The sequence below is a fragment of the Pseudoselenomonas ruminantium genome, assembly GCF_900142515.1.
Lineage (GTDB): Bacteria > Bacillota > Negativicutes > Selenomonadales > Selenomonadaceae > Selenomonas_A > Selenomonas_A ruminantium_D.
Genome location: NZ_FRBC01000002.1, coordinates 115,344 through 202,577, shown reverse-complemented (window position 1 = coordinate 202,577; position 87,234 = coordinate 115,344). Strand labels below are relative to the sequence as shown.

General features: G+C 50.0%; 89 protein-coding genes and 3 tRNA genes (1 of these 92 cut by a window edge). 86 read left to right on the top strand and 6 right to left on the bottom strand.

Annotated elements, in window-relative coordinates; genetic code table 11:
• Positions 1–93 precede the first annotated feature (93 nt).
• Positions 94–663 carry a biotin transporter BioY gene (locus BUB68_RS01990; RefSeq protein ID WP_073088127.1) on the bottom strand — a complete coding sequence of 190 codons (570 nt, stop codon included), beginning with the start codon at positions 661–663 and terminating at the stop codon, positions 94–96.
• Positions 664–874: 211 nt separating this feature from the next.
• On the opposite strand from BUB68_RS01990, the gene BUB68_RS01985 reads away from it, so the two are divergent.
• From BUB68_RS01985 to BUB68_RS01715, 55 genes are all read left to right on the top strand, one after another.
• On the top strand, positions 875–2,578 hold the full coding sequence (locus BUB68_RS01985) for a bifunctional diguanylate cyclase/phosphodiesterase (protein WP_073088126.1): 1,704 nt from the start codon (positions 875–877) through the stop codon (positions 2,576–2,578).
• A 92-nt stretch (positions 2,579–2,670) separates the two neighbouring features.
• Positions 2,671–3,165, top strand: coding sequence for a preQ(1) synthase (gene queF / locus BUB68_RS01980; RefSeq protein ID WP_073088125.1), 495 nt, complete (start codon positions 2,671–2,673; stop codon positions 3,163–3,165).
• Between the two features lie 24 nt (positions 3,166–3,189).
• Entirely contained in the window at positions 3,190–4,017 is an 828-nt protein-coding gene (locus tag BUB68_RS01975) for a pyridoxamine kinase (RefSeq protein ID WP_073088124.1), read from the top strand.
• Between the two features lies 1 nt (position 4,018).
• Entirely contained in the window at positions 4,019–4,678 is a 660-nt protein-coding gene (locus BUB68_RS01970; protein ID WP_073088123.1) for a TatD family nuclease-associated radical SAM protein, read from the top strand.
• A gap of 741 nt (positions 4,679–5,419) precedes the next feature.
• Entirely contained in the window at positions 5,420–6,262 is an 843-nt protein-coding gene (yqeB, locus tag BUB68_RS01965) for a selenium-dependent molybdenum cofactor biosynthesis protein YqeB (RefSeq protein ID WP_073088122.1), read from the top strand.
• The gene (locus BUB68_RS01960) at positions 6,255–6,923 is read left to right on the top strand and encodes a ComF family protein (RefSeq protein WP_256625490.1); all 669 of its coding nucleotides are present in this window, start codon (positions 6,255–6,257) and stop codon (positions 6,921–6,923) included. The genes yqeB and BUB68_RS01960 overlap by 8 nt, the downstream gene beginning before the upstream one ends.
• 113 nt (positions 6,924–7,036) lie before the next feature.
• Positions 7,037–8,143, top strand: coding sequence for a DNA-processing protein DprA (gene dprA / locus BUB68_RS01955; protein ID WP_073088120.1), 1,107 nt, complete (start codon positions 7,037–7,039; stop codon positions 8,141–8,143).
• Between the two features lie 4 nt (positions 8,144–8,147).
• Positions 8,148–10,397: a type I DNA topoisomerase gene (gene topA, locus BUB68_RS01950; protein WP_073088119.1), complete on the top strand. Its 2,250-nt coding sequence runs from the start codon at positions 8,148–8,150 to the stop codon at positions 10,395–10,397.
• Positions 10,397–11,731 (top strand): methylenetetrahydrofolate--tRNA-(uracil(54)-C(5))-methyltransferase (FADH(2)-oxidizing) TrmFO, encoded by a 1,335-nt coding sequence (gene trmFO, locus BUB68_RS01945; protein ID WP_073088118.1) that lies wholly within the window; start codon positions 10,397–10,399, stop codon positions 11,729–11,731. The genes topA and trmFO overlap by 1 nt, the downstream gene beginning before the upstream one ends.
• A 4-nt stretch (positions 11,732–11,735) precedes the next feature.
• On the top strand, positions 11,736–12,278 hold the full coding sequence (gene hslV, locus BUB68_RS01940; protein ID WP_073088117.1) for an ATP-dependent protease subunit HslV: 543 nt from the start codon (positions 11,736–11,738) through the stop codon (positions 12,276–12,278).
• Complete coding sequence (gene hslU / locus BUB68_RS01935; protein WP_073088116.1) at positions 12,278–13,678, top strand: ATP-dependent protease ATPase subunit HslU; 1,401 nt, start codon at positions 12,278–12,280, stop codon at positions 13,676–13,678. The genes hslV and hslU overlap by 1 nt, the downstream gene beginning before the upstream one ends.
• A 205-nt stretch (positions 13,679–13,883) precedes the next feature.
• Positions 13,884–14,660: a GTP-sensing pleiotropic transcriptional regulator CodY gene (gene codY, locus BUB68_RS01930; protein WP_014423683.1), complete on the top strand. Its 777-nt coding sequence runs from the start codon at positions 13,884–13,886 to the stop codon at positions 14,658–14,660.
• A 190-nt stretch (positions 14,661–14,850) separates the two neighbouring features.
• Positions 14,851–15,273, top strand: coding sequence for a flagellar basal body rod protein FlgB (flgB, locus tag BUB68_RS01925; protein WP_073088115.1), 423 nt, complete (start codon positions 14,851–14,853; stop codon positions 15,271–15,273).
• A 32-nt stretch (positions 15,274–15,305) separates the two neighbouring features.
• The gene (gene flgC, locus BUB68_RS01920; protein WP_073088114.1) at positions 15,306–15,755 is read left to right on the top strand and encodes a flagellar basal body rod protein FlgC; all 450 of its coding nucleotides are present in this window, start codon (positions 15,306–15,308) and stop codon (positions 15,753–15,755) included.
• A gap of 28 nt (positions 15,756–15,783) precedes the next feature.
• Entirely contained in the window at positions 15,784–16,086 is a 303-nt protein-coding gene (gene fliE, locus BUB68_RS01915; protein ID WP_073088113.1) for a flagellar hook-basal body complex protein FliE, read from the top strand.
• Positions 16,087–16,127: 41 nt separating this feature from the next.
• The gene (gene fliF / locus BUB68_RS01910; RefSeq protein WP_073088112.1) at positions 16,128–17,717 is read left to right on the top strand and encodes a flagellar basal-body MS-ring/collar protein FliF; all 1,590 of its coding nucleotides are present in this window, start codon (positions 16,128–16,130) and stop codon (positions 17,715–17,717) included.
• Positions 17,718–17,720: 3 nt separating this feature from the next.
• Positions 17,721–18,752 carry a flagellar motor switch protein FliG gene (fliG, locus tag BUB68_RS01905; RefSeq protein ID WP_143188047.1) on the top strand — a complete coding sequence of 344 codons (1,032 nt, stop codon included), beginning with the start codon at positions 17,721–17,723 and terminating at the stop codon, positions 18,750–18,752.
• The gene (locus BUB68_RS01900; protein WP_073088111.1) at positions 18,745–19,536 is read left to right on the top strand and encodes a FliH/SctL family protein; all 792 of its coding nucleotides are present in this window, start codon (positions 18,745–18,747) and stop codon (positions 19,534–19,536) included. The genes fliG and BUB68_RS01900 overlap by 8 nt, the downstream gene beginning before the upstream one ends.
• Positions 19,537–19,557: 21 nt before the next feature.
• Positions 19,558–20,898, top strand: a complete 1,341-nt coding sequence (gene fliI / locus BUB68_RS01895; protein ID WP_073088110.1) for a flagellar protein export ATPase FliI — start codon at positions 19,558–19,560, stop codon at positions 20,896–20,898.
• Between the two features lie 6 nt (positions 20,899–20,904).
• Positions 20,905–21,372, top strand: a complete 468-nt coding sequence (gene fliJ / locus BUB68_RS01890) for a flagellar export protein FliJ (RefSeq protein ID WP_073088109.1) — start codon at positions 20,905–20,907, stop codon at positions 21,370–21,372.
• Positions 21,369–21,992: a lytic transglycosylase domain-containing protein gene (locus BUB68_RS01885; RefSeq protein ID WP_073088108.1), complete on the top strand. Its 624-nt coding sequence runs from the start codon at positions 21,369–21,371 to the stop codon at positions 21,990–21,992. The genes fliJ and BUB68_RS01885 overlap by 4 nt, the downstream gene beginning before the upstream one ends.
• A 17-nt stretch (positions 21,993–22,009) precedes the next feature.
• Positions 22,010–22,651, top strand: a complete 642-nt coding sequence (locus BUB68_RS01880; RefSeq protein ID WP_073088107.1) for a MotE family protein — start codon at positions 22,010–22,012, stop codon at positions 22,649–22,651.
• 171 nt (positions 22,652–22,822) lie between these two features.
• Positions 22,823–23,998 carry an N-acetylmuramoyl-L-alanine amidase gene (locus BUB68_RS01875; protein ID WP_073088106.1) on the top strand — a complete coding sequence of 392 codons (1,176 nt, stop codon included), beginning with the start codon at positions 22,823–22,825 and terminating at the stop codon, positions 23,996–23,998.
• A 36-nt stretch (positions 23,999–24,034) separates the two neighbouring features.
• Entirely contained in the window at positions 24,035–25,234 is a 1,200-nt protein-coding gene (locus BUB68_RS01870) for a YecA family protein (protein WP_073088105.1), read from the top strand.
• Entirely contained in the window at positions 25,234–26,592 is a 1,359-nt protein-coding gene (locus BUB68_RS01865) for an MATE family efflux transporter (RefSeq protein ID WP_073088104.1), read from the top strand. Before BUB68_RS01870 ends, BUB68_RS01865 begins: the two co-directional genes overlap by 1 nt.
• A gap of 125 nt (positions 26,593–26,717) precedes the next feature.
• Complete coding sequence (locus BUB68_RS01860) at positions 26,718–26,918, top strand: flagellar FlbD family protein (protein WP_073088103.1); 201 nt, start codon at positions 26,718–26,720, stop codon at positions 26,916–26,918.
• Positions 26,919–26,980: 62 nt separating this feature from the next.
• Positions 26,981–27,493: a flagellar basal body-associated FliL family protein gene (locus BUB68_RS01855; protein WP_073088102.1), complete on the top strand. Its 513-nt coding sequence runs from the start codon at positions 26,981–26,983 to the stop codon at positions 27,491–27,493.
• Between the two features lie 35 nt (positions 27,494–27,528).
• Positions 27,529–28,533 (top strand): flagellar motor switch protein FliM, encoded by a 1,005-nt coding sequence (gene fliM, locus BUB68_RS01850; RefSeq protein ID WP_073088101.1) that lies wholly within the window; start codon positions 27,529–27,531, stop codon positions 28,531–28,533.
• Positions 28,526–29,788, top strand: a complete 1,263-nt coding sequence (fliY, locus tag BUB68_RS01845; protein WP_073088137.1) for a flagellar motor switch phosphatase FliY — start codon at positions 28,526–28,528, stop codon at positions 29,786–29,788. Before fliM ends, fliY begins: the two co-directional genes overlap by 8 nt.
• Before the next feature lie 109 nt (positions 29,789–29,897).
• A complete protein-coding gene (locus BUB68_RS01840) occupies positions 29,898–30,260 on the top strand; it encodes a response regulator (RefSeq protein ID WP_014423701.1) in 363 nt (120 codons plus the stop codon).
• Positions 30,260–30,784: a flagellar biosynthetic protein FliO gene (gene fliO, locus BUB68_RS01835; RefSeq protein ID WP_073088100.1), complete on the top strand. Its 525-nt coding sequence runs from the start codon at positions 30,260–30,262 to the stop codon at positions 30,782–30,784. Before BUB68_RS01840 ends, fliO begins: the two co-directional genes overlap by 1 nt.
• 65 nt (positions 30,785–30,849) lie before the next feature.
• Complete coding sequence (gene fliP / locus BUB68_RS01830) at positions 30,850–31,584, top strand: flagellar type III secretion system pore protein FliP (RefSeq protein ID WP_143188050.1); 735 nt, start codon at positions 30,850–30,852, stop codon at positions 31,582–31,584.
• A gap of 33 nt (positions 31,585–31,617) precedes the next feature.
• Positions 31,618–31,887: a flagellar biosynthesis protein FliQ gene (gene fliQ / locus BUB68_RS01825; RefSeq protein WP_073088098.1), complete on the top strand. Its 270-nt coding sequence runs from the start codon at positions 31,618–31,620 to the stop codon at positions 31,885–31,887.
• Between the two features lie 11 nt (positions 31,888–31,898).
• Entirely contained in the window at positions 31,899–32,681 is a 783-nt protein-coding gene (gene fliR, locus BUB68_RS01820; RefSeq protein ID WP_073088097.1) for a flagellar biosynthetic protein FliR, read from the top strand.
• Positions 32,644–33,765 carry a flagellar biosynthesis protein FlhB gene (gene flhB / locus BUB68_RS01815; RefSeq protein WP_073088136.1) on the top strand — a complete coding sequence of 374 codons (1,122 nt, stop codon included), beginning with the start codon at positions 32,644–32,646 and terminating at the stop codon, positions 33,763–33,765. The genes fliR and flhB overlap by 38 nt, the downstream gene beginning before the upstream one ends.
• 23 nt (positions 33,766–33,788) lie before the next feature.
• On the top strand, positions 33,789–35,876 hold the full coding sequence (gene flhA, locus BUB68_RS01810) for a flagellar biosynthesis protein FlhA (RefSeq protein WP_073088096.1): 2,088 nt from the start codon (positions 33,789–33,791) through the stop codon (positions 35,874–35,876).
• A 1-nt stretch (position 35,877) separates the two neighbouring features.
• Positions 35,878–37,293, top strand: a complete 1,416-nt coding sequence (gene flhF, locus BUB68_RS01805; protein ID WP_073088095.1) for a flagellar biosynthesis GTPase FlhF — start codon at positions 35,878–35,880, stop codon at positions 37,291–37,293.
• Position 37,294: 1 nt separating this feature from the next.
• Complete coding sequence (locus tag BUB68_RS01800) at positions 37,295–38,194, top strand: MinD/ParA family protein (protein WP_073088094.1); 900 nt, start codon at positions 37,295–37,297, stop codon at positions 38,192–38,194.
• Positions 38,195–38,212: 18 nt separating this feature from the next.
• The gene (locus BUB68_RS01795; protein ID WP_073088093.1) at positions 38,213–38,896 is read left to right on the top strand and encodes a flagellar brake protein; all 684 of its coding nucleotides are present in this window, start codon (positions 38,213–38,215) and stop codon (positions 38,894–38,896) included.
• Positions 38,897–38,951: 55 nt separating this feature from the next.
• Positions 38,952–40,181, top strand: coding sequence for a protein-glutamate methylesterase/protein-glutamine glutaminase (locus BUB68_RS01790; protein ID WP_073088092.1), 1,230 nt, complete (start codon positions 38,952–38,954; stop codon positions 40,179–40,181).
• 21 nt (positions 40,182–40,202) lie between these two features.
• A complete protein-coding gene (locus BUB68_RS01785; RefSeq protein WP_073088091.1) occupies positions 40,203–42,302 on the top strand; it encodes a chemotaxis protein CheA in 2,100 nt (699 codons plus the stop codon).
• A 13-nt stretch (positions 42,303–42,315) separates the two neighbouring features.
• A complete protein-coding gene (locus BUB68_RS01780) occupies positions 42,316–42,777 on the top strand; it encodes a chemotaxis protein CheW (protein ID WP_014423713.1) in 462 nt (153 codons plus the stop codon).
• Positions 42,778–42,798: 21 nt separating this feature from the next.
• Entirely contained in the window at positions 42,799–43,413 is a 615-nt protein-coding gene (locus tag BUB68_RS01775) for a chemotaxis protein CheC (RefSeq protein WP_014423714.1), read from the top strand.
• A 1-nt stretch (position 43,414) separates the two neighbouring features.
• Positions 43,415–43,900 carry a chemotaxis protein CheD gene (locus BUB68_RS01770; RefSeq protein ID WP_073088090.1) on the top strand — a complete coding sequence of 162 codons (486 nt, stop codon included), beginning with the start codon at positions 43,415–43,417 and terminating at the stop codon, positions 43,898–43,900.
• Between the two features lie 31 nt (positions 43,901–43,931).
• Entirely contained in the window at positions 43,932–44,318 is a 387-nt protein-coding gene (locus tag BUB68_RS01765; protein WP_073088089.1) for a hypothetical protein, read from the top strand.
• A gap of 88 nt (positions 44,319–44,406) precedes the next feature.
• A complete protein-coding gene (locus tag BUB68_RS01760; protein WP_073088135.1) occupies positions 44,407–45,138 on the top strand; it encodes a FliA/WhiG family RNA polymerase sigma factor in 732 nt (243 codons plus the stop codon).
• Positions 45,139–45,162: 24 nt separating this feature from the next.
• Positions 45,163–46,842: a DUF342 domain-containing protein gene (locus BUB68_RS01755; RefSeq protein WP_073088088.1), complete on the top strand. Its 1,680-nt coding sequence runs from the start codon at positions 45,163–45,165 to the stop codon at positions 46,840–46,842.
• Positions 46,843–46,910: 68 nt separating this feature from the next.
• Positions 46,911–47,231, top strand: a complete 321-nt coding sequence (locus BUB68_RS01750) for a hypothetical protein (protein WP_081371813.1) — start codon at positions 46,911–46,913, stop codon at positions 47,229–47,231.
• Between the two features lie 146 nt (positions 47,232–47,377).
• Complete coding sequence (locus tag BUB68_RS01745) at positions 47,378–48,070, top strand: hypothetical protein (protein WP_178139441.1); 693 nt, start codon at positions 47,378–47,380, stop codon at positions 48,068–48,070.
• A 296-nt stretch (positions 48,071–48,366) separates the two neighbouring features.
• Positions 48,367–49,245 (top strand): glycine--tRNA ligase subunit alpha, encoded by an 879-nt coding sequence (glyQ, locus tag BUB68_RS01740; RefSeq protein WP_014423721.1) that lies wholly within the window; start codon positions 48,367–48,369, stop codon positions 49,243–49,245.
• On the top strand, positions 49,245–51,296 hold the full coding sequence (glyS, locus tag BUB68_RS01735) for a glycine--tRNA ligase subunit beta (protein WP_073088085.1): 2,052 nt from the start codon (positions 49,245–49,247) through the stop codon (positions 51,294–51,296). The genes glyQ and glyS overlap by 1 nt, the downstream gene beginning before the upstream one ends.
• Positions 51,297–51,368: 72 nt before the next feature.
• Positions 51,369–51,830: an RpiB/LacA/LacB family sugar-phosphate isomerase gene (locus BUB68_RS01730; protein WP_073088084.1), complete on the top strand. Its 462-nt coding sequence runs from the start codon at positions 51,369–51,371 to the stop codon at positions 51,828–51,830.
• 55 nt (positions 51,831–51,885) lie between these two features.
• Positions 51,886–52,386, top strand: coding sequence for a YceD family protein (locus tag BUB68_RS01725; RefSeq protein WP_073088083.1), 501 nt, complete (start codon positions 51,886–51,888; stop codon positions 52,384–52,386).
• Positions 52,387–52,419: 33 nt separating this feature from the next.
• Complete coding sequence (gene rpmF, locus BUB68_RS01720; RefSeq protein WP_014423332.1) at positions 52,420–52,599, top strand: 50S ribosomal protein L32; 180 nt, start codon at positions 52,420–52,422, stop codon at positions 52,597–52,599.
• Between the two features lie 125 nt (positions 52,600–52,724).
• Positions 52,725–53,249 carry a hypothetical protein gene (locus BUB68_RS01715; RefSeq protein WP_073088082.1) on the top strand — a complete coding sequence of 175 codons (525 nt, stop codon included), beginning with the start codon at positions 52,725–52,727 and terminating at the stop codon, positions 53,247–53,249.
• Between the two features lie 80 nt (positions 53,250–53,329).
• Here the strand turns inward: BUB68_RS01715 and BUB68_RS01710 are convergent, their stop codons facing one another.
• Positions 53,330–55,450, bottom strand: a complete 2,121-nt coding sequence (locus tag BUB68_RS01710; protein WP_073088081.1) for a cyclic nucleotide-binding domain-containing protein — start codon at positions 55,448–55,450, stop codon at positions 53,330–53,332.
• A 171-nt stretch (positions 55,451–55,621) separates the two neighbouring features.
• On the opposite strand from BUB68_RS01710, the gene BUB68_RS01705 reads away from it, so the two are divergent.
• The 15 genes from BUB68_RS01705 (at position 55,622) to BUB68_RS01635 (ending at position 65,263) form a co-directional block, all read left to right on the top strand.
• Positions 55,622–56,365 carry a methylenetetrahydrofolate reductase gene (locus BUB68_RS01705; RefSeq protein ID WP_073088080.1) on the top strand — a complete coding sequence of 248 codons (744 nt, stop codon included), beginning with the start codon at positions 55,622–55,624 and terminating at the stop codon, positions 56,363–56,365.
• Between the two features lie 29 nt (positions 56,366–56,394).
• Positions 56,395–57,237 (top strand): sulfide/dihydroorotate dehydrogenase-like FAD/NAD-binding protein, encoded by an 843-nt coding sequence (locus tag BUB68_RS01700; RefSeq protein WP_073088079.1) that lies wholly within the window; start codon positions 56,395–56,397, stop codon positions 57,235–57,237.
• A gap of 3 nt (positions 57,238–57,240) precedes the next feature.
• Positions 57,241–58,641: an NADPH-dependent glutamate synthase gene (gene gltA / locus BUB68_RS01695; protein ID WP_073088078.1), complete on the top strand. Its 1,401-nt coding sequence runs from the start codon at positions 57,241–57,243 to the stop codon at positions 58,639–58,641.
• Positions 58,642–58,757: 116 nt separating this feature from the next.
• The gene (locus BUB68_RS01690; protein ID WP_081371811.1) at positions 58,758–59,315 is read left to right on the top strand and encodes a 3'-5' exonuclease; all 558 of its coding nucleotides are present in this window, start codon (positions 58,758–58,760) and stop codon (positions 59,313–59,315) included.
• Positions 59,316–59,508: 193 nt separating this feature from the next.
• Positions 59,509–60,678 carry an RNA-guided endonuclease InsQ/TnpB family protein gene (locus BUB68_RS01685; protein WP_073088077.1) on the top strand — a complete coding sequence of 390 codons (1,170 nt, stop codon included), beginning with the start codon at positions 59,509–59,511 and terminating at the stop codon, positions 60,676–60,678.
• 219 nt (positions 60,679–60,897) lie between these two features.
• A complete protein-coding gene (locus BUB68_RS01680) occupies positions 60,898–61,395 on the top strand; it encodes a 2-thiouracil desulfurase family protein (RefSeq protein ID WP_073088076.1) in 498 nt (165 codons plus the stop codon).
• 337 nt (positions 61,396–61,732) lie between these two features.
• Positions 61,733–62,548 carry a hypothetical protein gene (locus BUB68_RS01675; RefSeq protein ID WP_073088075.1) on the top strand — a complete coding sequence of 272 codons (816 nt, stop codon included), beginning with the start codon at positions 61,733–61,735 and terminating at the stop codon, positions 62,546–62,548.
• Between the two features lie 3 nt (positions 62,549–62,551).
• Positions 62,552–63,031, top strand: a complete 480-nt coding sequence (locus BUB68_RS01670; protein ID WP_073088074.1) for a DUF3990 domain-containing protein — start codon at positions 62,552–62,554, stop codon at positions 63,029–63,031.
• The gene (locus BUB68_RS01665) at positions 63,028–63,273 is read left to right on the top strand and encodes a hypothetical protein (RefSeq protein WP_073088073.1); all 246 of its coding nucleotides are present in this window, start codon (positions 63,028–63,030) and stop codon (positions 63,271–63,273) included. The genes BUB68_RS01670 and BUB68_RS01665 overlap by 4 nt, the downstream gene beginning before the upstream one ends.
• A gap of 1 nt (position 63,274) precedes the next feature.
• On the top strand, positions 63,275–63,484 hold the full coding sequence (locus BUB68_RS01660; RefSeq protein WP_073088072.1) for a DUF3791 domain-containing protein: 210 nt from the start codon (positions 63,275–63,277) through the stop codon (positions 63,482–63,484).
• Between the two features lie 65 nt (positions 63,485–63,549).
• Positions 63,550–64,356, top strand: a complete 807-nt coding sequence (locus BUB68_RS01655; protein ID WP_073088071.1) for a Cof-type HAD-IIB family hydrolase — start codon at positions 63,550–63,552, stop codon at positions 64,354–64,356.
• An 89-nt stretch (positions 64,357–64,445) separates the two neighbouring features.
• Positions 64,446–64,521 (top strand) — tRNA-Asn (locus BUB68_RS01650).
• A gap of 1 nt (position 64,522) precedes the next feature.
• Positions 64,523–64,597, top strand: a tRNA-Glu gene (locus tag BUB68_RS01645).
• Positions 64,598–64,601: 4 nt separating this feature from the next.
• A tRNA-Val gene (locus BUB68_RS01640) sits at positions 64,602–64,677 on the top strand.
• A 64-nt stretch (positions 64,678–64,741) separates the two neighbouring features.
• A complete protein-coding gene (locus BUB68_RS01635; protein WP_073088070.1) occupies positions 64,742–65,263 on the top strand; it encodes a transcription repressor NadR in 522 nt (173 codons plus the stop codon).
• Here BUB68_RS01635 and BUB68_RS01630 read toward each other — a convergent pair.
• Positions 65,179–65,541, bottom strand: a complete 363-nt coding sequence (locus tag BUB68_RS01630) for a DUF192 domain-containing protein (RefSeq protein ID WP_073088069.1) — start codon at positions 65,539–65,541, stop codon at positions 65,179–65,181. The genes BUB68_RS01635 and BUB68_RS01630 overlap by 85 nt on opposite strands.
• 121 nt (positions 65,542–65,662) lie before the next feature.
• Here BUB68_RS01630 and BUB68_RS01625 point away from each other — a divergent pair, with 121 nt between their 5' ends.
• From BUB68_RS01625 to truA, 4 genes are read left to right on the top strand one after another with little or no spacing between them, the layout of a single operon-like run.
• Positions 65,663–66,505, top strand: coding sequence for an energy-coupling factor transporter ATPase (locus BUB68_RS01625; protein WP_073088068.1), 843 nt, complete (start codon positions 65,663–65,665; stop codon positions 66,503–66,505).
• On the top strand, positions 66,495–67,361 hold the full coding sequence (locus BUB68_RS01620) for an energy-coupling factor transporter ATPase (RefSeq protein ID WP_073088067.1): 867 nt from the start codon (positions 66,495–66,497) through the stop codon (positions 67,359–67,361). Before BUB68_RS01625 ends, BUB68_RS01620 begins: the two co-directional genes overlap by 11 nt.
• On the top strand, positions 67,355–68,152 hold the full coding sequence (locus BUB68_RS01615; RefSeq protein ID WP_073088066.1) for an energy-coupling factor transporter transmembrane component T family protein: 798 nt from the start codon (positions 67,355–67,357) through the stop codon (positions 68,150–68,152). Before BUB68_RS01620 ends, BUB68_RS01615 begins: the two co-directional genes overlap by 7 nt.
• Positions 68,149–68,925 carry a tRNA pseudouridine(38-40) synthase TruA gene (truA, locus tag BUB68_RS01610; protein ID WP_073088065.1) on the top strand — a complete coding sequence of 259 codons (777 nt, stop codon included), beginning with the start codon at positions 68,149–68,151 and terminating at the stop codon, positions 68,923–68,925. Before BUB68_RS01615 ends, truA begins: the two co-directional genes overlap by 4 nt.
• Positions 68,926–68,937: 12 nt before the next feature.
• Here truA and BUB68_RS01605 read toward each other — a convergent pair whose 3' ends face one another.
• A complete protein-coding gene (locus BUB68_RS01605) occupies positions 68,938–70,413 on the bottom strand; it encodes an AcpB/EbpR/MafR family transcriptional regulator (RefSeq protein ID WP_073088064.1) in 1,476 nt (491 codons plus the stop codon).
• A 181-nt stretch (positions 70,414–70,594) separates the two neighbouring features.
• Here BUB68_RS01605 and larA point away from each other — a divergent pair, with 181 nt between their 5' ends.
• The 8 genes from larA to BUB68_RS01565 all read left to right on the top strand — a co-directional run bounded on the left by larA (position 70,595) and on the right by BUB68_RS01565 (position 82,339).
• Positions 70,595–71,866: a nickel-dependent lactate racemase gene (gene larA / locus BUB68_RS01600; RefSeq protein ID WP_073088063.1), complete on the top strand. Its 1,272-nt coding sequence runs from the start codon at positions 70,595–70,597 to the stop codon at positions 71,864–71,866.
• Positions 71,867–71,898: 32 nt separating this feature from the next.
• Positions 71,899–72,621: a D/L-lactic acid transporter LarD gene (gene larD / locus BUB68_RS01595; protein ID WP_073088062.1), complete on the top strand. Its 723-nt coding sequence runs from the start codon at positions 71,899–71,901 to the stop codon at positions 72,619–72,621.
• A 104-nt stretch (positions 72,622–72,725) separates the two neighbouring features.
• Positions 72,726–73,484, top strand: a complete 759-nt coding sequence (larB, locus tag BUB68_RS01590; protein WP_073088061.1) for a nickel pincer cofactor biosynthesis protein LarB — start codon at positions 72,726–72,728, stop codon at positions 73,482–73,484.
• A gap of 3 nt (positions 73,485–73,487) precedes the next feature.
• Positions 73,488–74,720 carry a nickel pincer cofactor biosynthesis protein LarC gene (gene larC, locus BUB68_RS01585; RefSeq protein WP_073088060.1) on the top strand — a complete coding sequence of 411 codons (1,233 nt, stop codon included), beginning with the start codon at positions 73,488–73,490 and terminating at the stop codon, positions 74,718–74,720.
• A gap of 142 nt (positions 74,721–74,862) precedes the next feature.
• Entirely contained in the window at positions 74,863–75,795 is a 933-nt protein-coding gene (locus BUB68_RS01580) for a sugar ABC transporter substrate-binding protein (RefSeq protein ID WP_073088059.1), read from the top strand.
• A 15-nt stretch (positions 75,796–75,810) separates the two neighbouring features.
• The gene (locus tag BUB68_RS01575) at positions 75,811–77,520 is read left to right on the top strand and encodes a methyl-accepting chemotaxis protein (RefSeq protein ID WP_073088058.1); all 1,710 of its coding nucleotides are present in this window, start codon (positions 75,811–75,813) and stop codon (positions 77,518–77,520) included.
• A 143-nt stretch (positions 77,521–77,663) separates the two neighbouring features.
• On the top strand, positions 77,664–81,917 hold the full coding sequence (locus BUB68_RS01570; protein ID WP_073088057.1) for a 2-hydroxyacyl-CoA dehydratase: 4,254 nt from the start codon (positions 77,664–77,666) through the stop codon (positions 81,915–81,917).
• A 65-nt stretch (positions 81,918–81,982) separates the two neighbouring features.
• Entirely contained in the window at positions 81,983–82,339 is a 357-nt protein-coding gene (locus tag BUB68_RS01565; RefSeq protein WP_218587668.1) for an arsenate reductase family protein, read from the top strand.
• A gap of 49 nt (positions 82,340–82,388) precedes the next feature.
• Here BUB68_RS01565 and BUB68_RS01560 read toward each other — a convergent pair whose 3' ends face one another.
• Entirely contained in the window at positions 82,389–82,625 is a 237-nt protein-coding gene (locus BUB68_RS01560; protein ID WP_073088056.1) for a helix-turn-helix domain-containing protein, read from the bottom strand.
• Between the two features lie 210 nt (positions 82,626–82,835).
• On the opposite strand from BUB68_RS01560, the gene BUB68_RS01555 reads away from it, so the two are divergent.
• The gene (locus BUB68_RS01555) at positions 82,836–83,348 is read left to right on the top strand and encodes a hypothetical protein (RefSeq protein ID WP_073088055.1); all 513 of its coding nucleotides are present in this window, start codon (positions 82,836–82,838) and stop codon (positions 83,346–83,348) included.
• Between the two features lie 85 nt (positions 83,349–83,433).
• Here BUB68_RS01555 and BUB68_RS01550 read toward each other — a convergent pair whose 3' ends face one another.
• Entirely contained in the window at positions 83,434–84,633 is a 1,200-nt protein-coding gene (locus tag BUB68_RS01550) for a Fic family protein (protein WP_073088054.1), read from the bottom strand.
• A gap of 244 nt (positions 84,634–84,877) precedes the next feature.
• Between BUB68_RS01550 and BUB68_RS01545 the strand changes: the two genes are divergently transcribed.
• From BUB68_RS01545 to purF, 3 genes are all read left to right on the top strand, one after another.
• Complete coding sequence (locus BUB68_RS01545; protein ID WP_073088053.1) at positions 84,878–85,747, top strand: phosphoribosylaminoimidazolesuccinocarboxamide synthase; 870 nt, start codon at positions 84,878–84,880, stop codon at positions 85,745–85,747.
• Positions 85,748–85,897: 150 nt separating this feature from the next.
• Entirely contained in the window at positions 85,898–86,383 is a 486-nt protein-coding gene (gene purE / locus BUB68_RS01540) for a 5-(carboxyamino)imidazole ribonucleotide mutase (RefSeq protein WP_073088052.1), read from the top strand.
• A 66-nt stretch (positions 86,384–86,449) separates the two neighbouring features.
• Positions 86,450–87,234, top strand: the 5' portion of a protein-coding gene (gene purF / locus BUB68_RS01535; RefSeq protein ID WP_073088051.1) for an amidophosphoribosyltransferase. It continues 658 nt past the right edge of the window; the window shows 785 of its 1,443 coding nt (coding positions 1–785); the start codon lies at positions 86,450–86,452; the stop codon falls past the right edge of the window.

The window sequence follows — 87,234 nt, the reverse complement described above, 5'->3', positions numbered from 1 at the left end:
GTAAATTTTACCACAAAAGGCGGTTAGCTGACTTGGTTTTAGTCAGCTAACCGCCTTTGTTATAAGGGGGCGTGTTATTTCACAGCTCCTTTTTTATTCGTTTCTTTGCAGCATCTTATTGACTCGTACCGCAATGAAGGCTGCCAGCAGTGCTTTTAATATATCGCCAGGAATAAAAGGGAATACCGCCATGGTAAGTCCCTGCCAGAGACCGACCTGCATGACCAGCATGATGGAGATGAGGCCGCCGATATATGTGAGAGGGACGCCTGCCAGTACGGCAACCAGTGCATAACGGCGGAACTGGATGGTTTGTCCTTTCAGCCAGCTCTCAAGCAGGCAGACGAAAGGCCAGCCCAGATAAAAACCTCCCGTAGGGCCAAGAATGCGGCCAATGCCCCCAACCCCACCGGGAAATATTGGCAGGCCGATGGTTCCCAGGAAAACATAGGAAGCAACAGCAATGAAGGTGAGTTTTGGTGGCAGCACAAATGCCGTTACGGTCAGGGCGATTGTGAGCGCGGTCACCAGACCCGGCGTAAAAGGCAGGGGAAAAGAGATAAAAGCCGATACACAGCAAAAAGCCACGCAAAGAGCCATTTTGGTCAGCTCTTGTATGGTAAAATGCTCCTGCGGAAGTTCTATCGTGGATTCTTTTTGCATGATGATTTCCTCCTAAAAACATATATCAGACAACATCATTATAAGCATCTGGCGTAATATCGTCAACTTTATAATTGAAAAGGTTGACTGATTTATGCAAGTAGGGACTTTTTCTTGTTTTCACTTGCTTATTTCCCCTGTTTAGGTATAAAATATTAATAAGTGGGTATGTTGCCCAAAGGATGATGGTCGGCAATGTAGGATGATAATTATGAGAAAAAATAATCGTATTCCCTTGAGCCCGTGTTTACGCCGGTTCCGGTTCTATTTTGATCTGTTGGGCAGGACCACCAAGGACTATCTTTTCTTTACGGATCTGCAGGAGAATCTGGTTATGGTGTCTCCCAATATGGTCAATGATTTTGACCTGCCCGGTGAGATCATGTATGATTTTGATACGTACTGGCTGCCCTTGGTGCATCCCGAGGAACGGGGACCTTATCAGGCTTCCATCAGCAAGACCTTTGCCTCGCAGGGGCCCTGTGAGCACAATATGGAGTACCGTGTCAAGAATCGCAAAGGCGAGTATGCCTGGATCTCCTGCCGGGGGCGGGTAGGCCTTGACCGGGATGGCAAGCCGTCCATGTTTGTGGGCACCATGTCCCGGATGGCTCAGCGCAATCAGGCAGATGAAGTGACAGGCCTGCTCAATAAGTATCAGTTTGAGCATGCTGTGAAATTGGCATTGGCCCAATACCGCGCCACTGGGGAAGGCGGGGCGATCATGGTACTGGGGCTGGACAATTTCAAGATTATCAATGAGACTTATAATCGTATGACCGGGGATATGGTGTTGCGGCGTGTGGCAGACTTGCTTGCCAATGTGATCCCGCCGCCCTTGACACTATTCAAGCTGGATGGAGATGAGTATGCCTTCATTTATCCCGGTGGTACGACTGAGGATGTGGCGGAGATCTTTGCCAGCGTTCAGAGTGCCTTGTCGCGGCCACAGGATATTGATGGTCATCAATATTTCTGCACGGCTTCCTGTGGTACGGTATTCTACCCAGAATCCGGGAAGGATTATCTGGTGCTGCACAAGCATGCCGAAGCAGCTATGGATATTGCCAAGCGGGAGGGCAAGAACCGCAATGTGCTCTTCAGCAAGGAACAGTACAATCGCTGGGTGCGTTCGATTTCCATGCGGGACAGTATCTGGGAGAGCGTGGAGAATGGCTGTGTAGGTTTCAGCCTGTTCTTCCAGCCGCAGGTCAGTGCTGAGGAACAGAAGCTCATCGGTGCTGAAGCCCTTCTGCGTTGGAAGAATCCCAAAGGACGCATGGTGGCGCCCATGGAGTTCATTCCTATTCTGGAAGAGACAAAGCTCATCATCCCTGTCGGTAAATGGATTGTGGAGGAGGCCGTCAAGGTCTGCAAGAAGTGGCGGCGCTATGTGCCGGACTTCCGGGTCAGCATCAATATGAGCTATGAGCAGATCAAGGATCTTTCGTTCAAGGATTTTGTGGCTGAATGCCTGGAACGTTATGATATGCCGCCTGAATCTATAATATTGGAGCTTACAGAGAGCAAGATCGTGGCGGACTGGAGCTTTATCAATAAGCAGTTCGATGCTTTCCGCAGCCAGGGAATTGCCATTGCCATGGATGACTTTGGCACGGGCTATTCCTCGCTGGCTTCCCTCAAGAATCTCTCCTGCGATATCGTGAAGATCGACCGGGAGTTTGTGAAGAAGATCCTGGAAAATGATTTTGATCGCCGTCTGGTACAGTATGTGGTGGATCTTTGCCATAGCATTGGTATCTACTGCTGTATTGAAGGCGTGGAGGAAGAAGCTGAATACGAGCTCCTGACTAAAGAGTGCAAGGCTGATGCTATACAGGGATACTTATTTGGTCATCCGGAAAGCGTGGCCGATTTTGAAGAGAAATTCTTACTAGGAAATTCCGGCGATTGAAGACGGAGCGGACATGACGCGAAAGAAGATTGGGCGTTATGATAGGCAGGTTTTCTGGTAAGTGATGAAGTTTTTTAGTGGAGAAGTAAATTATGGCAAGAGACAGAGAACAGGAAGATATTACGTTATTAGGGCAGAAAAAAGTCAGGTATCATTATGATTACTGCCCGGAGATTCTGGAGACTTTCCAGAATAAGCATCCGGAAAATGATTACTGGGTGAAGTTCAATTGTCCGGAGTTCACGGCCCTGTGCCCAATCACTGGCCAGCCGGATTATGCGACTATCTACATCAGCTATGTGCCGAATGAGAAGATGGTGGAGAGCAAGTCGCTGAAACTATATCTGGTGAGTTTCCGCAACCATGGGGATTTCCATGAGGATGTTGTCAATGTCATCATGAAGGACCTGGTCAAACTGATGGAGCCGAAGTATATTGAAGTCTGGGGAAAATTCCTGCCCCGAGGCGGTATTTCCATTGATCCCTATGCTAACTACGGCCAGCCGGGGACGAAGTTCGAAGAACTGGCCTGGCGCCGTTTCGCGGAACATGATATGGTAGCTATGGATAAGGTGGATAATCGCTAACACTAGATTCTGGGAGGAGATTCCTTGCTAAGACGTCAAAAACGCATTGCCCTGATCAACGATATAACTGGCTTTGGCCGCTGCTCGGTAGCGGTGGAACTGCCTTTGATTTCGGCCATGAAGATTCAGGCCTGTCCGCTGCCGACAGCGATCCTGTCGGTGCATACAGGCTTTGAGCATCACTATCTGGACGATTATACGGCAAGGATGAAGCCCTATATGGACAGCTGGGAGAAAAACCAGCTGTCTTTTGATGGCATCTGTACGGGCTTTATGGGTTCGGTGCAGCAGATTGCCATTGTGGAGAACTTTATCCGCCGCTTCAAGCAGCCTTATACCCGGGTGATGGTAGACCCGGTGATGGGAGATAATGGCAGGCTTTATCGTTCCTATACCATGGAGATGTGTGCTGAGATGCGCCGCCTGCTGGCCTATGCGGACCTGGTGACGCCGAACCTGACGGAAGCCTGCCTGCTGTTGGATATTCCCTATCCCCGGGAAGGGAAGGTCACCAATGAAGAACTGGAGTACATGGCCAGCGAGCTGGCGGCACAGGGGCCGTCCCAGGTCATCATCACAGGGCTGCACGGTGAGGATTCCCTGCGGAACTTCATCTATGAAGCGGGCCGGGGCAAAGTGCTCACGGTGGAAAAGATCGGTGGTGACCGTTCCGGTACCGGAGACGCCTTTGCGGCGATTGTAGCCGGCAGTCTGATCAATGGAGAATCATTGGAGGCGGCAGCGGTGAAGGCGGCGGATTTCATCAAAAAATGCCTGGGCTATGCCGTGCAGCTGGATCTGCCTTGGAATTATGGCCTGCCGTTTGAAGAATATCTTAGGGAGCTGAAGTGAATTGTTAGTCTATGCAACCCATAAAGGCGGCAGATATCTGCCGTGGGATGAAAGCCTCAGGGAGCAGCCTGAGGGCAAGCGCAATCTCTATGTGAATATCACCAATGAGTGCAATTGTGCCTGCACGTTCTGTTTGCGCAATATGAAGAAGATGGCGGAGAAATCCAGTCTGTGGCTGCACAAGCGTCCTGTTGTTGCGGAACTGAAGGCTGCTTTGGACGGTGTGCCTTGGGATTATGTCCAGGAAGTTGTGTTCTGTGGTTTTGGTGAGCCGACCATGCAGCTGGAGACTTTGGTCGAACTGTTGCATTATGTCAAGGAAACACATCCGGACCTGCCCACGCGTCTCAATACGAATGGCCTGGGTGAGTTGGAATATGGACGGGAGATCGCGGCGGATTTTGAAGGGGTGCTGGATACCGTTTCCATCAGCCTCAATGCTTCCAATGCGGAACGTTATTATGAATTGACGCGGGCTAAATACGGCCTGCAGTCCTATGAAGCCATGCTGGAATTTGCCGAGCATTGCAAGAAATATGTTCCGAATGTGGTGCTGACCATCGTGGACAAGGTGGAAGGCCCCGAGGAAATCGCCAGATGCCAGGCTATCTGTGACGAGCGGGGACTTACGCTCCGAGTGCGTCCCTATGAAGATAGCTGAAAACAATAAAATATCCATAAAGCAAGCCGGCACGCAATGCGTACCGGCTTTATTCATGGATATTCATAGATATTAACGTATCCTTCTCATATTCATTTGTCGGCAGGGATTTCCTCTCGAGCAGAAATCCTGCGCAGTGTTCCATAATATATGGATGTTCAGCTGAAACATTTTTGAATACACAGATTCAGTTGCTTTGCGCGCGCGTCCATCTCAGTCGATAACAATAGGTTCACTACAGTTTCGCTGCTCATGATGTTCGTAAAGACTTACCCGGGATAGCAGTTGATGTTCTTTTGCTCCTAAACGTTGTGCGCCTGACTTCCAATTGCTTTTGAGTACGTCTGGCGGTATATGACCATCATCACGTCTCTTTTTCGTCCATTGGATATTCTTGTACTTCACCACTGCACTTGCTAGCTAGGGTTTGAAAGAACTCCTGCTAAGTGATTTCTTCAATAAACACTCACATCCTTTCCTAAAACAAGTATGTAAGGTCTTGAAGAGAGCCTGTTTCGGCTAGATACCCACCTGCTAAAATTTCAAACGACAGAATTACTTTTCTAGTGGTTTGAGTACCCATCTCCTCTTTACAATTACATAATAACATACTTATCAGATAATTGCAATGCTTTTGAATAATAAATTTTAGAATTTGAGAGAAATTATCGTAATGCAAAGTGCAAATTATATAGTATAATGGGTAACGATGACATTTGTAATGGATAAGGAGCGGAAGCAATGAAACATTTGGTTATTGTGCGGGGCGGTGGCGAATTGGCCAGCGGTACCATTCATGCATTATTCCGGGCAGGATTCAAGGTATTGGTACTGGAGAAGAAGGAACCATCCGCTACCCGGCGGCGGGTAGCCTATTCTGAGGCAATGTACCGTGGGCAGGCCAAAGTGGAGCGCATAACCTGTTATAAAGCAGAAAATCTGCATGATGCAAAGGCGCGGTTGAAAAGAGGAGAGCTGGTTATGCTCGAAGATCCGGAGGCTCGCTGCGTGAAGGAGTTGAAACCGCAGGTGCTGGTGGATGCGATTCTTTCTCATACGACCAATGGCACGACCAAGGATATGGCGGAGCATACCATTGCCCTGGGACCTGGTTTTTGTGCCGGCCGGGATGTGGATGTGGTAGTGGAGACCATGCGCGGGCATAATCTGGGCCGTCTTATCTATGAAGGATATTCTGCCCGCAGCCAGGATATCGAGAGCAGCACGGTAGGTGTCAGTGCCAATATGGAGCATTTGATTTTCGCTCCGGAGGCGGGTACTGTGGATGTTCTGAGTACGATTTCCCTGATGGTGAAAAAAGGGGAGCCATTGGCACAGATCCATACTCCTGATGGCAGAACCATTGAGATGAAGGCGACCATTGATGGTGTATTGCGTGGTGCACTTCATCGGGGCAGCAAGGTGAAGAAAGAACAGAAAATTGCGGACATCCATCCCACAATGGGACAGGAGGAATGCTTCACGATTTCGGATAAGGCTCGCTGCGTGGCTGGTTCTGTGCTGGAAGCCGTGATGGTCTGGGAACATAAGCGGCCCAAGCGGAGGTTCTTTGGTCGTGGTTAAGCTCCTTGCTGATCTGCTGGATTTTTTATTTCCACCTCGTTGTCCGCTGTGCCATGCTTATGTGGATGGTCAGGGCGGCTGGTGCCCCGCGTGTTTGCAACGGGCATTACAGTTTCATCGTTTGCCACTTTCCGTGCCTATGCAGGCGGCATTGACCGATGCATGGGCACTTGGTGTTTATCGGGGAAGTTTGCGGGACTTGATCCGTCATCTGAAATATCAGAAGAAGCGCAGCAATCTCCCTTATATCGAAACATTCCTGCAGGCAACGGTGAACATGCCGCAAATGCAGGAATTGCTGGCTGCGATAGATCTGGCTGTGGCGGTGCCTCTTTTTCCTGCCAAGGAAAAAGAGCGGGGCTTTAATCAAACGGAACTGATCTTCAGCAGTTTTTTGGCCCGGCAGCACATTCCATTGACAAGGTGTTTGTTGCGGATACGTCCGACTCGGCCGATGTATGAGCTGAATGAAAAGGAGCGGATGGCAAATCTGCGAGGTGCTTTTGCTGTGGCAGATACAGCGCAGGTGACAGGGAAAAATATCCTGCTGCTGGATGATATCTTCACCAGCGGTGCTACCGCGGGGGAATGTGCCCGCGTGCTGAAGAAGGCTGGAGCAAAAGCTGTTTATGTGCTGGTTATGGCCAGTGACCATCGCTGATCCTGCCTGCAGAGAAATTGGAATAATGGTGTTATAACCATAAATATTTTGACAATATGGTCATTTTATGTTAAAAATGATAATATTGATATCAGACTGCAGGTGGCGATTCAATGATGAAATTAAATGAAGCAAATTTCTATCTGGCAGCGATGCTCCGTTGTCCGGGGATTGGCTGCCGTTATTTGCAGCGACTGCTGGAGGTCATGGAAAGTCCCCTGGCAATCTGGCAGGCAGATGCGCAGACTCTGGCTGATACAAAAACCATGTCTTTGCGCCTGGCACGGCGATTGGCGGATTTTTGCCGGCAGCATGAGGCGGTACCGGAGGAAATCTGGAAAGCCTGTGAGCAAAAACAGATCCATACGGTATCTATATTGGAAGAAAATTATCCGGAAGTTTTGCGGGAAATCTATGCACCGCCAGTCATTTTATATTATAATGGCATATTAGAGCCTGATGCCCGCCGGGTGGCCATGGTGGGTTCGCGCCGTTATTCTGCCTATGGTCAGGCCATTGCCCTGGAGTTCGGTGAGAAACTGGCTGCGGCAGGACTTACCGTGGTCAGCGGCGCAGCCCGGGGAATCGACAGCTTTTCCCATCTGGGAGCATTGAAGAGTGGCCGGACGGTAGCGGTGCTGGGCTGTGGTGTGGATATTGCCTATCCTGCCGAAAACCGCAAGTTGCTCTATGATATTGCTGACAGCGGCGGGGCCGTTATTTCGGAATATGAACCGGGGACACGGCCCCTGCCGGCGTATTTCCCTGCGCGCAATCGCATCATCAGCGGGCTGGCGGAGGGAACGTTGGTGGTGGAGGCTGCTTCCCGGTCCGGTTCGTTGATCACTGCGGAGATGGCACTGTCTGCCGACAGGGATGTATATGCCATACCTGGCAGCATCTATGCACCTGGGTGTGCGGGCTGTCATAATCTTATCCGGCAGGGGGCGAAACTGGCAGCAGAGCCGGCTGATGTTTTGGTGGAATTCGGCCTGGCAGCAGATCAGCCGGTGAAGAAAGCCGGTCCGAAACTGACGGCAGAGGAAGCGGCCATCTATCAGGTATTGTCCTATGAGCATCCATTATCGGTGGATGAAATCATGCTGAGCCTGCCGGATGGCGAGATCGCAAATTTATCCTATCTGCTTCTGCAAATGGAGCTGAAGGGGATCATCATAGAAAACGAATTGCACTGCTTCAGGCGTGCTGAGAGGGAGTGAAAGTTTGGCTGCAGAGAAAGCAAAGACAAAGGCTAAACCGAAAGCTAAGGTCAAGAAGACGCTGGTAATCGTGGAGTCACCAGCCAAGGCGAAGACCATTGAAAAATATTTGGGGAAGAAATACATGGTGCGGGCCTCCATGGGGCATCTGCGGGATTTGCCCAAGAGCCAGTTTGGCATCGACGTGGAAAATGACTTTGCACCCAAATACATCAATATCCGGGGCAAAGGGGATCTCATCAAGGCACTCAAGAAGGATGCCAAGAACGCCGATAAAGTCTATCTGGCAAGCGACCCTGACCGGGAAGGGGAGGCTATTGCCTGGCATCTGGCCTTTATCCTGGGACTGAACCCGGAAGAGGATTGCCGCATTGTCTTCAATGAAATCACCAAACCTGCTATACAGGAAGCCGTGAAACATCCCCGGGGCATCAATATCGACCAGGTAGATGCCCAGCAGGCTCGCCGCATGCTCGACCGCATCGTGGGCTACAAGCTTTCTCCGTTGCTCTGGCGCAAGGTGCGCAAGGGGCTGTCAGCCGGCCGTGTGCAGTCGGTGACGGTGAAGCTCATCTGTGACCGGGAAAAGGAAATCCAGGCCTTCGAATCCGTGGAATACTGGACAGTGGGCATGAAGCTCCGCAAGGATAAGTCAGCTATGTTCGATGCTGAACTCACCCATGTGGATGGGGAAAAGCTGGATATTCATGATGAGACAGCAGCAATGTCGCTGGTGGAGGATTTCCAACAGCAGGAACTTGTGGTGGATACGGTGCGGAAGAGTGAGCGCAAGCGCAAGCCGGCGGCGCCTTTTACGACGAGCTCCCTGCAGCAGGATGCAGCCCGCAAGCTGGGATTTACTTCCCGCAAGACTATGATGTTGGCGCAGCAGCTTTATGAAGGCATCGAATTGGGACGACATGGGGCGACTGGTTTGATCACTTATATGCGAACGGACTCTACGCGTCTTTCGGATGTGGCCCTGCATGATGTCCGGGAATTCATTGGAGCTGAGTTCGGTGAAGTCTATCTGCCGTCCAAGGCCAATGTCTATGTAACAGGCAAGAAGGCGCAGGATGCCCATGAAGCCATTCGTCCTACAGATGTGAATCTCACACCGGACAGTGTGGCCAAGCATCTGAACAAGGACCAGCTGAAGCTTTATACACTGATTTGGCAGCGGTTCACCGCCAGCCAGATGGTACCGGCAATCTACGATACCATGAGCATCCAGATCAAGGCCGGCGAGCGTTACCAGGCCAAGGCTTCTGGTTCCAAACTGAAATTTGCCGGTTTTACGGCGGTCTATGCCGGGGCGGAAACCACCAAGAAGGAAAAAGATGTCCTGCTGCCGGATCTCTTCGAGGGCGATGAACTGAATATCGCCAAGATGCTGCCCCAGCAGCATTTCACGGAGCCGCCTCCACGTTATAATGACGCCTCTTTGGTCAAGACGCTGGAAGAAAAGGAAATCGGCCGGCCGAGTACCTATGCGCCAATCATCGAAACCATCCAGGCCCGGGGCTATGTGCAGCGCATCGATAAGCATTTCCAGCCAACTGAATTAGGCTTTGTCGTAGTGGATATGCTGGAGGAATACTTCAGGGATATCGTTGATGTGAAATTCACTGCGGGGCTGGAAAACGAATTGGATGAGATTGCCGAGGGCAAAGTGGAGAAGAACCAGCTTTTGCGGGAGTTCTATGATCCCTTTGCTGAGACGCTGGAAAAGGCTGATGAGGCCATTGGCCATGTGGAACTGCCGGAAGAAGTTTCCGATGTTCCCTGTGAGCTTTGCGGCCGCATGATGGTCGTGAAGCAGGGCCGCTATGGCAAGTTCCTGGCCTGCCCTGGCTTCCCCGAATGCCGCAACACCAAGCCGCTGTTGGTGGATACGGGCGTGAAATGTCCGAAGTGTGGCGGTGCCATCGTGGAACGCAAGTCTCATCGGGGCCGCAAGTTCTATGGCTGCAAGAATTATCCGGAATGCGATTACACGACTTGGGATCAGCCGCTGCAGGAAAAATGCCCGCAGTGTGGCGCGTTCATGCTCAAGCATCATTATAAGAATGGCCGCGGGCTGACCTATTGCAGCAACGACGCTTGCGAGACGCGCATCGATCATCCGATCAACAAGGAACTGGAGAAGATGCGCCAGCGGGCTGAGGCCAAGAAGGCAAAAGAAGCTGAAGCAGCGGTAGAAGCTGAAGCTGCTGATAAAGAAAGCAAGATAAAAAAAGGTAAAAAGAAGTAATGAAAGATATCATCATCATTGGCGCCGGCCTTTCCGGTGCTGAAGCAGCCTGGCAGGCTGCCAATATGGGCGCGAAAGTCACGCTCTATGAGATGCGGCCGGTGAAATCCACGCCTGCCCATAAGACCGCGGAGTTTGCTGAACTGGTGTGCAGTAACTCCCTGCGGGGCGCGGGCATGGAAAATGCCGTAGGGGTACTCAAAGAGGAAATGCGCCGCCTGGATTCCATCATCATGGAAGCTGCCGATGCCACGAAGGTGCCGGCCGGCGGGGCACTGGCTGTTGACCGTCATGGTTTCAGCCAGTATATCACGGATAAAGTGAGCAATCATCCGAATATCACGGTCATCCACGAGGAAATTGAAGAAATTCCCATGCGGGACGATGCCATCACCATCGTGGCCAGCGGCCCGCTGACGGAAGGGAAACTGGCTGAGGAAATCGCCAAGCTTACGGGCAATGATTCCCTGTATTTCTATGATGCAGCAGCGCCTATCGTAAGCCTCGAATCCGTGGATATGAGCAAGGCTTATCGGGCTTCCCGTTATGGTAAGGGCGAGGCTGCCTATATCAATTGCCCCATGACCAAGGAAGAATATCAGGCCTTTTGGACGGAATTGGTCAATGCCGAGAAGGCGCCGACCAAGGATTTTGAAAAGGAGAAGTTCTTCGAAGGTTGCATGCCGGTGGAGGTCATGGCCAGCCGCGGGGAAGATACCCTGTTGTTTGGACCGCTGAAACCCGTGGGACTGGAGCACCCGGAAACCGGTGTGCGTCCCTATGCTGTGGTGCAGCTGCGACAGGATAATGCCTCTGCGACGCTCTATAATATCGTGGGCTTTCAGACGCACCTCAAATGGCCGGAACAGCGCCGTGTCTTTGGCATGATTCCGGGGCTGGAGAATGCGGAGTTCCTGCGCTATGGTGTCATGCACCGCAATACTTTCCTGAATTCGCCTATCCATATGCGGCCCACGTTCCAGTTCAAGGGCATCGACAACCTGTTCTTTGCGGGACAGATGACCGGTGTAGAGGGCTATGTGGAATCGGCAGCATCGGGCCTGGTGGCTGGTGTCAATGCGGCACGTATGGCAGCCGGGAAGGAACCGTTGGTATTCCCCGAGGAAACCTGTCATGGTGCGCTGGCTCACTATATCACGACCAGTGAGGCCAAGCATTTCCAGCCCATGAATGTGAACTTTGGTATTTTGCCTACCATTGTGATGCGCAATGAGAACGGCAAGATCATCAAGGATAAAAAAGCGAAGAAAATGAAACTAGCTGAGCGGGCTTTGGCAGCTATCGATGCCTTCAAGCCGGCTATTGGAGGCTGATATCATGGAAACACAATTTCATGCAACAACAATCTGCGCTGTGCGCAAGAATGGCAAGACGGCTATCGCCGGTGACGGTCAGGTGACTTTTGGCGAGCATACCATCATGAAGGCCAATGCCCGTAAGGTGCGCCGCCTGTATCACAATCAGGTATTGGCAGGGTTTGCTGGTTCTGTGGCGGATGCTTTTACCCTGTTTGAGAAGTTCGAGGCAAAGCTGGAGACTTACAACGGCAATCTGCAGCGGGCAGCGGTAGAACTGGCCAAGGAATGGCGTACGGATAAGATTTTGCGCAAGCTGGAAGCCCTGCTGCTGGTGGCTGATAAGGACACCATGCTGATGCTTTCTGGTAACGGCGAAGTCATTGAACCGGATGGGGATGTGGCGGCTATCGGGTCTGGCGGGTTCTATGCCCTGTCTGCCGGCCGGGCCATGGCGAGACATACGGAGATGAGTGCTGGTGAGATCGCTAAGGAAGCCCTGTCCATTGCGGCGGATATCTGCGTATTCACCAATCATAATATCAAGGTTGAGGAGTTAGACTGATGGAAGAACTTTTTGGCACAAACGAACAGACTCCACGCCAGATTGTGGAGGAACTCAATAAATATATCGTAGGGCAGGATGAAGCAAAGAAGTCTGTGGCTATCGCCTTGCGCAACCGCTGGCGCAGCCGCAAGCTCTCCAAGGAGATGCAGGAAGATGTGGTCCCCAAGAATATCCTGATGATTGGTTCCACCGGTGTCGGCAAGACGGAAATTGCTCGCCGCCTGGCTAAGCTGGTCAAGGCTCCGTTCATCAAGGTCGAGGCCACTAAATTCACGGAAGTTGGCTATGTGGGCCGGGATGTGGAATCCATCATCCGCGATCTGGCGGAGACTTCGGTGCGTATGGTGCGCCAGCAGCGCATTGAATCCGTGCAGGATAAGGCCAAGGAAATGGCCGAAGAGCGCATCCTTGATGTGTTTGTCCCAGAGCCGAAGAAAAATACCAATCCATTGGGACGTCTTTTTGGCGGCGGTGATGATGAAGCTGAGGAAAAGGAAGAACCGGCAGAGCCCAAGTATCAGGCTGGCCGTGAATGGGTGCGCAAGCGTCTGCAGAAGGGTGAGCTGGAACAGGAGACCATCGAGATTGATGTGGAAGACAGCGGCAAGCCTATGGTAGGAATGTTCGCCGGTTCCAGCCTTGAGAGCATGGGCGACAATATCCAGGACATGATCGGCAATCTGATGCCCAAACGTCATCGTAAGCGCAAGGTTACGGTGGAGCAGGCCCGCAAGATCTTTATTCAGGAAGAAGCAGAAAAGCTTATCGATATGGAAGCTGTGGCTGATGAAGCCGTAAAGGTCGCCGAATACAGCGGTATCGTGTTCCTGGATGAAATCGACAAGGTGGCAGTGAAGGGCAACAGCTCTGGTGCGGATGTGAGCCGTGAGGGCGTGCAGCGGGATATCCTGCCCATCGTGGAAGGTTCTACGGTCATGACCAAGTATGGCCCGCTGAAAACCGACCATGTGCTCTTCATTGCAGCCGGTGCGTTCCATATGGCAAAACCTTCGGATCTGATACCGGAACTGCAGGGCCGCTTCCCGATTCGCGTGGAGCTTAAATCCCTGCGCAAGGAAGACTTCCAGAAAATCCTCACAGAGCCGCAGAATGCCCTGATCAAACAGTATCAGGCAATGCTGGAAACCGAGGGCGTGGAGCTGGAATTCAAGGATGAAGCCATTGCCAGACTGGCACAGCTGGCCTGCGATGTCAACGAGCAGGCAGAGGATATCGGTGCCCGCCGCCTGCATACCCTGCTGGAAAAGCTGCTGGAAGAGGTGAGTTTCACCGCTCCGGAGCTGGAAGAGAAAAAAGTCGTTATCGATGCGGCTTATGTGGATAAGCAGTTGGCGGATATTGTCGTGAATCGGGATCTTTCGCAGTTTATTCTCTGATATAAGCTGATTTTGACACAAAGGAAAGGAGTCGCCAGACAGATTTCTTTCCTTTGGTCACAAATAATATGAAAATTTAATTAAAAATATTATTCTGCATCTATGATTATTTTGAAAAATGTGATAAAATAATGATGGATGTGTATGTGATGTCCGATTCTTGGTGGAACGGACTGTCAAAATATTTTGTAAAGGAGAAAGCTACATGGCATCATTATTAGAAAAAACCAGAAAAATCAACCGGCTCCTGCAGCGTTCCGAAAATGTGGAATATGATGGGATTTCCCGGGTTTTGAGCAACGTACTCAATGCTAACGTTTATATCACCAACAAGAAGGGCAAGATCTTCGGCTATGCTTTTGTCGATGATTTTGAATGTGATCTCATGGTGGATAAGGTCATCAACCAGGGGGAATTCCCAAAGACCTATGTAAACTGGCTGATGCGCATGGACGAAACCAATGCCAACCTGCATTCCAAGACTGGCATGTGCGCTTATGAAGAAAATACGAAATGCCTGTTCAATGGCAAGAACACCACGATTGTCCCCATCTATGGTGTAGGTGAGCGCATTGGTACTTTGGTTGTAGCGAAATATGATGAAGAGTTCAGCGATGAAGATCTGCTGCTCTGTGAATACGGTGCTACGGTTGTGGGCATGGAAATGCTTCGCGACCATGCCGAAAAGATCGAGATCGAAGCCCGCAAGAAGGCTACCGTACAGATTGCTTTGAACACCCTCTCCTTCTCCGAGAGCCGTGCTGCCAAGGCCATCCTCGAGGCTCTGCCGGATACGGAAGGGCTGCTGGTAGCATCCAAGATTGCGGACAAGGTAAAGATCACCCGTTCTGTGATTGTCAACGCTCTGCGTAAATTTGAGTCTGCTGGCGTGATCTCCTCCAAGTCCCTGGGCATGAAGGGCACGTATATCAAGGTACTCAACGAGTATCTGCTGGAAGAAGTACAGAAATTAAAAATCTGATATGGCTTTGTTTGAGACCGGTGCAAATGCACTGGTCCTATTTTTTTTATTTTAGCATGTTTGTCTATTGTTTAAACAAGAAAAAAATGATAAAGTGGGAAGGAGTTAGAGACCTTATGTAGAAAATAAACAAAAGGCAACTATAAAGAATCGTTTTGGCAGAGGCAGGAAGAAAGGATGTGATTCCGGCATGCTTGAACAGATAATGAATTCCTCTAACTTTGATTATCTTTCACGGGGCTTGGAAGCCGCTAATTTACGTCAGGAAGTCATCAGTAACAATATAGCGAATGTAAACACACCGCATTTCAAACGCAGCGGCGTGAACTTTGAGGAACTTTTAGCGAAGGAATTGCATCTGGATGATGAGCCCATGAAGGTGGCTATCGTCCGTACGCATGACCGTCATCTGCCAATCCCTATGCATGGCAAGGTTCATGCAGTGATTGAAGAGGACAATACGACCACGATGCGCGTAGATGACAACAACGTGGATATTGATATCGAGATGGCAGGCCTGGCCAAGAATCATATGTATTATAATGCTATGACTACCCAGTTGGGCGGCTATATGTCAGAATTGAGGAATGTTATCACCAGTGGACAGTCTTGATCTGGTGATAGAAAGTGCAAAAGGAAAATATCATGGGCATGTTTCTAGGGATTGATGCGGCGGCATCAGGGCTTACCGCCGAACGTTTGCGGATGGATGTTATCTCCAATAACATCGCTAATGCCAATACAACCCGTACCGACGAGGGTGGCGCTTATCACCGGCGCTATGTGGTCTTTGAGCCAAGGGTCAAGGATAACGGCCCGTTTCAGAGTTTTTTGAAAAAAGCGGCAAATAAACTGGAAGCAGGCGATGGTGTAAGGGCTATCCGCATTGAAAGCGATAATACGCAGGGACCGTTGGTGTATGATCCGGGACATCCGGATGCTAACGCGGATGGTTATGTGGAAAGACCGAATATCAATGTAGTGGCAGAAATGGTGGACATGATAACGGCCTCAAGAGCATATGAGGCAAATACTACCACGATAAATGCTGCTAAGGCCATGGTGACCAAAGCTTTGGAAATGGGCAACAAATAAGAGTTGTTGTTTTTGAGAGGGAGAAATTATGGAAATAGAGGCATTGCAAATGACACCTGTGTCTATGCACGCTACTAGTCATTTGGGGGAAACACAGGAACCCAAGGAAGTGGAGAATTTTGGTAAGTACCTGACAAACGCTTTGAAGAAAACGAATTCTTTGCAGCTGGAGTCAGAACGGCAAAATGCCTTGTTGGCAGCTGGACGTATCGAAGATGTTTCGCAGGTGGTTATTGCTGCACAGAAAGCCAATATCGCCTTGCAATTGACCCTTCAGCTTCGGAATAAGGCGGTGTCGGCTTATCAGGAAATCATGCGCATGCAGGTATAATGGCGGCTATAGTGTAATTTCTACGTGAAGGGATTGAGATCATGGGAGATTGGAAAGAGCGGTATAAGGAGCTGCTGGAGAGATTCAGTAAGCGCCAGCGCTATATAATGCTGGGCTCCGCTTTGGCTATTCTCATTGCCATAATTGGTGTAAGTGCGTGGTATGGCAATAAGCCGGATATGGTTCCTCTGTTTACCAACATGGAAACTAAAGATGCCGGTGAAGTAGCTGCAAAATTGAAAGAAGCTAAAATTGAATACGAAGTACAGGAAACAAGGCAAGGCACGACAATCATGGTTCCGTCACGGGATGTGCACAATGCACGGTTGGATTTATCTACCCAGGGATTGCCACGGGGCAATAAGGGGTTTGAGATATTTGATGACAGCAAGCTTGGCGTTACCGAATTCCAGAACAAGGTGAATTACCTGCAGGCACTACAGGGAGAATTGACTCGGACTATTGAGCAGATCGCTGCTGTGGAAAAAGCGAGGGTGCATATTGTCCTGCCTGAGGACAGCCTGTATAAGAAGAACGAAAAACCGGCTACGGCATCAATCATGCTTCACCTGAGACCGAATATGGAGCTTTCCAAGAAGGAAATCAAGGGAATCGTCAATCTGGCTGCCAATAGTGTGCAGAGCCTGAAACCGGAAAATATCACGATTGTGGATGCTACGGGCAAGATCCTCAATGACCCGGATGAAAATGAGGAACAGAACGTCAGTGCGAAGACCATGACCCAGCTGGAAATGACGAAAAAAGTCCAGGATAACATCCAGAAGAATATTCAATCCATGCTGGATGACTCGATGGGGGAGGGCAAGGCCTTTGCCCGGGTCAGCGTCGAGCTGGATTTTGATGATCGCACTACGGACAAGCAGACCTTTACGCCGGTGGTGGATGATTCTGGTATTATCCGCAGCCAGCAGGATATAAGTGAGGCTTATAATGGCACATCTACCCAGCCTGGCGGCCCGGCCGGCGTGCAATCCAATGTACCTGGCTATGTGGCACAGAATGGCAATGCCAATGCGGAATACGAAAAGAAAGAATCTACGAAAAATTATGAGATAAATGAAGAAAAATCCAAGACTGTAGCTGCACCGGGATCCATCCGCCGGCTTACTGTAGCCGTGCTGGTGGATGACACGGTGACGCCCCAGCAACAGGACAGCATTATGCGTACGGTCAGCAGCGCTGCGGGAATCAACGCAGACAGAGGGGACACTGTATCGGTTGAACCTTTGCCATTCAGCACAGAATTGCGTGACCGGCGGGCTGCTGAAGAAAAGGCAGCTAAAGACCGGGAAGATATGATCTTCTACGGCACGATCGGTGCCATCCTGTTGGTACTGGCAGCTATTGGCGGTTACCTCTACTATCGCCGCAAGAAGAAATTGGAAGCTATTGCCGCGGAACAGGAGAGGATTCGTCTGGAAGAGGAAGCAAAGAGGAAGAAAGAAGAAGAAGAGAGAGCAGCGCTTATTGCCGCTGGTGCTATTGAACCGGAAGAGCTCTCCGAAGAGGAGCAGCAGCATCTGTCCGAAAAACAGGCTTTGCAGCAGTTGATCGACCAGCGGCCTGCCGAAGTGGCTATGCTTGTTAAAACTTGGCTGGCGGAGGAATGACAAATGGCATTTGAAGATATGTATGGCGATAGCGAAGAGGAAATCACCAATACGGAGAAAGTGGCTATTTTATTCATTGCCTTGGGTCCTGAGTATTCAGCTAAGCTTTTCCAGCATCTGGCGGATGATGAGATTGAGCGGATCACATTGGAAATCGCTAATCATAAGAAGGTCAGCTCTGAACTGAAGGCCAAGGTTGTATCTGAATTTTATCAGATGGCTATGGCCAGCGACTATATTTCTACGGGTGGTTTGGAATATGCGCAGAATGTACTGGAAAAGGCTTTGGGCGCAGAGAAGGCGATGGAGATTCTCAATCGTCTTACGACCAGCCTGCAGGTCCGTCCATTCGATTTCCTGCGCAAGACCGATCCTTCTCAGCTGATGAATTTCATCAACAACGAGCATCCACAGACTATTGCGCTTATCACAGCTTATCTGGATCCGGATCAGGCGGCTACCATCATCGGTTCCTTGCCGCCTGAGGCGCAAGCCGATGTAGCAAGGCGTATCGCACAGATGGACCGGACATCACCGGATATTGTCAGAGAGGTAGAGCGTGTGCTGGAGCGGAAGCTTTCTTCGCTGGTTACGCAGGATTTCACTACTGCTGGTGGTGTCAAGGCTATTGTGGAAGTGCTCAACCGGGTGGATCGTACAACGGAAAAATCCATTATCGAGACTTTGGAAGTGGACAATCCGGAACTGGCCGAAGAAATCAAGCGCCTCATGTTTGTATTCGAAGATATTGTCCAGCTGGACGACCGTTCTTTGCAGATGGTCCTGCGAGAGGTGGATACCAAGGATCTGTCGCTGGCTCTCAAGGCCACGCCTTCGGAAGTGGCGGACAAGGTATACCGCAACATGTCGAAGCGTGCTGCCGATATGTTGCGTGAGGAAATTGAATTCATGGGGCCGGTGAAGATCCGCGACGTAGAGGAAGCACAGCAGAAGGTCGTCAACGTCATCCGCGTACTGGAAGACAAGGGCGATATCGTAATTTCGCGTGGACAGGGAGACGAGATGATTGTCTAGAGTTATTAAAGCCGCGATATGGGAGGAGAATCCTCATCTTATCCATACCCCCGAGCCGCCTAAGCCCGAGGCAGATGCGGCGGATGCTGGTGGCTTGGACGAAGAGGCTCGTGCCCGTATGCTGGCAGAGATTGCTGCCAAAGAGCAGCGTGCTATCCAGATGTTGAAGGAAGCCAAAGTAGAAGCTGAGATATTAAAACAGGAAGCCAGGGAAGAATGCGACCGCATGCTGTCAGAAGCTCGGGAGCAGATCGAAGCGAAAAAAGAAGAAGCCGCTCAGATTGGCAGAAAAGAAGGCTATGAGGAAGGTTATAAAGATGGAGAGGCCAAAGTACGTGAGGAAATGGCAGAAATCATAGCCGAAGGCAGTGCTCAGGCACAGAAAACCCTGCAGGATGCAAAGGCGGCTACTCGTGACTATGTGCAGCAGGCTGAGAATGATGTGGTGAAGATTGCTATGGCAGTAGTGGAAAAAATACTGCCACAGCATTTTATCGATGTTCCGCAGATAGTCCTGCCATTAGTGAGGGAAGCGATTATCAAAGTCAAGGACCAGAAAGAATTGAAGATCCATGTTGCACCGTCAGACTATGATTTGGTGCTTATGGCCCGCAATGAATTTCGTGGTCTGTTGACTTATGGCGATGCGGAGATCGATCTGATTTCGGATCAAAGCATGAAGCCGGGGGATTGTCTGATAGAAACGCCCAATGGGACGGTGGATGCCCGGCTGGCTACGCAGATCGAGCTGGTGCGCAAAGCTGTAAAAAATGTGATGTTATAACTGGCAGCTGAGGATGAGGTTATGGAATATGTTCGGGATAGCCAGCCATTCCAATTGAATATTACGAAATTCACGGATGCTATTCAGGAGTGTCCAACGGTCAAGCTTACTGGCAAGGTGACACAAGTCATTGGCCTGGTTATTGAATCCCAGGGACCGACCGTGGGAGTAGGGGAACTTTGCTACATAAGTTCGCAGAATCCGGAAGTTCCAGCTATTCCTGCTGAGGTGGTAGGTTTTCGGGAAGGCTATGTCATGCTGATGCCTGTCGGTGAGATGAGGGGGATAGGCCCCGGCTGCGAAGTTACGGCTGCCCAGAAGATGCTTAATGTCCGAGTAGGAGATGAACTGCTGGGACGTGTTTTGGATGGGTTAGGCAATCCTATTGATGGCAAGGGGCCACTGCTCTGCAAGACGGAATATGGGCTGAATGCAGATCCGCCCCATCCCCTTTCAAGGCCCCGTATCCATGACAGCCTCTATGTCGGTGTGCGGGCCATTGATGGTCTTATAACCATGGGGGAAGGACAGCGCATTGGTATCATGGCAGGGTCCGGGGTGGGAAAATCCACTTTGCTGTCCATGATTGCCCGCAATACCGAAGCGGATATCAGTGTCATTGCGCTGGTAGGGGAACGTGGCCGTGAGGTTCGGGACTTTATCGAGCGAGATTTGGGTGAGGAAGGCATGAAGCGCTCCGTAGTGGTGGTGGCGACATCCGATCAGCCGGCATTGGTCCGTATCAAAGGAGCTATGACGGCTACAGCCATTGCCGAATATTTCCGGGATCAGGGGCGTAAGGTGATCCTTATGATGGATTCCGTTACCCGTTTTGCCATGGCGCAGCGTGAAGTCGGGTTGACCATAGGTGAACCACCGGCAACCCGTGGATATACTCCTTCGGTTTTTGCGATGTTGCCCAGACTGTTGGAACGGGCGGGGACCAGCGCCACCGGATCGATTACAGGGATATACACTGTGCTGGTAGATGGCGATGATATGAATGAACCCATTGCTGATGCGGTACGTTCCATTCTGGATGGGCACATCGTATTGTCGCGCAATATAGCGGCACAGAATCATTTCCCTGCTATTGACATCATGCCCAGCGTCAGCCGTGTCATGAATGAAGTGGTATCACCAGAACATCTGAAGGCGGCTCAGCAGATGCGGCAGCTGATGGCTGTCTACCGGGATGCGGAAGATCTGATCCATATCGGGGCCTATGTGAAGGGGTCCAGTGCAAAAATTGACGAGTCTATCCAGAAAATCGATGCTATCAATGAATTCCTTTGTCAGGGGATTTTTGAAGTGGACACCTATGAAGACACGGAGAAAAAACTGATGCATATTTCCGGGTGATAGCTTATGAAGAAATTCAAATTTCAACTGGAAACCCTGCTCAGAGTCACTCGGCGCAAAAAAGATGATGCTGAGCGGGATTTTGCGGCAGCATCCCGTAATCTGGAAGAAGCCAGAGAAGGCCTGAATACATTGATCATGGAAATGCAGAAAGGCCAAAGGGATTATGATGGCTTGTCGAAGGAAGGGGTCCGGGTTACCGTGGGACGCCTGATGACTTTCAATAGTTTTTTTGCCTGGAAACGGGAGCAGATCGAGATGCAGCAGGGAATTGTCCTGCAGATGAAAAGTGAAAAGCAAAAAAAACTCAAGGCCTTGATGGAAGTCATGAGTTATTTGAAAAGTATTGAGCAGCTTAAGGAACGGCGCTGGCAGGAATATCAAGCCGAAGCGTTGCAGGAAGAACAAAAAATGCTGGATGAGATTGGCTTGCAGCTTACCATGCGGCGGAGAAGGGAAGGGGAAGTTTCATGATGGATTTGACCGGTGTACGTCAGGTACAGGCGCGGATTGCCCAATTGCAGGAGCAGTTTGGTATGCCCGGAATGATTCCTGGGGCAAATTTCTCCCAAACGTTGGATAAGGAAATAAAAAAGACGATGGGAAATGAGCCGGCAGAACGGGCGACGGAAAAGACCACGGAACCAGCCAAAGCAGAGCTGCAGCCGGACGTTCAGAAACTGGGAAAGCCGCAAAAGGTATTGGATAATATGCCCTTGGCAGATCAGGACCTTAGCGTGCTCATTGAATCGGCTGCACAGAAATATCGGGTAGATCCCAAGCTGGTAGCAGCCGTGGCTGAGGTAGAATCCAATGGCCGGCAGGAAGCAGTTTCCTCTGTAGGCGCCATTGGTGTTATGCAGCTGATGCCGGATACCGCAGCTTCTCTGGGGGTCGATCCCTATGACAAGCAGCAGAATATTGAAGGCGGAGCCAAGTATTTACGGCAGATGCTGGATACTTTTGGCGGCGATCTGAAGAAGGCTGTGGCTGCGTATAACGCCGGACCGGGAGCGGTGAAGGCTTATGGTGGTATTCCTCCGTATAAAGAAACACAAAATTATGTCAGCAAAGTATTGGATATCTATAGATAACGAAGGCGGGTAGTACGATGGCAGTGAAGAAGAAGAAGAAAAAGAAAGGCAGTAAGTTGATAAAAGTGCTGTTGGTGATCTTCCTGCTGTTGGTGCTTATTGTGGGAGGATTTGCTTTGGGTATTTACCTGCAGCTTATCGATACACAGGATGCCAATGAGAAGTTGAAGCTTTATGATCTGCCTGTGGTGGGAGAATATTTTGTGCGCCCATCTCCGCCCACTGAGGAGGAGATGGAAAAACTGCCGGCAGAGGACGCCAAGCCGGCAGCTGATAAAGATAAGAAGAAAACAGACAAGCAGGAAAACAAAAAAATCGTCATCACCAAGGAAGATATTGAAAAGCAAATGCGCCAGCGGGAAGCAGAAGAAAAGAAGCGTATATCCAAGCTGGCCAGACTGTATAATCAAATGAAACCCAAAGAGGCTGCCAAAGCCATGAATGAGTTGGATGATGATATGTGCATAGCTATTTTCCAGCGTATGGATGAGGCTGTGGTGGCCAAGATCCTGACATCCTTCGATGAGAGCAGGACAGCCAGGATTACCCGTATTATGTTTGCGGGCAATCAGAAAGAGGTAACTACGGAAGATGATGTCCGCCGCATGCTGGAAGAACAAGCGCAGAAACAGAATGCAGAAGGACAAACGCAGCCATAAGGCGCTGCAATTTGCATAAAGATACCCATAGCCTCCCAGCAGGGAGGCTGTTTTTGTGCTGTCGCGGGCGGTTGGTCATTAAAAAGCCATTAAAATGGACATAGCCCCTTGCATTTTGAAAAGATAAATAAGATAATAAAGTATATGTGCCTAAGCGGGGGGAGGATTTCCATGAAAAGACTATTCTTTTGGTTATATATTGTCACGCTGATGCTGTCATTCCCGTTGTCTTTTGCGACAGCAGAGGCAGGAAATTTCAGTGAACGCGTTAATTCCATGGCTGAAATAACGGGGATACGAGAAAGCAGTAATGAGGATAAGACACGGATTGTCATTGATGCCAGCAAACCTGTGACTTATAAAAAAATGGTGCTTTCAGCTCCGGATCGTCTGGTTATCGATATCGCGAATGCCTGGGTTTCTCCGAAACTGGATAGACAGATAGCTATTGACAATACTTTTGTTGGCAATGTGAAGATTGCGCAATTTGATCCTCAGACTGTCCGGGTGGTGGTGGAAACCAAGGTAGGAGAAAATAACTATCGTGTTTTTGCCTTGAATAGTGGTGCTGTTCCGGGCCGTATTGTGATGGATTTTGGAAATCTTACCGATTCCAGCGGATCCAGGATAGATTTGCCTGCTAAGACAGTGCCTGTTTCTCCGGAAAAGGATTCGTCGCAGTCAGAGCAGAATGACACACAGGCAGAGAATCCCGGACAAAAGAACCAAGAGCAGGATGAAGTGGATGAAGAGCTGGCAGGGATCACTGGTCTAAAGGGACGCAAGATCGTTTTGGACCCGGGGCATGGCGGCAGTGATTCTGGTGCTATTGGGCCTACGGGGGTTATGGAAAAAAGCGTTACCTTGAGAGTAGCCAATGAAGTGCGTCGCTTGCTCATACAAGAGGGGGCGGCTGTCTATATGACCAGAGAGGCTGATATTGAAGTTTCGCCTAAGCGGGCGGCAGCTTCGGATATTGAGGAGCTGCAGGCACGCTGTGATGTGGCTAATAAGGTAAAGGCTGATATCTTTGTTTCAATCCATATGGATTCCTTCACCAATAAAGCGGCCAAGGGCACAACCGGTTATTATTATGCTTTGGGCAATAAACGTTCACGTGTATTGGCGGACAAGATACGTTCCGGGATCATCGACCAGATTGGCACCCAGAATCGGGGAACGCAAAGCTGTAATTTCTATGTGGTGAAACACACAGATATGCCGGCTACGTTGGTGGAAGTGGCGTTCATATCCAATGAAACGGAAGAAAAACTGTTGGATAGTGAAGAAGGCATTCGCAAAGCTGCACAAGGTATAGTAGATGGCATCGCGGATTATTTTGGATAAGTTTTAAAGAAAGAAGAAAGGATTTTACGGTTACCGATGGAAGCACAGAAAACAGAAATGACCCAGGCAGAAAGTCTGGCACAGATGATGGAAGCAGATATGGAGGAGCGCAAGAAGGCACTTTATCGCCATAAGATGCCGGCACGGAATGACTTGCAGTCCATGTTGGAGGCTATGACTAAGGCGGAGCTGGACGATATCCGCTATAATCTCAATGTCAGTGGTGCCAGTTCGTTGAAGAAGGCAGAGCTGGCGGAAAAACTGGTACCGGAAATCATTAACTTTGCCCGTATGTGGCTGCCGTCCATTTTATTGGAAGAATATGAATGCTTCCAGCATCTCATCCTGGAAAAAGGCAAGAGTGCCAAGCTGCGGGATGATGATGTGCGTCTGGATTATCTGCGGGGCTTAGGCTTCCTTTCTTGCGGCAAGGAAGACGATCAGCTTGTCTGGTATATGCCCGAGGAAATCCGGGCCGAGTTCAAGAAACTGGATTCACCGAATTTTGAAGCGCTGGCAACCATGAACACGGAGATTACCCGCCTGACGGCAGGCTGCCTGTTCTATTATGGTTATATGAACTATGAGGAGCTCTATACGCTTGTCGCAGGCCAGCTTGAGGCTGACCAGCGGGAGGATCTTTCCTTCAAGGACTTTGTGGGTGTGATGTTGAATGCCTCTTGCTGGAGCAACACTTTGGTCGCGTTGCCACAGGGGGTGAAGTATTATACCCTGATTGACGAATCTGCCTTGGAAGATGAGCAGCGTAAGCATAGCAATCTGGATTTTGCGAAGTTTACCTATAGCCAGCTTTGGGAAGCCGGAGCGGATAACCATATCGATGCCACGACGGAGTACAAGGATCTGGCACAGTTCTTCATGCGGGAACATGGCTGTGATGTGTTGAAGGCTGCTGATATCGTAGGTGAGATCCTCATCCTGCTGCAGAATGGCGGCAACCTGCAGGAAGCGGCTGAGTATCTGGAACAGCTGGGGATGATGGATGATGAGCGCAAGATGAAGGCTGTAGTGCCACTGCTTATCGCCTATAACAATGAAACGCATCTCTGGCCGTTGAAGGGACATACTCCCAGCGAGCTTTTTGCCAAAAGTGGTATGGGCAAGGTGATTCCCTTTGCAGAAGTTCATCGTCAGAAGGTGGGCCGCAATGATCCTTGTCCTTGTGGCAGCGGCAAGAAATACAAGAACTGCTGTCTGGCGAAGGATGAGAACTGATGAAACAGACCTTTGGTTACAAGGCAAAAGCACGGCAATTCTTTGTGGTGCTTTTGCCCATCTTTATAACCCAGTTGTCCCTGATGGCAACGGGGTTTTTTAATACGGTGATGGCTGGGCATATCAGTCAGCAGGATCTGGCTGGTGTAGCAGTCGGCGTGAATCTCTTCATGCCTTTTTTCGGCAGCTTCCTGGGCATTATTTCCGGCCTGACGCCAACCATTTCTCAGCTTTATGGTGCAGATAAAGCGTATAAGATTGGCTTTATCGTCAAGCAGGGCTTTTATTGGGCGCTGGCATTGGGGGCGGGATTCGTGGCACTGGGATGGCTGACTGTGCCTTATATCCTGCCCTTTCTCCATTTGGAACCTCGGGTAGAGTACATTACGAGCCATTATCTGATGTTTCTCTCCATCGGGATCATGCCGATATTCGTTTCCTCAGTACTGCGGAATTTCATCGATGCCCATGGTTATACGCGGCTGACCATGTGCGTGACCATGTGCACGGTCCCTACGAACATCATGCTCAATTATATCTTCATGTATGGGCTTTGTGGCATGCCGGCTTATGGTGGTATCGGTGCGGGCATTGGCTCGGCAATCACGCTGACGCTGAATCTGTTATTGAATATCATCGTGGTCACCACGCTGAAGCCGTTCAAGGATTACCATGTGTTCCGTCATTTGCCCGGAATCGATCTGGTTGAGTGGAAGAAGCAGCTGGGGGTGGGGATTCCCATCGGTGCGACCATGTTCTGTGAGCAGAGCATCTTCGGTGCGGTGGGGCTCTTTATGACTGCCTATGGCACGGTGATTGTGGCAGCCCATCAGGCAGCTATGAATTTCACCACGATTGTCTATATGATTCCCTTAGCTGTCAGTATGACCCTGACAATCCTGGTGGGCTTTGAAGCAGGGGCCAAGCGTTTGACTGATGCACAGCAGTATATCCGGCTCAGCCGCTACCTGACTTTTTTCAGTGTGGGTGGCATTGCCCTGCTGTTGACGCAATTCCGTGAGGAGATCGCGGCTTTTTATACGACCAGCAGCGAAGTGCAGCCGATTCTGGCAGGTTTCCTGGTCTATGCGGTATTCATGCAGTTTGCGGACAGCATCAATGCACCCTTGCAGGGCGCTTTGCGCGGTTTCAAGGATGTCCATGTGACCTTCATGCTGGCTGTGCTTTCCTTCTGGATCATCGGCCTGCCTGTAGGCTGGGGACTGGCCCGGTTCACAGAGCTTGGCCCTTATGGCTATTGGCTGGGGCTGATTGCCGGAGTCATCATCGGGGCAATCTGTCTGGAGATCAGGTTGCGTCAGGTGCAGAAGAAATTTCGTTTCACTGTTAAACAGTAGATTTTTGAAAATTTTGCCAGAAAAACTTCAAATTTTAAAAGGGAAAATGCCGAACCTTGCCGAAAATAGAAAGAATAAGAAGAAATGTCGTAGATGAGATTGTTTAAGGTAAGGAGTGGGATGCTATGATTAAGCTGACAAAGTTTAATTCGCAAATAAATAAAAAAGGAGAATTCGTGCTCAATGCCGAAATAATAGAAACGATAGAGGAAACACCAGATACAGTGGTGACCCTGACGAATGGCAAGAAGTTCATCGTGGATGAGCCCATGGATGAAATCGTACGTCGGGTTATGAAGTATCGCCGGGCACTCCATCAATTTTGATGTGGACAAGTCCATATCAGATGGTATAATGATATGACAATCTATTATGGAGGGATAAACCTATGGCTGACGAAGAAAAAGACACAGAAGAAGTGGAAGACGAAGAACCGAAGAAAAAGTCTCCGATAGTTTTGGTCGTCATTCTGGTTCTGATCGGTCTGGTGCTCGCCGGCGGCATCTCGTTCTTCATAACGACCAAGATGATGGCCGAAACTGCTACCGAGCAGGTCAACGAGCATCATGATCCTGGCAAGTTCATCAAGCTGGGAGATGCAAAAGAAGGCATATTGGTTAATGTTGGCGGCCAGAAGGCTGGCAAGTTCCTGAAAGCTGGTATTGTCCTGGAAATGAACCCGGGCAAGAAAAACAACATGACTGAAGAAGGGGCATTGCTTCCAGAAGCTGAGACCAAGATTCTGGATACTACCATGCAGATCTTGCGCAGTGCCAAGCTGGATGAATTTGATGCAACCCGGCAGGATGACCTGAAAAAGAAGATTAAGGACGAACTGAATAACAAACTGGGGCCTGGTTCCGTGTATGATGTGTATATAACGAGCTTCCTGCTTCAGTAAAAAGGTTCGCATTCTAGCAGGGAGGAGGGCGTAGATTGGCAGATGATGTACTATCTCAATCTGAGATAGATAAACTGCTTTCTGCACTGTCAGACGGAACCGTATCGGCAGAAGAAGTCAAAGCAGACGAAGAACAAAAGAAAATCAAGACATACGACTTCAAGCGTCCGGACAAGTTTTCTAAGGATCAGATACGAACGCTCTTCATGCTTCATGAGAGTTTTTCGAGACTACTCAATACATATTTGTCCACGCATCTGCGCACGCTGGTGAATGTAGAGGTTGCATCTGTTGAGCAGCTGACCTATCAGGAATTTGTCCAGAGTCTGGCAAATCCTTCAGTTATCAGCATTGTGGCTGTGCCACCGCTCAAAGGCAATATCATCATGGAAATCAATACAGAGATTGCCTTTGCCTTCATTGACCGCGTATTTGGCGGTGAAGGCCGGGTGGGGATAAAGCCCAGAGTGCTCACAGAGATTGAAGACGTAGTGGTACAGCGGTTCATCAATACAGCTTTAGGGCATTTGAAAGAAGCCTGGCTTAATGTAGTGGAATTTTTCCCCTCGCTGGAAACCACAGAATCAAATCCCCAGTTTACCCAGATCGTACCGCCAAGTGACATGGTGGTCATTATCACGATCCAGATGAAAGTAGGGGATGTCGAGGGGATGATGAACATCTGTATCCCCTATCTGGTGCTTGAACCGGTTATGTCAAAACTGACAACAACCTTTTGGGTGGCATCCTCTGTATCAAAGGATGACAATCCGGAGCAGGTCAAACACCTGCAGAAGAAAATCGAACGTACCAAGATACCCTTTGTGGTACAGCTGGGGTCACTGAATCTGACCATTCATGAGTTCTTGACCTTGGGGTTTGGTGATGTCCTGCAGATGGATACGCGGGTAAATGATAATTTAGTATGCTTAGTAGGGAAAAAGCCAAAGTTTTACAGCCGCCCAGGTAAATCAGGGAAGAAAATGGCAGTACAGATTACCAAAATAATTAGCGAAGGAGATGAAAATGCTGATGAGTGAGGATAAAATCTCGCAAGAGGAGATTGACGCCCTGCTGAATGGCGGTGCCATGCCAACAGCAGACAGCGATGCAGCACCGGCGTCAGAAACCGAAGCACCAGCTGATGCACCAGCCGCGGTGGCTGGTTCTGGCAGTAGTTCATCTCAATTTGATGATGTGCTCACAGATATTGAAAAGGATGCTCTGGGGGAGATTGGCAATATCTCTATGGGCAGTGCCGCGACAACGTTATCGGTGCTGTTGGGGCATAAGGTTAACATTACAACTCCATCGGTCTCGGTTTCATCGATGAGTATCATCCAGGAAAAGTATCCCATGCCTTACCTGATAGTAGAGGTAGGATATACAATCGGTATTGATGGCAATAACGTTCTGGCTATCCAGGCACAGGATGCAGCTATTATCGCCGACCTCATGATGGGTGGGGATGGTACAAATCCTGATACGGAAATCAATGAAATTGCCATGAGCGCAGTGGGCGAGTCCATGAACCAGATGATGGGAACCGTGGCTACGTCTCTGTCCACTATGTTCAATAAAAAAATTGATATTTCTCCACCAAAAGTCAATCTTATTGATTTTGGCAGCGAAGATAAGGTATCAGAAGTCCTGGGGCAGACGGAACCCATTGTCTGTACGTCATTCCGTATGGAAGTAGATGGTTTGATTGACAGTGAGATCATGCAGATCTTGCCGGTGGAGGTCGCTAAGGAAATGGTGGAATCCTTGACCAATGGTTCGCAGGAAGAACCCGAACCGGAACCTGCGGCCGCACCACCACCGCCGCCTGCAGCAGCGCCTGCACCAGCGCCTGCGGCAGCGGCAGCACCACCGCCAATGGCAGCGCCTGCACAGCAGATGGCACCGCCAGTCATGCCCCCGCCTGCGGGAGGTTATGGTGGCTATGGCATGCCTATGCAGGGGATGGCATCCAATATTCCTGTACAACCAGCACAGTTTACGCCGCTTAACATGCAGCCCGTGCAGGTCAATGATGCCAATATTGGGCTGATTCTCGATGTCCCGCTGTCGGTGACGGTAGAGTTGGGGCGTACCAATAAATCCATCAAGGAGATATTGGAGCTGACGAATGGTTCTATTGTGGAACTGGATAAGCTTGCTGGTGAGCCTGTGGATATCAATGTCAACGGCAAGTTCCTGGCCAAGGGGGAAGTCGTGGTCATTGATGAGAACTTTGGCGTGCGGATCACGGAGATTGCCAGCCCGGCTGAACGGGCTGCAAAGCTGCAGTGATCAAATAAAGACTTAGTACGTAGGGAGGCTCTTGTCTAAAACAAGACTTTCTTATATAATAAATTTATTGAACCAAGTCGACTGTTTTTAAGATGAGGAGAGATGGAACATGGCAGTAAGAGTATTGGTCGTTGATGATGCGGCATTTATGAGAATGATGGTTAAAGATATTCTGTCCAAGAACGGCTATGAAGTTGTAGGTGAAGCTGAAAACGGCATGAAGGCTCTGGAAAAATATCAGGAGCTTAAACCGGATTTGGTTACCATGGATATCACGATGCCGGAAATGGATGGTATCAGTGCTGTTAAGGAAATCAAGAAGGTCGATCCCAACGCCAAGATTGTTATGTGCAGTGCAATGGGCCAGCAGGCAATGGTTATCGAGGCCATTCAGGCTGGTGCCCGGGACTTTATCGTGAAACCCTTCCAGGCTGATCGCGTATTGGAGGCTGTCCGTAAAGCAGTGGGCTGATGGAAAGAAAAAGTATTTTTCTGACGTGTTTCGTGGGGATATTTATACTTTTTGTACTAGCAGAGCCAACCTTGGCAGCTGAAGAAGCTGCCAAGGGCGGTTATCTGGCCGGGTACGAAAATACAGATCCGCGGCCAACGTCGATTTCCTGGTGGTCAACAATTGCTTATCTGGTCAGCCTCTTTGCTATTTTTATCTTTGTAGTAGGGCTGGCTTATTTTGCTGCCCGGTTTCTAGGGGGCAAATTTGCTCAACAGAGATTGGGAGATGGCGGCAGGATTTTGTCACATTTGCCTTTGGGGCCTAACCGTTCAGTTTGTGTCATTGAAATGAGTGGTCGGGTGTTTATGTTGGGCGTAACAGAACATTCTATTACGTTATTGACAGAAATCACCGATGCTGATGAAATAGACAGGCTGCATCGTGAAAATCTGGCTTTTGGAAAGATGCCGGATATGTTTTCACAGCAGTTTGGCACGCTGGCCGGATTAGTACAGAAGGTGCCTCCGCTGTTCCGTAAATGAAGATCACCAGTTTGGGTTGTAGAAGAAGGAGTTGTGGGCAGTTGAAACGCCGGAATGTCTTTATCATGCTGGCTGGGTTAGCTCTTGTGCTGTTTACGGCGCAGGACATTGCTTTGGCTGCACCGCTTATACCGTCGGTAAATCTTGACGTAGGGGCCTCGAACAAGCCTCAGGATGTGGCCGTAACCCTGCAGGTCATGGCGCTGCTGACTATTTTGTCTTTAGCACCGGGGATTTTGATTATGACCACATCGTTTGTACGTATCGTGGTAGTTATCGGTTTCTTGCGCAATGCTTTGTCCACACAGAATGCGCCACCTAATCAGGTAGTGATTGCGCTTTCATTGTTTCTGACCTTTTATATCATGTCTCCCTATTGGAGTCAGGCAAATGAAAATGGTATCCAGCCTTATATGGCAGGTCAGATCACGCAGGAGGAAGCAATCAACAATGTGGTGGCACCGGTACGTGAATTCATGTTCAAGCAGACCCGTGAGTCAGATTTGGCACTGTTTGTCAATTTGGCTGATGATGAACGGCCGGAAAGCCAGGAAGATGTGTCTACCTTTACATTGATTCCCGCGTTTATCATCAGTGAGTTGAAAACGGCGTTTCAGATTGGTTTTATGATCTATGTGCCCTTTATTGTAATTGATATGATTGTGGCCAGTACATTGATGTCCATGGGTATGATGATGCTGCCACCGGTCATGATATCATTGCCTTTTAAAATACTGTTGTTTGTGATGGTGGATGGCTGGCATTTGCTGATCAAGTCGTTGATTATCAGCTTCAAGTAGCAGTGATGAAGGCAGGAAGAGGAGCGGGTGCGTATGTCTGGTGACTTGGTTGTGCAATTGGGACAGGAAGCCCTGTTTATCGTTATGATTGTGGCAGCTCCCATGCTGGGTTTGGGGCTTGTGGTCGGTTTGATGGTCAGTGTCTTTCAGGCAACGACTTCCATCCAGGAACAGACCTTGGCCTTTATTCCGAAGATTATCGCTGTATTTGTGGCAATCCTGATTTTTGGGCCTTGGATGCTTCGGATCATGACGGAGTATCTCACCAATATTTTGGTTAATTTGCCTGGCTATATCGGTTAAAGGAGCGGGCTATGGATTTTTATGAGCTTCTGCAAGGTCATGCGGCGGTGTTTTTACTGTTGCTTACCCGGGTAAGCGGAATTTTCATCATCTCGCCGTTCTTCGGCAGCTTGAATATTCCTGTGTATTACCGTGCAGCTGCTGCTTTTTCCTTTACGCTGGTACTTTTTCCTGTAGTGGATAATTTTCAGGGGATTACGGCACCGGCTACGGTATTGGGTTACATCGGAGCAGTTCTTGTAGAACTTTTTGTAGGCTGGCTTATCGGGGTTGTAGCTTATATTTCCTTTGCTGCGATTACTTTTGCAGGCAAGGTGATGGATATGCAGGCCGGTTTTGCCGTGGTAAATGTAATGGATCCGACTTCCGGTCAGCAGATGCCGCTTATCGGAAGTTTTCTTTATAATTTAGCTATTATTGTCTTTGTGGTTACGAACGGGCACCATATGATCATATCTGCATTATTCGAAAGCTTTAAGCTGGTGCCACTGTTAGGAGCTGAGATGAATCTGTCATTGCCGCTGATTATCGCGCGCTTTACGACAGGAATTTTTTTTACCGGCATGAAGATCGCGATGCCGGTGACCTTCGCCATTTTGCTGACAAATGTGGGTTTGGGAATATTGGCGCGTACAATGCCCCAGATGAACATCTTTGTGGTGGGCATCCCGATGCAGCTGACCGTGGGCATGCTGATCTTGACCATGGTGCTGCCATTCTACGTCTTATTTCTGGATGTGTTGTTCAATGAAATGTATGGAAATATCACCATTGCGCTGGAAGCCTTGCAATAGAAGCGCATTCGTCTTTGATCTGCAGCTCTTTGCAGGGGATGACAAGACCGAAGAGCCGACAGCAAAAAAGCGGGCTGACGCTAAGAAAAAAGGCCAGGTGGGACGCAGTACGGATATGAGTGCTGCCTTTGTCCTGCTTATGGGCTTTTTGATCCTGAAGGTTTTATGGGAGTCTATTTATCAAAGAATAGCCACCTATACTGCTTATATATTTTCTCATTTGAACCAGCCGGTTGATACAGAGAACATCATTCGTATCTTTATTGGTATTATTGAGCTTTTGGCTCAGACGGCATTGCCCATCATGATTGCCATCATGTTTATGGGGTTGGCCATCAATTTGTATCAGGTGGGGCTGAACTTCAATACAGAGGCAATTGGTTTCAAGCCGGATAAATTGAACCCCATCAATGGTTTTGGACGTATCTTTTCCAAGCGCTCTTTGATGGAATTGCTCAAATCCTTGATGAAGATCGCTATTATCGGTTTTTTCCTGTATGATTTTTTGAGTGATCACCTGATGGAGATGCCGCAGTTCATCTATTTTGATTTGCCTACCAGCCTGGCGCAGATATCCGATATCATCTTCAAGATGGCTTTCGAGGTAGTAGGTGTTATCATGATTGTCGGTTTCATTGACTATGCTTATCAGAAGTGGCAGACAACGCAGGACCTCAAAATGTCCAAGCAGGAAGTAAAAGATGAAGCAAAGCAGTCTGAAGGTGACCCGCAGATCAAAGGGAAGATCAAACAGAAACAACGGCAGATGGCTATGGCCCGCATGATGCAGGAAGTGCCAAAAGCGGATGTCATTGTTACCAACCCGACGCATTTCGCGGTAGCGCTCAAGTATGATAAAACCATGGTGGCTCCATTGGTGGTGGCCAAGGGGCAGGATCTGGTGGCCAGACGTATCAAGGAGCTGGCAAGGGAAAACGACGTACCGATTGTGGAAAACAAACCTCTGGCCCGTGCTTTGTATGCAGCTGTGGAGGTAGGGGGCAGTGTGCCAGCTGAACTCTATCAGGCAGTGGCTGAGGTCCTGGCCTACGTATACCGTCTTAAAAAACGCCGACGGGCATGATTGTTTTATGAAGGAGAGGCATTATGGCTGTACAACAGGCAGCTGCCCCAGCCAATCCCTTGGGGAAGGGCAGTTTTGTTCAAAAATACAGTGATATCATGCTGGCAGTTGCCATCGTGACTATCGTTGTCATGATGATTATCCCGTTGCCAACTTTGCTGTTGGATATGTTGATCTGCTTGAATATCACGGTAGCCTTGCTATTGGTGATGTCTGTAATCTACAATAAGGAAGCGCTGGATCTGTCGATATTTCCATCCATCCTGCTGATTACTACATTATTCCGTTTGGCACTCAATATTTCTTCGACCCGTCTCATTCTGTTGGACGGTTATGCAGGAGAGGTAATCACCGCGTTTGGTAATTTCGTTGTTGGTGGTAATCCTGTTGTCGGGTTTATCATGTTCATCATTTTGGTAGCAATCAATTTTATTGTTATAACCAAAGGGTCAGAACGTGTAGCTGAAGTGTCTGCTCGTTTCACTTTGGATGCTATGCCTGGTAAACAGATGTCTATTGATGCGGACCTCAATCAGGGAGCCATCACGGATGCAGAAGCGAAAGTCCGTCGTGAAAAGATTCAGCATGAAGCGGATTTCTTTGGTGCTATGGACGGTGCTTCCAAGTTTGTCAAGGGCGATGCCATTGCTGCTATCATCATCATGATCATTAATATTGCTGGTGGTTTTGTCATTGGCATGGTGCAGCGGAACTTGGAAGCCTTGCAGGCTTTGCAGACCTATACGCTTCTGACTGTAGGTGAGGGGCTGGTAGGGCAGATCCCGGCGTTGCTGATTTCTACGGCAACAGGCCTTATTGTTACCCGGGCGGGGGCTGAAGGCAATCTGGGCAGTGATATCACCAGACAGCTTTTCCATAATGATCGCATCTTCTTCATCTTATCTGGCGTGCTGCTGTTTTTTGCGTTGGTACCAGGACTTCCGGGGGTGCCGTTTACAGCATTGTCCATTGGCTGTCTTTTGATTGGCCGAGGCCTGAAGCAGGCAACGGAAGTCAAGACTGAGGTCCAGCAGGAAGAGAAGAAGGTACAGGAGAAGAAAAAGGCCACGACGCCGGAAAATATTGTCTCGCTGTTGCAGGTTGACCCTATGGAATTGGAGATTGGTTATTCTTTGATTCCATTGGTAGACACAGGGCAGGGGGGCGACCTGTTAGACCGGATCGTGATGATTCGCCGTCAATGTGCCTTGGAATTGGGGCTGGTGGTGCCGACTATCCGTATCCGTGATAATATCCAGATCAAGCCTAATGCTTATATCATCAAGTTGAAGGGCATAGAGATCGCCAAGGGTGAGCTCATGCTGGACCACTATCTGGCCATGAATTCCGGGACGGTTTTTGAGGAGGTTCCGGGGATTGAGACCACAGAACCTGCCTTTGGCTTGCCGGCTCTATGGATTCCGGAGAGTGAGCGTGAGCAGGCAGAGCTTAATGGTTATACGGTAGTGGATGCGGTGTCCGTTCTGGCTACGCATCTCACTGAAGTCATCAAACAGCATGCCGATGAGATTCTGGGGCGTCAGGAAACCCAGAATCTTATCGATAATCTCAAAAAATCCAATCAGGCATTGGTGGATGAAGTGGTACCGGAACTGCTCAATGTGGGTGAAATCCAAAAAGTTCTGGCCAACCTTCTGCGAGAACGCATTTCCATCCGTGATATGAGCACCATTTTGGAAGTGCTGGCTGATTACGCCAGAGCTACGAAGGACACAGAAATACTTACTGAGTATGTCCGTCATGCCATGGCGCGTCATATCACCCAGATGAATGTGCAGAATGGTACCTTGCCTTGCATCACACTGGATCCATCCTTGGAAAACCGCATTGCCGGTGGGGTTCAGCGTACTGAGCATGGTTCCTATGTCAGCATTGACCCGGATTCCATGCAAAAACTGGTTACGGCACTCAATGAAGAGCTGCCGAAACTTACGAATATGGGTTATCAGCCGATTGTGCTGACCAGCCCGGCTGTACGTCTGTATTTCCGTAAATTGATAGAGCGTTCCGTTCCAGGGCTTATCGTTTTGTCTCATGCGGAAATTGAACAGAGTGTAGAGATTCAAATTCTTGGGGTGGTGAAGATTTAAGTTGCAGATAAAAGTAGTGAAAGCACCTTCGATGAAGGAAGCTATGGAACAGGTGAAGAATGAACTGGGACGCGATGCGGTTATTCTGCATACGAAGAAATACCATGAAGGCGGTTTTATGGGATATAACGGTAAGGAAGTGGTGGAGGTGACAGCTGCCATTGAGGAAAGTGAATCCGATGGTGCGATGAAAGCCCGGGCCAAGCGGAGCCTGCCGGGAGATTCCGGCAGGCAGAAGGCTGCTGGCAGCAAGCTGGATGTGGTATCCAAGGCAGCGCCATTGCCGAATAACGTATTGTCCCAATATAAGACCAATGGTACAGAAACGGGTGTGCGCATGGCAGAAGCACCTATTGCGGCACCGGCTTTCCAGCCATTGATTCCACCAGACAGCGCTTCTTTGCGCTCCAATTCTCCGGCGGTTAAGGTATTGACCACTGAAACAATAGATGAAGCAACACATGCAAATATAGCGATTAGCAATAGACAAAAGGAAGATGAAGACGTGACGCCCGCAAACAATACGCAGCCGGTAATGATAGCCTCAGATTCGGAGGCTGCTGAAAAAATCCAAAAGCTGGAAGCAGAACTGGCGCAGATGAAAACGCTCCTGACGCAGGTGATGAGTAAAGACCAGCCGCAGGATGAGGTATCCTTGCAGGAAGCTCTGCGCCGCCAGGAAGTCGATGAGGAGATCCTGAAGGATATGGCCGCCAAGACAGCCGCCGGCGATATGCTTATGGATTCGTTGGATAAGCGCGCTCCTGCAGTATTGGCAGGTTATCTGGAAAATAAGATGAATTTTGCCGAGGGCATCAAACTGAACAAACACGGTGTCCGCATCGTATCGCTTATCGGTGCGACCGGCGTGGGTAAAACCACGACGTTGGCTAAGATTGCGGCCCGCTTTGTCCTGGAAAAAAATATCCGGGTGGCGTTGATCACGGCAGATACCTACCGGATTTCTGCAGTGGAACAGCTTAAAACGTATTCGGATATCATTGGCCTGCCGTTGGAGATCGTGTATTCTCCAGATGAGCTCAAGGTGGCAATCCATAAGCATCGGGATAAGGATCTGATCCTGATAGATACAGCTGGTCGCAGTCAGCATAATGAATATCAGATGAAGGAATTACAGGACTTCCTGGCAGTGGATTCCCGGATTGAAAGGCATCTGGTCATGAGTGCCACAACCAAGATGCGGGATGTAGCGGATATTTTGCAGAAGTTTTCAGTCTGTGATCCTGGCCGGGTGATCTTCACGAAAACGGACGAAACCAGCAGTTTGGGCATGATTGTCAACCTGCTGGCAGATAAGGATATCGCGTTGTCTTTCATGACCAATGGCCAGAGCGTACCGGATGATATTGTGCCTGCCAGTGCCGATAAGTTAGCCGCCTTATTGTTGAGGGAATAATATGGTAGATCAGGCAGCAAGACTGCGTCAGTTAGTGGACAAAAGTGAATATGAAGCGCAGAGAGCAGAGCCGGTCAGTCCGCCTTCACTGTCGGCGATGGGACCGCGGGTAATCGCGATAACCAGCGGCAAAGGTGGTGTGGGAAAGACCAATATTGCGGTCAATCTTGCTATTGCCTTAGGGCAGGCCGGACAAAGGGTGCTGGTGATTGATGCGGACCTGGGAATGGCAAATGTAGATGTGATCTTGGGCAGCATGTCGAAGAAACATTTGCTGAATCTATTGGAACAGGGTACAGAACTCAAGGATGTACTCATGAATGGACCATATGGTGTGCGTTACATATCTGGTGGTTCTGGGATTGAAAAAGCTGCTGATTTCACTTATGAAGAACGGCAGCGCCTGATACAGAAACTTACCGCTTGTGGGCAGATGGCGGATATCATTCTCATCGATACAGGTGCGGGCCTGGGCAAGAATGTAATGGATTTCATCCTGGCAGCGGACGAAGTCCTGCTTGTGACTACGCCGGAACCGACAGCACTTACAGATGCCTATGCAGTGCTCAAGGCATATAGCATGTATGCAGCGCAGAAGAATATCAAGCTCATTGTGAATCGCGTGTATGATGAAACAGAAAGCCGTGAGGTCGTGGTCAAATTACAGCAGACTTCGCAGCGTTTCCTGCAAATGAACATAGATTGCCTGGGATATGTATTTGAAGACAGCGCTGTCATGAAGTCAGTGCGTCAGCAGCAGCCTTTTTTGGCGGCTCATCCTAATAGTATAGCGTCTCGTTGCATACAAGGGTTGGTAAATAGTATCTTGTATGGCAGTAAAATGACTGTTAAACGTGGCTGGAAAGGATTTTTGCGACAAATATTTAATTTTGCGCATTAAACATGGAGGAACTTGATTATGGCAGGCGAATTACTAAAGGCAAAAGATATATTGAAGATTGGCCAGCGGGTTGAGTTTTATGTGGAAAATGACGAGAAACGTTATGCAAGCCGCATTGAGGATATCGCTGATGAGACGCTGGAAGTGGCGATGCCTATGACCAGGCAGGGGGTTCCGGTTATTCCCCGGGATGGTGAGAAAGTTTATGGAGTGGCTGTAGGCCACCAATGCCGATATCGCTTTTTTACCGTCTTTAAGGGGATAAGTCATAAGGATGAGCGGATTCCTGTATGGTATATCACTATGCCGGATAAAGTGGAACGCTTTCAGAATCGGGAATTTGTCCGGGTCAAGGTCAATATGACAGCCAAAATTCGCATTGTTGATGAAGATGGTACGATTCATGATGCCGAAACCGTGCCTGTAGTGGATTTAAGCGGCAGTGGTATCTGTCTGGCACTCAGCCATACGATACCGGTCGATATCCATGCCAGTTTGGAACTGACAGGAATACCAGGAGCAGGCAATATTGACATCATGTGCAGAGTGGTACGCTGTGAGCCAGTGGAACGGGGAGACGGTACGGTGATCTATCACGCAGGCGCTGCTTTCCAGCACCTTTCACGCTCCCTTATCAATCAGATTGTACGTTATCTGTTTGCTGTGCAACGTGCCAATATCGCAAAAGGTTTGAAAGAATAAGTTAAAATATTCAGATGCAAGGGATTTATGCCGGATAATAAAAGAGGTGAGCGGGATGATTCGTGTCTTGATCGCTGATGATTCTGCATTCATGCGAAAGATTCTGACGGATTTATTCAATAAGCAGTCAGACTTTGAGGTCGCAGGTACGGCGAGAAACGGCAAGGAAGCTATCGACAAAGTGAAGGATCTCAGTCCTGATCTGGTGACCATGGATGTGAACATGCCGGTCATGGATGGGCTCAATGCTTTAGCTGTTATCATGGAACAGCAGCCTACACCAGTGGTCATGCTGAGCAGCCTGACTCAACAGGGAACAGAAGCTACAGTACGGGCTTTGAGCCTAGGGGCGGTGGATTTCATCAGCAAGGCTGGTGGCAGCATTTCCAGACTGGATGCCATCGAAGATGAATTGCTGGAAAAGTGCCGTAATGCAGCTAAAGCGAAAGTACGTAAGCTGGCGTATACGCCGCAAAAGAAATTGGCGGCTCTGAGTACACCAGTACCCGCAGTACCTGTCATGAAAAGGGTTGAATTGCCACAGCGCCAAGGCTTTAAGCCGGGAGGTGTGGCGACGCCGACACCTCCGTCGCAAAATTCAGGCAGCCCTTTTGGCGTGAGACGGGTCAATCCGATACTGCAGGCCCGGGGAAAACCCCAGCCGCCAGCAGCTGGCAAGGTGACGCCGGTAATGATGTCCGGTGTCGGCAACGGTGCAAAAAAGCTGGTGGCAATCGGCACATCTACTGGTGGTCCGCAGGCATTGCAGCAGGTGATAACCCGTTTGCCGGGCAATCTGCCTTGTGGCGTGGTGGTGGTCCAGCATATGCCGGCAGGGTTTACCAAAGCACTGGCCGACAGATTGGATTCGATATCGCAGGTTTCTGTGAAGGAAGCGGAAGACGGGGAGATGATAAAACCTGGGTGGGTATATATTGCACCAGGGAGCCATCATCTCCGCGTGAAAGAGGAAGGGAGCAGCCGCAGGATTGTTTTAGGGCAGGACCCTCCTGTAGGCAATCATCGCCCTGCCGTAAACGTCATGTATGATTCGGTGGCGGATATTGGCAAAAACCTTGTCGCAGTCATCATGACCGGCATGGGATGTGATGGTTGTGAGGGGATGAAGAAAATAAAGGCTGCTGGTGGGTATAGTATTGCGCAGGATGAGCCTACATGTGTGGTTTATGGTATGCCCAAGGCGGTAGTGGATGCGGGGCTGGCGGATGAGATAAAACCTGTGGAAAACATAGCTCAGGCTATCGTTGAGGCTGTAAAGAGATAGAAGGATATAGGGGGAATACAAATGGATACCAATCAGTATATGGATATGTTTTTGGATGAATCTCACGAGCATTTACAGTCTTTAAATGAAGGCCTTTTAAGCTTGGAAGAGAATCCCGAAGATATCTCGGTAGTAAATGATATTTTCCGTAATGCCCATACTTTGAAGGGTATGTCAGCAACAATGGGATACAATAAGATTGCTGAATTGACTCACGAGATGGAAGACGTACTGGATCTCATCCGTAAAGAGCAGCTGAAACTGGATGAAGATATCATAGATACCCTTTTCAAATGCCTGGATTCACTGGAGCAGATGATTGACAGCGTTGCTGGTGGTGATTCGGAAGATGTGGTAGATGTAAGTGACCTGGTAGCCAAGCTGAGCTCGATTTCCAAGGGCGATAGTGCACCCGCAGCAGCTGCTCCGGCACCCGCAGCGCCACAGGCTGCTGCACCTGCTGAAAGTGCACCCGCAGCAGCAGACATAAGCAGCATGCCTTTGGGCGATACCGATAAGGATATGCTCCGGCAGGCCAAGGAAGGTGGCATGATTGGTATTCATGTCCAGGTAACCCTCTCGGAGACCTGCCTCCTGAAATCAGCCCGGTCCTATATGGTGATGAATGCTTTGGACGAGCTGGGGGATGTGATCAAATCAGTGCCGCCTGCTGAGGATCTGGAACAGGAAAAATTCGAGCATAGCTTTGATATCCTGATGGTCACTGGTTCCGATAAGAAGGCCGTGGAAGATGCTCTGAGCACGATTTCTGAAATCGAAAAGATCGTGGTAGAGGTCGTTGACCCGGATAAGACGGCAGAAGCAGCAGCGGCACCTGCACCGGCGCCTGCACCTGCACCTGCGGCGGCACCACCCAAACCGGCGGCTCCGCCAGCAGCCAAACCTGCAGCTAAACCTGCGGCAGCCAAACCAGCAGCCAAACCTGCGGCAGCAGCGGCCAAGAAGGGACATCAGAGCCAGTCCGTACGTGTGGACATCGATAAACTGGATACGCTCATGAATCTCATGGGAGAGCTGGTTATCAATAAAGTCCGCCTGGAACAGATCGGTCAGGCACATCGTCTGGGAGAGCTCACTGAGACGTTAGAACAGATGGACAGAGTTACCACCGATCTGCAGAATATTGTCATGAAGGTCCGTATGGTGCCGGTAAGCGCAGTATTTAACCGGTTCCCGCGTATGGTCCGCGACGTTTCCAAGGAATTGAACAAGGAAATCAATCTGACCATTGAGGGCGAGGAAACAGAACTTGACCGTACCGTTATTGATGAAATTGGCGATCCGATCATGCACCTTCTGCGTAACTCGTTAGACCATGGTGTTGAGCATCCTGATGAACGTGAAGCCAAGGGGAAACCCCGTACCGGTGAAGTAGGGCTCATTGCCCGCCATGAAGGCAATAATGTCGTCATCATGGTTACAGATGATGGTAAAGGCATTGATGCAAACAAGATTCGCAGCAAAGCTGTGGAAAAAGGTATGATTTCTCAGGAAGATGCGGACAAGCTGGATGATGCAGATGCTGTCCGCCTGGTATTCCTGCCAGGGTTCTCCACTGCCGAGAAGATTACGGATATTTCTGGCCGCGGTGTAGGTATGGACGTGGTGCGCAGCAAGATTGAATCCTTGTCTGGGCATGTAGATGTGGAAACCAAGATTGATGAGGGGTCTGTATTCAAGATCAAACTGCCTTTGACGCTGGCCATCATCCAGGCTATGCTGGTCAAGGTGCAGGAAGAGATCTATGCAATCCCGTTGGGGTCAATTGATAGTACAATCAATATCCAGCCCACAGATATCAAGACAGTGCGTAACCGTGAAGTCATTGTTTTGCGCGGTGAGATCATCCCCATCATCCGCATGGAGGAAACCTTGCAGATTCCGCATGTGAAAGATCCCAATGAGATTTTTGTGGTTGTTGTGCATGCCGGCGAAGCCAAAGCTGGTATCGTCGTTGATAACCTGATTGGCCAGCAGGAAATTGTAATCAAGACACTGGGGAACCTCTTTACAGGTCTCAAGATGTTCTCTGGTGCTACGGTTCTCGGCGATGGCCGTGTGGCCCTGATTCTCGATGTGGCTACGATGATGCAGCAGTAAGGAGGCAGTAACCATGGCAAATGAAGAAAACAAACAGAATGACGAAGTGCAGGTCGTGGCCTTTAAGCTTCGTGATGAGGAATACGGTGTCAGTATCCTGAACGTGCAGGAAATCCGTAATATGACCGATATTACACGCGTTCCATTTGCTGCTGACTTCATCAAAGGTGTCATCAATCTGCGTGGTTCGGTACTGCCAGTTATCGATCTGAAGAAGCGCTTGGGATTGGCAGAGACACCCTATACGGAAAATACCCGTATTGTCACGGTGACGATTGATGAACTCCATGTAGGGATGCTGGTGGATGCAGTGACAGAAGTCCTGACCATTGGCAGCAAGACTGTGGATACCAAGAAAGCTACCAATGACCGCAGTGGTTCCCGCTTCCTGAATGGCATTGGAAATGTCGATGGCAGGCTTATCATTATGCTTAATTTGGAAGAAATTATTGGTGCAACTGGCGATGGCAAGTAAATTAAAAACGAGGTGTCGATTATGACCGAAGAATTAAATCTTTCCGCCAATCAGCTGGATGCTTTGCGTGAGATTGGTAACGTTGGTGCCGGGAACTCAGCTACGGCTCTTTCCCAGGTTATCAACCGGAGAATTGATATGAATGTGCCTAAAGTGGCGCTGGTTCCATTGGAAGTGGTTCCGGATCTGGTGGGCGGCCCTGATGCTGTAGTCGTAGGTATCTTCCTGCGTGTTTATGGCAAGGCGCCGAGTAATATCTTGTTCCTGCTGCCCCAGAAGTCAGCCTTCTATCTGGTGGATACTTTGATGGGCAAACCGCATGGGCAAACGAACAGTCTGGATTTTATGGATGAATCCGCTTTGATGGAAATTGGTAATATCTTATCTGGCGCGTATCTCAATGCGTTCTTTACTTTTACCAAGATTACCATGTTGCCATCTATACCAGCCCTGGCTATGGATATGGCAGGAGCACTTCTGAATGTGGTCCTGGCGCAGCTGGGACAGATGGGCGATCAGGCACTGGTTATTGAAACGGAATTCCTGTCAGAGGATGATGGTATTAACGGCCAGTTCTTTCTGGTGCCTGACCCAGGTTCGTTGGAGACGATTATAAAAGCTGTAGGAGTTGAGTGATATGGCAGATCTTATCAGAGTCGGGATGGCCGACTATAAAGTTGGTTCTGCTCCGTCAACAATCATCAGCTATGGTCTTGGATCCTGCATCGGGATTTCACTGTACGACCCTCAGACGAAGGTCGGCGGGCTTTTGCATATCATGCTTCCCGATAGCACGCAGGCCCGTCCCACGGACAACCCGGCAAAGTTTGCAGATACAGGACTACCGCTGATGCTCAAGGATGTGTTAGCTCTGGGCGCTTCCAAAACGCGCCTGGTAGCTAAAATTGCTGGTGGAGCGCAGATGTTTGCCTTCCAGAATGCTACCGATATCATGCGTGTTGGCAGCCGTAATGCTGAGGCCGCCAAGAAGATTTTAAAGGCGCAGGGTATCAGGATCATAGCGGAGGATACTGGCGGCACTTATGGCCGCACGGTGTCCATTGATTTGAATACTGGGGGGTACAAGGTTAAGACCATTGATAAAGGCGAAAAAGAGATTTAATATTTAAACTAGATTTGCAGGTGAAAATATTTTGGCTAAGTTATATGCAGCTGCAGTATTCGCTTTTATCGCCGCCGTAGTGATAGTGGTTACAGGACTATCAAGCGAGGCGCGGTTTATAACAGTGTTTTTTCGCAGTATAGTTGGTTTTATCAGCGCAGGCTTGATTGTCTACATTATGCTGAGGATTCTTGCCGCCAAGGATATTCTGGATTTTGATGATTTCATTGCAGCAAAGGATGAAGAAGCATTGGCGGAGGTTGATGCAGCGTCATCTCCGGCAACAGACACTGCTGCCGGGGATGACCAGCCGGAGGTAAATGAAGGAGGAACAGCAGTAGAAGAACCAGCGCAGTTTGAACCTCTGTCCACGGAGGATCTGACACGCATGAAATCGCCTGAGCAATTGGGCAAATAATAATATTTTGATTTTTCTTTTGTCTGGATGTTGAAGGGAGGAGGGCGCTTAGGTGGATTCATTGGAACTGACAAATGAGGCGCCGGCGATGGATGTCGCTTCCCTGTGGCAAAATTATTTGAAAAATAAAAGTGTGGAGCTGCGCAACCAGCTGGCTGAATATTATTTGCCGTTAGTCAAGCTGGTTGCAGGAAGGCTCGCCATCAGTCTACCTAGTCATGTGGATAGGGATGATTTGCTCTCCAGTGGTTTTTTTGGTTTGCTTGATGCCATTGACCGGTATGATATTGAGCGCAAAAATAAATTTGAGACGTATGCTGGTATCCGTATTCGTGGAGCCATGCTGGATCATCTGCGGGCAAAGGACTGGCTGCCTGTGGCTATCAGGCAGCGTATTCGCCGCTATGAACAGGCTATGTATGATTTGGAGAATCAGTTAGGACGACCGGCAACTGATGAAGAACTGGCAAGTGAGCTGTCCATGTCAGTGAAGGAACTTATTGCCTTAGAGGGACAGATCAGTGTGGCAACGGTCATTCCCCTGGATGATTATTTACGGGCAGATTCGCCTGTTACGGGAGACCCAGGGCCTTCTGATCGCATGGAAAAAGAAGAACTTAAGCAGACACTGGCAGCGGCTATTGAACGCTTGCCTGAAAAAGAAAAGAAAGTAGTAGCCTTGTACTACTACGAAGAACTGACATTGAAAGAAATCAGCTTAATCCTTAATTTATCTGAGGCCAGGATTTCACAGCTGCATACGAAGGCAATCTTTCGCATGCGGGGATATCTGGCACGGATGAAGGCGAGCTTGGTATAGAATTAGCCTTAAGGGGGACGCATCATGGATGACCAGACATTACGCCCGGCAGTGGGTGGGCCAGAGGCAGGTTATCTGCTAGAATTCCTTAAAGATGGCGTTTTCGTAACGGTATATCCCAGTGATGGCACGGAAATGCTTTTTGAATTATCCGATGTGCGGCAGAGTTTGCAGGACAACGGTGTTATCGATTATGACGTGGTTGAACTTTCAAAGATTATCCGGGAGGCGGCAGGTGTGCCGCGAAAGATTGCTGATGATTTTGATGAGACGGTAGCAGAAGGAGAGCATGAGTGGGAGACTCATAGCAAGGCACAGCTGGAGGAACAGCCGGCGGGAGATGATGGGGAGACGGCTAGTATAATCATCGATATCAGCCGTGACCAGATGATTGCTACGGTTCGTTATGATACCACGCGGGGATCAGGCTTGCCCCAGGTCGATGATATCAAGACTGCGTTGTCAGAAAAGGGAATAGTCTATGGCATCAATGAAGCGGCAATTGAAAAAGGTGTCAAGAGTCTGACTCCTTTTGTGGCCGCAGAAGGAAAACAGGTCCGGCATGGAGAAAATGCCAGGATTGAACGCAAATTCGATCTTTCGAGCAAGAATAAACCCAAGATCGATGAGTATAACCGAGCTGATTATAAGGATATGGGCTTGTTCGTATTGGCTAAAAAGGGTGACCTTTTAGCCGTTCGTATTCCACAGACGGAGGGCACGCCGGGAATCAATATTTTTGGTACAGAAGTGAGCCCTCGTATGGGACGGCCTATGCCCATGCCGCAGGGGAAGAATACGGAAGTCCGCAATGATAATGAGCTTTATGCTACTTTGAACGGGCAGATTGTGGATACTACCCGTAAAATTGATATTGACCCGCATTTGGATATTCGCTCCAGTGTAGGGCCTGCAACCGGCAATATCGATTTTGTTGGTGGTGTGACCATCAAGGGAAATGTGGAAGCAGGCTTTATGGTGCGAGCTACCGGTGATGTTGAAATTGGTGGCATGGTGAATGGTGCTGATGTTCAGGGACGCAATGTCGTTATCAAGGGTGGTATTGCGGGCCAGAACAAAGGACTGGTCAAGGCCACAGAGGATATTCATGCGTTGTTCGCCGAAAATGCCAACATTGAAGCTGGCCGCGATGTGTATATAACGGATTCCATTCTCCACTCCAATGTACGTGCTGGTAATCGGGTCTATGTGGAGGAACGCAAGGGTATCATCACCGGGGGCAGCGTAGCTGCAGGAGAGGAAATCCGTTGCAAGTTTGTAGGGAATTCGGCTGCAGTGGTTACGAAACTTTCTGTAGGTGTTGATCCTACCGTACAAAAAAAATACATGGAAGTATGCAAGGAATGCAAAGAGGATAAAGCCAGACTGAAACAGATTACGCAGGTACTCAACACATTAGGGAAGATTGATGTAAGCCGATTGCCTCAGCAGCGGATCAATCAGATCAATGCTTTGACCCGTTCACAGTTTCCATTGGCTGGTAAGATCAAGCGGGCAGAGAAGGAGATCATGGAGTTAGAAGAGGCGATGGGACGCATGAAAGATGGCAAGATCCGGGTGGCAGATACAGTCTATCCGGGCGTCCGCATCAACATCAATTCCATCCTGATGAATGTGCAAAGCAGTGTCCGCCGTTGTCTGTTAACAGTGGATGATGAACGGATCAAGATTGGAACGTATTAATAGCCGCCCCCCTTTCAGGGGGCGTCTTTATATTCAGGAATGAGGTGGAAATAATGGATGTCAGCCCCATGAGTATGCAGATGATCGTGCCTCGGGCTACGGATGCGGGGCAGGTACAGCACAATCTCAATCAGGCCAATGCCCTGCAGTCAGATTATCAGGCTTTGGAGCAGAAACAAGAGGACAAACTGAAACAGCAACAGGTGCGGGGAAAGGAAAATCCCGAGGATGGGAAAATAAAGGATGATCCGGACAGGCAGAAGAAACAAGGGGGTATGGGGGGGCGACGCCGCCGTGCACCACTGCCGCAGGAGGAAAACAGCGAACAGCCCGTCATGAAAATGGCGGAGGATCCTTCTCGTGGGCATCTATTAGACATTAGCCTGTAAATAGCGTATAATCGTAGATGCAGTATATCTTGAGGAGGTTTTTTACTTAGCCTATGGTTCCAGAATTATTAGGATTTCTTATTATAGCCGGTGCTTTGCTTGTCTTGGTGGTTCGGTATCTTTCGCAACGTCAAAAGGGCGTGGATGTGGATGAATTGCGGGCATCTACTGATCAGCTGAAAGCGGAGTTGACCCGTTCCGCTGATGCCGTGATTTCCCGTATGGGGAATCATATTCAGCATTTGGAAAATCTGCTTCGGCAGGCAGATGAGCGCAATGTGCGTCTGGAAGCGGGAATCGCTGAATATAAGCGTCTGGCAGGAGAATTAGAGGATCGGTCTGCTGCTCTTAAACGGGAACTCAGCGAAGCCCGCAAGGTGATTGCGGAATTGTCAGCATATCATTCTGTACCAGTAATACCGGCTCAGCCAGTCATGCCACCAGTTAGTCCGGCGGCAGCAGCTCCGGTTATGCAGCGGGTAGATGATCAGAATTTTGCTGCGGTATTGCAAAATACCATGGAGCAGGGGGCACAGGAAGATGAAGCGGTTTCGTCTAACATGGAGCCGGCCATCAATGCGCAGCAGGCGGCAGGTCTGGCTGAAGCTATGAATCGGCGTCCGGAGGATATGGAGCCCATCGAAGCTGAGCTGGAAAAGATAACGCGGGAAGAGACTTCCCCGCGGGAGGAAAAGCCAATCTCACCGAATGCAGCAAAGGCAAAGGCTTTGCTCAGGAGCGGTTATTCAGTAGAGGACACGGCCAGGGAAACCGGCATGGGGCGCGGAGCGATTGAGCTTTTGCGGGAGATGAATCGCCGGGATTTAGATGAGAAATAAGAAGGTTGCCATTGTTATTTCTCATTGACAGTGTCTGCTAACTTTGCTAGAATTATGACAGCAATGAAGAAGAGGAGTAACGCAAGTCAGCGAGGCCGGGGTGGTGTAAGCCGGTCACCGCGTGAAGGGCACTTTGGAGCAATGGACAAATGAAAACTTTGAGGTGGGCTTCCTAATCAGGAAACCAATCAGGGTGGAACCGCGGGATATAGAGTCTCGTCCCTGTAACGTGAACGTTACGGAGACGGGGCTTTTTTGCGTTGTCAACCGTAACAGGAGAAAAAGGAGTTGTACCTATGAAATTTCAGGAAATCATCCTGGCTCTGCAGAAATTCTGGTCAGAGCAGGGCTGCATCTTAGCTCAGCCCTATGATGTGGAAAAAGGTGCGGGCACGATGAACCCCTCCACCTTTTTGCGTGTGCTTGGTCCCGAGCCGTGGAATGTGGCATATGTGGAGCCGTCCCGCCGCCCGGCTGACGGCCGCTATGGCGATAACCCGAACCGCCTCTATCAGCATCACCAGTTCCAGGTTATCATGAAGCCGTCCCCGGACAATATTCAGGAACTCTATCTGGAAAGTCTGGAGCGTCTGGGCATCGATCCGAAACAGCATGATATCCGTTTCGTAGAGGATAACTGGGAATCCCCGACGCTGGGAGCCTGGGGCCTTGGCTGGGAAGTATGGCTCGATGGCATGGAAATCACTCAGTTCACCTATTTCCAGCAGGTGGGCAGCCAGGATGTGAAGCCCGTAGCTTCTGAAATCACCTATGGCCTCGAACGTCTGGCCATGTACATCCAGGGTGTGGAAAATGTCTATGATATCCAGTGGACGGATGATTACACCTATGGCGACGTGTTCCATCAGAACGAGTACGAGCAGTCTGCTTATGCCTTCGACCTGTCCGATGAAAAGCTGCTGTTCGAGATGTTCGACAAATATGAAGCTGAGGCTGTGCGCGTAATCGCCGAGGGCTATGTGCATCCGGCTTATGACTATGTCCTGAAGTGCTCCCATACCTTCAACCTGCTGGACGCCCGCGGCGCGATCTCCGTGTCCCAGCGTACGGCCTTCATCGGCCGCGTGCGCAAGCTGGCACGTCTCTGCGCCGAATGTTACTTGAAACAGCGTGAGGAACTCGGTTATCCCATGCTGCACAGGGGGGAGAAATAATGAGCAAGGATTTACTGTTAGAAATCGGCACGGAAGAAGTACCGGCACATGTGATGCCGGGCATCCTTGCCCAGTTGAAGGAAAATGCGGCCAAGGCTTTTGCAGATAGCCGCATTGCCTGCGGGGAAATCCGCACCATCGGCACCCCCCGCCGCACGGCCCTCCTGGTGAAAGACCTGGCTGAAAAGCAGGAAGATGTATCCAGCGAAAACCGCGGACCTTCCGTTGCTATCGCTTTCGATGCCGATGGCAATCCCACCAAAGCCGCTCAGGGCTTTGCCCGTGGTCAGGGTATCGACCCGAAGGATTTAGTGAGCAAAGATGGCTATGTCTATGCCATGGTGCATGAAAAGGGCAAGGAAACCAGCGAGCTTCTGCAGACTATCCTGCCGGAACTCATCTGTGGCCTGAATTTCCCCAACAACATGCGCTGGCGTGATCTGGACTTCAAGTTCATCCGTCCCCTGCGCTGGATCGTAGCCCTCTATGATGCGGAAGTCGTGCCTTTCGAAGTGGCTGAGGTCAAATCCGGCAACACTTCCCGCGGTCACCGCTTCCTGTCTCAGGGCGATTTCACGATTGAAAGCGCTGCCGCTTATGAAAAGGCTTGCGAAGAGAACTTCGTCATCGTGGATCAGGAAAAGCGCAAGGCTATGATCCGTGAGCAGATTGAAGAAGTAGCGAAGAAAAACGGCGGCAAGGCTGAAATCACGGAAGACCTGCTCGAAGAAGTCCTCTATCTTGTAGAGTATCCGACGGCTCTCTGCGGCAAGTTCGAGGAAAAATATCTGGAACTGCCGCCGGAAACGGTCATCACGCCGATGCGCGACCATCAGCGTTATTTCCCGGTGAAGGACGCAGACGGCAAACTGCTGCCGCTCTTCATCACGGTACGCAATGGTGGCAGTGAACATCTTGAGACGGTACAGCACGGCAATGAGCGCGTACTGCGTGCAAGACTGGCTGATGCCCAGTTCTTCTTTGACGAAGACCGCAAGAAGAGCCTGGAAGAACATCGCGAAAAACTCAAGACCGTTGTGTTCCAGCAGGGCCTGGGCACCATGTATGAGAAATCCGAGCGCCTCGTAGAACTGGCTGGCTTCATCGCTGATGAGATCGGTGCAGACGAAAAAGCTCACAAGCATGCGCAGCGTGCCGCTCTCCTGTCCAAGGCTGACCTCGTGACCGGCATGGTTACCGAGTTCACGGAACTGCAGGGCATCATGGGCCGCGAATATGCGAAGCTTGATGGCGAATGCGAAAAGGTGGCCATCGCCATCGACGAGCACTATATGCCGCGTTTTGCCGGTGACAACCAGCCCCAGACGGAAGCTGGCCGCATTGTCAGCCTCGCCGACAAGATCGATACCATCGTCGGTACGTTCAGCCGCGGCAAGATTCCGACGGGCTCCCAGGATCCGTTTGCCCTGCGCCGTCAGGCTCTGGGTCTCGTGAACATGCTGATTGAAGCCAAGTGGAATGTGAGCCTCAGCAAGATTGTGGCAAAATCCATGGACCTCTATGGCCTTACGGATGAGAAGGCACGTGAGAAGATGCAGGCTGATGTAGCTGACTTCATGCGCCTGCGCCTCAAGAATGTGCTGGAAGCTGTCCGCTATGATGTGGTGGATGCTGTACTGGAAAATGTAGATGATATCTACGCTGTAAGCCTGCGCGCTGCTGCTGTGGCCAAGTTCGTGGAAATGGCAGATGCTGCTGCAAATATCCAGGCATTTGTCCGTGCTTCTAATCTGGCGCAAAAGGCAGAAACTGCGGAAATCCGTGAAGATGTTTTTGCAGCTGATGAAGAAAAGGCACTTTATGATGTTTATAAATCCACGAGCAGCGCTGTTGCCAGCCTCGTGGATGGACAGGACTATGTGGGAGCCATCGATGCTCTGAAGGAACTGTCCAGACCCATCGATGCTTTCTTCGATGCTGTTATGGTCATGGATAAGGACGAAGCCATCAAGAATAATCGTCTGGCTCTTTTGAAAGCCATTGATTCCTTGATCATTAAAGTTGCTGACTTCAGCAAAATTGTATTGTAAAGTAAATATGCTTGACAAATAAAAGACCTCTCGTTACAATCAAAGTATTAGATTGTGACGGGAGGTTTTCTTATGAAAATAGCGATGGCCAACGACCATGCTGGCACGAAACTGAAGGATGAGATCAAGAAATATCTGGAGAGCGAAGGTCATGAGGTAAAGGACTTTGGCACCTATGATGAGGAATCTTGTGACTTGTCGGATTTTGTTTTGCCGGCAGCCACGGCAGTAGCGAAGGGCGAATGCGAACGCGGTATCTTCGTGGATGGCGTTGGTTATGGCAGTGCCATGATTGCCAATAAACTGCGGGGAATCTTCGCTGTGGTCTGCCAGGATCCCTTTTGTGCGGCATTGGCCCGCCAGCACAATGATTCTAATGTGCTGTGCCTGGGGGGGAAGATCATCGGTGGTGCTATTGCCATGGAAACGGTAAAGACCTGGATGCATACCGATCCGCTTACGGCTGAAAAATATGTGCGCCGCGTGGAGAAAGTCAAAAAGATTGATGCTGAGCATACGGTGGCAGTAAAGTAATAGGCATTGACAAAGCCCCGAATGGCCGCTATAATTATGTGAGGTTGATGCTGAAATGATGAATATTAATATTGCTGAATTGAAAACTGATTTAGGCAGGGAATTGCCATTTTCATTTGTGGTGACGGCGGCAGAGTTGGATGCCTTGAGTGATGACTATGAGTTTGAAGATCCCATAAAGGTCACAGGTGTTGTAGTCTACACAGGGACGCGCTGGCGTGTCAGTGGCAGGATTGAAGTGGTCAAGACCTATGTGTGCAATCGCTGCCTTGCGGATTGCCGGGAAGAACAGCAGCATGAGTTTTCCGAAGACTTCACGCGTGATGAAGGTGAGGATGATTCTATCAATGTCTTTAGCGGTGATTTGCTGGACATCGAGGTTATGGTGCGGGATACCCTGCTGGCGGCTCAGTCTCTCAGTAATATATGCAAGCCTGATTGCAAGGGCCTTTGCCCTAAGTGCGGACATAATCTGAATGAAGGGGATTGCGGTTGCGATCGTTTTGTTCCCGATCCGCGCATGGCAGCATTACAGCAGTTATTGAACAAAGACTAAGTAAGAAGATCGTATCAAGGAGGTGTATCCGAAATGGCAGTACCAAAGAGAAAAATGTCCAAGGCTCGCCGCGACCAGCGTCGTGCTAATTGGAAGCTGGAGGCTCCGGGGTTCGTTGCTTGCCCCCAGTGCCATGAACCGAAGATGCCCCATCATGTGTGCCCTGAATGCGGCTACTATGATGGCAAAGAAGTTGTGGCAGCAGCTGAATAATGTACAGGATGACCGTCGTTCCGATAGGGAACGGCGGTTTTTGTTTAGAAAATTTTGCAGGATAATGCCTCAGAGAAGAAGAATCATTAATAATGTAGAGAAATAGAGAATCAGGGGGCATTTTTATGGAAGTGGTATTATTGCTGGGGGCAGGCTTGTTTTTAGGCTGGCTGATCTTTAGTCCGAAACAACGAGAGAAAGCTGTAAAAACGCATTATCCGGCAGATGCAAATGAACAGGTGATGACCCGGGATGTTGGCAGCAAAACACCTCCGTATGGAAAGGACCGCTTCATAACGCAGCAGCATGAGCAGCGGAACCGTCATACTTTGCGCAATGTAGCCGGCGGTATGGTGGCTGGAGCCGTGTTGGGGCATATGCTCAGCGGTGATAAGGCGGTTTCTGCGCATGAAGTGAATAATACTTACAACACATACAATGAACTGCATGATTATAATGATGATTACGATGGCTATGATTATGACGATGATGAGAGCGAATATGAAGAGACTTTGGATCGTGATTATGATAGCAGCGATTACGATTATGATGATGACTATAGTGACGATTATGGTATTGACAGCCATGATGATTACGACAGTGGTTCGGCTTGGGAGAGTGATTCCTATGATGATGGCGGGGACTGGTAATCGTGTGTTGGAGATGGCAGGCCGATACCAAGAGGTAGGAAAACGCCTCCCCATAGGGGGAGGCGTTTTTTATATGGAATCTATAGTTTGAGGAAATCCATCTCCAATTGCATTTCTTCCGGCAAATCGTGTGTTTGTTCCAAAACTTTTCGGGTGAAGAGCTCCAGTGTGCGGATCTTATCGTCATGAGCGATATTCCAGCGATCGATCAGTGGTTTGTATTGAGGATTGATCGCTAATGCTTCCCGGTAGTCCCGGCCAAAGGTACAGTATTTGAAGAGGATTTCACGGGCGACTTTATTAAGCCGGGGCAGGCCTTCGGACTCGTTTTTGACAAACTGCTCATATTCGGCAGCAAAGACCTTGCTATAATTGTTGCCGTTGCGTTTTAAGGCACTTTTGACCTTTTCTTTCATATCAGCGGACAGGGTGGAGTTTTTCTTATAGAACTGCAGATAGTTGCAGTATTCGGCCGTCAGGGATGGTTCGCCTACATCGCTGTAATGTACGCCTTGGATGCGTTTGCACATTTCCCAACGGAATTGAGCACACATCCTTATGAGTGAGGTTTCAAGATCTTCAGAGTGGAAGATGGAGATTACCATATGAGATGGTGTGGTGCGTTTTCGGCCTTCAATCTCTTGCCACATGAGTCCGCGGCTGCCGTAATTGGGCATCAGGATGATATAAGGGAGGATTTCCAGATTATAGTCGAAACGATTGATTTTCAGCAGGGGATAGCTGGCATAAGCCGGGCGATAGAAACAGCTGAAGTCAATCGCGCGGATATGGTTGAGTGCAGTTCTTACCCGCTCGGAGGTCGTCAGACAAGTATCAAGCGGGCGGGATACTGATTGGGCATAGAAGGCAGGAATATAGGAGAAGATGCTGCCATAGGTCATTTTATTGGCATTAGCAATCATGTTATGGAGTTCAAAGCGAACCATAGCGGCGGGATCATTCAACATAGCATCCGCATCAGGCTGTTTCAGATTGCCCTGGCGGACCTCTTCTTTTAGATGGTCAGGCCAGTCGTTGTCAAATTCGTCCTTAGAGGGCGGGACTTCTTTTTGGTAAATCTTTTTCAACCAATCGTAGACAGGGATGATCATACCATCGGAATCATCTTCCCAAAGTACCGCATGCCGATAGAGTGTGGCGGTATTTTCTTCTCCAGCCAGTTCCTCATCGATGAAACCAAAGAGGAAGAACATCTTGACTTCGGCTGGCATGGTGTCGCTTTCCAGGCTCTTGAAAAAGGCTGCTTCATAGATATTGAAGAAATTTTGCGTGATATCGTTTCGCAGACGACGCATTTCTGCAGATTTTTCTGTTTTATCCGATACCTTTATGAAGTCACGGATATCTCTGGCAAGGGTGTCTCCGATTTCTCGTCCAAGACCGGAAAAGGCAATGATGGTACGGAGTGCATTCTGGATTTTGGGAATATTGCCGCTGCCGGCCTCCATTGCTTCCTGACGGTGGGCTTCGTCTAATTTTGCTTTTTGGGAGCGGTATTCACTGGTGAAATCGTCTGTTGCAGCTTTTGTATTCTGGATGAAAGCCGTAATGAAGTCGAGCTGGGGATGTATTTGCTGTGCCAATTGTGAGGCCAGCATAATAGATCCAATGCAGAAATTGATATCTGCCGGGAAAAAATCTTTGCGCAATAAATCCAGCTTATCCTGGCAGGTACGGCAGAAAGCGGCTTGCCAGCCGGTGAGCATGCCGGGTTTTTCCGGGGCCAGCAGACTGTTTACATGGTCAAAATTCTGCGGGGGAATCATCAGGGTCGTACAGACCTTCTTGTAATTGCTGTAATCGCTTTTGAGGCTCTCACAGAGATTGAGGGCTTTTTCGTACAGGTCATCCAGGACTTCCAGCATATTATTTAAGAGGGAAATACTGGCGGAGGCCATTACCCGTGCAATGGCAGGAGTAGCACTGATGGCAGAGGTTAAGTCATCTTCATCACTGTAATCGTAGACAAAGAGGGTGCAATCTTCAGCGGCCTGATAGTTGTAATGATAATGGCTGCCGCTGGGATGAAAAGCGCCAATGATGGTACCATTATTGGCCTGCAGTGTGATGGCATCACCATCTGTCAGGATAAAGCTGCCCTTGAGAATGATAGCGATATCCTTTACTTCATCACCTTTTTTGTGGAGAAACTGACCTTTGGCAATATCGAGTTTTCCCATGATTTTCCTGACCTCCTTATTGACATCATCATTAACGTCTTTATTCGCTTCGGACAGGAATTTTCCTTCATAGAATAGAGGGGAAGCTTGCATTTTCATAAAAAAAACTTTACAATAGTATTCATGTAGCTTATTATCTTTACAAATGAACAAACAGTCTGGAGGCAGCCTATGAAACGAGTATCCGTGGAGCTGATTCCCCGTGATGAGGAGACTTTGCGCGGCGAATTACAGCTTCTGAAGCAGTATGAAGGCAAGATTGATGTCATCAATATCCCTGACTTACTGCGGTTTGACACCCGCAGCTGGGAAGGTTCGGCAATTGCCCAGGAGTATTTTGCCATGTCCATGCCCCATATCCGCGCCATGGATATCGACCTCGACAAAGAGCTGCCCATGAAGGATTATTTGCGGGAAAAGGGCATCAAGGAAGTGCTGGTGGTGCAGGGCGATCCGCCCCAGCGCATGACGCACGAGGTTTATCCCACGGAGTCCACGGATGTCATCCGCAAGTTCCGGGAGGAGATGCCGGAAGTGAAGGTCTATGCGGGCATTGACCAGTACAGAAGTTCCATGCGCCATGAGCTCTACCGTACCCGCCGCAAGGTGCAGGCCGGGGCAGCCGGGTTCTTTACTCAGCCGTTCTTCGATATGCGTATGCTGGAAATGTATATGGATATGCTCGATGGCCTCGATGTGTACTGGGGCGTGTCGCCGGTGGTCACGCCTGCATCCCAGAGCTATTGGGAACGCAAGAACAACGTCATCTTCCCCAAGAGCTTCAATCCCACGCTGGAGTGGAGCGTGGATTTCTCCCGTCAGGTCATGGAAATGGCGGACAAGGCAGAGGCCAATGTGTATCTGATGCCCATCAAGACCAATCTGGAAGAGTATTTGGCAGGCGTTTTCGCCTGATATTATGTGTGTATTTAGGAGAGTGAATCATGTTTAAGATTCTGAAAAAGGAAGAGCTGTCTCCCAGCGTCTTCTCCATGGATATCGAAGCCCAGCGTGTGGCAAAGAAATGTCTGGCCGGTCAGTTCATCATCCTGCGTGTGGACGAGGAAGGTGAGCGCATTCCTCTGACCATCGCAAACTTTGATCGCGAAAAAGGCATCATCAACATCGTGTTCCAGGTAATCGGTGCCTCCACCATGGCTCTGGCTGCCAAAGAAGCTGGTGACACCATCGTGGACTTTGCCGGCCCGCTTGGTCAGCCGTCTGAAATCAAGAAATTCGACGGCACGGTTGTCGTCGTGGGCGGCGGTATCGGCGTTGCTCCGACTTTCCCGATTGCCCGCGCCATGAAGGAAGCAGGCAACAAGGTCATTGCCATCATGGGCGCCAAGACCAAGGATATCTTGATCATGGAAAAGGAAATGTCCGAAGTGACCGACGAAATCCTGATCACCACCGATGACGGTTCACGTGGCATCAAGGGCTTTGTTACCTATGCCGTGCAGGAACTCGTGGATCGCGGTGAGAAGATTGCTCAGATTACGGCTATCGGCCCGGTCATCATGATGAAGAGCGTGGCTGATGCCACCCGTGAAATGGGCATTCCGACGGTCGTGAGCCTGAACCCCATCATGGTAGATGGTACGGGCATGTGTGGCGGCTGCCGTGTAACTGTAGGCGACGAGACGAAGTTTGCCTGCGTGGATGGCCCGGAATTTGATGGTCACAAGGTGGACTTCCCTGAACTCATGAGCCGCCAGCGCATGTACCGCGACATGGAGGCCGAGGAAAAAGATCATATTTGCCGCATTGGTTTGGGGAGGAAATAAACGATGGCTTTGTCTTTGAAGAAACATGAAATGCCGGTGCAGGACCCCAAGGTCCGCGCCCATAACTTTGATGAAGTGGCTTTAGGCTATGATGAGGAAACGGCGGTAGCCGAAGCAGAGCGCTGCCTGCACTGCAAGGTGCCCCAGTGCCGCAAGGGCTGCCCGGTGTCCGTTGACATTCCCGAGTTCATCGGCAAGATCAAGGAACGCGATTTTGACGGTGCCATTGAGAAAATCAAGGAAGCCAACGCTCTGCCCGCAGTCTGCGGTCGCGTCTGCCCGCAGGAAAACCAGTGCGAGAAATACTGCGTGCTGGCCAAGAAGGGCGAATCCGTCGGCATTGGCCGTCTCGAGCGCTATGTGGCTGACCGCTATATGGCCAAGAATGAAGAAGTGAAGCCCATCGAATATGCCGCTGATGCCCAGAAAGTTGCCGTCATCGGTTCCGGCCCTTCCGGCCTGTCCTGTGCTGGCGACCTGGCCAAGAAGGGCTACAAGGTAACGGTATTCGAAGCCCTGCACAAAGCAGGCGGTGTACTGTCCTACGGCATTCCTGAATTCCGTCTGCCGAAGGATGACGTAGTAAAGAAGGAAATCGACAATATTGCCAAGCTCGGCGTGAAGTTCGAGCTGAACTCTGTAGCTGGCCGCCTGTTCACGGTGGACGAGCTCATGGAAGAAGAAGGCTTTGATGCTGTGTTCATCGGCACTGGTGCCGGCCTGCCCCGTTTCCAGGGCATCCCGGGCGAAAGCCTCAGCGGCGTTTACTCTGCCAACGAGTTCCTGACGCGTTGCAACCTCATGAAGGCTTATAAGTTCCCGGAATACGCTACGCCAATCAAGATTGGCAAGCATGTAGCCGTCATCGGCGGCGGCAACGTGGCCATGGATGCGGCCCGCACGGCTCTGCGTCTGGGGGCTGAGAAGGTCTACATCGTCTATCGCCGCAGCGAGGCGGAACTGCCTGCCCGCAAGGAAGAAGTCGAGCATGCAAAAGAAGAGGGGATTGAATTCAAACTCCTCAACAACCCGGTTGAGATTTTAGGGGATGAGAACGGCTGGGTTAGCGGCATGCGCTGCATCAAGATGGAACTGGGCGAGCCTGATGAATCCGGCCGTCGCCGTCCGGTAGCTGTACCGGGTTCCGAATTCAATCTGGAAGTGGAAACGGTCATCGTGTCCATCGGCACGGGCCCGAACCCGATTATCTCCCAGACCACGCCGGGTCTCGATACCACGAAGCGCGGCAATATCGCCGCTGACGAGGAAACGGGCGCTACTTCCAAGCCGGGTGTATTCGCCGGTGGTGATATCGTCACGGGCGCTGCTACGGTAATCCTCGCCATGGGCGCTGGCCGCAAGGCAGCTGCCGCTATTGACGAATATCTGAAAAGCAAGCGCTAAGCGTTAATTGAATAAAAAATGGGGAATCCACCTGGGCCTACGCTCAGGTGGATTTATCCGTTTTTTATTCGATTGATGAAAGTTATTTAAGTTAAAAAAGAAGGAACGATGGATTTATGATGAACTTTGCGGCCATTGACTTTGAAACGGCCACGGGCTGCCGCAATTCGGCCTGCAGTGTGGCTGTCACCGCCGTGGAAGATGGCAGGATGAAGGATGTGTACTACTCGCTGATTCAGCCGCCCATGAATAAGTACAATTACTTTAATATACAAATTCATGGCATTACGCCTAACGACACAAAAAATGCGCCGACCTTTGCCGAAATCTGGCCGGAACTGAAAGAACATCTGGAAGGGAAAATCGTGGTGGCGCATAATGCCCGTTTTGATATGGGGGTGTTAAGCGCCTGTCTGGCAGCCGATGGCCTGCCAGCGCCGGATTTTGCCTACTGCGATACGGTGGCTATCGCCCGTAAGGCATGGCCCTTCTTGGAGAATCACAAGCTGGATACGGTAGGTACGCATCTGCATATTGATTTTCAGCATCATAATGCCATGGATGATGCACGCACCTGTGCGGCGATTCCGCTGGCTGCGGGACAGGAATTAAAAGAGGATTCTTTGGAGTCCTTGGCGAAAAGACTGGGTATAAATGTGTGTGTATTTGGGTAACAAAACTGTTACAATAAATCTGTATAAACTTATGCAGGTAGAAGTTGTGTTCTAATGTGAACAAGATAAATATGTACAAGTCAAAATAGAGTAGCACATATTTACAAGTAAATTCTCTAATTTGCTAAGTATTGCCTCTTTAATGCCGTCTTTCATGATATAATTTATCATAAGAAAGGTGGTGAGATGAAAAATGCAGAGAGCAATAAAGATAAGGCTTTTGCCGACTAAGGAGCAGGAAATTCTTTTCTGGAAAAGTGCTGGCACTGACCGCTGGGCATACAACTACTTTCTTGATGCTAATGAACAGGCATACAAGGAAGGTCGGCGTATTACCGAGAGCGAGGTCAGGAAGTACATCAATAACGTGCTGAAAAAGACAACACATACATGGCTGAAAGAAGTCGGTAGCAATGTCATGAAACAGGGTGTTAAAGATGCGGCACTGGCACTCAAGAGATATATCAAAGGCATATCGGGCAAGCCTAAGTTCAAGAGCCGCAGAAAAAGCAAAATCAGTTTCTACGTCAACTACGAGAGCTTGAAACGAACAGAGAACGGCTTTCAAGGTGAGAAAATTGGTATTGTAAAGACTGCATCGGCACTGCCGAAAATAGCCAAGGACAAGAAATATGCAAACCCGCATATCTCATTTGATGGTAAACATTGGTATTTGTCTGTTGGCTACGAGGTAGAGCAGAAAGAGATTGAACTAACAGGCGAGAGTCTGGGCATTGACCTTGGCGTGAAGGAACTGGCTGTTGTTTCCAACCAGGATGCAAGCAGGACGAAGTTCTACAAGAACATCAATAAGTCTGCAGAAGTCAGGCGTTTGGAAAGAAAATTGCGGAGAGAACAAAGAAAAGCCTCCCGCAAACTGGAAGCCAATACCAAGAGCCATGATAAAAAACGCCGTCTGAGATGGAAGAGACCGCTCCGAGAGTGCAGGAACATACAAAAGCAGAATAGAAAAATACGGCTTCTGCACAAAAGGCTGGCAGACATCCGCACGGATTATCTTCATCAGACAACGGCTGAGATAGTGAAAAACAAGCCATCTCAGATAGTCATGGAAAATTTAAATGTCAAAGGCATGATGAAGAACAAACATCTGGCAGAGGCTATCGCCAAGCAAAAATTCTATGAATTTAAGCGGCAGATTCAGTACAAGGCTGAAATGTACGGCATAAAGGTCGTAGAAGTAGACAGGTGGTATGCAAGCTCCAAAACTTGCAGTCATTGCGGTCACATTAAGAGTGATTTGAAACTTTCTGACCGTATCTATGTCTGCCCTATATGCGGAGCCAAGCTGGACAGGGATTTAAATGCTGCCATTAACTTAGCAAATTACAAAGCAGCTTAGGAAAATTCACTTTCAAGAAAACCTAAGTATGTACCTATCGCTACTAGGGAATTTAAGCCTGTGGAGCGTTATATCAAACGAGAGTAGCTGGTTCTTCGGAACAGCAAAATCGGACGCAAAGAATCAGGAAGATAAACCGTGAGGTTATCACAGTGTAAATATGTGTAATTCTGTATAGATTTGTATATATTTATCGTAGCGGAGAAAGGGGTATCGAAGATGATTCTGGTCAGTGCTTGCTTACTGGGGCATAAGGTAAAATTCAGTGGGGGTGCCAACACCCATGAGCTGTTGTTAAAATACAATGAACGGGGGCGGTTTATTGCCGTATGTCCCGAATGTTTCGCCATGTTGCCATGCCCAAGGCCCGCGATGGAGATTCAGGGCGGTAGTGGGAAAAAAGTCCTCACGGGCAAGGCGAAGGCTGTGGATGAAAACGGTATGGACACCACACAGTATCTGCTGACGGGAGCCGACAAGGTGCTCAAAATCGCCGAAGCCTACCATGCGAAAGTCGCCATTCTCAAAGAAGGCAGCCCCTCCTGCGGCGTCAAAAAAGTACACAGCGGCAATTTTGATGGCAAGAAAATCAAAGGCCAGGGCGTAACCACGGCCCTGCTGCAGAAACATGGCATTACCGTGTATTCCGAGAAAGATATGACAGTGGGACGGCTCGAAGAACTGATTGCTGAGGATGCGAAGAGAGACAGAATATGATTACCACGACTTGAGGGCGAGGAAAAAGGCGCGGGGCAGGCGGGGATGACTCGCGTCCGCTGAGACGGGGAGCTAAACTTATTTTTTGCTCTTAATTAAGTATCGTGAAAAGCAAAAACTCGCTGCGCTCAAACAGTATGCTTTTCACGATAGGACAGCGGTATGGCAAAAAATAAGTTCTTAACGCTCCCCGCCCCACGCTCCCGCCAGCCATCCCCGCCTGCCCAACTTAGTGCCATCGAACATATAGTCTCTCCATAAGGGGGAGTGTTAAACCTCTCATAGTGCGATTATACACAACTACTTTTGTATGAAAAATTATAAGAGGTGAATTGAAATGTTTGATTTTCTAAAATCAAAGCCTAAAAAGAAATGGCATATAATTGAAAGGCCAAATGAAAGTAGAGAATATCTTCAAGGTTGGTCTATTGCTGGCAAAAATTTGCAAGCCTTATTTAATAAAGAGAATAATAAATTACCCAATCCATATCAAGGTTTTTGCTGGCTTAGGACACAAATAATAAGCCCTACATTTGATTCTATGAATTTTAGATATAAAAATAGGGTGTTTTCAGTGCTGGTTGATTTGATTTCAGAGGGAAATAAGTCTTTTTTTAGTAATTTAAGACCGTATGATTCATTAATACCCCATGACTTAAAGGTACATCAGTTAGAAGTATGCAAGAAAAATGATATTATTCCGTGTTTGTTTAGAATTGAAATGGATAGTATGCAACCTTTAGAAGATGGGTGGAATTTAATTAACACAGAAACTGGTAAAAAGGTAGTACCTACAGATATCACAGGAGATGAATTACATGCTGTGTCAGAGTGGGAATTATTGAATTGGGGAATTTCTATTGTTATTGCGGAATTAAAAAAGAAAGGGAATAAGATTCTGTCGTTCACAGATATGCCGGGGATTATGCCGCAATTATGGTTTGAAGATATAGAAGGGAGAAAGTGTTGGGTACAAGTAATTGTTAATAGACCAATGGAGATGTTCGCAGATTCAAATACCTTGCCACAAGAATACAAAGGATATATAGCTGGTGTGATGATAAGACCAACAGCGGAAAATAAGATTTTATATCGTTCACAACAAGCAGATATAGAATTTTTAGGGATTAGGGGAATTGAAAATGTGAGGTAATGTATGATTTTATACCATGGTAGCAATATTGTTGTTCGCGAACCTAAAATACTGAAATCCCAGAGATTTTTGGACTTCGGAGCAGGCTTTTATCTTACCAGTGATTTTGAGCAGGCGCAAAAGTGGGCAGTTCGTACAACGGCTCGGCGTGAAAATGGGACACCTGTGGTATCTGTCTTTGAAATTGGCGATAATTATGCTGAAGTGGTAAAAGTGTTGAAATTTACCAAGCCAGACAAGGAGTGGCTGCGGTATATAACGGCGCACCGCACAGGTAATCCGCCTGTGGATGATTACGATATAGTGGTGGGGCCTGTGGCTAATGACCAGGCCATTCGTACTGTCAACAACTACTTGAAGGGCTATTTTCCTGAGGATGTGGCCATTCAACTGTTATTACCGCAAAAATTAAAAGATCAGTATCTGTTTCGCACAGAAAAGGCGTTGCAACTATTGGTCTTTAAGGAGGGACGGCAGGTATGAAGCGATTAGACCCGGATATTCTCGATTATTACAATGAAGCTGTCGTCAATATGTTGGTGGAGAAATATGGTTACAGCTATATGGAAGCCTTGCAAAAGTTTGTCCAGTCCAAGACCCATGAGATGTTGGAGAATGAGGACTGTGGCATGACGGAATTTGGGGCAGGCGCGATTCTGGAAATTTGGGAAGCGGAGAAAATAACTGGTGACCCGCGCAATTCGGTTTATATTCGAGGTGAGTAGTATGACCGAGGAAATGAAGTTCTTTATGTACTTGTTGGAATATTATGCTGACCACAAGAAACGGAAAACCGGCGAGGTACTGGCGGAGTGGGACAGCAAGGGGATAACGAAGCGGATATATGACAATTACTGGTTGTACCATACAGAGGCCATTGAAAATGCCTTTGCGGATATTGACAGTTTGTTAAAGACAGGCAAGCCTGCATGGTGATGGAAGCTTGCGTAGTGGCATAATCCCTCGTAATATGGCATAATGTTAAGGGGGAGGGGATTATTATGTCAAATGTGAAGATTGTGTTTTCCGATATTGACGGTACAGTTCTGACCAGTCAGCATGAAGTGACAAGTCAGACGAAAGAGGCGGTCAAGAAGCTGGTGGCGAAGGATATTCCTTTTGTGTTGGTGTCAGCGCGGATGCCGGAGGCGATTTATCCAATTACCGGGGATATGGGGATAAAGATGCCGATCATCTGTTACAGCGGGGCTTATGTGCTGGACAGAGAGGGGCAGGAGCTGGCCGGCACTTATATGGAAGCAGATTCTGTGCAGAAGCTGTTGGCGGAGATTGCGGAACAGTTCCCTGCAGTTACGGTGAATTTCTATAGCGGCCATCACTGGTATGTGACGGATAAGGCGGATGCGCGTGTTAAGCGGGAGGAAGATATCACCTCGGCGCAGGCGGAGCAGGCAGATTTTGCAGCGCTGTTGCAGCAGGGCATCTTGCCGCATAAGATCCTGTTGATGGCCGAGCCGGAGGATAATGTTGCGGCGGAGAAGTATTTCCAGCAGCATTATCCGCAGTTCCAGGTAGCGCGTTCCTCAGATATCCTGCTGGAAATTATGGACGGCAGGGTGTCCAAGGCGGCAGGCATTGCTGTGCTCCTGCAGCATTATGGTTTGGACAAGTCAGAGGCGCTTTCCTTTGGCGACAATTATAATGATCTGGCCATGCTCGAATACACGGGCATGAGCGTAGCAATGGGCAATGCTCCCGCTGATGTGAAAGCCGTGGCCAAGGCCGTAACTGCCAGCAATAACGACAGTGGCATCGCAGTGTTTTTGACGGCACAAAAAATAATTTAAACTTTTTTTGAAAAAAGTTTAAAAAAGGGGTTGCATTCTCCGGAAAAGTGTCGTATAATAACTTTCGTTGGTGAGACACACCAAGGAATTCCCCGATAGTTCAGCCGGTAGAACGGTGGACTGTTAATCCATATGTCGCAGGTTCGAATCCTGCTCGGGGAGCCATGGCGCGTTGGTCAAGTGGTTAAGACACCGCCCTTTCACGGCGGCTTCATGGGTTCGAATCCCATACGCGTCACCATTTCGGGCGATTAGCTCAGCTGGGAGAGCGCCTGCCTTACAAGCAGGATGTCAGCAGTTCGATCCTGTTATCGCCCACCATTTGAAATTTAAGCTGCCGCAAGGCAGCTTTTTTGTTACAAAAAATTGCGGGAGGGATTTGAGTATGACTACAGAGGAACGCCGGGCAGAGGTCTTGCGGCGTCTGCAGGGGGCTGTGCAGCCATTGACAGGGACGAGACTTTCCCGGGAAATGGGCGTCAGCCGTCAGATTATTGTTGGCGATATCAGCATCCTGCGGGCTGAGGGGCAGAAGATCTATGCCACGCCCCGAGGTTATTTCATGATGCAGGAGGAAAAACATGACAGCCAGCAGCTGCATACCCTGATCTGCAAGCATACGGCCGAGGATATGGAAACGGAACTCAATGCCATTGTGGATAACGGTGGTGCGGTCATGGATGTGATTGTCGAGCATCCCGTTTATGGTCCGCTGAAAAGCGATCTGCTGCTCACAAGCCGTCGCGATATCAAGAATTTCATCAGCAAGATGAAAAAATGCCAGGCAACACCATTGCTGGTGGTGACTGGCGGTGTGCACCTTCATACGGTGCGGGTACCCGATGAGGAAGCTTTGTCAGCCATCAAGGATGAGTTGCGCTCCACAGGAATCCTGGTAGAGGATTGAAGTCCCAGACGGTCAGCTTCGCCGGCGGTCATTTCCACGACGCCCCAGGCCCCGGGACACCAGGCAAGGCCTATCCAGGGCTTGACATTGCGACTGATCTTGAGGATGTTCATATCCTTGTCCACCCAGATCGCATCGATGGCAAAGCGCATGAAGCACATGTGGATGCTGCTGCAGGGAGCAATCAGCAGGCCTTTGCCTGCGGGAAGTTCCTTCCGCAGCATCAGTCCGCGGAAGCGGCGGAAAAAGGTATCGGCTGTTTCCATTTGTAATTTCATGATATCACCGTCTATATAAAGAAGTTGTTGACCTTATTATAAGGCAATAACTTCTTTTTTGTAAAATCCTTAAAATGCGGTATAATGAACCTTGTGTGATTCTATTGTGAGGACGATTTCAATGTCATTTATCGAAGCAGAAAATCTGACGCATGTCTATGGGCAGGGGTCGGAGCAGGAGTTCACTGCCTTGCAGGGTGTGAGTTTTCATATTGAGGCCGGAGAATTCGTGGCGATCTTGGGTGCCAATGGCTCTGGCAAATCCACGCTGGCCCGTCATCTGAACGGTCTCTTATTGCCGACAAGCGGTGTCTGCCGTGTCGCAGGCATGGATACCCGCAAACCGCAGGAAGTCTGGCAGATTCGCCGGCAGGTGGGGATGGTGTTCCAGAATCCTGATAATCAGCTGATTGCGGGAGTCGTGGAAGATGATGTGGCTTTTGGCCCCGAAAATCTGGGCATGGAGCCGGCGAAAATCCGGGCACAGGTAAAGATGGCCTTGCAGGCTGTGGGCATGGAAGAATTCCGCAAGTTTGCCCCGCATCTGTTGTCTGGCGGCCAGAAACAGCGGGTGGCCATTGCCGGAGCTTTGGCGATGGATACGAAGTGCCTGATCCTTGATGAAGCCACAGCCATGCTTGATCCGCAGGGACGCCGGGAAGTCATGGATACCGTGGAACGGTTGCATCAGCAGCGAGGACTGACGCTTTTGTGCATCACGCATTTCATGGACGAGGCTGCCCGGGCTGACCGGGTGCTGGTGATGGAGCATGGCCGGCTGGTACAGCAGGGGCCCCCGGCAGAAATATTTGCCGATGCGCCGAAGCTCCACCGATTAGGTTTGGCAGTGCCGCTGGCTGTGGAAATAGCCTGGCATCTGCGGCAGGGCGGCATGCAGCTACCCAAGGATATCCTGACCAATGATGATTTAGTTGCCGCGCTGGAGGCTCGTTATGTCCATTGAACTGAGAAATGTAAAGTATATCTATATGCCCAAGACGCCCTATGAGCGCATTGCGCTGGATGACGTGAATCTGACCATTGAAGAGGGAAGCTTCACGGCCATTGCAGGCCATACCGGTTCGGGCAAATCTACTCTGGTTCAGCACTTGAACGGCTTGTTGCAGCCGGCAGCCGGAGAGGTGCTGGTGGATGGTGTCAATATCAACGCCGGAGATAAGGAAGGCAGAATCAAGGCCTGGCATGCCCGCCAGCAGGTAGGTATGGTCTTTCAGTATGCGGAAACCCAGCTTTTTGAGGAAACCATCGCGCAGGATATTGCCTTTGGCCCGCGCAATCAGGGCCTTGACGAGAATGAGGTCGGGGAGCGCGTACGGCAGGCTATGGAACTGGTGGGGCTGGATTACCAGAAGTTCAGGGATATGTCACCTTTTGCCTTGAGCGGCGGTCAGATGCGCCGGGTGGCAATGGCCGGTGTGCTGGCGATGCGGCCGAAATACCTGGTTCTCGATGAACCGGCGGCAGGACTCGATCCCCGCGGGCGGGATGAGCTGATGGCTGAAATCCAGCGCCTGCATAAGAAGTGGAAACTCACCATTGTCTTTGTCTCTCATAGCATGGAAGACATCGCCAAAATGGCCGATAAGATGGTGGTGATGCAAGGCGGGAAGCTGCGGGCCGCAGGCAGCCCTGCTGAAATCTTTGCGCAGGATGATTTATTGCAGGAAACGGGCCTCGAAAAGCCGCAGATCATGCAGATACTGGCGCAGTTGCAGCAGGCAGGCCTGCCGGTGGATACGCGTGCCATCACCCCGGAGGCGGGGCTGAGATCCCTTAGGGAGGTGTTCCATCTATGCTGAATAATATCATGATTGGGCAGTATTTTCCCGGGGATTCTTTTCTACATCGAATGGATGCCCGTGTGAAGATACTGTTGCTGCTTATCCTGCTGATGGAGGTTTTTGTCTTTACCAGCGCGCCGGTCTATAGTGCCTTGATCGTATTGACGCTGGCGCTGATCCTGTTTTCCGGTGTGCCCCTGCGCATGGTATTGCGCTCGTTGAAGCCTCTGTGGTGGATTATCCTTTTTACCTTTGTGTTGCATCTGTTCAGCCATCCTGGCAAGGAACTTTGCCGGGTCTGGCAGTTTGCCATCACGCAGGAAGGGGTGGCGCAGGGAACCTTGATCAGCGTGCGGCTGATGCTTTTGATTGTGTTGAGCACTTTGCTGACTTTCACCACCAGTCCGCTGAAACTTACCGATGCGCTGGAAAGCCTGTTATCGCCCTTCAAGAAAGTTGGCCTGCCGGCCCATGAACTGGCGATGATGATGACCATTGCCCTGCGGTTCATTCCGACGCTGATCAGTGAAACGGATAAGATCATGAAGGCGCAGCAGTCGCGTGGGGCGGATTTTGTGACGGGCAGCGTCCTGTCGCGCCTCAAAAATATGGTGCCGATATTGGTGCCGTTGTTTCTGTCGGCTTTCCGCCGGGCAGATGACCTGGCCATGGCAATGGAGGCCAGATGTTATCGGGGCGGTGCCGGCCGTACCCGCATGAAGGAAATGAAGCTGGCAAGGCTGGATTATATATCCCTGGTGGTCTTTGCTGTGCTCAGTCTGGGATTAGGAGTAGGTTTCTATCGATGAAGACAGAACATAAAGAAGAAATGAAGGCTCGCAGGCGGAATATTGCCTTGACCGTAGCTTATGATGGCACGGCCTATCATGGCTTCCAGCGTCAAAGTCCGCCCGTGGTGGCGGTGCAGAATGTGTTGGAGCGCAAGCTGGCGGTTATCTTTGGTGATACCATTGAACTGGCGGCGTCAGGCCGCACGGATGCCGGTGTCCATGCCTATGGGCAGGTGGTGAATTTCTTCACCAATGGGAGCATTCCCATCGATAAGGTGCCCATGGCGGCCAACAGCCTGTTGCCGGATGATATCGTGGTGAAGGAGGCCTGGGAGGCGGATTTTGACTTCAGTGCCCGCCATAGTGCCAAGGCCAAGACTTATGTCTATCGCATCCAGCAGGGGGCAACGCCCAATCCGCTGACTGCCCGTTATGCCTGGTACGAGCGCCGTCCATTGGATGTAGGGCTGATGCAAGCGGCTTTGGATATGCTGAAAGGAAAGCACGACTTCAGCGCCTTTCGGGCTGCGGGCGGTGCGCCCATGAGTCCGGTACGTACCATCTATGAAGCCAAAGTTGAGGAAAAGCCGGGAGATTTGCTGGAATTCACCATCTATGGCAACGGCTTCCTCTACCATATGGTAAGGAACATCATTGGCACGGTTGCCAATGTAGGACTGGGGCGCATCAGTCTCGAACGATTTGCGGAGATCTTTGCCAGCCTGGATAGAGGCCAGGCAAGCGCTACGGCGCCTGCCTGCGGCTTGTATCTCTATCATGTGGAATATTGAAGACGCGCCGAGTTATGGTTCAGGTATGAGCAGTTCCTGTCTTTGTCGCAGCAGTTTGGCCAGCAGTGCCCATTCCCGCTGGTTGAAGGCGGTATGGATGGACAAGGTGAGATGGCCGCTGGTGACAATTTTCACCGGCAGGTTGGTAATCAGAATATCATAGCCTTCATAAGGGGCAGCGAATTTTATGTGGAAATCATCCCGGAAACGAGAGATGATTTCCTTTTTTATTTTCTCTTCGTAGATGGGGCCGTAATCGGTCAGCAGGGCCAGCCGGATGATAGGTTCTCCGGCAGCCAGATCGAAGTACTGGCTGCAGAGCAGGATATAATGGGGGAGCAGATAGCGTTCATCGGCAAAACAGCGGCCGCAGGAATGCGGGGCAAGCGAGGCAAAGAGCTTGTCCATGCGCTGGGCAAAGGCCGGGAAGTCCTGCCGATAGCTTTTCAGGAACGGATAGCGCTCCAGCAGGTCCGAGCTGCCCCGCAGCAGTGCTCCATGGAAATGGAGCCGATGGAGCTTCAGCCGGAAGCTCGGCGAGCCCATGCCCATCCATTGGGGAAAGTGACGGGCGAAGACCGCCAGAAAATGGTCGGTGGCAGTGAGCGGCAGGCAATCGAATCCCCGGGCATCACGGGCGGCGGCAAAGAGGCGCTGCTGGACATTCATGCCAAAGGGAAAGGCGTGGAGCAGGTAGAAGACAAACTGGCATTCCGCCTGACAGATGGGCAGGTGCAGCCGCTGGAAAAAGCGTTCAATCGCCGGCAGGGCGGTATGATAGGCTTCGTTATCAAGGCCGAGTTCTGCTGGCAGCGGCTCGGTCAGGCAATGGCGCAGGCTCAGGCGATGGGCGCTGATAGCCAGCCAATAGGAAAAATGCTTGCGGTCGCTGATGGACATGGGCGCATCCAGTGCTCCCAGAATGTCATCGATGGTGTTCATCACGAGTTGGCGGGCAATTCCCGGAAAAGGCCAGCCATAGCCGCGGTAGATCTGCAGATAGAAATTATTGTAGAAGTAGCGGATCTGCATCTCTTCACCGGTAAGGCGCATATCTGCGGCATCGAGATTGAGGGAAAAAGCCATGAGTGTCTGGCGCATAGGGGAAAGGCTGCGATAGAGAGAGGCAGGACTGACAAAATGCGTCAGGCAAAAAGCAGTAGTGGTATCGGTAGTCTCCAGAAAGAGGCTGTGAAAGAAGTCATAGGTCAGAGATTTCTGAGCAAATTGGGTATAGATGCTGTGGATATTCAGCCAGGGGGCGCGATGCAGGCGGATTCCAAAGGCTGCACTGCGTTCGATGGACAGTTCTTCGGGCGGGAATCCTTCGAGCTGGGTTGTGAGGCTTTGCAGATATTTGTAGACGGTGCGTTCGGATAGGGCGAGCCGTTCTGCCAGTTCCTGACAGGGAAAATAGCGCTCGTCGGAGTCCAGGAGACTTAAGAGCGCATATTCTTTCTGGAAATTCTTATCGAGGATGGGGAGCATGGGGAGCCTTCTTTCTAAGGGTGTCAAGGGAATTCGCAATTTTTGCCGTATCTTGCGGCAAGTATTGATGAAATAATTGCGGTTCCCTGTGTTAAGCTTATATTCGTCAATCAGGGAACAAGAAAAAGTTACTCCCTATTGTAATGGAAATATATGAATTTGAAAAGAGAGGTTTTGGAAAATGAAATTTTCTCTGCCCTATGACAAAGGGGAAATGACAGCTGAAATTGCCGATGCGAATGTTTTGGCTGTGCTGGAATCCAAGGCTGCAACCTACAAGGCTGACAAGGGCCAGCAGGAACTGGTGGAAGCGTCCCTTGACAATCCTATCGGTTCACCGAGCCTTGAGGAACTGGTGAAAGGCAAGAAGAACATCACCATCATCAGTTCGGACCACACCCGTCCGGTGCCGTCTCATATCACGATGCCGATTTTGTTGCGCCGCATTCGCTCCGTGGAACCGGATGCCAATATCAGCATCCTGATCGCTACGGGCTTCCATCGTCCCTCCACCCATGAGGAACTGGTGAACAAGTATGGTGAGGAAATCGTCAAGAACGAGAACATCGTGATGCATGTTTCCACAGACGATTCTTCCGTGGTCAAGATCGGTACCCTGCCCAGTGGAGGTGCCTGCATCGTGAACCGCACGGCGGTGGAAGCAGATCTGCTGATTGCCGAAGGCTTCATCGAGTCGCATTTCTTCGCTGGCTTCTCCGGCGGCCGTAAGGCTGTGCTGCCGGGCGTGGCTTCCTACAAGACCATCATGGCCAACCACTGCGGCGAATTCATCAACGATCATCATGCCCGCACCGGGAACCTGCTGGATAACCCAATCCACCGGGATATGGTCTATGCTGCCCGCACGGCAGGCCTGAAGTTCATCCTCAATGTCGTGCTCAATGAGGATAAGGAAATCATCGGCTCCTTTGCTGGCGATATGGAACGTGCTCATGAGAAGGGCTGTGAATTCGTAGCTGATCTCGCACATGTGCAGAAGGTACAGGCCGACATCACGGTTTCCACCAATGGCGGCTATCCCCTCGATCAGAACATCTATCAGGCAGTCAAGGGCATGACGGCTGCCGAAGCTGCCAACAAGGAAGGTGGTACCATCATCATGGTGGCAGGCTGTGCAGATGGTCACGGCGGCGAAGGTTTCTACCATAACTTAGCTGATGCCAAGACTCCGCAGGAATTTTTGGATAAAGCTATTGCTACGCCGAGACTGGAGACCATTCCCGACCAGTGGACCTCCCAGATTCTCGCGCGCATCCTGGCCCATCACCGGGTAATCATGGTATCAGATCTGGTGCAGCCAAACCTCATTACGGATATGCATATGGAATTGGCTAAGAGCTTTGATGAAGCTTTGGCGAAGGCTTACAGCTATGAAGGCAATGATGCCAAGGTCGCCGTTATCCCCGATGGTCTGGCCGTTATTGTAGGCTGAGAGAAATGTAAGGACAGGAGTTAGGATTTTTAATGGAACATCAATTATTAGCAGAATTCATGGGCACGGCCCTGATGATTATCTTCGGTATCGGCGTGCACTGTGATGATACGCTGGTAGACACGAAATACAATGGCACGGGCCATATCTTTGCCATCACGACATGGTCTTTCGGCATCACCGTTTCGCTGTATCTCTTTGGTGATGTCTGCATCAACCCTGCCATGGTTGTAGCACAGGCAGTGCTGGGCAATATTCCCTGGGGCATGGTGATCCCCATTTCCCTCGTGGAACTGGCTGGCGGCTTCTTCGGTGCGGCCATCATGTGGTTCTGCTATGCCGACCACTTCAAAGCTTCCGTGGGCAAGATCGATCCGGTGCGCATCCGCAATATCTTCTCCACGACGCCGGGCATCCGCAACCTGCCCCGCAATTTCTTCTGCGAGTTCTTCGCTACCTTCGTGTTCATTTCTGGTATCCTGGGCATCCTGAATGCCTGCAAAGGACCGGAAGCCGTGCTGGCACCGATTGCCATCGGCCTCTTGGTCTGGGCTATCGGCATGGGCATGGGTGGTACGACAGGATTTGCCATGAACCTCGCCCGTGATATGGGGCCGCGCATTGCCCATGCAGTGCTGCCCATTGAGAACAAAGCTGACAATGACTGGCAGTATGGCATCCTCGTACCGGGGATTGCCCCCTTCTTCGGCGCCGCTGTCGCTGCTGTCTTCATGCGGGCGTTCTTCAATATCTGATTTGATTTGCTTGCCATTTGCTTCGCCAAAGGATATTTTCTTCCTTTGGCGAAGTTTGTTATAACTGCTATAATGTAAGGAAATGAGAAAAATGAGGTGGACAGATGAAACGTGAGGATATAGCCGGCATCCTGCAGGCCTATAAAGCGGGAAATTTGCCCGAGGACCAGGCTTTGGACAAGCTGGCAGAAATGCCATTTGAAGAGATGCGGTTTGCTGAAGTCGACCATCATCGGGAATTGCGGCAGGGCATGCCGGAGGTCATCTATGCCGCAGGCAAGACACCGGAACAAGTGCGGGATATATTTGCCTCGCTCTATGAGCATAGTGAGGGCAATCTGCTGGCCACCAGGGCAAATCGGGAACACTATGAAAAGGTGTTGGAGAAGGTGCCGGAGGCACAGTTTGATGAAATGGCCCGGGCGATATTCCTTGATCGGGACAAGAGCCTGGAACGGGATGAAAAGCACAATATCCTGATCATGACTGCTGGTACCAGTGATGTGCCCGTGGCAGAAGAGGCAAGGCTGACGGCTTATCTCTTCGGCAACAGTGTCCATACCTGTTATGATTGCGGTGTGGCGGGCATCCATCGGCTCTTTGCTCATCTGCCGGAAATCAAGGCAGCTAATGTGATCATCGTGATTGCCGGGATGGAAGGAGCTTTGGCCAGCGTGGTGGGCGGCCTGACCAACAAGCCGGTGATTGCCGTGCCCACCAGCGTAGGCTACGGCGCGTCGTTCCAAGGGGTAGCAGCTTTGCTCTCCATGCTCAACAGCTGCGCCATGGGCGTATCTGTGGTCAATATCGACAATGGCTTTGGGGCAGGTGCCCTGGCCAGCAAGATCAATAAACTGAGGTGACTTATGAAAGCGATATATTTGGATTGTTTTGCCGGTATCAGTGGCAATATGTTTTTGGGGGCTATGTTGCAGGCAGGTGTGCCTCAGGCCTATTTGGAAAAGGAACTGCAGAAGCTGCCTATGGCTGATGAATTTGCCCTGGAAGTTCGGGAAGTCATGCAAAAAGGCATCCATGCGCTTTATGTGGATGTAAAAATGACAGCTGCTGATCCTGTTCATCACGACCATCATGACCATCATGACCATCATCATGAGCACCATCATGTCCACCGCACCATGAAGGATATCCGGAACATACTGGAAGAATCAACCCTTTCTATGGCTGTGAAGCAGCAGGCGCTGGCTATCTTCACGGAGATTGCCCGGGCTGAGGGTAAAGTCCATGGCAAGCCTGTGGATGAAGTGGCCTTCCATGAAGTTGGCGCTGTGGACTCCATCGTGGATATTGTCGGTGCCGCAATCTGCCTCGATTATCTGGAGGTGGAGCGGGTGTTCGTGTCGAAACTCACTACGGGCAGCGGTTTTGTGCAGTGTGCCCATGGGATGATGCCGGTACCGGCTCCGGCGGTGGCCGAACTCTTGCTGGGCTGGCAGACGGAAACGGGCCTGGAGAAGAAGGAGCTGGTCACGCCTACGGGGGCCGGGATCGTAAGGGCTTTAGGCACCTACAGCGAGGGTCTGCCCAAAGGTTTCGTGGCTTCTGGTATCGGTTATGGTGCTGGTAGTCATGAGCTGGATATGCCCAATGTACTGCGGCTGTATTTTGGTGAATACAATGGCGTCACGGAAAGCAGGCTGGTGATCCTGGAAGCCAATATTGATGATATGAATCCGCAAATCTATGGCTATCTCTATGAAAGGCTCTTGGCTGCCGGTGCGTTGGATGTCTGGACTACGCCCATCTTCATGAAGAAAAACCGCCCGGCACAAACATTGTCTGTGCTGTTGGAGGAAGACAAGAAACAGGTTTGTGCCGGTATCATCTTTGCCGAGACCACCAGCATCGGCCTGCGGGTCATGCCGGTGGGTGAGCGGCTGGAAGCTGCTCGTCATATGGCCCGGGTGGAAACGAAATACGGACTGGTGAATTGCAAGGTCAGTGCCTGGCAGGGGCAGCTTTGCAGTGTGTCGCCGGAATATGAGGACTGCCGCAGGCTGGCGCAGGAACAGCATATTCCTCTGAAAAATGTCCAACAGGAAGCCTTGCGTGTCATCAATGACAGACTCGGAAATTAAGATAAGTTGCCCAAAATTTTGTTTGGGCAACTTTTTTTGCATGGAGAGGATTTGTCTGCATGGTTGGCGAATAAAGGCGAATATATAGAAATGTTCTGGGAGTTGTCAGGCGTGTGTTTGCCAATATGTGAGGAGTGATAGTATGGGAAAGACGATAAAGCTGGTGTTCTTGTTGATGATAGCAATGATCAGCCTGGGGTTGATGGGGTGTGGCGGGGATCAGGCAAGTTCCGGCCAGGTTTATTTCCTGCTGCACAATGATGCCGGCGCTGGTTTCAATGAAGATCTGAAGCAGGCTTTGGTGAACAAAGCAAAGGAGCATGGCGTGACCGTTGAGGTGCTGGATGGCAAAAGTGATTCGAATATGCAGCTGGATCAGATGAATCATGTCATTGCTGCTAAGGCTGGTGCTGTGGTAGTGGCGGCTGTGGATGGCGATGCCATCATTCCTGCCGTGAAGAAGGCAAACGAAGCCGATATTCCCATTATCCGAGTCAACCGGGATATCAATGATGGGAAATTTGTGTCCTGTATCTCGGATGACAAGGAAGCAGGCCGGATGCAGGGAGAGTTTATGGCTCAAAAACTGCCGCCAGATGCCAGGATAATCTATATGAGCGGTGAAATGACTCAGGGAGCGGCCATCAAACGTTGGGAAGGCTTCAAGGAAGCCTGTCTGGACAAGCGCCCGGATGTGAAACTGCTGGCTATGGCAGATTGCGGCTGGAACCGGGCGGATGCTTTGAAGCAGATGACGCTGTGGCTGAAGATATTCCCGCAGATCGATGGCATAGTGGGCGCTAATGATGAAATGGTGCTGGGCGCTATCCAGATACTCAAGGACAATAATCGCCTGAATGGTGTATGGTCCAGTGGGGTGGATGCTACAGATGATGCTTTGAAAGCTGTGCAGGCAGGTCTTATGAGCCAGACGGTCAAACAGGATGCCAAGGGACAGGGAGAAGGAGCTTGGCAGCTGGTGCAGGCAGCACTTACGGGGAATAAATCCTCCGCGGATGTAGTGGTGCCGTTTATGTCCATAACTTCGGATAATATCGGTCAATTCTTGAAATAAGGAAGGTGGCAGGATATGTTAAAGGATTTGGCAGTCAAGACAAAGATTCTGCTCCTGGCAGGAATGATGCTGGTCATCGTGGCTGTTGTGGCGATTGTCGGTGTCTATTCGAATAATGCGGCCAAACAGGCCTTGGATGATATGTATCATGATAATATCATGTCCTCCCAGTTCCTCAATGATGCCAATAACCGGGTGCGTACCATTGAGGTGGATGTTTCCTATATCGTTCAGCAGGATTATCCCAAGGAGTCCCGGCAGGTACTGCTCAATGATATTTTAGATCGTATCAAGGATATCCGCGGTGATGCGGAAGAACTCAAGAAACTGGAGCGCAGTGAGAAAGCGCAAAAGGCGCTGGCTGATCTAAGCCAGCACCTGGATACGGCCGAAAGCAAGGTAAAGGCCGTGTCCGGCATGGGCGATACCCCTGAGGATAAGGAAAAGATCATGGAAAATCTTGCCTCCACGAAGGTCATTGCCAGTAATTTGGCGATACTCACACCGGATAACGTGGCGCAGAGCAAGCTGCTGTTTGAAGAATTCAGCAAGGACTATGACAAAACCATCAAGGCCTTTATCGGCATTATTCTGCTGGGGTTGATAGCAGGGCTGGCTGTAGCCATGTTTATCGCCCGCAATATCGCTGCTCCCTTGCAGGATTCCGTTGGGCATCTTAATGCTGTAGCAGATGGAGACCTGACGCAGGAAGTGCCCGGGGAGCTGTTGGAGCGGCAGGATGAAGTGGGCATGGTGGTTCAGGCGTTGTCCCGCATGCAGCAATCCTTGCGGGGACTTTTGAAGAATGTCACCGTGGAAGCTGAGAACAGTGTGGATATGGTGACGGAAGTCCAGCAGCTGGTGGGGGATCTCAATAACAGTGCCTATGATATGTCAGCAGTTACCGAGGAGATGTCAGCAGGCATGGAAGAAACGGCTGCTTCTACCAGCAACCTGCAGAATCTCAGCGACAAGCTGCGAAACCGGATTCATGAAAGCGCGGATGAAGCGCAGAACAGTGAAAAGTACACGGAAGAAATCACCAGCCGGGCCAATGAGCTCAAAGCCGCAGTGGAGCATTCCAGCAGTGAAGCCCGCCGCATCTATGCCGATACCAAGACTTCTTTGGAAGAAGCCATCGAGTCGGCAAAGGTGGTAGATAACATCACATCCCTGACGCAGGAAATCACCGATATCGCGGAACAGACCAATTTGTTGGCGCTGAATGCTGCGATTGAAGCGGCCCGGGCAGGCGAATATGGTCGGGGATTTGCGGTAGTGGCTGACGAAGTGCGCAAATTGGCTGAGCAGTCCCACGATACTGCGGAGAAAATCCATACCCTGACCGGTCAGGTGACGGGCTCTGTGCAGAGTCTTTCCGATGGAGCGTTCAACTTACTGAACTTTATGGATAATAATGTGAATCATGACTATGAAATGCTCAATAAGACAGCTGTGCAATATCGGAATGATGCCAGCTATGTCAATGAATTCGCCCGCAAGAGCAGCACGACTGCCCAGCAATTAAGTGAGGCGGTGGAGGTCATCAGCAAGGCCATGGAAGAGATTGCCAAAGCCACCCATGAAGGTGCTATCGGCAATTCCACTGTGGCCGAAAAGGTTACGGTGGTAGCCAATAAGGCCAATGAGATTCTGGAGAAGATGAATATATCCCATCAGGGAGCAGAAAATCTCAAGCAACATGTCGCGAAATTCAAGGTATAAATGGTACGGGAGGAGGACTGTGGAAGCAGTCCTCTTTTGTAATAATTGTTTAATTTTCTTGCGCCAAGGGGTTGAATTTTATATAATATGAAAGGAACCTGAAAAAGAGGTTCTTTTATGTAAACATCTCAGGTGGTGAAACTATGAAGTCCCTTTTGAATGTGGGTATAGATGTGGGCTCCACGACCATCAAGTTGGTAGTGCTGGACCATGAGAAGAATATTCTCTACAAGAACTATGCCCGGCATTTTTCAGAAATTGGCAATGCGCTGCAGGAGAACCTGACGCAGTTGAAGTCCTTGGTAGGCGAGAAGAAATTCACCTTTGCGCTTACGGGTTCAGCCGGCATGGGCATTGCACAGCGTATTGGCCTGCCCTTTGTGCAAGAGGTTATTGCCTGTGCGGCGGCGGTGAAGAATCTCATTCCGCAGACGGATACCGTGGTGGAATTGGGCGGCGAGGATGCCAAGATCACCTACTTCGGCGAGGCGCCGGAACAGCGCATGAATGGCGTATGTGCCGGGGGCACCGGTTCTTTTATCGACCATATGGCTTCCCTGCTTTCGACAGATGCCACTGGCCTTAACGAGCTGGCGGCGAAAGGCAGGCAGATCTATACCATTGCTTCCCGCTGCGGCGTTTTTGCCAAGACGGATATCCAGGCTTTGATGAACGATGGTGCGGAAAAGGCCGATATTGCCCTGTCCATCTTCCAGGCCGTGGTCAACCAGACCATTGGCAATCTGGCGCAGGGGCGTCCGATTGATGGGCATGTGGCATTCTTGGGCGGCCCGTTGCATTTTTTGCCCGAATTGCGCAAACGTTTTATCGAAACACTCAAATTAGATAATGGCCATGTGGTCAGCGTGGATTATGGCAATTATTTCGTGGCCATGGGTGCGGCTCTGTCTGAGGAAGCGCAGGAAATCGACGTGGCCCGTCTGGAACAGGGCATTGCTCAGGCCAAGGCTGCGGCGGCTGGCGAAACCCGTAAAGCGGATTTTACCCTGTTTGCCAGCGAGGCGGAATACGCGGAATTCAAGGCCCGTCACGACAGGGATCAGGTAAAGCGGGGGGATTTCCAGAATTATCAGGGCCCGGTCTATGTGGGCATTGATGCAGGTTCCACCACCACCAAGATAACTGCTATTGGCAAAGACAAGGAGATTCTTTATACCTCCTATGGCAGCAATCAGGGGTCGCCGCTCTCCACCGTGGTGCGGGAGATGCAGGCCCTCTATCAGGCTATGCCGGACTCTGCCTATATTGCCAGCACCATGACCACGGGGTATGGCGAGGCCATTGTTAAGGCTGCGTTCCATGCGGACGGCGGCGAGGTAGAGACCTTTGCCCATCTGCGGGCGGCGCAGGAATTCTGTCCGGAGGTTACCTTCGTGCTGGATATCGGCGGTCAGGATATGAAGTGCTTCTTCGTCAAGGACGGCAGTATCGGCAATATCACGCTGAACGAAGCCTGCTCGGCGGGCTGCGGTTCCTTTATCCAGAACTTTGCCGAGGGCTTGTCCATGACACCGGCAGAGTTTGCCAAGAAGGCATTGAAGTCCAAGGCACCGGTGGATTTGGGCACCCGCTGTACGGTGTTCATGAATTCCAAGGTCAAGCAAGCCCAGAAGGAAGGCGCTGAGGTGGCGGATATCTCCGCTGGTATCGCCTTTTCCGTCATCAAGAATGCGCTGTTCAAGGTCATGCAGCTCAAGGATGTGCGGGAACTCGGCGACCATATCGTTGTGCAGGGGGGCACGTTCTATAATGATGCCGTGCTGCGCTGTATGGAAAAGCTGCTGGACAGGGAGGTTATCCGTCCCGATATCGCCGGCCTTATGGGGGCTTATGGTGCTGCTATCCTGGCGTTGGAAAGCGGTCAGGAGCGATCGGCTATCCTGCCCTTTGACAAATTGCAGGAATTCCATGTGGACACCAGCTCTTACCGTTGCAAGGGCTGCGGCAACAGCTGCCTGATCACCATGCAGAAATTCCCCGATGGGGGCAAATACTTCACGGGCAACCGCTGTGAGCGGGGCATTGGCGGCCAGAAGCAGACCGAGGAAGAGACACCCAATATCTATGCCTATAAGTACAAGCGAGTCTTCAAATACTACCGGCCGTTGGAACATCCGAGCCGGGGCACCATCGGCATCCCGCGCGTGCTCAATATGTATGAGGATTATCCCTTCTGGTTCACGTTCCTGACCTTCCTGGGGTATCGGGTGGAACTGTCGGGTAAATCCAGTGCAAAGATGTATTATAAGGGCATGGCCACCGTGCCCTCGGATTCCCTTTGCTATCCTGCCAAGATTACCCATGGTCATATCATGGATTTGGTAGAGAAGGGCATCAAGAAGATATTCTATCCCTGTGCTCCTTACAATATGGAGGACGAGGTGCATGATTCGGACAATCATTTCAACTGCCCGATTGTGGCGTCCTATGCTGAAAATATCCGGGGCAATATGGATGTGCTGCGGCAGGAAAACATTGACTTCATCCAGCCCTTTGTTCCCATTCACGATAAGAAGCGCCTGATTGCCCGCCTGTATGAAGAATTGGGCAAAAAAGAAGGCATCAGCAGGCAGGAAATCGCTGGCGCGGTGGAAGCAGGTTATGTGGAAATCGCCCATTACCGGGATGATGTGCGGGAATACGGCAAGAAGATTCTGGAGCATATCGAACGCACCGGCCAGCAGGCTATCATGCTGGTGGGGCGTCCCTATCATGTGGACCCGGAAATCAACCATGGCATTCCCGAGATGATTCAGTCCTACAAGCTGCCTATCCTGTCGGAAGATGCGGTCTATCATCTGCCGGTCAAGGCCCAGCGCTTGCAGGTGGTCAATCAGTGGAGTTACCATGCCCGCCTGTATCATGCGGCGCAGTTCGTGGCGGAGCATCCGAACCTTACCCTGATTCAGTTCAGCTCCTTTGGCTGCGGCCTCGATGCCCTGACCACGGAGCAGGTCAAGGATATCCTGGAGAAACATCAGCGCATCTACACCATGATCAAGCTCGATGAAGTATCCAACCTCGGCGCAGCCCGTATCCGCCTGCGTTCCCTGATGGCGGCGTTGGCTCGCAAGAAGCCTGTGGCCTATCGGGCTGTGGCGGAGATTGAGCGCCCGCATTTCAACGAGGAGTGCAAGAAGACGCATACGGTATTGGCTCCCCAGATGGCGCCTATCCACTTCGAGCTGTTCAAGACGGTGCTGCAGAAGCATGGTCTCAAGGCTGTGATTCCGCCTATGCCGGATAAGCATGCCATTGATACAGGCCTGCGGTATGTGCATAACGATATGTGCTATCCCGCTATCGTGGTTATCGGCCAGCTGATTTCCGCCTTGAAGGATGGCCTTTGCGACCCCGACCATACCAGCATCATGCTGTTCCAGACCTGCGGTGCCTGCCGGGCCACGAACTATCTCAGCGTCCTGCGGCAGGCATTGAAGCATGCCGGTTTCCCGCAGGTGCCGGTATTCGCCGTCCACGGCCTCAAGGAGGAAACGGATTCCTTCCATATGGGCCGGAGCATGCTGGTGGATGCCATCAAGGCAGCAGTGTATGGTGATACGCTGATGAATGTGCGCAACCGCACCATGCCTTATGAGATCACCAAAGGTTCTACCAAGGCACTCTTTGACAAGTGGATGGAACGGGCCAAGGAAGAAATCGTGCGGGGCAATTACTTCCGCTTCCGCAACAATATCAAGGCCATGGTCAGGGAATTCGACCATCTGCCCGTGCAGGAAGACCTCTGGAAGCCCAAGGTGGGCATCGTGGGGGAAATCCTCGTGAAGTATCATCCTGTGGCCAATAACCATATCGAGAAGGTACTCATGGATGAAGGGGCCGAAGTGGTTATGCCGGACTTTGTGGACTTCTTCCTTTATTCTGCCTATGATGCCATTGCCAAGCGGAATCTGCTGGCGGGCTCTTACAAGGAAGAGGTATTCGGCAAGATGTTCATCAAGATGATTGAATTCTTCCGCCGTCCCATGAAGAAAGCTTTGCGGGAAAGCAAACACTTCCTGCCGCCCCAATCCATTTATGACACGGCGAAACTGGCTTCCCGCCATGTAAGCCTGGGCAATATGGCCGGCGAAGGCTGGTTCCTGACCGGCGAGATGGTCAAGCTTATCGACGAAGGTGTGCCCAATGTGGTCTGCCTGCAGCCCTTCGGCTGCCTGCCCAACCATATCACGGGCAAAGGCGTCATGCACGAATTGCGCAACGCCTACAAGGGCGCCAACATCACCGCTATCGACTGCGATGCCGGTTCCAGTGAAGTCAACCAGCTCAACCGCATCAAACTCATGCTGGCCGTGGCTAAGGAACGCGGCCCTCAGCAGGAGAAGAAAGAACATAAAGAGGCGTTAAGCCATTAAAAAACAGATTGACCAGTCAGATTTTTGACTGGTCAATCGTGTATCTGCATTAAGGAGTGAAGAAGATGAAAAAGCTGACCTTTGTATGTTATCCTCGCTGTACTACCTGTCAAAAGGCACAGAAATGGCTGATGGAGAAGGGGATTGCCATTGATGTCCGGGACATAAAGGAAAACAACCCCACAGAAGCAGAACTGCGTAAGTGGCATCAGCTAAGCGGCTTGCCATTGAAACGCTTCTTCAATACCAGTGGCCTGAAGTACAAGGAACTGGCCTTAAAAGATAAGTTGCCCGCCATGAGCGAGGACGAGCAGTACAAGTTATTGGCCACAGATGGCATGCTGGTAAAGAGACCTATATTGGTTGGGGATAATTTTGTGCTGGTGGGCTTCAGGGAAAAAGAGTGGCTGGAAAAGCTGTAATATTGACAAATTGATGTTAGAAAAAGGGAATGACAGGCCGCTGGTCTTGTCATTCCCTTTTTGTTTTTGTGGGGGGATATGGACATGGGTCATCTGTGATGCCCAAAAGGTAATCTATGCTTGTATGATGGAATTCTGCTAGTTGAATGAGGACTTCGGTGGGAATATCGCGCGAACCAGTCTCGTAGTAAGAATATGATACCTGAGAGCAGTGCAGGTATTCGGCCAGTTCTCGCTGTTTTAAATCTTTGTCCTCACGAAGGGCGCGTATACGAGGATAGGTCATAGTGTATCATCCTGTCTAGTGCTTTTTGATAAGGAAAGTATAACTAAAACAGAATGTTATATTGATTTTTAAAACAAAACGTTTTATACTATTCGTAGTGATGCTGGATATTATGCGAAAAAACTGAACAAAATGAATGGTGGGAAAATTATTTTGTGGAATCCGTTTATTTGGGAGTGGGTAGTTCAGTGATTTAGGAGGTGTCAGGTTATGAAGAGCGTGGTATGTATTTTTATGAACGTCATGTTACTATTAGGTGTTATATCTATTTCTGGGGGAGCTGTTGCAAGTGCAGCAACTTTGGTATGTACAAAATGCGATGTTCAATATAATGATAGAGAATTGATAGCAGAAGGCAAGGGCAAAGAAAACTGTTCGCAAGGGGGAAAACACTTCTTTCGCCCAATAATGTCTCCAGCGCCGGAAACTAAGAATAGTTTTAAAATGGTAGTAAGGCAGATGCAAGGGGATTGGTATAATAAAAAGGGTACATGTATAAGCGTCAAGAATAATTACTTCAATGGCTGTCGTATACTTGATGTTGGCGAAGTGGCCGGTGGTGGCAGTAATTTTGGTACTGACTTGTATTTGGACGAAGCAGAAGGGGCGCGTAAATTGAGGGTTAGCGTGCAAATAAGTCCAGAGGCGGGAAATGAAACTTTTTCCGATGGTACGCAAACTCCTAGAATAGTCATTAACAATGTAGCCTATTACAAAAGGTAAGCAGGTTCAAAGAAATAGAATTGGTAATGCACACTCCTGAGTAAATGTTAAAAGTATGAAGATGAAAAAAGATTTCTCATTCGCCTTATTCGAGTTTCAAACGATAATAATGTGTTTTTTCCTGTCTGTCGACAATCAACAAGTCGGCAGGCAGTTTTTTTAGGTGGGTATAGATGGTGTTTTCGCTTTTATGCAGGGTTTGGGTAATATCCGTCATGGCAATGCCGTTAGGAGCGAAGATGGTGGCCTGCAGCAGCAGGTCACAGAGGGAAAGTGTAGTCTTGTTGGTAAGACCAAGCAGAGACAGCTGGGCAGTAGCTTCGCAATAGCGCTGGTATTTATCCTGCAGGCTGTTGGTGGTATGGATGATAGCAGTTTGTGTGAATTCCAGCATGCCGATGATAAAGGGGGTCAGGTCGCCGCGGTTGATGTCAGAGTCGGTAATGGTAAAAAGTTCATAGTATTTTTTTCGCTGGGATTTTAATAGCACGGAAAGTTGCAGGGCAACGGCCGGATGCAGCTTTTGGGCAAGAAAATAGGCCGTGATGAAGCGGGAGAGGCGGCCATTGCCGTCATAGAAGGGATGAATATAACCGAAAAAGTAATGGAAGATGGCCACCCGGATAAATATGGGAATGGTGTGGTCGTTCAGAATTGCCAAGGCTGTATCCATATGACAGATGATTTCATCTTCGGGGAAAATGCCACGATGAACAGTCTTTTGGGAAGCGGATACGACATCCACACTGCTTTGGCGGAAGATTTTGCCGTCGGGGAGATTGTGAGGATTGTCCCGGTTGATTTCATCAGCCATCAGTTCATCGAAAAGCTGGCGGATGTCCGGACTGCAGTTCAGTACCAGCTGTTCGCCACGGATGATTTGTTCGTATTTGTCTACCAGACTGCCTAAGCGGTAATTGCTGCGGGCAGAAGTTGGGAGATTCAGGGCAGTCAGTATTTCTTTGCGGGTGCTGCGGACGCCCTCGATGTCGTTGGTGGATTTTATCTCTTCAATGAGACTGGCACGCAGATAATGAGGCATGGCAAAGGCTGGAAGCTTATGGGCAATGTCAAAGAAGCTGCGGAAGGCGCTCATGATCTTATCCTGCAGGACAGCGATTTCCTCTGTATAGCAAAAGAAGGCAGGATTGCTGCGGGAGCGGCCATATTGCTTGATGGACAGAGAGAGCTTTCGGGCGGAAGGACTGTTTAGCCTTTGCTGATAGGTGTCTTCCCATTCCTGGTTGCGTTTGTAATATATATGATGCAGTGATTCATAATCCATGATTAAACCCTCCAAAAGTTTTATTTTTGAGGAGATAAAATTTTTCAACCTCAAAAATCGCGAAAATTGAGGTTGTATAAATTATAGCATAGATTTCACGACAAACAAGCAAAACATAAATCAAGGACACATGTCCTAAAAATCATTGACAGGTCAAAAAAATCTCGTTATTATGGAATAGTCGGAAGGGAACTTTTCAAAGTTCCGCAACATCTTTATATTTTTATGGGAGACGATAAAATCCATGAAAACCTACAAACCTTTCAAATCCGGTAAAGTTCGTGAAGTCTATGAGGCTGATGACAGCATCATTATGGTGGCAACAGACCGTATTTCGGCTTTTGACCACATACTGAAGAACAAGATCACGGATAAGGGCGCAGTGCTTACCCAGATGTCCAAGTTCTGGTTTGATTTCACGAAGGACATCATTCCGAACCATATGCTGTCGGTGGACAATGCCGATATGCCGGAGTTCTTCCAGCAGGAAGAGTTCCTCGGGAGCAGCATGAAGTGCAAGAAGCTGCACATGATTCCGATGGAATGCATCGTGCGTGGCTACATCACGGGCAGCGGCTGGGAAAGCTACAAGGAAAACGGCACTATCTGCGGTATCAAGCTGCCGGAAGGCCTGCAGGAATCCCAGAAACTGCCGGAACCGATTTTCACGCCGAGCACCAAGGCTGAACTGGGCGACCACGATGAGAACGTCTCCCTGGAACAGGGCGCTAAGGTTTTGGAAAAGGAATTCCCGGGTCATGGCATGGAATACGCGGAAAAGATTCGCGATTACACTATTGCCATCTACAAGAAGTGCGCTGAGTATGCATTGACCAAGGGCATCATCATTGCTGATACGAAGTTTGAGTTCGGTGTGGATGAAGAAGGCAATATCGTACTGGGTGATGAGGTATTGACGCCGGACAGCTCCCGTTTCTGGCCGCTGGAAGGTTATGAGGCAGGCAAGAGTCAGCCGTCCTATGACAAGCAGTTCGTGCGTGATTGGCTGAAGGCTAATCCGGACAGCGACTTCAATTTGCCGCAGGATGTTATTGATAAGACGATTGCTAAATACAAAGAAGCGTATACGCTTCTTACTGGTAAAGAATTATAAGCTAGGCCGTCCTTTTCTTTGGCGCTGGGCTACGGGTTCGCTTTATTGTTTCGAGGTATTCCGGAGCCTTCCCCTTTGGGGAAGGTGGCACGCGAAGCGTGACGGAAGAGGTTATACAAGCAGTATTTTAGGAAAGGAGCAAGTATTTTAATGAAAGCAGCAATCATTATGGGCAGCGATTCGGATTGGCCGATCCTGAAGCCGGCGGCGGATATTTTGAAGCAGTTTGGCATCGAGGCTGAGGTCGTGGTGGCGTCTGCACATCGTACGCCGGCCAAGGTGCGTGAGTTTGTACTGTCTGCACCGGAGAAGGGCATTGGTGTATTTATCGTGGCGGCAGGTGCGGCTGCGCATTTGGCAGGTGTGGTGGCCAGCTATACTACTCTGCCGGTTATTGGTGTGCCCATCAATGCTACGGCTTTGAATGGTATGGATGCCCTGCTGAGCACGGTACAGATGCCATCGGGGGTTCCTGTGGCTACTATGGCCATCAACGGCGCGAAGAACGCGGCGATTTTTGCCGTGCAGATTTTTGCCGTGTCCAATCAGGAACTGGCTGGCAAGCTTGCGGCTTACCGCGAGAAGATGGTAGAAGATGTGGAGAAGAAGGCAGCCCGCGTTGCTGCGCAGCTTTGACCTGCGCGCTTTGCGGACTGCTTTTCTTGTGCGAATTAGAGATAAAAGTGAGAGATAAACATAACCATGTATGAAAATGGCTATAACTTAGAACCGAAATGGAAAGAGGAGTGCGGTGTTTACGGAGTGTTCTCCCGCACCGAGGATGTGTCCGGGCTGACCTATCTGGGGCTCTATGCCTTGCAGCACCGCGGGCAGGAAAGTGCGGGCATCGCCCTGACGGATGGTGCCTGGATGGACGTGACCAGAGGCATGGGCCTTGTCAATGAGGTGTTCCGCCATCAGGTGCCCCATATGGAAAATCAGTGCATTGCCATCGGCCATGTACGCTATTCCACCACGGGGTCGAGCCTCCTGTGCAACACCCAGCCTTTGATGGTCAATTATGCAGGCGGCAAGATTGCACTGGCCCATAACGGCAACCTGACCAATGCGGCCGAAATTCGCCATGACTTGGAGCAGCAGGGCACGATTTTCCAGACTTCCATTGACTCTGAAGTGTTCGTGAACCTTATTGCCCGTTCCCGCAAGGAAACCGTTGAGGAAAAAATCATCGAGAGCCTGAAGAAAATCAAGGGTGCCTACTGCCTGACCATCATGACGGAGGACAAGCTTATCGGTGCCCGTGACCCGCAAGGCTTCCGCCCCTTATGCCTGGGCAAGACGGAAGAAGGCAGCTATATCCTGTCTTCGGAAAGCTGCGGCCTTGATGTGGCTGGTGCCGAGTTCGTCCGGGATATTGCGCCGGGCGAGATGGTGGTTATCGATGATAATGGGGTAAAATCCTATCCGTTTGCCATGGATGAGAAGAAGGCTTCCTGCATTTTCGAATACATTTACTTTGCCCGTCC

What these genes read in the sequence shown, in the direction of transcription:
- BUB68_RS01990 (WP_073088127.1), bottom strand. Translation starts at nt 663, where the DNA reads ATGCAAAAAGAATCCACGATAGAACTTCCGCAGGAGCATTTTACCATA.
- BUB68_RS01985 (WP_073088126.1), top strand. Translation starts at nt 875, where the DNA reads ATGAGAAAAAATAATCGTATTCCCTTGAGCCCGTGTTTACGCCGGTTC.
- queF (WP_073088125.1), top strand. Translation starts at nt 2,671, where the DNA reads ATGGCAAGAGACAGAGAACAGGAAGATATTACGTTATTAGGGCAGAAA.
- yqeB (WP_073088122.1), top strand. Translation starts at nt 5,420, where the DNA reads ATGAAACATTTGGTTATTGTGCGGGGCGGTGGCGAATTGGCCAGCGGT.
- dprA (WP_073088120.1), top strand. Translation starts at nt 7,037, where the DNA reads ATGATGAAATTAAATGAAGCAAATTTCTATCTGGCAGCGATGCTCCGT.
- trmFO (WP_073088118.1), top strand. Translation starts at nt 10,397, where the DNA reads ATGAAAGATATCATCATCATTGGCGCCGGCCTTTCCGGTGCTGAAGCA.
- hslV (WP_073088117.1), top strand. Translation starts at nt 11,736, where the DNA reads ATGGAAACACAATTTCATGCAACAACAATCTGCGCTGTGCGCAAGAAT.
- hslU (WP_073088116.1), top strand. Translation starts at nt 12,278, where the DNA reads ATGGAAGAACTTTTTGGCACAAACGAACAGACTCCACGCCAGATTGTG.
- codY (WP_014423683.1), top strand. Translation starts at nt 13,884, where the DNA reads ATGGCATCATTATTAGAAAAAACCAGAAAAATCAACCGGCTCCTGCAG.
- flgB (WP_073088115.1), top strand. Translation starts at nt 14,851, where the DNA reads ATGCTTGAACAGATAATGAATTCCTCTAACTTTGATTATCTTTCACGG.
- flgC (WP_073088114.1), top strand. Translation starts at nt 15,306, where the DNA reads ATGGGCATGTTTCTAGGGATTGATGCGGCGGCATCAGGGCTTACCGCC.
- fliE (WP_073088113.1), top strand. Translation starts at nt 15,784, where the DNA reads ATGGAAATAGAGGCATTGCAAATGACACCTGTGTCTATGCACGCTACT.
- fliF (WP_073088112.1), top strand. Translation starts at nt 16,128, where the DNA reads ATGGGAGATTGGAAAGAGCGGTATAAGGAGCTGCTGGAGAGATTCAGT.
- fliG (WP_143188047.1), top strand. Translation starts at nt 17,721, where the DNA reads ATGGCATTTGAAGATATGTATGGCGATAGCGAAGAGGAAATCACCAAT.
- fliI (WP_073088110.1), top strand. Translation starts at nt 19,558, where the DNA reads ATGGAATATGTTCGGGATAGCCAGCCATTCCAATTGAATATTACGAAA.
- fliJ (WP_073088109.1), top strand. Translation starts at nt 20,905, where the DNA reads ATGAAGAAATTCAAATTTCAACTGGAAACCCTGCTCAGAGTCACTCGG.
- BUB68_RS01885 (WP_073088108.1), top strand. Translation starts at nt 21,369, where the DNA reads ATGATGGATTTGACCGGTGTACGTCAGGTACAGGCGCGGATTGCCCAA.
- BUB68_RS01880 (WP_073088107.1), top strand. Translation starts at nt 22,010, where the DNA reads ATGGCAGTGAAGAAGAAGAAGAAAAAGAAAGGCAGTAAGTTGATAAAA.
- BUB68_RS01875 (WP_073088106.1), top strand. Translation starts at nt 22,823, where the DNA reads ATGAAAAGACTATTCTTTTGGTTATATATTGTCACGCTGATGCTGTCA.
- BUB68_RS01870 (WP_073088105.1), top strand. Translation starts at nt 24,035, where the DNA reads ATGGAAGCACAGAAAACAGAAATGACCCAGGCAGAAAGTCTGGCACAG.
- BUB68_RS01865 (WP_073088104.1), top strand. Translation starts at nt 25,234, where the DNA reads ATGAAACAGACCTTTGGTTACAAGGCAAAAGCACGGCAATTCTTTGTG.
- BUB68_RS01860 (WP_073088103.1), top strand. Translation starts at nt 26,718, where the DNA reads ATGATTAAGCTGACAAAGTTTAATTCGCAAATAAATAAAAAAGGAGAA.
- BUB68_RS01855 (WP_073088102.1), top strand. Translation starts at nt 26,981, where the DNA reads ATGGCTGACGAAGAAAAAGACACAGAAGAAGTGGAAGACGAAGAACCG.
- fliY (WP_073088137.1), top strand. Translation starts at nt 28,526, where the DNA reads ATGAGTGAGGATAAAATCTCGCAAGAGGAGATTGACGCCCTGCTGAAT.
- BUB68_RS01840 (WP_014423701.1), top strand. Translation starts at nt 29,898, where the DNA reads ATGGCAGTAAGAGTATTGGTCGTTGATGATGCGGCATTTATGAGAATG.
- fliO (WP_073088100.1), top strand. Translation starts at nt 30,260, where the DNA reads ATGGAAAGAAAAAGTATTTTTCTGACGTGTTTCGTGGGGATATTTATA.
- fliP (WP_143188050.1), top strand. Translation starts at nt 30,850, where the DNA reads ATGCTGGCTGGGTTAGCTCTTGTGCTGTTTACGGCGCAGGACATTGCT.
- fliQ (WP_073088098.1), top strand. Translation starts at nt 31,618, where the DNA reads ATGTCTGGTGACTTGGTTGTGCAATTGGGACAGGAAGCCCTGTTTATC.
- fliR (WP_073088097.1), top strand. Translation starts at nt 31,899, where the DNA reads ATGGATTTTTATGAGCTTCTGCAAGGTCATGCGGCGGTGTTTTTACTG.
- flhB (WP_073088136.1), top strand. Translation starts at nt 32,644, where the DNA reads ATGGAAATATCACCATTGCGCTGGAAGCCTTGCAATAGAAGCGCATTC.
- flhA (WP_073088096.1), top strand. Translation starts at nt 33,789, where the DNA reads ATGGCTGTACAACAGGCAGCTGCCCCAGCCAATCCCTTGGGGAAGGGC.
- BUB68_RS01800 (WP_073088094.1), top strand. Translation starts at nt 37,295, where the DNA reads ATGGTAGATCAGGCAGCAAGACTGCGTCAGTTAGTGGACAAAAGTGAA.
- BUB68_RS01795 (WP_073088093.1), top strand. Translation starts at nt 38,213, where the DNA reads ATGGCAGGCGAATTACTAAAGGCAAAAGATATATTGAAGATTGGCCAG.
- BUB68_RS01790 (WP_073088092.1), top strand. Translation starts at nt 38,952, where the DNA reads ATGATTCGTGTCTTGATCGCTGATGATTCTGCATTCATGCGAAAGATT.
- BUB68_RS01785 (WP_073088091.1), top strand. Translation starts at nt 40,203, where the DNA reads ATGGATACCAATCAGTATATGGATATGTTTTTGGATGAATCTCACGAG.
- BUB68_RS01780 (WP_014423713.1), top strand. Translation starts at nt 42,316, where the DNA reads ATGGCAAATGAAGAAAACAAACAGAATGACGAAGTGCAGGTCGTGGCC.
- BUB68_RS01775 (WP_014423714.1), top strand. Translation starts at nt 42,799, where the DNA reads ATGACCGAAGAATTAAATCTTTCCGCCAATCAGCTGGATGCTTTGCGT.
- BUB68_RS01770 (WP_073088090.1), top strand. Translation starts at nt 43,415, where the DNA reads ATGGCAGATCTTATCAGAGTCGGGATGGCCGACTATAAAGTTGGTTCT.
- BUB68_RS01760 (WP_073088135.1), top strand. Translation starts at nt 44,407, where the DNA reads ATGGATGTCGCTTCCCTGTGGCAAAATTATTTGAAAAATAAAAGTGTG.
- BUB68_RS01755 (WP_073088088.1), top strand. Translation starts at nt 45,163, where the DNA reads ATGGATGACCAGACATTACGCCCGGCAGTGGGTGGGCCAGAGGCAGGT.
- BUB68_RS01750 (WP_081371813.1), top strand. Translation starts at nt 46,911, where the DNA reads ATGAGTATGCAGATGATCGTGCCTCGGGCTACGGATGCGGGGCAGGTA.
- glyQ (WP_014423721.1), top strand. Translation starts at nt 48,367, where the DNA reads ATGAAATTTCAGGAAATCATCCTGGCTCTGCAGAAATTCTGGTCAGAG.
- glyS (WP_073088085.1), top strand. Translation starts at nt 49,245, where the DNA reads ATGAGCAAGGATTTACTGTTAGAAATCGGCACGGAAGAAGTACCGGCA.
- BUB68_RS01730 (WP_073088084.1), top strand. Translation starts at nt 51,369, where the DNA reads ATGAAAATAGCGATGGCCAACGACCATGCTGGCACGAAACTGAAGGAT.
- BUB68_RS01725 (WP_073088083.1), top strand. Translation starts at nt 51,886, where the DNA reads ATGATGAATATTAATATTGCTGAATTGAAAACTGATTTAGGCAGGGAA.
- rpmF (WP_014423332.1), top strand. Translation starts at nt 52,420, where the DNA reads ATGGCAGTACCAAAGAGAAAAATGTCCAAGGCTCGCCGCGACCAGCGT.
- BUB68_RS01715 (WP_073088082.1), top strand. Translation starts at nt 52,725, where the DNA reads ATGGAAGTGGTATTATTGCTGGGGGCAGGCTTGTTTTTAGGCTGGCTG.
- BUB68_RS01710 (WP_073088081.1), bottom strand. Translation starts at nt 55,450, where the DNA reads ATGGGAAAACTCGATATTGCCAAAGGTCAGTTTCTCCACAAAAAAGGT.
- BUB68_RS01705 (WP_073088080.1), top strand. Translation starts at nt 55,622, where the DNA reads ATGAAACGAGTATCCGTGGAGCTGATTCCCCGTGATGAGGAGACTTTG.
- BUB68_RS01700 (WP_073088079.1), top strand. Translation starts at nt 56,395, where the DNA reads ATGTTTAAGATTCTGAAAAAGGAAGAGCTGTCTCCCAGCGTCTTCTCC.
- gltA (WP_073088078.1), top strand. Translation starts at nt 57,241, where the DNA reads ATGGCTTTGTCTTTGAAGAAACATGAAATGCCGGTGCAGGACCCCAAG.
- BUB68_RS01690 (WP_081371811.1), top strand. Translation starts at nt 58,758, where the DNA reads ATGATGAACTTTGCGGCCATTGACTTTGAAACGGCCACGGGCTGCCGC.
- BUB68_RS01685 (WP_073088077.1), top strand. Translation starts at nt 59,509, where the DNA reads ATGCAGAGAGCAATAAAGATAAGGCTTTTGCCGACTAAGGAGCAGGAA.
- BUB68_RS01680 (WP_073088076.1), top strand. Translation starts at nt 60,898, where the DNA reads ATGATTCTGGTCAGTGCTTGCTTACTGGGGCATAAGGTAAAATTCAGT.
- BUB68_RS01675 (WP_073088075.1), top strand. Translation starts at nt 61,733, where the DNA reads ATGTTTGATTTTCTAAAATCAAAGCCTAAAAAGAAATGGCATATAATT.
- BUB68_RS01670 (WP_073088074.1), top strand. Translation starts at nt 62,552, where the DNA reads ATGATTTTATACCATGGTAGCAATATTGTTGTTCGCGAACCTAAAATA.
- BUB68_RS01665 (WP_073088073.1), top strand. Translation starts at nt 63,028, where the DNA reads ATGAAGCGATTAGACCCGGATATTCTCGATTATTACAATGAAGCTGTC.
- BUB68_RS01660 (WP_073088072.1), top strand. Translation starts at nt 63,275, where the DNA reads ATGACCGAGGAAATGAAGTTCTTTATGTACTTGTTGGAATATTATGCT.
- BUB68_RS01655 (WP_073088071.1), top strand. Translation starts at nt 63,550, where the DNA reads ATGTCAAATGTGAAGATTGTGTTTTCCGATATTGACGGTACAGTTCTG.
- BUB68_RS01635 (WP_073088070.1), top strand. Translation starts at nt 64,742, where the DNA reads ATGACTACAGAGGAACGCCGGGCAGAGGTCTTGCGGCGTCTGCAGGGG.
- BUB68_RS01630 (WP_073088069.1), bottom strand. Translation starts at nt 65,541, where the DNA reads ATGAAATTACAAATGGAAACAGCCGATACCTTTTTCCGCCGCTTCCGC.
- BUB68_RS01625 (WP_073088068.1), top strand. Translation starts at nt 65,663, where the DNA reads ATGTCATTTATCGAAGCAGAAAATCTGACGCATGTCTATGGGCAGGGG.
- BUB68_RS01620 (WP_073088067.1), top strand. Translation starts at nt 66,495, where the DNA reads ATGTCCATTGAACTGAGAAATGTAAAGTATATCTATATGCCCAAGACG.
- BUB68_RS01615 (WP_073088066.1), top strand. Translation starts at nt 67,355, where the DNA reads ATGCTGAATAATATCATGATTGGGCAGTATTTTCCCGGGGATTCTTTT.
- truA (WP_073088065.1), top strand. Translation starts at nt 68,149, where the DNA reads ATGAAGACAGAACATAAAGAAGAAATGAAGGCTCGCAGGCGGAATATT.
- BUB68_RS01605 (WP_073088064.1), bottom strand. Translation starts at nt 70,413, where the DNA reads ATGCTCCCCATCCTCGATAAGAATTTCCAGAAAGAATATGCGCTCTTA.
- larA (WP_073088063.1), top strand. Translation starts at nt 70,595, where the DNA reads ATGAAATTTTCTCTGCCCTATGACAAAGGGGAAATGACAGCTGAAATT.
- larD (WP_073088062.1), top strand. Translation starts at nt 71,899, where the DNA reads ATGGAACATCAATTATTAGCAGAATTCATGGGCACGGCCCTGATGATT.
- larB (WP_073088061.1), top strand. Translation starts at nt 72,726, where the DNA reads ATGAAACGTGAGGATATAGCCGGCATCCTGCAGGCCTATAAAGCGGGA.
- larC (WP_073088060.1), top strand. Translation starts at nt 73,488, where the DNA reads ATGAAAGCGATATATTTGGATTGTTTTGCCGGTATCAGTGGCAATATG.
- BUB68_RS01580 (WP_073088059.1), top strand. Translation starts at nt 74,863, where the DNA reads ATGGGAAAGACGATAAAGCTGGTGTTCTTGTTGATGATAGCAATGATC.
- BUB68_RS01575 (WP_073088058.1), top strand. Translation starts at nt 75,811, where the DNA reads ATGTTAAAGGATTTGGCAGTCAAGACAAAGATTCTGCTCCTGGCAGGA.
- BUB68_RS01570 (WP_073088057.1), top strand. Translation starts at nt 77,664, where the DNA reads ATGAAGTCCCTTTTGAATGTGGGTATAGATGTGGGCTCCACGACCATC.
- BUB68_RS01565 (WP_218587668.1), top strand. Translation starts at nt 81,983, where the DNA reads ATGAAAAAGCTGACCTTTGTATGTTATCCTCGCTGTACTACCTGTCAA.
- BUB68_RS01560 (WP_073088056.1), bottom strand. Translation starts at nt 82,625, where the DNA reads ATGACCTATCCTCGTATACGCGCCCTTCGTGAGGACAAAGATTTAAAA.
- BUB68_RS01555 (WP_073088055.1), top strand. Translation starts at nt 82,836, where the DNA reads ATGAAGAGCGTGGTATGTATTTTTATGAACGTCATGTTACTATTAGGT.
- BUB68_RS01550 (WP_073088054.1), bottom strand. Translation starts at nt 84,633, where the DNA reads ATGGATTATGAATCACTGCATCATATATATTACAAACGCAACCAGGAA.
- BUB68_RS01545 (WP_073088053.1), top strand. Translation starts at nt 84,878, where the DNA reads ATGAAAACCTACAAACCTTTCAAATCCGGTAAAGTTCGTGAAGTCTAT.
- purE (WP_073088052.1), top strand. Translation starts at nt 85,898, where the DNA reads ATGAAAGCAGCAATCATTATGGGCAGCGATTCGGATTGGCCGATCCTG.